Genomic DNA, 115,343 nt, shown 5'->3' with positions numbered 1-115,343 from the left:
CACCGGCCGTCCAGGGTCTTCAGCACCGACGCGACCTCGAGGGTCCGGCGGGCCTGGAAGGCCGCGGCCTCCAGGTTCTCGTCCGCCACCACGCCCGGGTTCGCGCCGACCACCGCCGACGCGCCGTACGGGTTGCCGTTGTTCGGCTTGAACAGCACCGGCTCGGTCGAACCCGTCGCGACGATCGGCGCGCCCCAGTGGGTCAGCGCGTTGTGCAGCGCCAGGATCGCCGACACCTGGCCGCCGTGCGCCGCCGAACCGGCCGCGAACGCCGAGACCGCCTTGTTCAGCAGCTTGCCCTCGATCGAGAGCTTCGACGTCCCGTTGATGAAGTGCATCAACTGCGGCGCGGCCAGCCCGAAGTGCACCGGCGTCCCGAACAGGATGCCGTCCGCCCACTCCAGGTCCGCCAGCTCGGCCACCGGCACGTCCGCGGTCTCCGCCGCGAACCCCTCGGCACCCTCCCGCCGGGAGGCGGCCGCGTCCGGCGCTATCTCCGCGATCCGGCGCAGCCGGACCTCCGCGCCCGCCTTCTCCGCCGCCTCGGCGGCCGCGGCCGCCAGCCGGAACGTCGAACCGGTGGACGAGTAGTAGATGACCGCGATGTTCGTCATGGCGTGCTGCGCTCCCTGGCTGGTCGTCTCCGGCCCACTCCCTGCTCCCGGGGGCCGAGAACGATCCTCCCGCCACGCCCCCGCCCGGCCCGAGCCCCGACCGGACAGTCCGTCAGGTCCACGGCGGCTCCGGCTCTGCCGTGCGCGGTGGCAGGTCTCAGCGCTTCAGGGCCTGCCGGATGCCCGGATCCGGTGCCCGAGGAGCGGGCGGGCGCCGCTCGCCCGGGGCGGCGAGTGCGTTTTCGAGTACCCGGACGGCGCCGCCGACCGCGGCGTCCAGCCGCTCCCGGGAGTCCGCGGGGAGGGTGCCGCTGCCCAGCGCGCAGGCGGCGAGGGCCCGTTCGCGGGCTTCGGCTCGCTCGGCGGCCAGGACGGCGCGGGCGGCGGGGTGGGCGAGGAGGTCGCGCAGGGCGTAGCCGTCGCCGGATTCATCCGTTCGGATGATGGCGGTCCGGGCGAGGTTCCGGGCGGCGGGTGTGTCGGGTTCGGTGGCGTCGAGGACGGTGAGCGCGAGGCGGGTGGTGAACACGGCGAGGCCGTCGCCCGGTTCGAGGACGGTCCACAGGCCGGCGGCGCGCGCGGCGGCGCGCCGGTCGCCGGGGCGGCACAGGGCGGTGAGGGCGGCGGTGACGGCGTCCTCCCACGGGTCGCCGGGTTCGGTGTCGTGGAGGAGGGCGAGGACGGCGGGGCGGTCGCCGGTGGTGGCGGCGGCGAGGACGGCGGTCTGGCGGCCGTCGAGCATGCGCCGGCCGATGCCGTGGTGCGTCTGGACGTGGGCGAGTGCCTCCGTCCAACGGCCGACGGTGGTCAAGGCGCGGGTGCCGTCCGCGAGCAGGACGGACCACAGCCAGGCGCGGACGGTGTGGCGGTCGGCCGTGTCTGCGACGAGGTCTGCGGGGACGGCGATGCCCTCGATGTCGGTGGGGGCGGCCCTGGCGACGGCGTCGAACAGCGTCAGGAGGTACTGGCGGCCTTGATCTGCCCGGCCGGCGCGGAGTTGGAGGCGAGCGAGGTTGACGAGGGGTTCGAGGGCGCGGATCGCAGCGTCGGCAGGCAGCGGGGTGGCGTGCAGGTAGGCGGCGGCGTGCTGGTGGCACATCGCGCCGGCGGCGGTGTCGTCGCCGATGTCGGAGGCGATCAGGGCAGCGCGGTTGAGGACGGTCGAGGCGATGCTCGGGTCGCCCTGCTCGGCCGCGACGTCCGCGAGTCGGGTCAGCGCCTGGATGCGTTGGTGCAGGGGGAGGCAAGCCGGTCGCGGCCGGGCGACGAGGGGGAAGCGCCGGGCGGCGGCGTCAGGGAGTCTCCACATGGCTGGCCGCACTCCTCTCGGACGTGGTGACGGGGTCCGGGCCGAAGACGACGGTCTTGGCGGCGAAGGTGAGCGCGGCCTGGACGGCGTACGGCAGGCCGATCCGGTTCCAGGCGAAGATCACGTGGTGCGCCAGGACGTCGCGCAGGCCGCGGTGGAGCTTCCCCGCGGCGTGGAGGTCGGCCGTCTCCTCCCCGGCGTCGGCGTAGGCGCGGGCCCACTCGGCGGCACCGGCGAGCGGGCCGTCCGGTCGCAGAGCGTGGTGCGGGTCCACCGAGAGCAGGCGGCGGACGGCGGCCTGCAGCTGCTCGTGGCCGCCTGCTGCGGTGCCGGCGGGCTGGGCGCGGTGGGCGGCGACTCGGGCCCACACGTCGCCCTGCTCGTACCAGTCCAGCCCGGCTGATCGCAGCATGAGGTTGCACAGGAGCAGGGAGGTCTCGCGGCGGTGGGTGCCGACCTGGCCCGCCAGGTAGTCGGTGAGGCCGCGACTGTCGCGGTGGAAGAGCCGGTGAGCGCTGTCCATGGCTTCGGGGCCGCCGAAGGCGTGGACCTCGGGCTCGTAGACGCTCTGCGTCCAGCCCGTGATGTACCGGGCGGCCGTCATCCGGTCGAGCCCTTGCGCGACGGGGTCACGCCCGTCGGAGACAGGCCGGTAGCGCAAGCGCCAGCAGGGTCTCTTGCGGATGACGAACCACGCGGCGACGGTGCCTTCGGCCTCGGCGGCACGAAGAAGCGGGACGAGGTGGGCCAAGGCGGTGGTCTCGGCTTGCTCCCAGTCGTGGAACATGATGTTGGCTTGGCGCCAGGGGAGTTGGTGCATCGTGGGCCTCCGGGGTTCATGCCAGAGCGAGGAAGGTGTCCCAGCGCGGTGCGGGCGTGAGCCCCGTGCCGAAGGTGTGCAGGGCGAGCGCCGCCCCGGCGGCTCCATCGAGCAGTTCCGGGTCGAGACGGTCGTGGCCGAGCGCGGTGACCAATCGGTCGGCCAGGTAGGGCAGTTCCGTCGCGATCGCGCGGTTTCCGGTGGTGGTGGCCATCCGCCATGCGGCATGCAGCAGGCCGGCCGTGCCGTGGCACAGGCCGGTATCGGGGAGCTCGGCCAGTTGCCGCGGGTCGCGCAGGGCCGCGAGGATCGCCTTCTCGGCATCGTTCACCCGCTTCGGATCGCCGAGTGCGAGTCCGGCCAACTGCTGGGCACGGGCGGTTCCGCTGACGCCGTAGCACCAGGACGGTCGGGGGTGCAGGGCCGGATCGAGGTGCCCGCCGACCGTCTGTCCGACGGTGAGCTGGCCCGGCCACCAAGGGCCCGTCTCGTCGTCCTGGCGCCAGCGGTCGGTCCAGGAGCAGATCCGCTCGACCGCGTCGGCCGTGCCGGGCACGGCCAGGCCGTGGAGCAGGGCCCTGGACAGGATGGACAGGACGGAGCCGATGCCGTGGGCGGTGCCGAAGTTGCCGTGGCCGCCGGGGTAGTCGGGGTGGGGTGCGCCGGTCGGTCCGACGTCCATCCACCAGGGCGGCAGCCCGCTCGGGTCGGGCATCGGCTCGGTCAGGCGGACGAGGTAGGCGAGCACCTCCCGGGTGATCTCGTGGTCGGGGTGGCGGCTCAGGTGGTAGGCGCCCAGTCCGGACAGGCCCTGGATCAGGTCGAACTCTTCCATGGGGGGCCGCTGGGCGCGGTCGATGCGGTGGCGGGCGGCGGCCAGGCGGCTGCGGGTGACCGTGGCGGTCGCGGTGTCCAGGCGTTCCAGGACGCGCTGGTAGCGGCTCGACGCGGCCGCCGCGAGGGACGTGACGAAAGCGAGCGCCGGCGCGCCGAAGTACAGGTTGGCGTTGGCTGCCGCGCTGATGTCCCCGTCCAGGGCGGCGAGGAGCCAGGTGTGCGCGGTGTCCCAGTCCCCGTAGCCGGTGCGGGCGCGCTCGACGTGCAGCAGGGCGATGCCCGCGGCTCCTCCTGCCAGCGACTGCGGCCAGGAACGGCCGCCGTCGGGGTGGCCGAGTGGCCATACGGTGTTCGGGTCGGCCAGTGCCCGGGCGAGCCGGTCGGCTGCGGTCAGCGCGGTGGTGGCAGCCGTGGCTGTGGTGGTCACGGTGTCCTCCGTGCTCGTGCCGTCCAGCTCAAGGCGGCTGCCCTGGCCAGGTGCAGGTGTCTCCGCTCCTCGTCCAGGTCGGGCCCGTGCATCCGGGCGTGGTGGAGGTGCAACAGGTCTGGCAGCAGGTCCTCGGGGCGTGTGTCCGTGGCCAGGAGCGCGCCCCGGTAGGCGATCAGTGCTTCGCGTCGCGCGGACCAGGTGGTGGCGACCCGCCCGCCCAGGACGGCCGGCGGGTTGTTCACCAGGTCGACCGCTTGGCGGTAGACGACACGGTCGGGGGCAGTGGCGCTGGTGCGGGTGTGTTCGATGAGCCATCGCATCGCCGCGGCGCTGTCGCCGAGCAGGCCGGTGGCGAGGTCGACCATGCTCGCGGAGGTCAGGGCACCCGCGTCAACCGTGCCGACGGCGGCGAGTTGGGCCACGACGGCAGCGGAGTCGGTGGCGAAGAACCTCTCGGCCGCCCCGATCGCGGTGGGGCCGCCGAACCGCGCGGTCTCCGGGAGGTAGGTCTCCACACTGGCGTGGGTGATCAGGCCACGGCGGCGCAGGTGCCGGGCCCACTCTCCGAGGGACTCGAAAGCGGCGCCGAGCGCCCCGGGCTTGCAGTTCAGCCGGAGGCGGAGGTGGTCGCCGGAATCGCGGTACCGGACGAACCACCAGCGGGAGGAGCCCAGTTCGCTCAACAGGGCCGACAGGTGCCGCGTCAGGATCGGGTCCTGCCGCTCGCGGTGCCCGTACAGGTGGAGTTGGACGCGGTTGTCGCATCCGGGCAGGTGCCCGTGCTCCCGGCCCACGGGCCGGCCTCGCGTTCGGACCGGCGCCCTGTTCTGGTCAGCGACCAGGGGGATGACGATCTCGTGTGCCCGCCCGCCGGTCCAACCCAGGTCCTCGGCTTCGGAAGCGGGGTGCAGCAGCACTGTGCCGTCGCGCGCCAGGTGTGCGCGCAACACAGCCCGGTGCGAGGACTCGGCGAGGTCCAAGGCGATGCGCTGGTCGGCTTCGGTCAGGTGGACCCGTTCGGGCAGGCGTACGTCACGGCGCCACCGGGTCAGGGCCTGGTCCCACTCGGGCCATGGTGCTTGGGCAGTAGGCAGGTCGTTGTGGGCGAGGCGCCAGCGGGCCGGGGACAGGATCGTCCGCCCGTAGCGCAGAGCCGGTAGGAACGGCAGATGGGAGGGGGCGATGCCCCACAGGAACCCGGTGCAGGGGACGGCCAGCGCGACGGGTGCCTCGGCCAGGAAGCGGGCCAGTGGATGGGAGTGGTGGCCCAGGTCCACGGCGTTGAGGAGCAGGGTGTGCAGGGGGCGGTCACGGGAGAGCGAGACCAAGTGCAGCTGTTCGGCATCGGCGGTGACCGCCAGGTCCGTCACGGGAACCAGGCCGGTGTCCTGGCTGTGGTGCTCTCCGAGCGAGATGACCAGATCGGCTGCCTGTGGGGCTCGGGCAACGTTCCCGGCGCGAGTGGACAGCGGTGGCGAACTGATCTGTGCGAGGAGTGCGCCCCGGTGCACTGCCGGCAGCTCGGCGTACGCCTTGGTCATGCGGTCGCGGTCGGTGTCCCCCAGCAGGTCCAGGAAACGGCCCGCAGTGGCACCGGCCGAACGCGCCACACCGACGACGTGCAGCGTGAACTCGCCTCCTTGGAGGGCGGGGAGGCTGGTTGCGTGGATGCGAACCGTCAGTTCGGTGCTCGGCTGCACCGGGTGGCCGGGGTGGGTGGCGGCCAGTTCCTCCAACGCGGCGTCGTCGAGCTCGACTTCCAGGCGGCGCTGCATGCCTGCGCTGTGGGCGAGCCTGATGAGCCGACCGTCGCGCTCGGGCAGCGGGGAGGTCGTCGGCGCGGTGGTGGCACCGAGGAAGCCGGACGGGTATCCGAGCGCGTCGACGGCTTCCAGAACGGGCACGGTCGCCTGCGGCCCGTACCGCTCCAGGAACCGGCCGTGCCATTCGGCCCAGCCGGTCAGGGCAGCTCGGGGAGCCAGCCGGGTAAGCGCCCGCGCCGCCGCGGCCGCCTCGGTGGCCACTACCTCGGGGACGGTCAACTTCCAGTCCACCCGCAGGTCGACCATGTTCCTGGGCGTCCGACGTATCTCGTCCGCATCGACGGGCGGGAGATGTGACAGGTGGCCGTGGAGGGCGGCGAGCGGGTCGGTGACCGTCATCGCGGGGCGCAGGCTGGTGACCAGGAGCCGCTGCTCGACCATGCCCGAGATGAGCTTGTCGATCACGATGACCGGTGCGCTCGGGAAGGCGTCGGCCAGTTGCGCAGCGAGGTAACCCCACCCGATCGGTGCTCGCGCGCCCTGGAGCGCCGCGCGGACGGGAGCGGTCAGGCGCACGTGCACGTGTTGCGGTCCCACCTCGGCGGTTCCGCTCGGGAGGTGCTCGATCACCACGTGTCCGTCACGCTCCACCGCGAGGGTGGAGGCGGTCAGCACCAGGTGGGTCCGCAGCGCCGGGTGCTGCTCGAACCGATCGATCAGCGCCGTGCTGGACGCCGCGTCGGTCCTGGAGGTGGCATGGTGCTCGTTGCCCACGCGCAGCGTGGCCGTGGCACCGATGCGCGCGGGGGCGACACCGGCGAACAGGCCGAACGGAGTGGCGCGGGTGCGGGCTCGCAGCAGGTAGCGCAGAACCGCGAGCACCGTACGCCGAACGTCAGCGCTCTGGATCGGTCGACCGGTGCGGATCTGTTCCACCCGGCTCGCGAGATCGGGGCTGGCGACCGTAACGGCACCTGCGAAGTCCTGTTTCTGCCAAGCCTGTTGCAGCCATGCTCGCCACGATTCCGGGTCTGCTCGCTCGCTGACGAGGTCCGGCCAGGACGTCTGGTGGTCGAGGTTCCAGGCAGCAGCCCGAACCAGTGCCGCGTCGATGTGGCGGTACATGAGCCCCCCTTCTCTGCCGAGCGGTGCCCGGCCGCGCCCATGGGCTGGGCGCGGCCGGGCACCGTGATGAACGCGCTCCGACCGGCTACGGGCAGCTCACGCACGCGGTGGCGCACGTGGAGTTGCAGCCGTCGTTCGTCAGGCGGATGAGCTGGTCCGCGGCGGGACCGCCCTCGACGATGGTGATGTCCAGCTCGAAGTCGGCCAGGTCGTACTGCTCGTCGGCCGGCCGCGCGGACGCGATGGGGCCCTCCAACTGCACGGTCATGCATGCCTCCTTGGGGCAGATCGGTTGATGGTGCACGGCCCGGACCCCAGGTCGGGGCCCGGGAGTCTCAGCGCCAGGTCGCCGTGACGATGCCGTGGCGTCGCCGGACGGCGTTCCGGGGCAGGGGAACGGGCACGGGGCCCGGCAGGTAGCGGAACGTCGCGGCACCCCGACGACGGTGGTCACGGGCCCAGCGGCGAAGCAGCGTGGCGTACTCGTCGGCGAGCGCCTGGGCACCGGGCCCGTGGGCGACCACGCCGCTCTCGAAGCCGCCGGTGTCCGCGTTCTCGCGGCGGGTGCGGTAGGCGAAGCTGTCCTCGCTCACCAGGACGGGCACCCCGAACAGCGCGGACGCCTCCACGAGGCCGCGCTCCACCACGTCGTTGGCGGCGTGCAGGCGGGCCGGGCTCGACAGGTTGAACGTCAGGTACAGCTCCAACTCGTCGGGCAGGTCGTACGCGGCCCCGGACCAGCACTCCAGCCTGGGCCCGTCGAGCGCGCGGTTCAGCGCCTGGGCGTCGAGCGGTACCCGCACGTCGTCGGTCTGTACGGCCACACCCTCGCGGAGCAGTACCCGGCGTTCTTCCGCCGCCCCTTCTCCCTGCATGGGCACGAACCGGGCCAGGCTGTAGGAACGGCTGACCAGACCCTCGTCGTCGCTCTCGGGGCCGCGGTCACGGTCGAAGGCGATCGAGCGGGTCGTGCCACAGACTGTCAGCGGCACGACGAGACGGCCGGACGGCGCCAGACCGCTGATCCACGACGGGGGGATGTCCCACGCGGCGGCCGTGACGGTGATCAGGTCGTACGGAGAGCCGTCGGGCACGCCGCTCTCACCGTCGGCCAGGACCGTCCGCACCTGGGGGTATCCCGCATCGTCCAGGCATCGTCGGGCCCGGTCGATGACATCGCAGTCGATGTCGACGGTGGTGACCTCGCCCGCCTTGCCGACGAGTTCCTGGAGATAGGCGGCGTTGACGCCGCCGGAACCGATCTCCAATACCTTCATGCCGGGCTCGACTCCGGCCTGCTCCAGCATCACGGCCTGCAGATGAGCGGCAGACATGACGCTGAGCTCCAGGCCGTTCTCGTCCTTCTTGACCGGCACCGTGCGGTGCGGATCGTAGACGAGCTCCAGAGGCGCCTCCGGTGCGAACCGGTGGCGGGGCACCGCCGCGAAGGCGGCGGCGACCGGCTCGGACCTGATCCCGTCCTGCTCGCGCAGCGCACGGACCATGTCCGAGCGCAGCACGCCGGGATCGCGGACCAACGAGTCGTCGATGGAAGTCATCCGATTACCTGTTTCTGTCGGGAAGTTGGCGCTTTCGGCGGCCCGACTCGGTCCGGCGCCCAGCAGGACGCCAGCCAGAGCTCCATGCCGTGCGGGTAGGTACGCGCCGCAGTGGGGGCGGGCTTCGGGGTTCGACTGCGGGTCCGTCGGGGTCACCCCGCGCCGAACGTGGTCGGTGGGCATGATGTCCTCGGTCACTCCTTCCGCTCCCACCTCGTCTGGCGCGTTGGACAGTTGGCGTTCACGCGGCCGGGCGCGCCCCGGACCCGGAGCGGCCTCGGGGCGGCCGGTGGGGCAGCAGACACCTGACCTACTTACCGACCGGCGTCAAGGCGACCTCCCAGCCCGGCGCAAGTGCCGAAGCGAGCAGCAGCCCCCCGACCGCCCTCGGCCTGCCGATCGCCAGCCGTGGTGCCACAACGTCGCGGCAGTTCACCCGGCTCCGGGTCATGGCCCCTCACCCTCACCCCGTCCGTACCCGTGGCAACCTCGACGACCAGCGGCACTCCGTCCCCGCACGCCCGCACCGCGTTCCCCACCAGCTCGCTCACCAGCAGCTCCGCATCCTGGGCCAGGTCGAGGCCGATGCCGGCCTTGCCCAACCTGAACACCGCCAGCCGCCGCATCCTCGCCAGGCTCCCCCGGTCGGCGACCAGGTGGACGATCACACCCGCCGCGCCGTCCTGGACGTAGAACCCGGGTTCGCTCTGCAACAGTTCGTCGGCTGCCGCGTCCACGGCCCCTCCCTATCTGCGGGCTAGCGTCCGCGCAGCATCGGAACAAGTAACGCTCAGCTGACGTCGATTGACGATCAGTTAGCGCCTGCCCTCAGAGCATGGACCCTTCTTGAGTTGGGCGCAAGGTTTCTACCCAAGTGGGTCGAGCGTTCGAACGAGAGGGCTCGCCTTGCTCGTATGGGCAGTGCGACACTCTGCGCATGTCCAACTCTCCGCTGGTTCCCACCGTCCGGCGCCGTCAGCTCGGCAAAGCCTTGAGGGGTCTGCGCAACACGGCCGGGCTGACGCTCGACGGTGCGGCCGAGACCATGGGCTGGAAGGGGCCGAAGCTCTCGAAGATCGAGAACGCCACCCAGTCCCTCCGCCCCGCCGAGCTCGCCGGCCTGCTGACGGTCTACGGCGTCAGCGACCCCGAGGTGTCCACCGCCCTGGACAGCCTCGCCAAGGACGCCGGCAAACGAGGCTGGTGGCAGACCTACGGCGGTGTGCTGTCACCGGCCTACGCGGACTACATCTCGCTGGAGACCGACGCGGAGAGCATCCGCATCTACTCACCAGGACTGATTCCCGGGCTTCTGCAGAGCGCGGCCTACGCGCGCGAGACCATCGCGGCGATCGCGATGACCCGCACCCCCGAGGAAGTCACCGCCCTGGCCGAGGTCCGACAGGCCCGGCAGGCTGTCCTCAGCCGCACCGGCCGCCCACCGCTGGAGCTGTGGGCGATCATCCCCGAAGCAGTCCTTCACCAGCGTTTCGCGGTGCGACCGGCCATCATGCGCGAGCAACTGCAGCGACTGCTCGACGCGGCCGAACTGCCCAACGTGACGATCCAGGTCATGCCGCTGGAGGCCACCCTGCACCCGGGCACCATCGGCGGATTCAACTTGATCGGGTTCCCCGGGCCGCTGCCCGACGTCGTGCAGTTGGAGAACCTGCTCGGATCGTCCTACGTTGAGGACGCCGACGGCGTGAAGCTCCACGCTGCGGCCTTCGAACGGATCCAGGCTGCTGCCCTGCCGCCGGAGGATTCGCTAGCACTGATCGCACGCATGGAAGAAGGAACCCGCAAGTGAACGCACCGAAGGCCGACCTCTACGCCTACGACCTCAGCGGCGCCGTCTGGCGCAAGTCCTCCGCCAGCGGAGGAGAGGGCGAGTGCCTTGAGGTCACCGACCTGCCCGGTGGGGGCCGAGCCATCCGCGACTCCAAGAACCCCGACCGCACGCCGCTGTGCTTCACCGCCCGCGAGTGGGAAGCCGCCAAGGCAGGCATCCTCGCCGGCGAACTCTGATCTGCCCGGACGCGGTCGAACGCGCGCCGGCCTCGGGGTGACACCGAGGCCGGCCCGGGGCCTCCCAGTTGTCAATCCCACGTGATACCCGAGAGCAGGCCGTCGAAGGCGAGTGCGCGCATGGCGGTGTCGAAGTCGTCCCACTCGTGCGCGCAGCGGCAGCGGGCGAAGACCTGGTGGAGAACGTTGAGCAAGAGCCGGCCGCGACGGGCCTGGCAGTGGGCGGAGGTGAGGGGATGCCGCGGGCGTCGAATTCGCCGGGGCACGAGGCGAGCTGACAGGGCGCCCTGCGCCGCCACGGCAACGAACTGCGCAAGTCCGGCCTGCACACCCGCGACCTCGCCACACACCCGTCGCCCGCGCCGAAGCCGTCATCCTGCTGGCTCGCGCCGCCGGAACCGGCTGCCGCACCAGCTCCAGCGGATCCTGCGCGCCGGCAGCACCCTCCCCGACGTTCGGGACGGCGCCGAAGCCTCTCTGCGGCACCTGCGGGCCGTCATAGCGGCCTGACCCCTGACCACGGCGACCACCTGACAGTCGGTACGGCCAGAGCAGGTACCGGACAGCGCCGGACACCACCGCCCGCACCCGCCGGGGCCCCCGGGCCCGGGTGGCGGGCGGGGGTCAGGGTGGGGTGCGGTGGGTGGCGAGGAGGGCCGCGCAGGTGGTGAGGAGGGTGGCGAGGAGGCAGCCGAGGCCGGTGGTGGTGGCGGTGGCTTTGGGGAGTTGGGCGCCGAGGGCGCCGCCGATGTTGAGGGTGAAGCCGTAGAGGGCCATCGCGGTCGGGGCGTTCGGGGTGCCGGTGGTGCGGGCGCCGAGGTGCTGGACCAGGGCCGGGCCGACGGTGGCGACGCCCAGCATGAAGACGGCGAGGGCGAGGGCGAGCCCGCCGGTGTGCCGGCCGGTCGCGGCGGTGCCGAGGGCGCCGAGGGCCGCGAGGGCGAAGCCGGCGGTGGCCCGGCGGGGGGCGGGGACGCGGCCGAGCAGCGGGGCGAGCAGGACGGCGGTGAGCAGGGCGGGCAGGGCGGTGGCGCGCAGGGCGAGCATCGCCTGGTCGTCCCGGACGAGTGCGGGCGGCCCGTACAGTTGCAGGCCGGTGTAGACGGCGGTCATGCCGGTGGAGCAGAGCAGCGCGGCCAGGTAGAGCGGCAGCAGCCGGACCGGCCGGATCGCGGGCCGGGCCGCGGGGACGGCCGCGGAGCGTCCGGGGCGGTCGGCGGGCAGCGTCCGGTGCAGGACGGCGGCGCCGAGCAGCAGCAGCGGCGCCCAGGCCAGGAACACCCCGCGCCAGCCCAGCAGCGAGGCGAGCAGCTGGGATTCGAGCTGGCCGGTGACGACGGTGCCGGCCATGCAGGCCGAGACGACGGTGAGCGCGAACGGCAGCCGGGCGGGCGCGACCCGGGCGTTCAGGCAGGCGTACGCCATCGGCACGTAGACGCCCGCGCCCGCGCCCTGCACGGCCCGCAGCGCGAGTCCGGCGGCGAGGCCGCCGCCGAACGGGACGCACGCGGTGGCCAGCGCCAGCACCACGACGCCGGTCACCGCCACCGCCCGCGTGCCGTACCGGCGGGCCAGTTGCCCGCTGAGCAGCGAGACGACCGCGTACGGGGCGGCGAAGGCGCTGGTCGCCCAGGTCGCGGTGGAGCCGGGGACCCCCCAGGCGGCACCGAGCCGCGGCAGCAGCGGGATCGTCGCGTAGAGCTGCCCCACCACCAGCGTGCCGACCAGCGCCAGCGCCGCCACCAGCCCCGCGACGGGCGGCCCGGCGGAGCGGGAACGCCCAGCGGCGGGACGGGCGGTGGCGGGGCGGGCTGCGGTGCGGGCGGTGGTCCGGCCGGCAACCGTGCCCGTGCCCGTCCCCGCACCCACGCCGGCGCCCGTGCGGCGAGTGGTCGGCATCAGGGTCAGGAGCCGTAGGGCTGCTGTGCCTTCTTGTCCCGCAGCGCGGTGCCCCACCACTCCAGGCCGTCGAGCAGCGACTTGGCGGCGGATTCGTGGTGGGTGGGGTCGATCAGGTTGCCCTCGTTGTCGAACAGGCCCCAGTGGCTGTGGAATCCGACGGCGTCGCGGACGCTGACCATGTGGCACTCGGCGAAGATCTGCCGGAGGTGCTCGATGGCGCGCTGGCCGCCGGCCAGGCCGCCGTAGCCGACGAAGCCGACCGGCTTGGCCTGCCACTGGGTGGTGTGCCAGTCGATCAGGGCCTTGAGCGAGGCCGGGAAGGAGTGGTTGTACTCGGGGGTGACGACGACGAAGGCTTCGGCCCGGTCGAGTCGGCCGCCGATGTCGGCGAGCTTGGCGGCGAGTTCCTGGTCGGGCTGGTCGGTGAGGCTGTTGGGGAGGTCGTAGTCGGCGAGGTCGACCAGGTCGACGGCCAGGCTCCCGCGCCGGCCGGCGACGCCGGTGAACCAGTTGGCGATGGTCGGGCCGGAGCGTCCCTTGCGGACGCTCGCGATGATGACGGCCACGCGCAGGGGTTCGGTGGACATGCGGTCCCCCACCTTTCTCGGGTTGTTCGGGCCGCGCCGGCGGGCGCGCCACGGGGTCCCCACTGTCGTCGGGCGGGCGGGGCGGCGGACAGCGCCCGGCGGCCAGTCCGTCACCTCGGGCGGCCGCCGCCCTCCCGCCGCCCTCCCGCCGCCCGGCCGCCGGGAGGGGACCTGACGTGGTGTGGGCGCCGTGCTGGGCGGCGTGGTCCGGGTGCGGAAGATTCGGGACCTACCGCCCTCCCTGAAGGATTGACCATGCACATCGTCATGCTGGAGGTTGCCCTCACCCGCGGCTTCGGCTTCGTGGACGACCTGGTGGACGCCGGGGCCGAGGTCAGCGTGATCGTCGAGGACCTCCGGGTCTACGCCGGGGTGCCCGGCTTCGAGAACCGGCACCGGGCCGCCCGGATCATCGAGGTGCCGTCCACCCGGGACGTCCTCGACCTGGCCGGGTCGGTGCGTGACCGGCTCGGCCCGAACCCGGTGGACGGGGTCGTCTGCGTCACCGAGCACTGCATGCCGACCGCCGCCGCGCTGGCCCGTGACCTGGGCGTGCCCGGGGAGTCGCTGGAGACCGTGCTGCTGATGCGCGACAAGGCCGCCGTCCGGGCCCGGCTGGACGCGGCCGGGCTGGGCACGCTGCGCTGGCGGACGGCCGGTTCGGCCGCCGAGGGGCTGGCCGCAGCGGCCGGTCTCGGCTACCCGCTGGTGGTGAAGCCGAACGCGGGCTGGGCCTCGCAGGGCGTCACCGTGGCGTGGCGTCCGGAGCAGGTGGAGCGGGCGCTGCGCGCGGCGTTCGCGCCCCCGGCGGCCGCGCCCGCCGCGTTCGCCCCGGGTCCCGATCAGGTGCTGCTGGAGGAGTTCCGGTTCGGCCGGCACATCAGCGCCGAACTGCTGGTGCAGGACGGCCGGATCCTCTTCTACGGCTTCTCCGAGCGGCTGCCGTCCCGCCCCGGGACGACCGCGGAGCTGGGCGGCCACTTCCCCGCCGAGTTCGAACAACGGGGCGCGGCACGGGAGTTCGTCCGGGAGGTGGTGGAGGCGCTGGGGGTGCGGAACAGTCCGATGCACATCGAGCTGCTGGTCACCCCGACCGGCCCGGAGCTGCTGGAGGTCAACGGCCGGATCGCCGGCCACGCGGTGACCCGGCAGCTGGAGCTCGCCCTCGGCCGCAGCGTCACCGCCGACCTGGCCGCGCTGGCGGCCGGCCGGCCGGTGCCGGAGGTGGACGAGCCGGTGGCCGCGGTCGCCCTGCGGCAGCTGTGGAGCCCGTACCCGGGGACGGTGCGCGCGGTCGCGCTGCCCGCCGCCGCCCCGGAGGTGGCCGAGCTGCGGGTCGGGGTGGCGCCGGGCGACCGGGTGCGCGCGCTGGACTGCAACTACGACCGGTACGGGCACGTGCTGGCGGTCGGCGGCACCGTCGCGGAGGCGTGCGCCGCCGCCGACCGGGCGGCCGCCGCCGTCCGGGTGGAGATCGAGCGGGACGCCACTGCCGACACCGCCGACCAGGCGTCCCCCGACCGGACCGACGGCGCCCCGCACCTGCTGCTGGTGCTCGACCCGGCCGCCGAGGGCTCCGCCGAGCTGGCCCCGGAGCGGGTGCTGGCCGCGCTCGGCGGCGCCACCGGCCGGCTCAGCGTGCTGTGGACCGGCCCGGCGGCCGACGCGGCGCCGCTCCGGGCGCGCTGGGAGCGGCGCTACGCGGGTGAGTGGCTGGACGCCCCGGACGAGGCCGCCGCGCACCGCGCCCTGGCCGCGCTGCGCGAGCGCCGCCCGGTCGACGCGGTGCTCGGCTGCTCGCCGGGCGCGGCCCGGCTCGCCGAGCTCCTGGAGGGCTGCCCGGCGCTCCCCGGCGCCCCGGAACCGCAGGCCGCGCCCGCCAGCGCGCCCGGCACCGCGCCCGGCCTGCGGGTGGTGTCGTACCTGGACGGCGGGACGGTCCGCCACCTGGGCGTGTACGAGGAGCTCCCGGCGGAGCCGGACGGCTCGCGCTCGCTGCTGTGGCGGGCCGGGCCAGCAGCGGCCGAACTGCCCGCCGGGCTGCTGGAGCGGGCCGAGGCGGCCGCCCGCCGCACCGGCCCGGCGCGCGGGCTGGTGCGCTACCCGGACGGCGCGGACCGCGTCCTGCCCGGTCTGGACCAGGACGCCCGGGCGCTGCTGGACGCGGTCTTCCCCCGGCCGGTGCTGGCACTGGCCGCGACGGCGGCGCTCGGGCTGGGCACGGTCTGGCCGGAGCCGCGGCCGGGGAGCGCGCTGGTGCGGGTGCTGGCCGCGCCGCCCGGGCGGTTCCGGGTGGTGGCGGCGCCCGAGCCGGGCCCGCTGCGCGACGAGCCGGCGGTGGCCTCGGTGGACGCGCCGCCGGCGGCCGGCCGGGTGCTGGACGGCGCCGCCGTCTGGCTGCGCTACGCGGTGACCGGGGCCGACGCCGCGGCGTGCCGGGCGGTCGCGGCCCGGGTGGAGTCGTTCACGGCGCTGCGGCACGAGTCGCTGGCGCGCACCCACGTGCTGCTGGTGGACCGCTCGGGCGGCCGGGCCTGGACCGACGAGGACGGTTCGGCGGTGCTGCCGGCCGACCGGTACCGGGTCAGTGTGATCGGCGCGCCGCCGGTGCTGGCCGCGCCGGTCGACCTGGCGCACCAGGCCGACCCGTTCGACCTGTCCGCGCTGGACTCGGCGGCCGACGCGATCCACGCCGTGCACCCGGTGGACCGGGTCTCGGCGGGCTCCGAGCGGCTGCTCGGCCCGGTCGCCGAGCTGCGCTCCCGCTACGGCGCGGCGGGCGACGACCGGGACTTCACCCGCAGCGTCCGCGACAAGGCGCTGATGAAGCGGGTGGCCCGGGCGGCGGGCATCCGGCACGCCCCGGGCGGGGTGCTGCACGAGCCGGCCCTGGCCCGGGAGCTGCTGGCCCGGTACGGCGCGGTGGTGCTGAAGCCGCGCGAGCTGTCCGGTTCGCAGGGCGTCGCGGTCTGCCGGGACGAGGCCGCCCTGGACCGCTGGCTGCGCGAACGGTTCACCCCGGGGCAGCAGTTGGCGGAGGCGTTCGTCGACGCCCCGATGTGCCACCTGGACGCGGTGGTGCACGACGGCAGCCTGCTCTGGGACGTCTCGGTGTACCGGCGCGACACCCTCGCGTTCACCCGGGGCCTGCCGCTGTCCAGCCTCGCCCCGGACGACCCGGTCCTGCGGGCCGCCGCCGGGCGGCTGGTCGAGCAGGTGGTCGAGGCGTGGCGGATCCGCTCCGGCGTGCTGCACGTCGAGGCGTTCGTCGAGCCGGACGGCCTGACCCTGTGCGAGGTCGCGGCGCGGCCGGGCGGCGGCGGCATCGTCCCGGCGTTCCGGGCCACCCGGGGCGTCGACCTGCGGCACGCCAAGGTGCTGATCGACGCGGGCGACTCGCCGTGGCGGCTGCGCCGCGACCCGGTCGGCGCCTACGCGGGCTGGACGGTCCACTACGCCTCGGACGGGCGGCTGGCCGAGTTCGACGACTCGGCGGTGGCCGCCGCGGCCGTGCACCGCGCGGTGGCGGGCCGGGTCGGCGAGCTGCTGCCCGCCTCGGACTTCTCCGGCACCGGCCTGAGCACCCACGTGTTCGCCGCCGACTCGGCGGCCCGGGTGGACGAGCTGGTCACGCTGGCCGAGTCGGCCGTCCGGATCCGGATCGAACCGGTCGGCGCGACGGCGGGCGCCACAGCGGACGGGGCGGCGGACGCAACGGCGGGCGGGGCGGCGACCGTCCCGGTGCCCGAGCCGGCGGGGGTGGCGCGGTGATCCTCGGGGTCCTCGGCAGCGCGGCGGAGGACTCCCGCAGCCGGCTGGCCCTGCACACCGTCGGCGAGCTGGTCCGCGCCCACCGGGAGCCCTACGACCTGCTCGACCTGTCCCTGGAGTTCCACCACCTCCAGGACCTGGCCGACTACGACCACCCGGACCCGTCCGGGCAGACCGCGGCGCTGCGCCGCCGGTTCGCCGGGGCCTCGGCGGTGGTGCTGGCCACGCCGGTCTACCACGGCACGTACAGCGGCCTGCTGAAGAACGCCCTGGACCAGCTGCTCAGTTCGGCGTTCGAGGGCCGCCCGGTCGGCCTGCTGGCCAACGGCGGCGGCCCGCGCGGCGCGGCCATCGCCTGCGACCAGCTGCGGACCGTGGTCCGGGCGCTGAACGGCTGGTCGGCCCCCACCCAGGTGTCGACCTCGGCGGCGGACTTCGTCGACGGCCGGCCCGTCCCGGCGATCCTCGACCGGCTCGGCGACATGGTCGGCGAGCTCGTCGGGTTCCTCGCCGACCGGCGGCAGCGGCAGCCACAGCTGTCCGCCGACGCCCTCCTCCATCCCACCGTTCTCCAGACACAGGGGAATTGACCATGTCGAACACCTCGTCCAGCTCCGCCGCCCCCGAACCGCACCTGCTGCTGATCGCCGGGGTCGGCGGCCTGTCCGCCGAGGAGGGGATCGCCGCCGCGCGCGGCGCCACCTCCCGGGTCAGCGTCGCCTTCGTCACCGCGTGGGGCCGCACCGACGCGGTGCGCGCCGCCTGGCGGGACGGGCGGCCCGGCGAGGACGGCAGCGAGTTCCTCGCCGTGCCCGACCTCGACTCCGTGGTGGCGGCCGCCACCGGCCTGCACGGGCGCAGCCCGATCGACGGCGTCGTCACCTACTCGGAGCTGCTGCTGCGCCCGCAGGCCGAACTGGCCGACCGGCTGGGCCTGCCCGGCAACAGCCCGGAGTCGGTGGCCCGCGCCCAGTCGAAGGCGCTCCAGCGCCGGGCGTTCGCCGCGGCCGGGGTGCCCTCGCCGCGGGCCGCCGAGGTCCGCCGGGCGGCGGACCTGCCCGGGGCGGTGGCCGCGGTCGGCCTGCCCGCCGTGTTCAAGCCCTCGCTGGGCGCGGGCAGCCAGGGCGTCCGGGTGGTGACGGACGAGGCCGAGCTGGCCGGGCTGCTCGCCGCCGCCGCGGACCTGAACTCGCCGTTCCTCCAGGAGGACGACGCGTACCTGCTGGAGGAGGCGATGCCGATCGCCGGCGACGGCTCCTCGGTGTACGCCGACTACGTGAGCGTGGAGTCGCTGCTGTTCGAGGGCGTCGCCGACCACCTGGCGGTGACCGACCGGCTGCGGCTGCGCAACGGCTGCGTCGAGGAGGGCGCGGTGCTGCCCAGCCGGCTGCCCGCCGAGGCGCGGCGGGCCGCGGTCGACTGCGCGGACCGGGCGATCCGGGCGCTCGGCCTGACCCACGGCGCCGTGCACACCGAGGTCGCGCTCTGCCCGGACGGCGCGAAGGTGATCGAGGTGAACGCGCGGGCCGGCGGCCCGCTGCCGAGCATGTTCCTGATCGCCGCGGACTACGACTTCGCCCGGGACATCGCCCGGGTCGCGCTCGGCCTGCGCCCGCTGGAGCGGCCGGTGCCGAAGGCGGTCGCCTGGGTCCGGTACGTGCCGATCCCGGCGGGCGAGTGGCGGGTGGTCGCGCAGCGCTCCGCCGAGGAGGCCCGGGCCGCCCACCCCGACCTGCTGAAGATCGGCCTGCGGTTCGCCCCCGGCGGGGAGACCCGGCGGGACGTCACCCAGCACCTGGTGGTGTTCACCGTCCGGGGCGCCGACCTGGAGCGGGCCCGGACCACCGCCGAGGCGGTCGAGCGGTTCCTCGACATCCGGCTCGAACCGCTCGACCCGGCCTCCACGCCCGCCACGCCCGACCCGCTCGACCCGCTCGACCCGGCCTCCACGCTCGAACCGCTCGACCCGCTGGTCCCGCTCGCCCCGGAGCTCGCCGTCGCGGCGGCCGCCCTGGCCGGTCCGGTGCCGGTCTCCGTCGCGGCCGCCGCCGGGGGTGCCCGGTGAACCGGCGGCGGGCGCTCGCGGTCGGCCTGGCGGACTCCACCGGCCTGGGCATGTACCTCGCGTTCTCCGCGGTGTACCTGCGGAGCGCCGTCCACCTGGACAACGGGCAGATCGGCCTGCTGCTGGGCCTGGCCGGGTTCGCCTCGCTGATCGGGGCGATCCCGGTGGCCCTGTTCGCCCAGCGGGTCGGGCTGCGGGCCGGGCTGCTGACCCTGTTCGCGGTCCGGGCCGGGTCGTTCGCGGTGCTCGGCTGCGCGTCCTCGTTCACGGTGGCCGCGGCGGGCGCCGCGGTCGGCGGCCTGCTCAGCCGCAGCATCGGCCCGCTGATCCAGTCCGCGCTGATCGCCGACGCCGACTCGGCGGAGGCCGTCCGGCAGTTGGCGGCGCTGCGCTCGCTGCGCAACGCGGGCATGGCGGCCGGGGCGCTGCCGGTGACCTTCGCGGTGGCGGTCGGCGAGGCGTGGGCGTACCGGGCGGTGATGTTCACCTCGGTGCTGCTGTTCGTCGGCTGCGCCCTGGTGTCGGCGACCTTCCGGTCCGCCGGGGAGGTCAAGCGGCCGGTCCGGCGGCGCGGCAGCGGCATCGGCCGGGACCGGGCGTTCCTCGCCGTCACCGCCGTGTACGGGGCGCTGACCCTGTCGGCGATCCTGCTGGGCATCGGCCTGCCGCTGTGGATCACCCAGTACTCGGACGCCCCGGGCTGGACCGTCGGCCTGGTCCAACTCCTCAACACCGTCCTGGTGGTGGCGCTGCAGGTGCGCACCAGCCGCGGCTCCGAGGACCCGGCCCGCGGCCGCCGGATGCTGGTCGCGGGCGGCCTGCTCTCCGCGCTGGCCGCGCTCACCACCCCGCTCTCCGGCTTCGGCGGGCACTGGGCGGCGACCGGCGCGGTGGTCCTCACCGTGGTGCTGTTCACCGCCGCCGAGCTGTACATCAGCGCGGGCGGCATGAGCCTCGCCCTCGCCCACACGCCGCCCGGCCGGCGCCCGCTCTACCTGGCCACCTTCAACCTCGGCTTCGCCGGGGCGACCGTCCTCGGCCCGAGCCTGGTCAGCTTCGGCCTGACCGCCGGCACCGCCGGCTGGCTGGCCTGGGCCGCCCTGTTCGCCGCCCTGGCCGCGGTCTCCGCCACCGTCCCGACCCGCCCGACCGCCACCGAGCCCGCACCCACCGCCGCCCCCACCCTCCGGAAGGAGGACCAGCCCGCCGCCTGAACACCCCGCCACTGCCCGGACCCGACCCCTACCATGCCGCCATGGGACTCATGGACGACATGGAGCGGGAGCGGCGGGCCGCCGGGGAGCGGGCCGCCGAGGGCGACCGGCGGGCGGCGGAGCGGCGGGCGGTCGCCGGGCGGGTCTGGGCGGACTTCCTGGCGTACTGCGCGGAGTTCGCCCGCGTCGCACCGGGCCTGGGGTTGGCCCCGTCGACCGGGCGGGAGCGGGTCGGCGACCGGGCCGTACGGGTGCACCCGGGCGGCTGGGTGGTCGGCGTGGCGGGCCAGGCCGACCGCTCGTTCTACGTCACCACCGAGGGGCGGCCGCTGCGCCAGGTCGCCCTGAAGCGGGGCCTGTTCTCCGGCGGCACCTCGCACGCCGGGTACGCCCCGCTGGAGGCCGACCCGGCGCGCGAGGTGCCGTTCCCGTTCCACCTGGAGACCCGGGTGCTGCTGGGAACGGCCGAACTGGCCCGGGCCGACATCGCCACCCTCGGCGGAAGCCTGGCCCTGCCCGACCCGCCCCGGTCGGACTCGCCGGACCCGCAGTTCGCCAAGGTCCTGATGCTGGCCATGCTGACCCCGGGCCGCTGAGCCCCGGACCGCTGAGCCCCGGGCCGGCGGGCCGTCCGGGTCAGCCCAGTCCGGTGTGCAGGGTGCCGGTCTCCCGGATCCGCTGCCAGGACTTGGGCTCGGCCGGGGCCGGGGTGTCGGCGCGGAGGGCGGTGGTGGTGGCGGGGGCGGTGCCGGCCGGGCCGGGGCCGGTGGGGGGCTTGCCGGGGGTGAACAGCCAGGTGGTGAAGAGGTCGCCGAGGCCGCGGCCGGCGATCCGCTCCGCGTACGCCTGGAAGTCCTGGACGGTGGCGTTGCCGTAGCGGTGCTCGGTGGGCCAGCCCTTGAGGATCCGCAGGAAGACCTGGTCGCCGACGGTGGTGCGGAGCGCCTGGAGGGCGAGGGCGCCGCGCTGGTAGACGGCGTCGGCGAACTGGCCGTCGGGGCCCGGGTCGCCGGGGGTGACGGTCCAGAACGGGTGGTCGGCGGGGTAGTAGGCGTAGATCCAGTCGGCGAGTTCCTGCGCGGTGCCCTCGCCCTCGTGCTCGGACCAGAGGAACTGCGCGTACTGGGCGAAGCCCTCGTTGAGCCAGATGTCGCTCCAGCGGGCGACCGAGACGCTGTCGCCGTACCACTGGTGGGCGAGTTCGTGGACGACGACCGAGGTGTTGGAGCCGCGGGCGAACAGGCCGGGGCCGTAGACGATCCGGGTCTGGGTCTCCAGGCCGCCGCTGCTGGGGATGTTCGGGACGAGGCCGCCGACCGAGCTGAACGGGTAGGGGCCGAAGTAGCCGCTGAGCCAGTCGACGAGTTCGCCGGTGCGTTCGACGCTGGCCCGGGCGGCGCCCGCGTTGTCGCCGAGGTCGGGGCTGTAGGCGTTGTAGACCGGGACGCCGCCGGGCGAGGTGTCCTGGGTGACGTCGAACTTCCCGATCGCCAGGGTCGCGAGGTAGGTGGCCTGCGGCTTGTTCTCGCGCCAGTCGTAGCGGGTCCAGCCGGCCCGGGTGCTGGTGCCGGTGAGCACGCCGTTGCTGATCACCCGGGTGCCGGCGGGGACCCGCACCGAGACGTCGAAGGTGGCCTTGTCGCTGGGGTGGTCGTTGCTGGGGAACCACCAGGCGGCGGCGACCGGTTCGCCGGCCACCAGGGCGCCGTCCGGGGTGCGGCGCCAGGCGGTGTAGCCGCCGTACCGCTCGACGGTGGACGGCACGTCCGCGTAGCGCACCACGACGGTGGTCTCGGCGCCCTTGGGCAGCGGCCGGGCCGGGGTGATCTCCAACTCTTGGTCGCCGGTGGCGGCGAAGGCGGCGGGCCGCCCGTCGACCCGGACCTCGGTGACCTTCAGCGCGAAGTCCAGGTTGAACCGGGAGAGGTTCTCGGTGGTGGTGGCCAGCAGGGTGGTGGTGCCCTCCAGTTCGTCGGTGGCGGGCTGGTAGGTGAGCCGGATGTCGTAGTGCGAGACCCGGTAGCCGCCGTTGCCGAACGTCGGGTAGTACGGGTCGCCCAGGCCGTCCGCGCCCGGGTGGAACCCGGAGGAGGCGGCGGCGGGGACGGCCAGCAGCAGGCTCATCGCGCCGGCGGCGGCGACGGTCAGTCTCTTGCGCACGTGGTCCTCCAGGAGTCGGGGGTGCGGCCGGGGCCGCGCCCCGATCCCTGCCCCGCCGGGCGCCCCGGCAACGCCCCGATCGCCCGCCGAAACGTCAACCTGCCTCCTTTCCACCCGAGTTGGCAAGTTCTGTGCGAGGGTCGCGCACGTGCGCCGGTGGCGTGCCGCGGTCCGGCCGCCGCGCGCCCTGCCCGCGCGCGCCCCGGGCGGCCAGGCTGCCCCCCGGGCACCCCGCGCCCCACCCACTCCGCCGTCCGGCTCCCCTCCAGTCGGCACGTCCGGACGAGAGGTGACGGCAGATGGCAGTGATCCCCGTGGCGGGGTCGCCGGGCTGGCTCCGGCGGTGGCGGCGGCGGTCGCGACGGCGGTCGCGCTCGGCGCGCTCGGCGTGGTCGCGCCCGGGTCGGCGGCGCACGCGCAGGAGCGGCCGGGGGGCGAGGCGGCGGCGCACCGGCTGGTCTACCTCGCCAACACGCGCGCGAACTCGGTGACGGCGTACGACCCGGTGACCGCGTCGCCGGTCGCGACCGTCCAGGTCGGCTCCTACCCGCAGGCCGTGGCGGTCTCCCCGGACGGCTCGCAGGCGTACGTCGTCAACAACGGCAGCGGCACGGTCTCGGTGCTCGACACCGCGACCGGCACGGTCGCCGCGACCATCGCGGTGGGCCGGCTGCCCGGCCCGGTGGCCTTCTCGCCGGACGGCGCCCGCGCCTACGTGGGGCACTACGTGAGCCCGCGGGCGGGCGGCGTCGACGTGATCGACACCGCCACCCGGACGGTCACCGCCACGGTGCCGGTGGGCAGCCAGCCGTTCGGCATCGCGGTGACCCCGGACGGCGGCCGGGTGTACGTGGCGAACCTGATCGGCGGCTCGGTCTCGGTGATCGACGCCGCCACCGACAGCCTGACCGGGACGATCGTCGACAGCCGGGCCCGGATGCCCGCCGCGCTGGCGGTCGCGCCGGACGGCGGCCGGGTGTACGTGGCGAACTACGGCAGCGGCAACCTCTCGGTGATCGACACCGCGAGCGGCGCGGTGTCCGGCGTGATCACGGTCGGGGCCGGTCCCGGCGGCGTGTCGCTCTCCCCGGACGGCGCGCGCGCCTACGTGCCCAGCCAGTCCGACGACACCGTCTCGGTGGTCGACACCGGGGCCGGCCGGGTCACCGCGACCGTCCCGGTCGGCGCGACGCCGATCGGCGTGCTGGCCGACCCGGCCGGCGGCGCCGTCTACGTGGCCAACAGCAAGGACGGCACGCTGTCGGTGCTCGACCCGGCCACCGACACGGTGAGCCGGACCGTCCCGACCGGCAGCAGCCCGTACCAGCTGGCCACCGCGACGGTCGCGCCGACCGTGACCGGGGTGCGGGCGGGCCACGGGCCGGACGCGGGCGGCCCGCCCCGCTTCGAGCCGGACGCCCGGGGCTACGCGTACGTCTGGAAGACCGACCGCGCCTACGCGGGCAGCTGCCGGGTGTTCGCGCTCGGGCTGACCGACGGCACCGTGCACACCGCGCTGTTCGACTTCGACTGAGCACCCCGCCGGGCGGGCACCGGCACCGGAGCCCGCCCGGGCCCGGTGCCCGTGCCGGTGCCGGTCAGGCGATGAGGTCGAACACCGTCTCGACCTTCGTGTCGGCGGTGCGGGCCCGCAGATAGGCGTTCAGGTTGGCGTCGAGCCGCAGATCGGAGGGGATCACCACCTCGACCGAGAACGCCCCGCCGGCGTCCGTCAGGGTGTCGCGCAGGTCGCGCAGCCGGTAGTCCTCGCCGACGTCGCCCTTGATGACGAAGGAGACCCGGACGGGCGTGTCGGGCGGGAAGCCCCGGCCGGTGAGGACCGACTTCGTCCCGCCCTGCCCGCCGTCCGGGGAGGCGCTGAGCACCCGGGCCGCGGTCGGCTTCGGCGTCGGAGTGGCCGCGACCCCGCTGGGCAGCGGGTTCACGGCCGGGGCGGCGCCGGTGCCGCCCGCCGGGGACGCCGTCACGGTGGGGCCCGCCACCGTGACGGTCGGGCCGGGCGCGGTGACCGTGACCGTGGTCTGCGGCCGGGAGTCGTCCGACACCCGGGCCTGGGTGAGGAACCCGCCCGCGAAACCGGCACCGAGGGTGACCACCGCGACGATCGCGGTCACCACGGCGCTCCACCCCTGGAGGTCGATCCCGCCCCGGCGGCCCGGAGCCTCCGCCGCCGGAGCCTCCGCCGCCGGCGGGTCGGTCGGCCGCGGCGGCGCCCCCGGCACGGACGGCGGCCCGGAAGGGCGGCTTGGCATGGTCGGCCCGGTCACTGCGTCCCCCTCGTCCCACGCCCCCCTCGGGCGGTGATCGGACTCTTGGTTACCACAGGACCGCACGACCTGTCGCGGACGAAGGGAACCGCGCCCCCGGCGGTCAGCGGGGGGTGTCGGGGCGGGGGGTGTCGCGGCGGCGGGGTGTCGGGGCGGCGGCGGCCGGTGGTGGACCAGGCCCCGGGGCACACCCGTTGCGATACCCTGCCGTAAATGACCTGTCGCCGCAGGTGGTTGACAAACTTTTGACTCGATCGCCCTGGCGGACCTCGAGCACGCCCCTGCCGGCTGGAGCGGCTGCGTTCCAACGACACAGCGGGCGCTCTTTGGGGCGTCGAGATACCTCGGAGTGAGTAAATGGCGGAGTCCCCGCGCGCGGCCAAGACCCGTGAGGCGATCATCCAGGCCGCGGCCGGCGTGTTCGAGCAGCACGGGTACAACGGCGCCCGGCTGTCGATGATCACCTCCAGGTCGGGGCTGACCATGGGCGCCATCTACTTCCACTTCACCTCCAAGGACGACCTCGCCCGGGCCGTGATGGCCGCCCAGGCGGACGACCTCGTGCTGCCCGACGGCGAGCGGGGCCTGCAGCGCCTGATCGACATCACCCTGTACCTGGCCTCCGAGTTGCAGCGGAACGTGCTGCTGCGGGCCGGGGTCCGGCTGGCGATAGAGCAGGGCTCGTTCGGCGTCCGCGACAGCACCCCCTACCTGCAGTGGGTCGACCGGTTCCGGGACGAGCTGGGCGCCGCCGAGGCCGTCGGCGACCTGCTCCCGGAGGTCGTCGTGGCGGACGTCGCCCAACTGCTGGTCAGCTCCTACAGCGGGACGCAGCTGCTGTCCGAGATCGCCACCGACCGGGCCGACCTGCCCGAGCGGATCGTCCGGATGTGGACCTACCTGCTCCCCGGCATCGCCACCCCGGAGGCCCGCACCCGGCTGCGCCTGGAGCCCTCGGTCGCCGACCGCGCCGACGACGCCGACCGCGGAAACGACCAGCCGGGCCGGTGACCGCCCGGCGGGTCACGGAGGAGGCCGAAGCCGTCCTGGAGGGCGGTTCAGGTCGTTCGGGCCGGACCGCGGCGTTCGACGACGCCTTCACCGGGTGCCGGGGCGGGTCAGCGTGAGGTGGTGGTTCAGCGTCACCGGGGCATAGGTCTCCGCGATCTCCTTGAAGTCCGCCGGGAGCTCAATCCCCAACAGCCCTTCCAGCCCGCCCCATTCGACCGACTCGGGACGGTCGGGGCGACCGGGTCCGACCATGTCGAGAACAGCAGCGAGATAGTCGCGCACGTCGCCCTCCCTCTCGCCCGGGGGCACCGGCCACGGACGTCGCCACCGCCTGGGCCGGAACCCTGACGGGCAGTCGGTCTTCTCCTCCCGCAGGTGCCGCGCGACCGGTCCGCGCCGACCGGGATTCCACCTCACCCGCCGGCTGCTGTCCAGCTGAAGTGACTGACTGCAACCGCGTCACGGAAGTTGGAAGTTGAGCCAGAACCGGGACTCGCGAACAGAGCCAGGCGGGCGCGGCGGCGCAGGCCGGGTTCGCTCCCCCAGGCGTCGGGGAGCAGCAGCCGCCAGGCCCCGGGCCCGGGCGCCGGCCCGTTCGCCGGCCCGTTCGCCGATCCGGTGGGCCGGGGAGCGCCGGTTCGATAACATAGCGAACGCTCTCTACTTTTTTCGGGGGCCGCGCCGCACTTCCCCCTGCCACCGTCCACGGCCAGAGCCGGATGGAGAGCCGATGGTGCAACGACAGAGAGCCGTGCCGACCGGGCCCCGGCTGGTGCTCGCCGCCTCGACCGCGTTCGACCGCGCCGGGTTCGAGGGGGCCTCGCCGGCCCGGATCGCGCAGTGGGCGGGCGTCTCCGGCGGAACGCTGACCGTGGCCCTGGTCCGATCGCTGGAGGAGAGCGCGGAGGTCGGGGCCGCGGGCTGCCGGCCGAGCCGGAGGCGATCGACGCGGGCGACCCCGTGCCGGACGCCGGCAACCACCTGAGTCGGGATGGTGTTTCCCAAGAGATGGATGACGTAGCCGAGCAGCTGACCGAGCTCCTGGCGGCGGATCTGGACGGCGGGTTCACCGAACTCGTCCGGGTCCACGCCAGGGCTGTGCACGCCTTCCTGCTGCGCGTTTCCGGTTCGCCCGCCGAGGCGGACGACCTCGGGCAGGACGCCTTCCTGCGCGCGTACGTCGCGCTCCAGGGCTACTCCCCGGAGCGCCGCCGGGAGTTGCGCCCGCGGGCCTGGCTGATGACGATCGCGGCCAACGTCTGGCGCAACCACGTCCGCGGCAGCGTCCGGCGCCCGGTGTCGCCGGTCCCCGTCGAGGAGGCCGCCGCCACCTGGTCGGACACCGCCCCCGGCCCCGCCGAGCGCGCCGAGCACGGCGAGGACCGCGACCGGCTGGTGGCAGCATTGTCGGAACTGCCGGACCACCACCGCGTCCCCGTGGTGCTGCGCCATGTGATCGGCCTGAGCTACGCCGAGGTGGCCCAGGTCCAGGGGTGTCCGGTCGGCACGGCGAAGGCCCAGGTCTCGCGCGGAATGGGGGACCTGCGTCGGCTGCTGGGAGCACAGGAGGACCTGAAGGAGGTGACCGGATGAACGACGACGGCTCCCCGCCGGACCCCGACCTGGGAGTGCCGGCGGCCCCGCCCGACTTCGCGCTGCGCATCCTGCGGCGCGCGGGCATCGCACGGGAGCACTACGACACCTACGTGCGGCTGGACACCGCCGCAGGCGGGCTCTACACCGCGTTCGGGACGGAGTTCGTCACGGGCTCGGTGCTCGCCACCGGCGGGATGACGGCCGGGCGCTTCGAGGAGCTGCACCGGCGGCGGACCGGCCGCTCGGCGATCGAGACGACCCGGCCGTTCCCCGGGCTCGCGACGGCGCTGCGCACCGGCCGGACCAGGCACCTCCCGCTCGACCCGGCCGCCCGCGGCGACCGGGAGGCCCGGGTGCTGGACGCGGTCCGGGGCATCTCGCCCGGCCAGCTGCGCCCGCTGTCCTGGGTGGCGCGGGAGGCGGGCCTGCCGGACGGGCCGGGCGTCGAACGGCTCGCCGGGGTACTCGCCGCCAACCCGTTCACCGTGCTGGTCCCCTGTCACCGGGTCACCTACGAGGACGGCGCGCCGTGCGACGCGGCGTACCGGCCGGCCGACGGTGACGCGCTGCGCCGGGCCGAGGGCCTGGACATGACCGAGGTCCGGGCGTTCGCGCGCAGCGGCGCGGTCCTGCTGGGCAGCGACACCACCCGGATCTTCTGCTACCCGACCTGCGCGCACGCCCGGCGGATCACCGCCCCGCACCGGGTGCCGTTCACCGGCCCGCGGGACGCCGACCTGGCCGGGTACCGGGCCTGCAAGAGCTGCCGCCCGGTGTCGGTCTGAACCCGGGAGCCACCGGAGGCCCGTGGGCTTCCGGTGGCTCCGGTGCGCCCGGCGGATCCCGGCGGATCCCGGTGGCTCCCGGCTGCGGCGGCCGCCCCCGCCCCCGGTCCCGGCGCGGAAGGACTGCGCGGAACCCGCTGCAACCCGTTCGCGGGGCGCGGGGTTCAAGGGGGTGAGAGCGCGGCACCGAGCGCACTCGACTGCCGGGCGAGCGCCCGCACGACAGAGAAGGACAATCATGGATCTGCACCTTTCCGGCCGCGTCGCCGTGGTCACCGGGGCCTCCAAGGGCATCGGCCTGGCCGTGACCCGGGGCCTGCTGGAAGAAGGCGCCAAGGTGGTCGCCGTCTCCCGCAAGAGCAGCCCGGAGCTGGACGCCCTGGCCGGCGCCGACCTGGTCCACTTCGCCGCCGACCTGATGGACCCGGCCGCCCCGGCCCTGGCGATCGCGGCCGCGGTCGAGAACTTCGGCGGGCTCGACATCCTGGTGAACAACGCGGGCGGCCCGCCGCCCGGGATCACCATGCCGCGCGGCGGCTTCTTCGCCGGTGGCGACCAGGACTGGCAGGCCATCTTCGAGTTCAACCTGTTCTCGGTGGTCCGCACCATCCGCGCCGCCATCCCCGAGCTGCTGGAGCGCGGCGGCGGCTCGATCGTCAACGTCTCCACCGGCATGGCGCACCAGCCGGCCGCCGCGAACGTCGAGTACGGCGCGGCCAAGGCGGGCCTGACCAACCTCTCCAAGGTCCTGTCCGAGGAGTTCGGCCCGCAGGGGATCCGCGTCAACACGGTCTCCCCGGGCGCCGTGCGCACCGCCTGGTGGACCGAGGAAGGCGGCGCGGCCGACGTCATCGCCGGCATGGCGAACGCCGACCGCGACAGCGTGATGGACCGCATCGCCCCGCAGATGATGGGCATGGTCACCGGCCGCCTGGTCGACCCGGTCGAGGTCGCGGACGCGATCCTGCTGCTCGCCTCGCCGCGTTCCGGCAGCACCACCGGCGCCGACTTCGCGGTCGACGGCGGCTTCCTCAAGGGCGTCTGACAGCCCGGCAGCGGCGGCCGCCGCTGCCGGTACCGCTGCCGGTACCGCTGCCGGTGGCGGTGGCGGTGGCGGTGCCGGTCCGGGCGCTCGGCGCCAGGCGGACTACCACGCGGGCCTGAACGCGATCGCGGTCGAGGCCGCCGTCGCCGCGAGCCCGGACGTCCCGCGCGGCAGTCGCCCGCCGCGCACATGGGCGAGTTCTCGGCTATGCCCGGCCCCGCGCACCCGCGTAGCATGCCGTGGGTGCAGGCCACCCGTTACCTCGGAACCACCAACCCGACGCTCAACGACCCAAGCCTGAAGGGCGAGTTGACGTCGTCCCACTACCGCGCCGCGATGCCCGCCGACCACGCGGCCGGCTTCCACCGGCACCTCACCCGCGCCGCCCCGGACGTCGATCTGCACGACCCGGCGTACGACACCTCCCGGCCCGCCCGGGTCGACGCTCCACCACAGCCGCTCCGTGGCGCTGCCCGACTCATGACCGAACCCACCACCCGGCCCGGCACCGCCCCCCGGCCCGCCGCCACCGCCACCGCCCGTCGCGCCGCCGCCCGCAGTGGGGGCGGCCGGCCCGGTGGGTGGCCGGCGGTGGCCGCCGTGGCGCTCGGCTCCTTCGCGCTGGTCCTCTCCGAGCTGTTCCCGGTCGGCGCGCTGGACCGGATCGCCGCCGGCACCGGCGTCTCCACCGGCACCGGCGGCCTGCTGATGACCGCCCCCGGGCTGGCCGCCGCCGTCACCGCGCCGCTGCTCACCCTCGCCGCCCGCCGGACCGACCGGCGGCTGGTGCTGTGGACCCTGTCCGCGCTGACCGTCGGCGCCAACCTGCTCTGCGCCACCGCGGAGAGCCTGCTCCCGATGCTGCTCGGCCGACTGCTGCTCGGCTTCGCGCTCGGCGGCTTCTGGGCGGTCGGCATCGGCGCGGTGCCCCGGCTGGTCCCGCCCGCGGCCGTGCACCGGGCGTCCGCGCTGGTCACCGCGGGCATCTCGGTGGGCACCGTGGTCAGCCCGCCGCTCGCCTCGCTGACCGGCCAGGCGGCCGGCGACGGCTGGCGGACCGGCTTCTGGATCACCGGGGCGCTCTCGCTGGCCGCGCTGGCCGCCCAACTGCTCCTGCTGCCCGCCCTCCCGGCCGGCGAGGGCGCGGGCCGCCGGGAACTGCTCGGCGCGGTCCGCGACCGGGCCGTCCGGGCCGGACTGCTGGCCACCACCCTGGTGTTCCTCGGGCACTTCGCCGCCTACACCTACATCACCCCGTACCTGGAGCGGCACGCCCGGCTCGGCACCGGCTGGGTCACCGGCCTGCTGCTCGGCTACGGCCTGGCCGCGATCGCCGGCAACTTCCTGGCCGGGCTGACCCTGGCCCGCTCGGTCCGGGGCACGGCCGGCTGCGCGGCCGCCGCGGTCGCCGTCGCGACCGGCCTGCTGCCGCTGTGCGACGGCTCGCCCGCGCTGGTGGCCGTCCTGGTCGTGCTGTGGGGCGTCGCGTTCGGCGCCGTCCCGCTCAGCCTGCAGTCCTGGCTGGCCGGCGCCGCCCCCGGGCCGCCGGAGGGCCGACTGGCCGCCTACGTGACGGTGGTCCAGCTCTCGCTGGCCGGCGGCGCGCTGCTCGGCGGCCTGATCGTCAACGGCCGCGGGCCGGTCGCCGCGTTCGCCGCGGCGACGGGGCTGGCCGCGCTGGCCGCGCTCTCGACGCTGCGCGGCAGGGCGGGCGGCGGCGGAACGGAGCAGGAAACGGTGGTGTGAGCCCGGCGGCGGTACGCCGGTCTGGTCCCGAAATCCCCTGCTTCTCAACGGAGTTCCGGCCGAGCGCGGGCGCGGCGGGCAAGGAGGAGACAGGACGGTCCGCCGGGGCACCGGTGGGCGGCGGGGGCCGGTGGGCGGCGGCGGGGCGTTCGACGCCGCCGTGCTCGCGCGGCCGTGCTCGTGCCGCCGGACGACGGCCCGGGCGTCGGTGCAGCCGGCCGCGGTGTCGGGGTCGAAGCCGTCGAACGCCGCGCGCAGGCCGGGGCCCGGCCGGCACGGTGCGCCGGCCGGGCCCCCCTGGAAGCCCTCCGGCACGATCCGCTGGTACACCGCCCGCTCGCCGTCCGGCGGCAGGCCCCACTCGGCGGGGTGGCCGGCGGCCCGGGGGCAGCGGGCCGGGGCGTCGGCGCCGGTCACGGCGGTCCCCGGGGTGTCGGTCACCGGGTGGCGGGGCCCGGCCCGGGGTCGGTGAGGCCGGTGACCCGGAGGGTGAGGTTGAGGCGGCCGGCGGCGAGGCCGGTCGCGGGGTCGCCGGTGCCGGGGTGGATCTTCGGGACGGCGTGGTAGGCGAGCCGGGAGGGGCCGCCGAAGACCAGCAGGTCGCCGGAGGCGAGGGTCAGGTCGGTCCAGGGGCGGTTGCGGTGCTCGGTGTTGCCGAGGCGGAACAGGCAGCTGTCGCCGATGCTGAGCGAGACCACCGGGTCGAGGGTCTTCTCGTCCTTGTCCTGGTGCATGCCGAGCCGGGCTTCCGCGTCGTAGAAGTTGACCAGCGCGGCGTCCGGTTCGTAGCCGGCGGCCCGTTCCTCGTCCTGGTAGGCGTCGGCGACGGCGCGGCGGCCGAGGTCGGCGAGCCAGCCGGGGAACGGGGTGACCGGCCGGCCGTTCACGTCGTCGGCGGTGCGGGTGTACGCGTACGGCTTCCAGTGCCAGCCCAGGCAGACCGTCTGGACGGACATCACGCCGCCGCGCGGCAGCCGGGTGTGCCGGATCGGGACGGGGCCGGTGGCCCAGCCGCGGCAGGCGGTGACCAGGGAGCGCTGCTGCTCGGGCGTCAGCCAGCCGGGCAGGTGGACGGCGCCCGGGGCGATCTCGCGGCGCCGGTAGCCGGCCGGCGGCGGGCCGAACAGCGGCGGTTCGGGGAGCGGGTTCACGCGGCGCCGCCCGCGGGGTGCGGCGGCCGGAAGTCCGTCCGGCCGTGCTCGATCCGCCAGGTGCCGCCGTCCGCGCTCGCGCCGCGCACCCCGTCCAGGACGCCGTCCCCGGCGAGCGCGACGGCCACCGGCTCGGCGGGCGGCGCGAAGCCGAGGGTGCGGTCCGGGCGCCAGGGGGTGCCGGGCGCGAGCCGGCGGGCCGGCTGGGCCCGGCCGGGCGGGGCGGCGGCGGTCACCAGCGCGTCGGGCTCCCGGTCGGCCGGCCGCTGGGCCGGGCGCAGCCAGGACGCGGCCCGCTCGGGCCGGTCGACGACGGCCGGGACCGTGCCGCCGGTACCCCGCCACGCCTCGGCGAACGCGGCGGCCGCCGCCCGGGAGGCGGCGTCGCGGCTGTGTCCGACCGTGACGCCGGGCGGCTCCGGGCGGCTCCGGGCGGCGCCGCCCGGTGAGCAGGCGCAGCAGGGCGGCGAGCTCGTCGGCGGTGTGCGGGGCGGGTTCGGGCAGCGGCCCGTGGGCGGTGGCCGCGGGCGCGGGGAGCAGGGGCGAACGGGGGTTCACGGTCGGGTCCTTCGGGTCTTCCGGGTCTTCCACGTCCGGTACTCCTCGGGCAGGCACACCGCGCACGGCCGGTAGCCGGCCGCGACCGCGGTCGGCTCGTCGGCGAAGAACACGCGGTGGCGGACGTAGTGGCCGGCGGCGACGGCCCGCAGCGCGCTGGGGCAGTCGAGCCGGCCGTAGCGGCGGCCGGGCCGGTGCCCGCCGAGGGTGCCGGGGGTGGTGCTGCGGTAGGGGCGGTTGTCGGGTCCGATCAGCGTGTAGCCGCGCGGCGCGGCCGGGGCGGACGCGGGGGCGTCGCCGGTGCCGCGGGTGCCGGCTGCTTCCATCGCGGGCTTCCTCCTCCGGCTCCGTCCGTGCTCCGGCTGTTCGCTGTTCGGTGTTCGCTGTTCTCATCTTTCGTTCCCGCACCGACCATGGTGCCGCATCCCGGACGGGCGGGACCGGCGGCATTCGGACCCCGCGCCCGGAGCCGCGCCGACGGGCGGCGGGTGGCAGGCCGGCCGGCCGGTCCGGCGGAAGGATCCTGCGGACCGGACCTCACGTTCCGGCGCCGCCGGACGTCTACCGGGTGAGGAAGCAGGAACGACAGGAGAGCGCACATGGACACCATCCGGCACACCGTCGCCGGCACCCGGCTCGGCGCGGTCACCCTGGTCGCCGACGGCGACGCCGTCACCGGCCTGTACTTCCGCCACCACGTGCGCCGCCCCGACCAGCGGTCCTTCGGCCCGGAGGTCGAGCCGTCCGGCGACCCGCTGCTGACCGAGGCCGCCGACCAGCTCCACGACTACCTCGACCGCCGCCGCACCGGTTTCGACCTGCCGCTGCGCACCGGCGGCGACGTTTTCCAGGAGAAGGTCTGGGCGCTGCTGAAGGACGTCCCGTACGGCACCACCACCACGTACGGGACGCTCGCCGGGCAGCTCGGCGACCGGGCTCTCGCGCAGCGGGTCGGCCAGGCCGTCGGGGCGAACCCGCTGTGCGTCTTCGTGCCGTGCCACCGGGTGGTGGGCGCCGACGGATCCCTCACCGGCTACGCGGGCGGCCTGCGCTACAAGCAGGAGCTGCTCGAACTGGAGGAGCCGGCCGAGGTGACCGCCTCCCGGCTGTTCTGAGCCCCGCTCCTCCCCCGCCGCCCCGTCCGTCCCCCCGCCCCGTCCGTCCCTCCCCCGCCGCCCCGTCCGTCCCCCAGCGCCCCAAGAGAACCCGATGAAGCAGCCGTTCGAGAAGATCGTCACCCAGCACGGCCCGACCGTGCTCCGGGTGTGCCGGGCCGTGCTCGGCCCGCAGGACGCGGAGGACGCCTGGTCGGAGACCTTCCTGTCCGCCCTGCGCGCCTACCCCGACCTCGCCGAGGACGCCAACGTGGAGGCGTGGCTGGTGACGATCGCGCACCGCCGGGCCCTCGACGTCCACCGGGCCGCGCGGCGCGCCCCGTTACCCGTCGGCGAGCTGCCCGAGCGCCCCGCCGCACCCGACCGGCCCGCCGAGGACGGCGGCCTGTGGGCCGCGGTCCGGCTGCTGTCGCCCAAGCAGCGCCAGGCCGTCGCCTACCACCACGTCGTCGGCCTGCCGTACGCCGAGGTCGCCCGGATCCTCGGCGGCACCGTCGAAGCGGCCCGCCGGGCCGCCGCCGACGGGATCAGGACCCTCAGGAAGAACTACCCGCAGAACGCCGGAGAAGGAGAAGCACCATGAGCGGAACCCCCGGCGGCGACGACGTCACCGCCCTGCTCTCGACCCCCGAGGACGCCGCCGTGCTGGCCCGGCTGCACCGCCGCCTCGAAGCCGAGGCCGACGGCGCCGGACTGGTCGACGTCGCCTACACCACCGTCGACTCCCCGGTCGGCAGCCTGCTGCTCGCCACCACCCCGGCGGGCCTGGTCCGGGTCGCCTACCCGGCCGAGGACCACGACCGCGTCCTGGAGCACCTCGGCCGGCAGCTCGGCCCCCGCGTCCTGCGCGCCCCGCGGCGCCTGGACGCCGCCGCCCGCGAACTCGACGAGTACTTCGCCCGCCGCCGCCGGACCTTCGACCTGCCGCTCGACCTGTCCCTCTCCCGCGGCTTCCGCCGCACCGTCCAGCAGCACCTCCCCGAGATCGGCTACGGCCAGACCCGCAGCTACCGCGAGGTCGCCGAACTCGTCGGCAACCCCAAGGCCGTCCGCGCCGTCGGCACCGCCTGCGCCACCAACCCGCTCCCCGTCGTCGTCCCCTGCCACCGCGTGCTGCGCACCGACGGCACCCTCGGCGGCTACATCGGCGGCCTCGACGCCAAGACCGCCCTGCTCGCCCTCGAAGCCGCCGCCGGCTGACCGCCGACCGTCCGCCGAGCGGAACCGAACGCGCCGCAGGGTCGTCCTCCCCCGTGCCGATCACACGGTAGACACGGGGGGATCCATGTTCGACGTCCACATCCGCACGGCGGGTCTGCGCAGCGCCGCCGACGCCATCGGCGGAACCTCCGGCCGGCTGGGCTCGCGCACCGGCCACTGGCTGGACGACAGCCTGACCGTCGCCGCCGCCCACCCGGGCTTCGCCTCCGGTCCCGCGCTGCGCGAGTGCGCCGAGGCGTGGCAGACCCACATGAGCGCCGTCGCCCAGCAGTTGGGCGTCTACGCCGACCAGTTGCGGCAGAGCTCGCACTCGTACGACACCGCCGAGCAGGAGTCGGTGCGCCGGCTGAACCTCGCGGTGGCCGACCTGGGCGGGGGTGCCTGAGCATGGTCGGCTTCACCGACCTCCGGCAGGCCGACCCGGCCGCCCTGCGCCGCGCCGCCGACGGCTGGGTCGAACTGTCGAAGGAGTCCTGGCACGCCGTCAACGACCTGCACGGCAACGGGATCGGCCCGCTCAAGGAGGACTGGCAGGACCGGGTCGGCCAGAGCGCCGGCAAGAAGCTGGCCGAGCAGGCCGACATCCTGGAGTCCGGCGCCGACATCACGCGCGGCGTGGCGATGGTCGTCGACGGGCTGGCGTCCTCGCTGGAGTACGCCCAGCGGGTACTGCAGCAGGCCCTGGACCTCGCCTCGGCGTACCGGCTGGAGGTCGACGGGAACGGGACCGTCACCACCACCGGCGAGGTCACCGGCGAGAGCCTCACCCACATGAACGAGGTGGCGGACCTCGTCAAGGAGGCCCTCCGGGAGGCCCGCCAAGCCGACGACCGGGCGGCCGCCGAGCTGCGGAAGCTGGGCGGCGCCACCTGCGAGACCAACCCCGAGAAGGCCCTCGACCAGCTCCAGGGCGAAGCCTCGCAGACCCAGCTCGACATGCTCGCCGCCGACATCCCGGACGGCAGCGACCCCGCCCTGGTGTCCCGCTGGTGGGCCGCGCTCACCCCCGAACAGCAGAAGCAGCTGGAGCTGGCGGAGCCGGTGAAGCTCGCCAACCTCCCCGGCATCCCGGACGCGGTCAAGGAGGACCTGCGCGGCGGTCCCGGGCGCAAGTGGGACCGCGTGCGGATGGTCGAGTGGGTACTGGCCCACTGGAACGACGACTCCGGCGACTTCGACGACGAGAACAACTGCACCAACTTCGCCTCGGAGGCGCTGTTCCAGTCCGGCGTCCGCATGAAGGGCGACTGGACCGTCGAGGGCGACGCCTGGAACCGCGGCGACGACCCGGGCTGGCTCGGCCTCGGCATCATCGGCCAACAGCACAGCCACGCCTGGGGCGGCGCGCAGAACCTGCACGACTTCATGGTGGGCAACGGCGGCCGCGAGGTCCCGCCCGACCAGGTCAAACCGGGCGACCTGGTCTTCCTGGAGGACGACAACGACCAGAACCCGGACCTCACCCCCGGCAACATCCACCACACCGCGATCGTCACCGCCGTCACCCCGGACGGCGACATCCGGTACAGCCAGCACAACGACTCGCGGAAGAACGTCAGCATGGACGGCCGCTCCGACCACGAGGCGCAGTCCGAGGGACGACAGAAGATCCGCTACGTCCGGGTCGAACCCGACTGGTACTGAGGACGACTGACATGACGACCGACACGACTGACACGACGGCGGACGGCACGCGGGCGGGCCGCCGGCTCGCGGTGGCGGCGGTGCTGGTGCTGCTCGGCTGGGCCGGCGCCAAGTACGGCCACGACGCCTACCTCGACGCGGTGCCCCGGCGGCTGGGCCACTGCCTGGACGCCGCCCCGGTGCCGGCCGCGGCCTGGGCCGCACTGGTCGCCGGACCGCTGCTGGCCGCCGCGGCGGGAGCGGGCGCCGTCCCGCTGCTCCGCCCGGCCGCCCGCCCCGGCCGGGCGGCCCTGGTCGCGGCGGCGCTGCTCGCCGTACTGGCCGGGCTGGTCCTGCTGGCCGCCGGCTGGGGCCTGGCCGACGCGCTGGGCGGCCCCGGCGGCGGTGCCCGGCACACCTGCGGCGGCCTGTAGCCCGCCGCCGGGCACCGGTTCCCGGGGTGCCCTTCTCCAACTCTCTACAGTGCTGTAGATTCAAGCGCAGGTAAAGCACTGCCCAAGTCGCTTGCGCGGGCAGGAAGAACGGGAAGGGCAATCGTGGGAGTCTCGCTCAGCAAGGGTGGCAACGTCTCGCTCACCAAGGAGGCACCCGGCCTGACCGCCGTGGTCGTCGGCCTCGGCTGGGACGTCCGCACCACCACCGGCACCGACTTCGACCTCGACGCCAGCGCGCTGCTCTGCACCGAACAGGGCAAGGTCCGCTCCGACGGGGACTTCGTCTTCTTCAACAACCTGAAGAGCGCCGACGGTTCGGTCGAGCACACCGGCGACAACCTCACCGGCGAAGGCGACGGCGACGACGAGCAGGTCAAGGTGAACCTGGCCGCCGTCCCCGCCGAGATCACCCGGATCGTCTTCCCCGTCGCGATCTACGACGCGGCGAACCGGCAGCAGAGCTTCGGCCAGGTCCGCAACGCCTACATCCGCGTGGTCAACCAGGCCGGCGGCACCGAGATCGCCCGCTACGACCTCTCCGAGGACGCCGCCACCGAGACCGCCATGGTCTTCGGCGAGCTCTACCGCAACGGCGCCGAATGGAAGTTCCGCGCCATCGGCCAGGGCTACGCCTCCGGCCTGGTCGGCATCGCCCAGGACTTCGGCGTCAACGTCTGAGGCCAGGCTCGCTCGTAGCGCACCCGCAGGCCGGCGCGCCAGAACCGGACAGTCAAGGGCGACGGAGAACAGCACCACCCACCGGACCCGACGCACCAGCGGATCGCCGCACCGACCACCAAGGCCACCAGAACGAAGCCCCGGCTGCCGACGTGAGGGCATCGTCAGGGCATGGGGAAGGAGGACATGGCGGCCGGCCTGAGCCAGGCCCCACCCTCGCGGCGCTCGGAGCGATTTCCCGTTCGCGCAACTGTGACCCCTTGACCCTCCCGTCGCGGCTTCGGGAGCATCGAACGCGACACGGCCGGGCGGGGAGGGGAACAACGGTGAAGCTGACAAGGCTCGCGGGTGAGTGCGAGAAGGGCACATGCCCCACGGTCTACGGTGTGGACGGCACGGGGGATCTGATCGTGCAGGGGTACGTCGTTGATAGTCCGGAAGCGTTGGAGGCAATCCAGGTTCCGCCCGGAGAGGCCGCCGTACGCATCCCTGCATCGCTGATTCGGAGGCTTGCCAATGCGCATCTCGGGTGAGGATTTCGAAAGGCTGTTCACCGGCTTCCAGCGGGAAGCCTTTCGACTGGAGACACTGGACGACTACACGGGGTCGTCGCATGCCGAGAGCATCCGGGCATTCCTGGCTGGCGAGCCCCAGCCGGAGGATTACAATCAGGAATGGGCCGACGAGGTCCGAAGCAATGTCGACTCGGGCAAACGCATGTACCGGGTTCACATTCTCTCGCGCCCACTGACGCCGTATCTCAGGTTCGAACTCGGGTGGGGATACACCAAGAATGCCCGTTCCGGCGAAGAGTTCTTCATCCTCGACACCACCGAACAGCCGAATCCACTGGAAGGCGTTCCCGACTTCTGGCTCTTCGATGAGACCACGACAGTAACCATGGAGTACGGTCCGGGTGGATCTTTCATCGGGGCGGACTCACGGCCGATCGTCGCCGATTATCTGGAATATCGAGACGTCGCCCTCTCTCACGCTGAGCCATTCGCAGCATGGTGGGAGCGGTACGGCAGTCAGTGAACGGTGTAGATCTGGGAAGAGCGCTGCGGGAACTGCGAGAGGCCAGCGGGAAAGAGGCCAAAGCAGTGGCCCGCAGCGCTCTCATGTCCCCGAGTAAACTGAGCAAGATTCTCAACGGCAAGATGGCTCCGAGCGTCGCAGACGTGGAACGGATTCTGGCCGCCCTCGACGTACCGCCGGAAGTCTCGGCACAGCTCGCAGCGGCTGCTCGCACCGTGGCCACGGAGGCGACCGCGTGGCGCATTTACCGCCGATCGGGACTGCACAAGCACCAGGAGGAGATCCGGGCCATAGAGTCCCAGGCAAAGTCTCTTCGAGTCTTCCAAGCCTCATGCATCCCTGGACTCCTCCAGTCTCCGGAGTATATCCGTTCGATTCTGCAGACCTCGGGCCTGTCCGATGAATCCCTGGAAAAAATGGTCGGTGCGCGAGTGTGTCGACAGGAAGTTCTGCACGAGTCCCGCCGCCGCTTCTCTTTTCTTGTCACGGAATCCGTCCTCAGATGGAGGCTGGTTCGGCCTGCGATGATGGCTGCGCAGCTCGACAAGCTGGTGAAAGTGTCGAGAATGGCGAACATCTCTGTCGGCGTGGTGCCTTTGATTGCCCTTATGCCCGAACCACCGACTTGTTCATTCGTTCTTTTCGACGCCAGGATGGCAGTCGTCGAAATCCCTCATGCCGAGGTGACAGCCAGAGATCCCCGGGACGTGGAACAGTACGTCCGAAAGTATGAGTCATTCGAACGGGTCGCTCTGCTCGGTGATGCGATGAGAGAGTTCGTCGAACGCATTCGGGACGAGTACGTGACGGAACAGGAAACCGCCTAGCCCCTACCCTCTTCCGGTCCTACCGTGAGACGTCAAAGGAGTGGCGATGAGCGTGGTCGAGTACTACCCCAATGGCGTGTTCGGGCTGCACTGGGAGGCGAGCGGAGTGGACGATCGGGACGAGGTTCGCGGTGTCGTGCTGGCGGAGGCGGACGACGGGTGGGTGGCTCTCGGGCACATCGAGGAACAGCGGTCCGTCCTGTTCCTGCGCCCGGCTGAACTCGCCCGGCTGCGCGACGCGTTGGCGGGCGGTGAGTTCGACCACCTGCTGTCCGGAGTCCGGTCGGGCCTGCGCCGGCCGGTCGTGGAACGGCGGTGGGAGTCGCCGTCGAAGCGTGCCTGGGGGCGCTGGCACCGCCGACTGTGGCGTGCCGCCACCGGCCGGGTCCGGCGGTCCGCCGTCGACGCCCGGTAGGCCCGGTAGGCCCGGAAGGTCCGCGGCCGGGGGTGGGGGCGCGGGCCTTCCGGGCGTGGCGGGGTGCGGGTCGGGTCAGGCGGTGAGGAGGGTGCGGATGCGTTCCGCGCCGAGGGCGAGGAGCAGGGTGGGCAGGCGGGGGCCGGTGTCGGTGCCGACCAGGAGCTGGTAGAGGCGGGCGAACAGGGCGCGTTGGGCGGCCTTGAGTTCGGGGGTGGCGGGGGTGTCGAGGGGGAGGCCGGCCTGGAGCTTGGGCACGCCGTAGAGGAGGGTGGTCAGGCCGTCGAGCGACCAGTGGTCGTCCAGGCCCTTCAGCAGCAGGTCGAGGGCGTCGCGCTCGCTGTCGGTCAGCTCGGCGATCAGGGCGCGGTCCGGGGTGGTGCGGACGTGGGTGCGGTCTGCTGCCGGGAGGTGTTCGGTGACCCATGCCTCGGCGCGGTCGAGCCGGGGGCGGACCCGGTCGAGGTCGGTGAGGTGTTCGTCGGGGGTCATGTCGCCCAGGATGCGCAGGATCTGCTGTTCGTCGCCGGTGGTGATGTCGACCACCGAGGCCAGCACCCGGAACGGGACGGGGAGCGGGGTGATGGGCAGGGTGGCGGTGGCGGTGCCGAGCGCGCGGGCGCGGCTCGCCTGTTCGAGCGGGTCGCCGCCGCCGTCGGCGAGGCGGCGGCCGGCGGCGTCCCACTCGTCGTAGATCCGGGCGACTTCCTGGTCGAACGCGATGGTGAACGACTGGTTGGGCCGCCGGCGCACGTACAGCCAGCGGACCAGCGGGGCTTCCAGGATCCGCAGCGCGTCTCCGGGGGTGGGGGCGCCGCCGGCCGAGCCGCTCATCTTGGCCATGCCGCGGACGCCCACGAAGGAGTAGCCGAGGTAGGCGGGCGGGCGGGCGTCGAAGACCTCGCGGACCAGCTGGGAGCCGACCGTGAAGCTGGAGCCGGGCGAGGAGTGGTCGACGCCGCCGGCCTCGAAGGTGACGCCCTCGTAGGCCCAGCGCATCGGCCAGTCGACCTTCCAGACCAGCTTGCCGCTGCCGGTGCGGCCGATCACGTCGGTGTCCCGGTGCCCGCACTGGCAGGTGTAGGAGAGTTCGGCGGTCTCGTCCGAGTAGGCGGTGACGGTGGTGAGGTCCCGGCCGCAGGCGGCGCAGTACGGCTTGTACGGGTAGTACCCGGCGGCCGTCGGCTCGTCGGTGTCGTCGGCCACCGAGTCCTCCGGCTCCTCGCCCTCCGGGGCGGCGGCCTTGGCCGTGCGGTAGCGGCCGAGGATCGCGTCGATCCGGTCGCGGTTGCGCATCGCGTGCAGGATCTGTTCGGTGTAGGCGCCGGAGCGGTACATCTCGGTCTGGCTGATCTCGGTGACCTCGACGCCGAGTTCGGCCAGCGCGGCGCGGAACGGGACCTTGTAGTGCTCGGCCCAGTTCTCGTGCTCGCCGCACGGGTCCGGTACCGAGGTGAGCGGGCGCCCGATGTACTGGGCGAAGGACTCCGGCGCCCCGGCCGGCACCTTCCGCAGCCGGTCGAAGTCGTCCCAGGAGAGGATGTGCCGGCAGTCCAGGCCGCGGCGGCGCAGCTCGTCCGCGACGAAGTGCGGCACCATCACCTCGCGCAGGTTCCCCAGGTGCACCGGGCCCGACGGGCTGATGCCGGAGGCGCAGACCAGCGGCGCGCCGGGTGCGCGGTGCTCGTTCTCGGCGAGGACCTGATCGGCCGCCGCCACCACCCAGTCACCCTGCTTCGTGCCGCCCGCCACTGTTCTCCTCCATGCCCGTCGATGAATGCCCTGACCAGCATAGAGGACTCGGGAGGCCGGATCCGGACGCCGCTCTTCAGGGGCAACTCGCTTTCACCGCAGGCGAGTTGCCGTCACACTTCGGCGGCCCGCGCCGGACCGCGCCGGACCGGTCGGCGGCGGGGCGCGATGCCTTCCGGCCTCCCGGGGTCCTGCCCGGGCGGGCGGTCTCCGTCAGCCGCCGGCCGTCAGCCGCCGACCGCCGAAGACGGGGCCGGGGACGGGCGGGGCTCGCCGTGGAAGACCTGGTCGGTGTGCCACTTCCGGTGCCGGTCGGCGACCGGGAGGGTGCCCGGCTGCGGGCCGATGACGGGGCGGCCGGCCAGGGCCAGCACCTGCTGCCGGCTGGCCTCGCCGCGGCCGACGAAGCGCCGGGAGACCAGGACGCGGTGCCCCTCCCCCAGGCCCAGCACGCCCTTGTCGAAGAGCTTGTGGTGCAGGGAGCACAGGCACAGGCCGTTGTCGACCGCGTCCGGCCCGTCGTAGGACCACCACCGCACGTGGGCCGCCTCCAGGCCGACCGTGCTGCTGCCGAGCATCCCGTCGTAGCCGCAGAACGCGCACTGGAACTCGTAGGCGGTCAGGACGAGTTCGCGCATCCGCCGGTCCCGCTGCCGCCGCGCCGCCCGCTCCCGCCCGCCGCCCGGCAGGCTCGCGGTGTCGGCCAGGTCCAGGTCGAGCCCGACGGCCTCGCACAGGTCGGTGTGCAGCGACGGCGGGAAGTAGCGGTCGAGCAGCACCCGTACCAGGCGCCCGAGCAGCGCCGGGTCCTTGCGCAGCGCGGCCCGCAGGTCGGGCGCGAGCCGGCCGGTCGCGCCGCTGGAGCGCAGGAGCCCGACGCGGCTGCCCGGGCTCCCGGGCCCCTGGTCGGTGCTGACCTCCCAGACGCCGTCGCTGACCAGGTGGTGGAAGGGGTAGGCGGGGGTGGTCGGATGCGACGGCCCGTACTCCTCCAGCAGCCGCTTCAGCTCCCCCTCGACGGCGCTGTAGCGCAACTCGCCGTCGGCGTCCCGCTGGTAGCCGCCCAGCGCGTACAGCAGCAGCAGCGGCTTGTGCGGTGCCCGGACGCCGCTGCTCGTCCACCGTCTCAGCTCGGCCACCCGCTCCAACCAGTCCATGACGGCACAGCGTAGGCCGAGGCCCCCGCCCCGGCGGGGCAGGGGCGGGGGCGCGGGGCGCGAGGCGGTCGGTCAGCGCAGGCTCTCGTTGGAGCGGGCGCTCCAGATCGCCAGGGCGGCCACCAGGGCGCAGGCGCCGCCGAGCCACAGGACGCCCTGCACGCTGAGCGCGTCGACGATCAGGCCGCCGACCAGGGCGCCGAGGCCGATCGACAGGTTGAACACCGCCACCCAGAGGGAGGAGGCGGCTTCCACGGCCTGCGGCGCGGCCTTGATCATCCAGGTCTGCAGGCCCACCGACACGCCGCCGTAGGCCAGGCCCCAGACGATGAGCAGGATGATGCCGGTGATCGTGGTCCGGCCCAGCAGCGCGAAGAGCGGCATCGCGACCGCGAGGGCCAGCGCGATGGCCAGCACGCTGCGGTGCACCCGCCGGGAGAGCGCCGAGCCGGCGACGAAGTTGCCGATCATGCCGGCCAGGCCGAAGCCGAACAGCAGCGGGCCGACGTAGCTCTCGTCGATGCCGGACAGCTTCTGCAGGGCCGGGCTGACGAAGGTGTAGGCCGAGAAGTGCCCGAACACGATGAAGACCGTCGCGATGATGCCGATCCGCACTCCGGGGTTGCGGAACTGCTCGGCCAGCAGGCGCGGCCGGATGGGCTGCGAGGCGACCAGCGGGGGCAGCACGACCAGCAGCGCGACCAGCGCGATCAGCGCCAGGGCGCTGACCGACGCGAAGGCGACCCGCCAGCCGGCGAAGTCGCCGACCAGGGTGCCGAGCGGGACGCCGAACACGTTCGCGGCGCCGACGCCGCCGAAGATGATCGCGGTGGCCTTCGGGACGCTCTCGGGCGCCACGAGCCGGACGGCCAGGCCGCTGGCGACGGCCCAGAAGCCGCCGATCGCCACGCCGACGACGACCCGGGAGGCCACCAGGACGCCGAAGTTGGGCGCCAGGGCCGAGGCCACGTTGGAGACGGTCATCAGCGCCATCAGACCGATCAGCAGGATCCGCCGGTCCAGGCCCCGGACGAGCATCGGGACCAGCGGCGCCGCGAACGCGGCGACCAGGCTGGGCACCGTGACCATCAGGCCGGCCGTTCCCTCCGAGACCGAGAGCGCGGACCCCACGGAGGTCAGCAGGCCGATCGGCAGCTGCTCGGCGCTCACCAGCAGGAATGTCCCCAGGGCCACCGCGCTGACCGCCAGCCAGTGGTTCGCCTGCGGGGTCTCCGAGCCCTTCACCCGGGATGAGCTCTGTTCTGCGGTCGTCACCGTACCGCCCCCTTCGTTCGATTGGGAGCGATCGCTCCCAATAGCTGAACCCTAGTATGGGAGCGATCGCTTCACAAGCTGGGTAAGGTGAGGACATGGCACGCCCACGACAGTTCGACGAGCAGAACGCGGTCACCTCGGCGACCGAGCTGTTCTGGAGACGCGGTTACCACGCCACTTCGGTGCGCGACCTGGGTGAGGAGCTGCGGCTCACGCCCAGCAGCCTGTACCGGACCTTCACCGACAAGCACACGCTGTTCCTGCGCGCGCTGGACCACTACCGGGCCACCGAGTCCGCCGAGGCCGGGGAGCGCCTGCACGCGGGCGACCGCCCGGTCCGGGAGGTGCTGCGGGAGTGGATGCTGTGGCTGGTCACCTGCCCGCCGGGCGGCCGGGGCGGCCTGGGCTGCTTCGTGGTCAACACGGCCACCGAACTCGGCACCACCGACGAGCAGGTCCGCCGGCGGACCGACGCCGCGTTCGAGACCACCCGGCGGGCGCTGCGCTCGCTGCTGGCCGAGGGCCGCGAGCACGGCGAACTCCCCGCCGGCCTCGACCTCGACGCCACCGCGGAACTGCTCTTCACCGTGGTGCTCGGGCTGCGGGTGCGCGAGCGCGCCGGCCACGACCTCGGGCCGCTGACCACCGCGGTCGACGCCGCGATCCGGAGCCTGGGACCCGCGCCCGGGGCGCCCGCCTGACCGCGCCGGCCCGGGGCGCCCGCCTGACCGCGCCCGACCGGGCCGGCGGCCGACCGCGCTCGGGGAGAGCGGGCCGGCCGCCGGCCCGGGCGGGTCCGCTACGCCGGCTCGCCGAACCACTCCGCGGCCACCTCGACCAGTCCCGACGTCCGCGCCCGCCGTCCCGGCGCGCTCCACAGGACGTAGCCGTCCGGCCGGATCAGCAGCGCCTGGGCCTGCATAGCGGCGGCGGACTCCGGCACCACCTCGACGACGGACAGCCGGTCGGACCACGGCGCGAGCAGTTCGGCCGGCCCGGCCGCCTGGGCCGTGTGGATCAGCAGCGGCCGTCCGTCGGCCAGCAGGGCGGCGAGGCTGGTGGAGCCCCGGGCGGTCTTCAGCCGCAGGTCCGGGGCGAAGGTCCCGGCGAGGGCGTCGTCGGGGAGGCCCACGTCGTAGCCGATGTCGGCGCCGCTGATCATCCCGGTGAGGAAGCGGTTCACCTGCGGCAGGTGCATCGTCTCGCGGAACAGCTCCCGCAGCGAGTCCGTGAGCACCCCCGGGTGCATGAGCGCCACCTGGGCCCGCACGTTGTACAGGACGCGCGCGGCCACCGGGCGCCGTTCGGTGTCGTAGCTGTCCAGCAGGCCGGGCGGCGCCCAGCCCTTGACCTCGGCCGCGAGCTTCCAGCCCAGGTTGACGGCGTCCTGGAGGCCGGTGTTCAACCCCTGGCCGCCCATCGGGAAGTGGGCGTGGGCGGCGTCCCCGGCCAGCAGGACGCGGCCCCGGCGGTAGCTCTCGGCCTGGAGCGCCGCGTCGCTGAACCTGGTGAGGTCGCGGGCGTCCGCCATCGGCACGGGGCGGCCGGCGATCCGCTCGGTCTCCGCCCGCAACTCCTCGAAGGTCACCGGCGCGTGGCGGTCCGCGGCGGGGCCGCGGAAGTCGTAGGTGCACACCCGGCTGTGCCCGACCGGGTTCAGCCACACCAGGGTCCAGCCCCGCGGCGTGCGCTGCCAGCCCGCCGGCGCGCTCCACGGGTCCAGCAGGCGCACCTCCCCCATCAGCGCGGACACGGTGGCGGGCGTGCCGGTGAAGGGGATCCCCGCGGCGCCGCGGACGGCGCTGCGCACCCCGTCGCAGCCGACCACCCAGCGCGCGGTGACCTGCCGCCGGGTCCCGTCCGCGCCCTGGAGCTCCACCCGGACGCGGTCCCCCTCGTCCTGGAGGCCCGTGCACTCCTGGCCGCGCAGGATCCTCGCCCCCAGCGCCTCGGCCCGCTCGGCGAAGACGTGCTCGGCGTACGCCTGGGGGCTGCCGACGATGACGGGGCCCTCCTGGCTCACCTCGGCGAGGTCGATGTCGAACATCCCGGCGAAGTGGAAGGGGGCGCTGGTCTGCCGGCCGCGCACCGGGCGCGGCTGCACGGCCTCGCGCAGCCCGCGCCGGTGCAGGGTCTCCACGGTGCGGGCGTGCAGCGTCCCGGCCTTCGACACCCCGGAGGGCACCGGGAGCTTCTCCAGCACCAGGGGCCGGACGCCCTGGAGCGCCAACTCGTGGGCGAGCAGCATCCCCACCGGGCCGCCGCCCACGATCACCACCTCGGAGGTGACCGGCTCGTCCGCGGACTGGGGCAGGCGTTGGTTCACTCTGTCTCCTCACCTTCGTGCCGAGCGGGTCGCCCGGGCCGGGCCCCACGGGACCGGGCCCCACGGCACCGGGTCCGGACCGCGCGGGGGCGGCGGCGACGGCGAAGCGCGGCCGCTCCCCGCCGGGGTCGGGCGCGCCGACGGGTCGATCACCGTCCGCGTCGCCGACCAACGTTACGTATATACTCGTACCATCAAAGCAAGGGGGCCGCAAGGCGGACCGTGACCCAGCGTCGCCGCGTCGGCACGGTCCGCGCATGTTCATAGGATGGCGTCATGGGACTCCGTCACCCGAAGACCGACCAGATCCGACTGGAAGACGTGTTCGCCGCGTTGAGCAACCCGATGCGGCTCCAGGTGGTGCGCGTCCTCGCCGCGTCCGGCCCCGTGCCGTGCGGGAGCCTGCTCGACGGCGTCCCCCGCTCGACGCTCACCCACCACTGGCGGGTGCTGCGCGAGGGGGGGCTGATCCGGCAGGAGGCGGTCGGGCGGGAGTACACCCTGACCCTGCGCCGCGACGACCTCGAACAGCGCTTCCCCGGACTGCTGGACGTCGTGCTGCGCGCGGCGGCGGTGCCGGAGCCGGGCTGAGCCCGACGGGCGGACGCCCCGGGTTCCGCCGAACCCGGGGCGTCCGCGGCGGGGCCTGCTCGGCGGAAGGGCCCCGCCGAGCAGGCCCCGCCGGGGAGGCCGGGTCAGGGGAGGCGGACCGACTGGCCGTGCCGGAAGAAGTTCGTCGGGTCCCACTGGGCCTTGACCTGCTGGAGGTGCGGGTAGTTGCCGCGCCAGTAGAGGTCGTGCCAGGGCACCGGGGAGCTGTTGTACTGCGGGCTGTTGAGGTCGATGTCGCAGTAGTTCACGAAGCACCCGGAGGTCTGGGTGTTGGACACCGGCACGCCGCCCGTCCCCGCGTACACGGCCTGGTAGACGCCGCGCAGCCAGGCCAGGTTGACCTGGTCGTGCGCCGCCTCGGTCCAGTTGGTCTGGTACAGCACCTTGAACACCGAGTCGCGGTGCGCGTGCGCCGTGGCCGTGGAGCCCAGCGCGTTGACCTGGCCGCCGTAGGAGCTCATGACGACCTGCGCCATCGGGTTGTCCAGGGTGTCGGAGCGCAGGTGCTGCCAGAGGGCGGCGATCTGCGCGTCGGTGTAGCCGCGGTGGTGGAAGGCGGACTTCTCGTCGCCGCGCAGCACGGAGTTGGTCATCACCTGGTTGCTGGTGCCGAGGTAGTGCGTGGCCTTCAGCCAGCTCCAGCGCCGGGGCACCAGGAAGTTGCCGAGCGGGCCGTCCGCGCTCCCGTTCTGCGCCGGCGTCTCGGGCGGGGTGGAGACGCCCTGGGTGATCTGGTCCAGGAAGTCCTGGAGCACGGCCTCCGGGTTCGGGGTGTCCACCGCCAGTTGGGTGAGCAGCGCGACCTCGCCGTTCGATATGTGGTTCAGGGTGAGGAAGGAGAACAGCCCCCCGTGGTCCCCCGGGGCGCCGTGGGCCTCGTGCCAGGCGCCGAAGTTGCGCACCAGCGTGGTGAAGTCGGCCTGCGTCAGCTTCGCCCACGACCAGGACAGCAGGCTGACCAGGACCTCCGCCGGCGGCTTCGGCAGGAGGGCCGACGGGTTGGTCCCGGTGGCCGTCCGGGAGCGGAACCAGTAGCGGGTGACGATCCCGAAGCTTCCGCCGCCGCCGCCCGTGTGCGCCCACCACAGCTCCCGCAGCGGGCCGGTGTCGTCGCGGGTGGCGACCACCGCCTTCGCGGTCCCCGCGGCGTCGACCGTCACCACCTCGACCGCGTACAGGTGGTCCACGATCAGGCCGTCGCGGCGGGCCAGCAGCCCCCAGCCGCCGCCGGCCACGTGCCCGCCGGCGCCCACCGAGTAGCACATGCCGCCGGGGACGGTCACGCCCCAGCCGCGGTACAGCCGGTCGTAGACCTTGCCGAGCGCGGCTCCCGGCTCGACCGCGAACGCGTTCCGCTCCGCGTCGAAGTACACCCGGTTCATCTCGGACAGGTCGACGACCACCTCGACCGCCGCGTTGTAGGCGAAGTCCTCGTAGCAGTGCCCGCCGCTGCGGACCGACACCCGCCGGCCCGCCGCCGCGGCCTCCGCGACGACCGCGACGACCTGCTGGGTGGTGGACACCAGGTGCACCCGGTTCGGCGACGCGGTCCAGCGCTGGTTCAGGCCGACCGTGAGGTCCGGGTAGCGCGCGTCCCCGGGGAGGACCGCGGGGACGGCGAAGGGGGCCACGCCCTGCGGCCCCGGCTTCGGGCCGCCCGGGCCCCCGCCCGGCCCGCCGCCCGGCCCCGCCGGGGCGGCCGAGGCGGGGGCCGCCCCGGCGGCGCCGAGCGCGGAGGCGCCGGCCACCGCGCCGGTGGCGGCGAGGACCGAGCGGCGTGAGAGCTGCTTACCGTTGTGCGACATGGAAACTCCCGGATCGGCGATCTGATCTGTCGTGCGTGTGCGTGTGCGTGTGGCTGTGCCTGCGCGCGTGCGCGTACCTGTGCGCGTGCGTGCCGTCGCGGTGTCGGTGACGGGGCTACTCCAGGTACTCGTCACCGAATTCGGGGCCCACCTGGTAGCCGTAGGCCACGTCCCTGAGCCGCTGCTCCTCCGAGGGCGGCGGGGTGTCGCCGTCCGCGGGGACGCCGACGTTCAGGAAGAACCGCTCCTTGCCGCCGGGAACCGTGATGAACAGCATCTTGGCCGGTTCCTCGGAGGTGTTCTTGAACGCGTGCTCGGTGCCCCGGGGCACGAAGACGAAGCTCCCCGCCGGGGCCTGGTGCCGGCCGTTGCGGTCCCGGAACTCGACGCTGCCCTCCAGGACGTAGAAGGCTTCCTCCTCCCAGTGGTGGACGTGCAGCGGCGGGCCGCCGCCCTCCGGGACGAGCGCCTCGACGAGGAACAGCGACTTCCCGGTGTTGTGCTCACCGGACTTGACGGTGTACCGGTCGCCGAACGCCCACCGGCTCGGCCCCTCCCCGGGAGGGACGATGACGACCTCGTTCCTGTTCTGACCCGCGAAGAAGCCCAGGCTCACGCGGCGCCGCCGTGGAGCGCGTCCAGTTCCTTCACGTCGACCTCGGTCAGCCGCAGGGCCGCCGCCGCGACGTTCTCCTCCAGGTGGTCGGCGCTGGAGGTGCCGGGGATGCAGCAGATGTTCGCGGAGTGCTGCAACAGCCAGGCGAGGGCCACCTGGTAGGGGGTGGCGCCCCGGCGCCGGGCCACGGCGTGGATCGCCTGGGCCTCCAGCGGCACCTGCTGCGGCACCTTGGTGTCCGTCGCGACGTCCTTCTCGTGCTGGAGGGTGAACGTCCCCAGCGGGAAGAAGGGCATGAACGCGATCCCCGCCTCGGCGCAGGTCCGCACGATGTCCTCGTCGCGGCGCCGCAGCACGTTGTACTCGTTCTGCACGCAGACCACCGGGGCGATCCCGCGGGCCTCGGCCAGCTGCCCGGCGGTGACGTTGCTGACCCCGAGGTGCCGGATCAGGCCCTGCTCGCGCAGTTCGGCGAGCGCGCCGAAGGGTTCGGCGATCGAGTCCTCCGGGCCGAGGCCGCCGCCCTCCTCGACGATCCGCAGGTTCACCACGTCGAGGTGGTCGCGGCCCAGGCCGCGGAGGTTGTCGTAGACGGCCCGGCGCAGCTGCTCCGGCTTGAGCGCCGCCGGCCAGGCCTTCTCCGGGGTGCGGAGGGCGCCGACCTTCGTCACCAGGATCAGGTCGTCGTCGTAGGGGTGGAGGGCCTCGCGGATGATCTCGTTCGCGACGTACGGGCCGTAGTAGTCGCTGGTGTCGATGTGGTTGACGCCCAGCTCCACCGCGCGCCGGACCACCCCGACCGCCCGGGCGCGGTCCTTCGGCGGGCCCCAGACGCCGGGGCCGGGGAGCTGCATGGCCCCGAACCCCATCCGGTGGATGACGAGTTCGCCGCCCAGGGCGAACTCCCCCGCCGCCGCCGCGGGCGCGGTACCGACGACTGCGTCATCAGAGGACACGATCTGCTCCTTGGGATCGGAATGGTCGGCTGCGGGCGCACGGCCCCGCTCAGCCACGGATGACGGTCTTGCTGCGCATCAGGAACTCGCCGAGGTAGCCGTCGTGCGGCACGCCGCGGTCCATCCAGTGGGTGGGGCGGTCGCCGACGTAGACGTTGGCGACGGTCCGGTCGGCGACCAGGTCCTCGATCAGGTCGGCGTCGGCGTCCGGCACCTCCCCGTCGGCGAGCACGCCGACGACGAGCGAGTCGCTCAGCGCGGCGGCCCCGTCGGCCCGGGTCCAGGGCGCCACCCACACGCAGGGGAAGGGCAGTTCGGCGGTGTGCCAGCCGCCCCGGAGGTGCGGCACCTCGAAGACGGCCGGGCGCAGCACGGCCTGGCCGTCGGAGAGCTCGTCCACGATGCCCGCGCCGCCGAGGTGCGCGGTGGTGCCCTGGGCCCGCTCCAGCAGGTGCCGTTCGAGGGCCCGCGCCCGCTCCAGCGGCTGCACGGGCAGTCCGGCCTTCTCGTCGTCGGCCGGCAGGCTGGGCAGCGCGGCGAGGCGCTCGGCCAGCGCCCGGGCCACCGGTGCCGGATCGCCCTCGACCAGGACGGCGGTCGCGTTGACGCACTTCACGCCGCCGTGGTGCGCGATCGAGTCCACGATGGTGTCCAGGTGGGCCCGCCAGTCCGTCCCGGCGGTCAGCAGGATCTTCGCCCGGCCCGGCCCCTGCACCAGGACGCCGGGGTCGCCGGCGTACCGGCGGACGACCTCGTCGCCGCCGTACACCAGCGACAGGTCGGCGCCGGTGATCAGCTCGCCGGCCACCGCGTGGTCGGTGGGCAGCAGCACCACGTGGTCCTCGCCGAACCCGGCCGCGCGCAGCGCGGCGACCAGCCGGTGCGGGGTGAACGGCTCCCGGCGCGAGGGCCGGATCGCGACCCGGAAGCCCAGCGCGAGGGCCTCCAGCCAGAGGGCGTGCGGCGCCGGGTGGTTGCCCGCCGCGTTCACGGCGAGCACCTCGCCGCGCCGGGTCCACACCGCGCTGCCGGTGCGGGTGCGCGCGTCCCGCCAGTCCAGCACGGCGCCGCCGGGCAGCGCGCCGTAGGCCCCGGCCAGGGCGCGGCGGGCCGAGTCGGCGATCTCGTCGGCGGCGGAGCGCACGGCGGGCAGCGGGATCCCGGAGACCCGGGCGACGGTGCGCTCGTACCGCTCGTAGCCGAGCCCGTGCACCTCGCCGTCGCGGAACAGGGCGGCCGCGCGGGCCAGCGCGGCGAGCCGCCGCTCGGCCGGCAGCGGGGTCGCCCGGTGCAGGGCGGTGAGCGCCCGGGTGACGAACAGCCTCGGCACCAGGCTGAGTTCGGCGACGGTCCGGCCGGCGGTGTCGGTGACGGTCTCGCGGTTGCGGGCGCGGTACGGGCCCCGGGGGCCCAGCGCGTCCAGCGGGTAGGGCTCGGTCTCCGGCATCAGTACACCCCCTCGATGACCTTCTCGTCGTCGAACTCCCGGACCGGCGCGATGTCCGCGACCGCGTCGCCGGCCTGGCCCGGCAGCGGGCGGATCCGGGTGGCCTCGTCCCGCTCCACGTTGTTGGGCAGGAACAGGCTCTTGCCGACGTAGTGCATGACGACGCGGCCCCGCTCGCCGTACTCGACCGGCCGCCGCTCCGCCAGGTCGACGACGTTGTAGGTGATGTACGGCGAGAACGGGTCGTAGACGCAGGGGTCTTCGTCGCCCAGTCCGGGCCGCTCGGTGACGTGGCCGAGCGTCATGGTGTTGCCGAAGCCGCTGCACAGCACGGCGTCGGGGAACAGCTCGGTGCGGTAGAGGTTCCGGGTGTCGGGGTCGAGCTGGGTGCCCACCCACATGATGGCCTTGACCTTCTCCCGGACCAGCTCGACGAGTTCGTCGCGGCGGCAGAGCCGCTCCAGCACCGGCGGGGTGAGCATCAGCACGCCGATGTCCTGCGAGCGCAGCGGGTGCTGGATCTGGTCGATGAGGTGCTCGGTGTAGGCGTCGGCCTCGGCCTGGTCGCCCCGCGCGATGATCTTCTTCACCCAGCGCGGGTCGATGTCGACGGCGAAGGACAGGCCGCCGCGCCCGGCGACCAGCTGCTGGAAGGAGGCGCCGACCATGTGCGGCCCGGACGGGATGGAGAGCAGCCAGTTCACGTCGCGCGGCACGCCGTGCGCGTCCAACTGGGCGTTGCTGTGAGCCAGTAGCAGGTCCAGCCACTCCTGGAGCATGACGACGCGCTTGGGCGCGCCCGTGGTGCCGCCGCTGTCGAAGACGCCGACGATCCCCGGGCGGGCCCCGTAGCCGCGCGGGACCAGGTCCTCGGCGCGCACGTCCCGCAGCTCGTTGGCGAAGTTCGGGAAGAGCCGCAGGTCGTCGAAGGTCCGGACGGCCTCGATCGGGTCGAAGTCCAGCCGGTCGGCGCGGTCGAGCCAGAACGGCGACCCGGTCTCCTTGGAGAAGTGCCAGCGGATCGCGGCGCGGAGGAACTCGTCGGGGTCGGGCACGGTGCCGTAGGGCAGGTCGAGCAGGGGGTGGGCAGCGGGCATCGGAGAGCTTCCTTTCGGCCGGGTCCGGTAGGGGCCGTGCGGCGCCACCGGGTTCAGTCGACCCGCGGCGCCCCGGCGGGGCGGTCGAGCGGGTCGTCGGCCCGGTCGCGCGGGTGGGAGCGGCAGTGCGGGAATCCGCCGTCGTGCGGGTCGCCCGTCCGCACGGGGTCGTCACCGGACGGTGCCGGTGCGGTCCGGGCCGGTGCGGGCCGGTGCGGTGCGGTGTGAGCCGGTCCGGGCCGCGGTCGCGGTCGCCGGTCGAGCGGTTCCGGGGGAGGGCCCGGTGGTCGGTCACCGGGCGGGGGGACGGGTGCATTCTGGGCACAAGCACCGGCGCCCCGCAGAGCGGACGGCGGACTCTGTCACGCCGGGCGGACTTCGTCACAACGGCCGCCGGCCCCCGCCGCACGCGGCCCGCCGGGCGGCCGACTTCATGAATTCCGGCCCGATGTGACGGACTGCGAACGGTCGCGACTGACTATCCGTCACCGCGTTGCGGCCGCGGACGCCCCCTCCCAACAGTGGAGCCAGCCGTCCGGATCCGGAGGCGGGCCCGCCGGACGACGCACGTCTCCGCCGGGCCGCGCCCCGCCGACCCGCACGAAGCCCGTACCGCCCCAGCCGCGGCCGGGCCCGCCATCAGCCGGAGCGACTCCGACACCCGCCGAGGGAATCCGATGACCGACATTGAGTCCCACGTCCGCTCCCTGCCCGCCCTCCAACAGCCCGACTGGGCCCACCATCCGCGCCTCGACCAGGCCCGCGCCCACCTGCGACGGATGCCCGCCCTGGTGGACATCGAGGCCGTGCACCGCCTCGGGTCGCTGCTGCGCGAGGCCGCGGCCGGCCACCTGCAGATCGTGCAGGCCGGCGACTGCGCCGAGGACCCGGCCGAAGCGGTGCCCGAGGACGTGGCGCGCAAGACGGCCCTGCTCGACGTGCTCGCGGGGATGATGAAGCTCGCGTCCGGCCGGCCGGTGCTGCGGGTGGGCCGGCTCGCCGGACAGTTCGGCAAGCCCCGTTCGAACCCGACCGAGACCGTGCACGGCGTCGACATGCCCGTCTACCGGGGCCACATGGTCAACCGGCCCGAGCCCGACGCCGAACTGCGCCGCCCCGACCCCGACCACCTGCTCACCGGCTACCGGGCCGCCAGCGACACCATGCACTACCTGGGCTGGCGCGGCACCGCCGGCCGCCGCCCGGAGTACGGCGTGCCGGTGTGGACCAGCCACGAGGCCCTGCTGCTCGACTACGAACTGCCCATGCTGCGCCGCGAACCCGACGGCTCGCTGCTGCTCGCCTCCACCCACTGGCCGTGGGTGGGCGAGCGCACCCGGCAGCTGGACGGCGCCCACGTCGCGCTGCTCGCCGCGGTGGCCAACCCGGTCGCCGTCAAGGTCGGTCCCGGCATGACGCCCGGGGAACTGCTCGCCCTGTGCGAGCGGCTGGACCCCGGGCGCAGCCCCGGCCGGCTCACCCTGATCGCCCGGATGGGCGCCGAGAACGCCCCGCGCCGGCTGCCCGCCCTGGTGGAGGCCGTCGCCCGGGCCGGCCACCCGGTGCTGTGGCTGTCGGACCCGATGCACGGCAACACCGTCTCCGGGCCCGAGGGGCTGAAGACCCGGCTGGTGGAGACCGTGGTGCGGGAGGTCCGCGCCTTCCAGGAGGCGGTGCGCGCGGGCGGCGGCGTCGCGGCGGGCCTGCACCTGGAGACGACTCCCGACGCGGTCACCGAGTGCGTCTCGGCCACGGTCGACCTGCACCGGATCGGCGACAAGTACCTGAGCTTCTGCGACCCGCGGCTGAACCCGCAGCAGGCCATCGAGGTGACCTCGGCCTGGCGGGGCTGACCCCCGCCACCGGGGCCGGACCGGCCCCGGTGCGCGTCCCGGCCCGTCTGTACCCGACCCACTCAGGAGGTTGGCACCGTGGAAGGAACCATCGCCCTGGTCACCGGAGCGGCCGGCGGCATCGGGCAGGCCGTCGTCCGGCTGCTCGCCGAGCGCGGGGCGGCGGTCGCCGCCGTGGACCTCGACGCGGAGCGGATCGCCGCCACGGCCGCCGCGCTGCGCGCGGAGGGCCTGCGGGTGACCGGCTTCGCCGCCGACGTCACGTCGAGTTCCGCCGTGGACGACCTGGTCGAGGAGGTCGAGACCCGCCTGGGCCCGGTGTCGCAGCTGGTGAACGCGGCCGGCGTGCTGCGCCTCGGCCAGGCCCGCGCCCTGTCCGACCAGGACTGGAACGCCACGTTCGCGGTGAACGCCACCGGCGTGTTCCACGTGTCGCGCGCGGTGGTCAACCGGATGGTCCGGCGCGGGGCCGGCGCCATCGTCACCGTCGCGTCCAACGCCGCGGGCACCGCGCGCGCCGAGATGGCCGCCTACGCGGCGTCCAAGGCGGCGGCGACCGCGTTCACCAAGTGCCTGGGCCTCGAAGTGGCGCACCGGGGCATCCGCTGCAACGTGGTGGCCCCCGGCTCCACCGACACCATGATGCTGCGCGGCATGCACACCGCCGAGACCGCCGCCAAGGCGTCGATCGCGGGCAACCCCGGGCAGTACCGGGTCGGCATCCCGCTGGGCAAGGTGGCCAGCCCCGAGGACGTCGCGCGGACCGTCGCCTTCCTGCTGTCGGACGAGGCCGGGCACATCACGATGCACGAACTGACCGTGGACGGCGGAGCCACCCTCGGCGTCTGAGAACGAAAGGAACCCCGGCCCATGCCCGGCATCCCCCCCATCCAGCCGTACTCCATGCCCACCGAGGAGCAGCTGCCCGAGAACGCGGTCGACTGGCAGCCGGACCCCCGGCGCGCGGTGCTGCTGCTGCACGACATGCAGGAGTACTTCCTCAAGCCGTTCCCGCGCGGCACCGAACCCGGCCGGGCCCTGGTGGAGAACACCGCGCGGCTGCGCGCGCGGGCCAGGGAGCTCGGCGTCCCGGTCGCCTACACCGCGCAGCCCGGCGGCATGACGCCCGAACAGCGCGGGCTGCTCAAGGACTTCTGGGGCCCGGGCATGCGGGCCACGCCCGAGCACCGCCGGGTGGTGCCGCCGCTGGAGCCCGAGGACGGCGACTGGACGTTCACCAAGTGGCGCTACAGCGCCTTCTTCCGGACCGACCTGCTGGCCCGGATGCGCGAGCAGCAGCGCGACCAGCTGATCCTCTGCGGGGTGTACGCGCACGTGGGGGTCCTGATGACCGCCGTGGAGGCGTACACCAACGACATCCAGCCGTTCCTGGTGGCCGACGCGGTCGCCGACTTCTCCGCCGAGTACCACCGGCTGGCGCTCAGCTACGCCGCCGAGCGCGCCGCCCGGGTCCTGACGGCCCAGGCGGTCCTGACCGGGCTGAACGCGGCCACCCTGGCGACGCGTTGAGCGCGCCCGAAGGCGAGAGGAACACCATGACCACGCGGGACGGCGCGCTGCTGGCGCGCATCCTGGACGGCTCCACGGAGGTCTTCGCCCTGCTGCACCGCCCCGAGGCGGCGGGGGAGGACGTCCTGGACGTGCTGACCGGCGAGGTGACCGAGGTCGCCACGATCGCCGGACTCGAACTCGACGGGGCGCCGCGGGCCGGCGCCCACCAGGAACTGCTGGTGCTGATCCCCTACCGGCAGCTCGCCGAACGCGGCTTCGCCGCCCCGGACGACGGCCGGCCGCTGCTGGCGATGCGGGTGGACGAGCAGGCCGCGCTCTCGCTGCGCGACACCCTGGGGCTGCTGCCGAACCACCCGGTGAAGGTGACCGGGGAGCACTTCGACATCGACGACGACGCGTACGCCGAGACGGTGCGCCGGGTCGTCGCGGACGAGATCGGCACCGGCGAGGGCGCCAACTTCGTGATGCGGCGCTCCTTCGTCGCCCAACTGCCGGACTTCGGCCTGCCGGACGCGCTGTCGTTCTTCCGCCGCCTGGTCGAACGGGAGGCCGGCGCGTACTGGACGTTCCTGATCCGCACCGGCGGGCGGACGTTCGTCGGCGCCACCCCCGAGCGGCACATCAGCGTCCGCGACGGCCGCGCGGTGATGAACCCCGTCAGCGGCACCTACCGCTACCCCGTGTCCGGCCCGGACCTCGACGGGGTGCTGGCCTTCCTCGCCGACACCAAGGAGGCCGACGAGCTGTACATGGTGGTCGACGAGGAACTGAAGATGATGGGCCGGATCTGCCCCGGGGGCGGCCGGGTGCGGGGGCCGTACCTCAAGGAGATGGCGCGCCTGGCGCACACCGAGTACATCATCGAGGGCCGCACCGACCGCGACGTGCGCGACATCCTGCGCGAGACCCTGTTCGCGCCGACGGTCACCGGCTCGCCGCTGGAGAGCGCCGCCCGGGTCATCAGCCGCTACGAGCCGGCCGGGCGCGGCTACTACAGCGGGGTGGCCGCCCTGATCGGGCGGGACGCCGCGGGCGGGCGCACCCTGGACTCCTCGATCCTGATCCGGACCGCCGACATCGACCCGGCCGGCGTGATGCGGATCGGGGTCGGCGCGACCCTGGTGCGGCACTCCGACCCGCACTCCGAGGTGCAGGAGACCCGGGCCAAGGCCGCGGGGCTGCTGGCCGCGCTCGGCGGGGCCGAGCCCACCCGGTTCGGGGCGCACCCCGCGGTGCGCGAGGCGCTCGACGCGCGCAACGAGGGCATCGCGCGCTTCTGGCTCCAGGACGCCGCCGGTCCCGCCCCGGCCGCCGCCCCGCCGGTCGGCCCGCTGGCCGGGCGCCGGGTGCTGGTGGTCGACGCCGAGGACACCTTCACCGAGATGATCGCGCACCAGATCCGGTCGCTGGGCTGCGAGGTGGACGTGCGCCGCTTCGACGAGCCGTACGACTTCGACGGCCACGACCTGGTCGTCATGGGCCCCGGCCCGGGCGACCCGCGGGAGGCCGCGCACCCGAAGATCGCGCACCTGCGGTCGGCGGCGGCCCGGCTCCTCGACGAGCGGCGCCCCTTCCTCGCGGTGTGCCTGAGCCACCAGGTGCTCAGCACCCTGCTCGGCCTGGACCTGGTCCGCCGCGAGGTGCCCAACCAGGGCGCCCAGCACGAGATCGACCTGTTCGGCGAGCCGGCCCGGGTGGGCTTCTACAACACCTACGCCGCCCGGTGCGCCACCGACTCCTTCGAGCACCCGGTGCACGGCCGGGTCGAGGTCAGCCGGAACGCGGCCACCGGCGAGGTGCACGCGCTGCGGGCCGCCGGGTTCGCCTCGATGCAGTTCCACGCCGAGTCCGTGCTGACCGTGGCCGGGCCGGACATCATCGGCTCGCTGCTCCGGGAGGTGGCCGGCCCGTGCACGCGGTGATCGTCTGGTGGGACCTGGCGCGCTCGGAGCAGACCGTCGAGTCGCTGCGCGGCTTCCTCCGCGAGGAGGCGGTGGACCGCTTCGCGCGGGTGCCCGGCCTGCGGTTGAAGTTCTGGATCTCCGACGCCGCCGCCGGCCGGTGGGGCGCGGTGCTGCTCTGGGAGTCCCGGCAGGCCGCGGAGGCCCCGCTGCCCAACCTGGCCGGCCCGCTGATCGGCTACCCGCCGACCGAGCGGTACGCCTTCGCCGTGGAGGCCACCGTGGAGGGCGCCTTCGCCGCGGCGGCCCTCGCCGGACGCGGGCTCGCGCTCGAACCGGGCGGCTCCTGACCGCCGCGGGACCCGCGCCCGCCCTCTCACCCCGGCCTCCGCGGCCGGCCTCCACCCGGCAGTGACACCCCATCAGGCACCGGAAGGAACGTGACGAACCATGGCCCACGTCATCATCGCCGGGGGCGGCATCGGCGGACTCGCGACGGCGCTGTCACTGGCCCGCTCCGGCCACCGCGCCACCGTGCTCGAACGCAGCGCCACCTTCGCGGAGATCGGGGCCGGCATCCAGCTCGGCCCGAACGCCTTCCACGCCCTCGACCGGCTCGGCGTCGGCCGGAACGTGCGCGAACGCGCGGTGTTCATCGACGAGTTGCGCTTCATGGACGGCACCACCGGCGAGAAGGTCGCCGCGATGGAGCTGACCGGTGCCTACCGCGAGCGGTTCGGCAACCCGTACGCGGTGGTGCACCGCGGCGACCTGTACCAGCCGCTGCTCGCCGCCTGCCGCGAGCTGGACGGCGTCGAGCTGCTCGCCGACGCCGCGGTGCGGGACCACGCGCAGGACGGCACGGGCGTCACCGTGCGCACCACCGACGGGCGGACCTTCCGCGGCGCGGCGCTGGTCGGCGCGGACGGCATCCGCTCCACCGTGCGGGCGGCGGTGCTGGGCGACGGCGAGCCGCGCGTCTCGGGCCACACCATCTACCGCTCGGTGATCCCGATCGAGCAGGTGCCGGAGGAGCTGCGCTGGAACGCGGTCACGCTGTGGGCCGGGCCCAAGTGGCACTTCGTGCACTACATCATCGGCGGCGGCGAGTACCTGAACCTCGCGGTCACCCGCGACGACGGGGCGACCGTGCCGGTGGCCGGGCGGGAGGCCGAGCGCGCGCACGTGCTCGGCCGGTTCCCCGGGATCGGCGCCACCGCCCGCCGGCTGCTCGAACTCGGCGAGGGCTGGCGCGAGTGGGTGCTGTGCGACCGCGACCCGGTGCGGACCTGGACCGACCGGCGGGTCGTCCTGGTCGGCGACGCCGCCCACCCGATGCTGCAGTACGCGGCGCAGGGCGCCTGCCAGGCGCTGGAGGACGCCGTGGTCCTCGGCGACCTGCTCGACGGGGCGGGCGAGGACGACGTCGAGCAGCACCTGGAGAAGTTCAACGCCGTCCGGCGCGAACGCGCGGGCCGCGCCCAGCTGGTCGCCCGGCGGATGGGCAGCGACCTCTACCACCCGGCGGGCGCGGCGGCCGAGGAGCGCAACGCGATGCTCTCCGCGCTGACCCAGGAGCAGCTGCGGGACAGCGTCTCCTGGCTGCACGGCGACCGCGACTTCACCGACAGCGGCCTCGGGGGGCGGCGTTGAGCAGGCTGCGCTGGCTGACCGCGGGCGAGTCGCACGGCCCGGCGCTGGTCGCGACGCTGGAGGGGCTGCCGGCCGGTGTGCCGGTCACCACCGCGATGGTGGCGGACCACCTGGCGCGGCGGCGGCTCGGGTACGGGCGCGGGGCCCGGATGTCGTTCGAACGGGACGAGGTCGCCTTCCTGGGCGGGGTGCGGCACGGTCTGACCCTCGGCTCCCCGGTCGCCGTCACGGTGGGCAACGCCGAGTGGCCGAAGTGGGAGCGGGTGATGGCCGCGGACCCGGTCGACCCCGGGGTGCTGGCCGGGCTGGCCCGCAACGCCCCGCTGACCCGGCCGCGCCCCGGCCACGCCGACCTGGCCGGCATGCAGAAGTACGGCTTCGACGAGGCCCGCCCGGTGCTGGAGCGCGCCTCCGCGCGGGAGACCGCGGCCCGGGTGGCGCTCGGCGCGGTCGCCCGCTCCTACCTGGCCGAGACGGCCGGCATCGAGGTCGTCAGCCACGTGGTGGAGCTGGCCGGCGCGCAGGCGCCGCCCGGCCTGCGCCCGGTCCCGGCCGACGCGGCGGAGCTGGACGCGGACCCGGTGCGCTGCCTGGACCCGGACGCCTCGAAGGCGATGGTCGCCGAGATCGACCGGGCCCACCGGGACGGCGACACCCTGGGCGGGGTGGTCGAGGTGCTGGCGTACGGCGTGCCGGTGGGCCTGGGCTCGCACGTGCACTGGGACCGGCGGCTGGACGCCCGGCTGGCCGCCGCGCTGATGGGCATCCAGGCGATCAAGGGCGTCGAGGTCGGCGACGGCTTCGAGCTGGCCCGGGTGCCCGGCTCCCGGGCGCACGACGGCATCCTCGCCACCCCGGAGGGGATCAGGCGGGCCTCCGACCGCTCCGGCGGCACCGAGGGCGGCCTGTCCACCGGCGAGCCGCTGCGGGTGCGGGCCGCGATGAAGCCGATCGCGACCGTCCCGCACGCGCTGCCCACCGTCGACGTGGCCACCGGCTCGGCCGCCCCGGCGCACCACCAGCGCTCCGACACCTGCGCCGTGCCGGCCGCCGGGATCGTCGCGGAGGCGATGGTCGCGCTGGTGCTCGCGGACGCGGTGGCCGAGAAGTTCGGCGGCGACTCGGTCGCCGAGACGCGCCGCAACGTGCGCTCCTACCTCGCGCACCTGCGGATCCGCTGAGCGGGCGGCGCCGGGGTGGTGTCGTACCCCACCCCGGCGCCGGTCGGTTGTTGTCCCGGCACACCCCGTACCGACGCCGTATTGCGCCGTACCGGCCCCGGTAACCAGTACGGCAATCCCAAGTTCATATATTCCGACCGCAGGTGACCGCCGATGCGGCGGGGCACGCATTCAGGTCCCCGGCACACCTCGTGAGATCGGGGTCGTTCCAGCGATGGTGGAGGTGAGGCCGCCACTGCCCACCCCATACCGCTGGAGCATCGTGAACACACTGACCCTCGGTACAAGCGACTCAGCCGGCACCCTGACGCTGCCCCACCAGCGCGCCGCCTCCCACGACACCGGGGCCTTCGACGACATCGTCGACGAACTGAGCGCCGTCCTCTTCTCCCTGCTGGGCCGGCGGGACCGCCGAGTGCGCGCCGAACAGTACCTGCGCGGCCTGCTGACCACGCCCGGCCGCAAGTCCATCCGCAACATCGCCGCCCGGCTGGGCGGGGCCGGCGTGGACCAGAGCCTGCACCACTTCATCTCCAGCTCCGCCTGGGACTGGCGCCCCCTGCGCATCGCCCTGGCCGACCACATCGAGCAGACGGCGGCCCCCCGGGCGTGGGTGGTCCGGCCGATCCACATCCCCAAGGCCGGCCGGCACTCGGTCGGCGTCGACGAGCAGTTCGCACCCCACCTGGGCCAGGTCTTCCGCGGCCAGCAGGCCCTCGGCGTGTGGCTCGCCTCCCCCGAGCTGAGCGCGCCCGTCAACTGGCGGATGGTGCTCCCCGGCCCCTGGACCAACGACCCCGAGCGGCGCGAGCAGGCCGAACTGCCCGAGGGGACGGGGGCGGAGAGCGCGGGCGAGTGCGCCGTGTCCGCCGCCGTGGAGATGGCCCGGCTGTGGGGCATCCCGCACCGCCCCGTCCTGCTGGACCTGCGGCGGCGGGGCGACATCTCCACCGCCACCGAGCAGCTGACCGCGGGCGGCGTGCCCTTCCTGATCCGGATCAGCCCGTCCAGCCGGATGGCCGTGGCGGACCCGGCGCTCCCCGGCCACCGGGCCGGTTCGCTGCCCGCCCAGCGCGTCCTCGAACTGGTCAAGGGCATGCGGATCCCGGTCTCCTGGCCCGACGCGGCGCACGGGAACACCGCGCGCACCAGCCTGGCCGCGACCGTCCCCGTCGCCATGCCGGGCCCCCTCCGGTCCAAACCCCGGCGCCTGCTCCTGCTCGGCGAGTGGTCCGACCCGGCGCAGCCCCCCTCCCAGATGTGGATCACCGACATGACGCACGCCTCGGTCGGCTCGCTGCTGCGCCTGGCCAAGCTGAACGGCCGGGTGGAGCAGGACCTCGCCCGGATCGGCGACCGGGTCGGACTGCGCGACTTCGTGGGACGCTCCTTCCGCGGCTGGCACCGCCACATGACGCTGGCCTCGGTGGCGCACACGGCGATCGCCCTGAGCACCTGCGGCTAGGGCCGTGCCGACCACGACCACGGCCGGGGCGGCGGCCGGGGCCACCACCGGAGCCCGGCCCGGGGCCACGACCGGGGCGGCCGGCCGCCGCGGCGGTCCGGCGGGCGGTCCGGCGGGCCCCGGGCCGGGCCGGGGCAGGCGTCAGGAGCCGCCCGCGCCCGGGGAGCCGAGGCGCAGCACGGCCCTCATCCGGTGCATCCGCAGGGCGAGTTGGACGTCCAGGAGGCGGCTCGGCTGCTGCCACTTCTCGCCCATCAGCGCGGAGATCCGCTCCAGCCGCCGCGACACGGTGTTGGAGTGGACGTGCAGCGTCTCGGCGGCCTTGCTCGGGCTGGCGCCGGTGGCGAAGTACGCCTCCAGCGTCTCGGTGAGCTCGGTGGCGTTCGTGCGGTCGTAGTCGAGCACCGGCCCGATCACGGAGTCGACGAAGCCGCTCGCGTCGTGCGTCTCGGAGAGCAGCAGGCCCAGGAAGCCGAGGTCCTCCAGGGACGAGGCGCTCCCGGTGGCGTCGAGCGTGGTCAGCGCCTCCAGGCAGCGCACCGCCTCCGTGTGGAGGCGGGTGACGTCGCCCAGGCCCCGCCCCGGCCCGGCCGCGCCCACGGTCACCGGCCGCTCCAGCATCGACGTCAGCTCGCCGCCCACCGAGCGCGCGACGGCCGACGCGTCCGTCCCGGGCAGCAGCAGCATGATGGAGCCGTCCTGGACGGTCTTGAGGCCGCCCTGGCCGTGGGCGTAGGAGGAGGCCCACACGACGGCGCGCCCGTACCCGCCGCTCTCCGGGCGCACCGCCAGCAGGACGAACGGCTCCGCCAGGTTCATCCCGATCTCGCCGAGGCTCTGTTCGAGCCGGCGGGCGTGCTGCGGGCCGCGCGACGACAGGGTGAGCAGCTCGTCGAAGAGGGAGTCGTGGACCGGTGCCTGCGTCACCGTCGCGCCGCGCTGCAGGAGCAGGTGCAGGGCGAAGGACTGGGCGGCGAGGCAGACCAGCTGCTGGTCCACCCCGACCAGCTCGGCGTTGGGCCGCATCACGACGAAGCCCAGGTTCTCGGCACCGGCCAGCACCGGCACCACCCAGGTCCCCTCCTGGTGCACCACCGGGGTGCGGTCCGCGTGCGCCTTCCAGGACGTCTCGGCGACCGCCGCGTCGTCCAGGTCCGGCAGTTCGGCGGTGGCCACCATGACGCGGCCCGCGGGGTCGCGCAGTTGCATGGTGCCGTCCAGCGCGTCGGCGGCGGCCCGGGCCACGGTGTCGAGGTCGGCCCGGGACAGCAGCAGGCCCAGCATCCGGCCGTGGGCGTCCCCGAGCTGTTCGAGCCTGGCCATCGTCATCCGGGCGTGGAAGCCGTCCAGTTCGAGCGCGGTCACCTCGCTCCTGGCGTCCCGCAGCCGCTCCGCGCGTTCGATCGCCACCGCGCCGAACGCGGCCAGCGAGCCCACCAGGCCGATCTCGTCCGGGGTGAGGTGCCGCACCGTGCGGGAGGCGCAGACCAGCACGCCCAGGGCCCGGTCGCCGTGTGTCAGCGGCACGGCGAGCAGTGACTTGACGCCCTCGGCGCGGATGAACTCGTCGCCCTCCCCCCGGCAGTCCGCCAGGGCGGGATCGCGCAGGTAGTCGGCGGTCCACACCGGGACCCCGGTGGCGATGGCCCGCTCCCCCAGGCCGCGCAGCAGGGGCGTGCCCGGCACGATGACCGTGGTCGCCCCCTCGGCGGCGCGCAGCAGCAGCCCGTCGTCCTCGTCGCGCAGGCAGATGCACGCGAAGTCGGTGTTGATGATCCGCCGGAGGCAGCGGGTGATGACCTTGAGGAGTTCGCCCAGATCGTGCTGCTGGGTCATCTCCCGGGCGGTGTCGACCAGTTCGGCGAGCGCGTCCTCGCGCTGCCGGCGCCGGCCCTGGAGCGCGTTGATGACGTACGCCAGCCGGACCCCCTGCTCCAGCCGGAGCCGCTCGGCCGTGGAGCCCTCCCGGTCCGCGCGCCGCAGGAGCTCCTCGTAGCTCTCCAACGGCGCCTCTTCGACGAGGAGTTGGAGCACGGTGAGCAAGTCGGGGCAACGCGTACCGACTTCGTCTCCCATGCCCCCGCCTCTTCCGGCCGTCCGACTTCGATGAACCTAGACAGTGCGCAACCGGATCGTCAAGACTCCGCTTCCGCGCCGACGTGCGACTACGCCCGCTCCCCGCCGTTTCGGACGGTCCGTCAGATCGACCGTCCGCCAAGCGAGTTGGGCGCGAGCCCGGCGGGCGGCCGGCGGCCGGCAGCCAGGCCGGGGGCGCGGTCACCGCCGTGGGTCGAACGCGCCCCCTGCCGCCCCCCTACCACGACGCGGTGCGCCGTGAAGGACAGGGCGTTGCGGCGGCGCTGCAGGTGCCGCCTGATCACCTCGGGGTCGTGGCCCTTGCTGTCCAGGTCGGCCTTCAACTGGACGTACGGCGACGCCGGCGGCGGGAACCGGCTCAGGACCTGCGCCAGGTCGGCGCACAGCTCCCGCCAGCGCCCCAGCCGGAAGTCCACGTCGATCCACCGGTCCACCGCCCGCTGCCAGGAGTCGGTGAGCTCGGCCGCGTGGGAACGCAGGTGCGGCCCCTGGGTGACCCCGGCGAACGGGGCGGCGGTCCAGAGGTCCAGTGCCTCGCGCAGCCGCCGGCTCGCCAGGCTCAAGTCCCCCGCCTCCGTGGCGCGGTAGCCCGCCCCGGCCGTCCGCTCGAACGCCCGGGCGTCACTGGAACCGCCACCGGTGCCCAGCCGGTACCCGCCGGGCACCCAGGCCAGCACCTCCTCGGCCGTCCGCCCGCTGCCCTCCGCCCGCAGGGCCGCCCCGATGCTGGCGCGCAACTGCCGCACGTGCGTCTCCATGATCTGCCCCGCGTCCTCGGGCACCTCCTCCGGCCACAGCTCCTCGGCCATCGCACACGTCGGCACCACGCGATCCGCGGAGGCCACCAGCAGCGCGAGGACCTGCCGGGTCGCCGCCGACGGCGGAGTGATCGACACTCCCCCCTCGTGCACCGCAAGTCCGCCAAGCACCTTCAGGTCCATGCCGCTCCCCTCCCGCTCGGGCCGTCGCCCGATCCGCAGTGCCCCGCAACCGCTACACCCCCGCCGACCCGTCGCCGCCGCGAACGCCGAAACGCCCACCCCCGCGACACCAGGCCACAACCCCGAAGCCCCGCCGGACATTCCACCCCGGCCGGCCGGCCGTCCGCGAGGCGGGGCGGGACGGGGCGCAGGGTCCCGCGCGGTGGGGCCGTTCCGAGGGCATGCCGGATTCCGGACGGAGAGGTGCTCGTGCCCCGGGCATCAGCGGCAGGCGTTCTCCACGCCCCCGGGCTCATGATCGGGCGAGCATCCGGTGCCCGCCTTCGGCCCCGGTGCGCCGGGTCTCGGCCCGCCGGCCGGACCTGGCCACCTGCCCCCGCACGCGACCCGGCAACGACACACCCTCGGCGCGCGGGAACGCGTGTCCGGGACCACGGGAAGGCTTCGGTCAGGAGCCGAGCGCCTGACCACGGGCCGCCACGAGGGCGCGGAGGGAGTCACGGCCCCCGTCGCGTTCGGCGGTGCAGTCGTCGGCCGTGGGCATCAACGCCATTGCGGCGTCGAGGACTTCCTCCAGGGTGGCGGTGCGGGCGAGCGGGGCGCTCGGCCGGGTCGGCTCGGGCGTCCTCTTCGTGTCCGCCGCGTCCGCGCTCGGCACCACGATCGTCTTTCGCGCGGCGACGGAGCGCGGCATCGGGTTTCCGCCGAGGCCCTCGTCCGCCGGGACCCGGCCGGCGCGGTGCCCTGGGCGGGGCGGTCGACGGGCACCGCCGTTCCGCTTCACCCGGCGGTCTCCACCAGCACGATCTGGACGAGGTAGGGCAGGACCGCGACCGCCTGCGGGTCGTGGTCGAGCAGCACCGCGACCGGTGCCCGGCCGTGGGCCCGCAGTGCCGCGACCGGGCGCGCCCGGCGGGGCGGGTCGAGGGGGGCGGGCGGGGCGGCCGGTCGCCGCTGCTGCCCGTGGCCGATCGCCGGGACGGTGGAGGGTGCCGGACCGGACACCGCCGCGGCCCGGGACTGCTGTGCCAGCAGCGCCTCGCAGTGCTGCGCCAGCCCGGTCTCCACGGCGGAGATCCAGGTGAGCCCGGCGGCCGCACCCACCGGGGGACGGAACGGGGGTCGGGGAGGCGGCGGCGTGCCGAAGGCGTCCGCGCGCGGTATCCGGCGCAGCGAGCCGGTGGCCAGGTCCAGCGCCCAGACCGAGGGCTGCTCCTCGGACGGGCGGGCGGGCCGGTGGGCCGCCAGCGCGCCGTAGGCGGCGAGGGCGGTGAGGACGGCGGCGGTGCGGTCCTCGCCGGGGTGCTGCCCGCTGTCCGCGGCGACCGAGCCGAGCACCGCGCCCAGCAGGCCGGGGTGGTCCCGGGCGACGCCGTCGGCCCGGGCGAGGAACTGCCCGGCGTCCACGGCCTCCCCGCCGATGCGCCGCAGGAAGGCCGCCCGCGCCTGCGCCTGGGTGGTTCCCTGCCGACTGCCGCCGTACGGGTCCGCGGCGGAGGCGTCCGATCGCAGCTCCATGGCCCTCCCTCCTACGGGCTCCCGCTGTCGGTGAGCCTCTTGGTCCATGGAACACGGGCCGGATATCCGCCGGATCATCCCGCGATATAAGCCGTTTCCCGGGAGCCGACCCGGTTGACGGGGGTGCGGCACTTCGCGCTGCCACCGCCCTTCGGCCGGGGCGGGGTGAGGTGGCGTCCTCGGCATCTGGGGTCAGCCGGCTCGGGGCCGGCCGCGGGGGAGGCCGAAAATGGGTGTCGGGGCGGAATCACACGCATTTGCCGGGACGTCGGCGAATCCGTCCGGGCCGGGAAGCGGGATCCGCGTACGCGGAATCCCCGGGCAGATCCGGATGCCGGCCGGGAGATCCGGCATCCGCCTTTTCCGCCCGGTTGTGATGTTCCCGTGGAGGTTGCCGGTGCACTACATTGTCAGCGCCGGGGGGTGTCCAACGGACCGCGCTGCGGCTCAAGTGGCTTGCCACACAAGCGATTCGGGCCGCAGAGGACCCTCCTCTGACGGCCCCTTCGAACGGCTGCGACCCGCGTCCCGACACCGCCGTTCCCGCAGGCGTCCAGGTCACGTGGTCCACGTCGGTGGGGAGGGAACATGGTGGAGGACATCAGATTCTCCGTGCTCGGGCCGGTGCGCATGCGTCGGGGCGAGACCGTTCTCCCGTCCCGGTCGCCGCAGTTGCAGGCTCTTCTGGTGGCCCTGCTGCTCCGTCCCGGACGATCGGCCCCGGCGCACGAACTCATCACGGCGATCTGGGGCGAATCCCCGCCGGATTCCGCGCTGTCGAGCCTGCGCACGTACGCGTGGCGCCTGCGCCAGACCCTGGAGGTCGACCGCGCCGACCCCAAGTCCCTGATTTCCCTGCACGACGGATACCAGTTGGTGGTCGCTCCGGACTCGGTGGACGCGAACTACGCGGAGAAGTTGGCCGCTGACGCCGCACGGGCCCGTTCGCAGGGCCGGGACGACGACTGCAGCCGGCTGCTGGACGAGGCCCTGGGGCTGTGGCAGGGCGAGCCCCTGTCGGGTGTTCCGGGACCGTACGCGGACCAGCAGCGTTCACGGCTCAACGAACTCCGGCGGGGTCTGCTGGAGGAGCGTTTCGACCACAATCTCCGATTGGGGCGGAGCTCGGCCGTGATACCCGAGCTCACCGCGTTCATGGCCGAGAACCCGCTACAGGAAAGGCCCTACGGGTTCCTGATGCGGGCGCTGTACGCCTCCGGCCGGCAGGCCGACGCGCTGGCGGTGTTCGCCCGGGCCCGGCACGTGCTGGCCGAGGAGCTGGGCGTCGATCCCGGGCCGGAACTGACCACCCTGCACGCCCGCATCCTGGCCGGCGACCCCCTGCTCAGCGCCGCCGCGCCCGGGCCGGGGCAGCAGCGGGCCCAGCGGGAGCCGGAGCCGGCCCCCGCGCCGCGGGCGGCCCGGTCGGACGAGGGGTCGGCACCGGCCGGAGCGGGCGCGGAGGACGCGCCCGGGAGCGGCGGCAGCCCCCAGCTGGTCTCCCGGCCCGCCCAACTCCCGGCGGACACCGCTGATTTCACCGGGCGCGCGGCCGAGGTGGTCGAGCTGTGCCGGGTACTCACCAACAGCACCAGGACGTCGCTGCCCGTGGTGTCCGTCGCGGGCATGGGCGGCATCGGGAAGACCACGCTGGCGCTGCGGGTCGCCCATCTGGCCAAGCCCCGGTTCACCGACGGGCAGCTGTACGCCGACCTGGGCGGCAACGGGCTGGAGCCCGCCGAGCCGAGGACGGTCCTGGGCAGCCTGCTGACGACGCTGGGGGTTCCGGGGCACGCCCTCCCCACCGCGACCGAGGACCGCGCGCGCCTCTTCCGCTCCGTGCTCGACGGGCGGCGCATCCTGCTCCTGCTCGACAACGCCCGGGATCCGGCGCAGGTCAGGCCGCTGTTACCGGGCTCGGCCGACTGCGCGGTGATCGTCACCAGCCGGGCCCGGCTCACCGGACTGCCCACCTCCGCCCAGGCCGATCTGAACGTCTTCACGACCGACGAGGCGATCGGCCTGCTGCGCTCGATCGTCGGCGGGGAGCGCGTCACCGACGAGCAGGCCGCCACCGAACTGGTGACGGCCTGCGGGCACCTTCCGCTGGCCGTCCGGATCGTGGCCGCGCGACTGGCCGCCCGCCCGCAGTGGCAGGTCGAGACGATGACCCGCCGGCTGGCCGACCAGCGCCGCCGCATCGGTGAACTGCGAGCCGGGGACCTGGCGGTGGCCGCGGCCTTCGAGCTCGGCTACCGCCAGCTGACGGCCGATCAGGCCAGGGCGTTCCGGCTGCTCGCGCCCGCGCCGCGGACCGGCATCGGACTGGCGGTCGCCGCCGCGGCCCTCGACCTCGCCGAGGAGGACGCCGAGGACCTGCTGGAAGCCCTGGTGGACGCCGCCATGCTGGAGGCGCCGCTGCCCGGCCGGTACCGGTTCCACGACCTGGTCCGCGCCTTCGCGCTGCAACTCCCGGCTCCCCCGCCCTCCGAGGACGACGACGAGCGCGGTGCGGCGCTGAGCCGGATGCTCGACCACCTGCTCGCCGGCGGATCCACCGCCTTCCGGCACATGGTTCCGGGCGACCCGGTCGGCGTCTTCCTGGTCCGCAGCCCCGCCGCGGGTCCGCGGCTCGACTCGCTGGCGGAGGCCAGGGCCTGGGTGGCCACCGAGTTCGACTGCATCACCACCGCGGTGACCCTGGCCGCCCAGAGCCCGTCCGGGCCCGGGGGCCGGCTGCTGCGCACGGCGACCGACCTGCTGGTCGCCCTGAGTCCGTACGGCAGGGGCATTCCCTACGGCCAACTGGCCGAGGCCGCCCGGACGGTGGCGGAGACGGCGGCCCTGCGGGGCGACGACCGCGCGGAGGGCCGGGCCCGCTTCGTCTGCGGCAACGCCGCTCTGCAGAACGTCCAGCTGGCGGAGGCCGACCTGCAGATCCGGCTGGCGACCGCGGCCTGCCTGCGCGCGGACGACCGGGTCATCCTCCAGCAGACCCTCAACGACCAGGGCCTGATCGCCCAGTTCCAGCAGAACTACGCCGACGCCGTCCGCTTCTACGACCAGGGGACGCTGCTCGCAAGGGAGTTGGGGCACCACTCCGGCGAACTGGCGACCATCCTCAACGCCGCGCAGGCCCGGCTTCGCAGCGGAAGGGCCGCGGAGGCGCTGCTGGCCTGCGACGAAGCCCTGGTCGCCCTGCGCGCGGTGGCGGACCGGAACGGGATCGCCTACGCGCACTACGTCCGCGGTCTGGCCCTGCACGAGTTGGGGCGCCACGACGACGCCGCGGCGAGTTACCTGAGCTGTCTGGCGCTCTGCGAGGCCGAGGGCATCCGGGGCCGGGAGGCGCAGGCGCGGCTCCGCCTCGCGGACACCTTGCGGATGACGGGCGAGTCCGCCGAGGCGCTGTCCCAGGCCGAGCAGGCGCTGGCCCTCTGCGAGGAGCTGGGGACGGAACGCGACCGCGGGCACGCGCTGGTCGTGCTCAGCCACGTCCTCGCCGACCGGGGCGAGTTCCGGCCGGCACTGGCCCGGGCCGTGCAGGCGCACGCCGTGTTCACCGGGCTGGGGCTCCCGGACGCCGTCCAGGCGGGAGCCCTCGTCGCCGACCTCGAACTGGCCCGGGGGCCGGCGAACGACTGAACCACCGGGTACCGCCGCGGTACCCGGGCCGGCCTCAGCCCGTGCTGTTCCACTCGCCGGCCGGCGCCGCGGTCGGCGTGGGGACCGGCGCCGGGGTCGGCGTGGAGACCGGCGCGGGGGCCGGCCCGTCGGCCCGCACGGTCACCGACCGGTCCGACACCGGGGCGCCGAGGTGCGCCGGGGCCGCCGAGACCGCGAGGGCCAGGACGGACGCGCACCCGGCGGCGGCCAGGGTCGCACCGACACGCAGCGCCAGGGACTGCATCGATCGCTTCATCAGAGTGTCCGTTCACTCGGGGGCTGGGTTCGAGTGACAGTCTTCTCGCGCTCGATCTCACGCTGATACACGCCCGATCGCCGACTCCCCTCCCGCTCCGATCGGCCCGCCCAGGGCTCCGCGATCCGGCGTATATCGGCGCTGTGGAGCATCGTCCTCACGACGGACCGAGCCGGCGGCCCCACCCGAGCAGCTGCCGCCTCCCGGGCCGTCCCCACCGCACCCGTCCGCCCCTGGGAGAGGAACGAAACGCCATGACCGACGTGACCGAGGACCCGCAGAGCTACCTGGTGGTCGTCAACCACGAGGAGCAGTACTCCGTGTGGCGCTCCGACCGCGCGCTGCCCGACGGCTGGAACGCCGTCGGCTCGCCGGCCGGCCGGGCCGAGTGCCTGGCCCGCATCGAGGAGCTGTGGACGGACATGCGTCCGCTCAGCGTCCGCTGACCCGATCACCGCTCAGCACGGTCCGCGCACAGCACGATCGCCGCTCAGCACGATCCGCGCACAGCACCCGGGCCGGGCCGCCCAGACCGGCGGCCCCGCCCCGGGTGATCGGAGAAAGCCCCGGCCCTGTCGACGTTCGGAAGGTGACATGCCTGCATCAAACTTGGAGTCGGGCAGCTCCATGGACGCGTCCCCCCGCACCGCCCGCACTCCGTACGAGCTCGACCTCCCGGTCCTCGCGCGGGGAACCGCCGTCCCCGGTCCGCCGACCACCCTCGTGGCCCTGTTCGAGGAGCAGGCCGCCCGCACCCCGCACGCCCCGGCCGCGGTCCACGGCACGACCACCCGCTCGTACGCGGAGCTCAACGCCCGGGCGAACCGGCTCGCCCGGCTGCTGGCCGCCCGCGGCATCGGCCCCGAGGACCGGGTCGCGGTGCTGCTGCCCCGCGACCACGACCTGCTCACCGCGCTGCTGGCCGTCCTCAAGTGCGGCGCGGCCTACGTGCCGCTCGACCCCGGGCACCTGGGCCGGCGGATCGGCCTGATCCTCGACGACACCCGGCCGGCCTGCCTGATCACCGACACCGGGACGTCCCCGGACGTCTCCTGGGACCTGCCGGTCCTCCGGCTGGACACCCCCGAGCACCGCGCGGCGTGCGCCGACCGGTCGCCCGCCGACCTCACCGACACCGACCGGGTCGCACCGCTGTCCCCGCGGCACCCGGCCTACCTCATCTACACCTCCGGCTCGACCGGAACGCCCAAGGGCGTGGTCGTCGAGCACCACGCCGCGGCCGCCTACCTCCGGTGGACCGTCCACCTCAACCCGGACCTCGCCGGGAGCGTGCCGTTCCACGGCTCGGTCTCCTTCGACGGCACCGCGACCGCCCTCTTCGGCCCCCTGGTCTCCGGCGGGCTGATCGTCCTCGCCGACCTGGCCGACGACCCGCGGACCCGGGCCACCCTGCTGGACCACCCGGCGTCCTTCCTCAAGGGCACCCCCAGCCTGCTCCCCCGACTGCTGGACCTCGGAAGCGAGTTCGCGCCGAGCGGGGTGCTCATGCTCGGTGGCGAGCAGCTGACCGGCCAGGCCCTGGCCGGCTGGCGGTCCCGGTACCCCGGCACGGCCGTGGTCAACAGCTACGGCCCCAGCGAGGTGGTGGTCGCCTGCACGCAGTACCGGGTGGAGCCCGGCAGCCCGCTGCCGGCCGGCCCGCTGCCGATCGGGCGCCCGGCCTGGAACACCAGCGTCCACCTGCTGGACGGCGACCTGCGACCCGTCGAGCCGGGCGCGGTGGGCGAGCTCTACGTCGGCGGCCCCGGCCTGGCCCGCGGGTACTGGAACCGTCCCGGCGCCACGGCCGCCGCCTTCCTCCCGGACCCGGACGGCGCCGCCGGGGCGCGGATGTACCGCACCGGTGACCTCGCCCGCTGGAACGCCGACGGCCAGCTGGAGTTCCTGGCCCGCGCGGACGGGCAGCTCAACCTGCGCGGGTACCGCATCGAACCGGGCGAGGTGGAGGCGGCCCTGCGCCGCGAGCCGGCGGTCGCCCAGGCCGTCGTGACGGTCCGCGAGGACCGCGAGGGCGACCGGCGCCTGGTCGGCTACGTGGTCGCGGAGCCCGGCGCGCACCTCGACCCGGCGGCGCTGTGCGCACTCGTCGGCACCCTGCTTCCGCCGTACATGGTCCCCAGCGCCGTCGTGGTGCTCGACCGGCTGCCCCTGAACAGCAGCGGCAAGATCGACCGCGGCGCGCTGCCGGCCCCCGCGTACCGGACCACCGGCAGCGGCGGTGACGTCCGCACCCCGGTCCAGGAAGTCCTGTGCCACCTCTACGCCGATGTGCTCGGTGTCACCGAGGTCGGCCTCGACGACGACTTCTTCGACCTCGGCGGCCACTCGCTGCTCGCGTTCCGACTGATCGGCCTGGTGCGCTCCACCCTCCACGCGGAACTCGACCTGCGGACCCTCACCGAGGCCCCCACGGTGCGGACGCTGGCGCCGCGGCTGCTGCGGGGCACCCGGCCCCGGCCGGCGCTCGCCGCCGGGCCGCGCCCGGCCGTCCTCCCGCTGTCCCCCGCCCAGCAACGGCTCTGGTTCCTCGACCAGTTGGAGGGGCCCAGCGCGGTGTACAACCTGCCGTTCCGGCTGTCCCTGCCGGGCCCCGCGGACCCCGCCGTGCTGCGGCGGGCGCTCCAGGACGTGACCCGCCGGCACGAGAGCCTGCGCACGGTGTTCCGGCCCGGGCCCGACGGGGGCCGGCCCCGCCAGTGCGTGCTGCCCGGGTCGACCGTCCCCGCGCTCTCGGTGGTGACGGACGGCGGCCTGGCCGCCGCGCTGGACGAGGCGTCGGCCCACGTGTTCGACCTGGCCGCCGAGCCGCCGCTGCACGCCTGGATGTTCCCGTCCGACGAACCGGACACCACGGCCGTCCTGCTGCTCGCGCACCACATCGCGGTCGACGGCTGGTCGAAGGCCCCCCTGGCGCGCGACCTCACCACCGCCTACCGGGCCCGTAGCCAGGGGCTCGTCCCGCGGTTCGACGCCCTTCCGGTGCAGTACGCGGACTACACGCTGTGGCAGCGGGAGCTCCTGGGCGACCCCGCGGACCCGGCCGGCCTGCGCGCCGAGCAGGCCGACTACTGGCGCGCCGCCCTGGACGGGATGCCCGGCGCCGTCGACCTGCCCACCGACCGCGCCCGGCCACCCGTGCCGGGCCACTCCGGCGGCCGCGCCGCCCTGACGATCGACCCGCACCTGCACGCCCGGACGGCGGAGTTCGCCCGCACCCACCGGGCCACGACGTTCATGGTGCTGCACGCGGTCGTCGCCGCACTGCTGACCAGGCTCGGGGCCGGCACCGACATCCCGATCGGCTCGCCCGTCGCCGGCCGCACCGAGGAGGGCCTCGCCGACCTGGTCGGCTGCTTCGTCAACACCCTCGTGCTCCGCACCGACACCCAGGGCGACCCGAGTTTCACCGAGCTCCTGCACCGGGTGCGGGAGACCGACCTGGCCGCCTACGCGCACCAGGACCTCCCGTTCGACGAGGTCGTCGAGGCCGTCAACCCGGACCGCTCACCGGCGCACCACCCGCTGTTCCAGATCATGCTGGCCTTCGACAACACCGACACCACGGCCACCCCGGCCACCGCGGCCGCCCCGGACCGGGACCGCGACCCGGTGCCGCTGGACCTGCGCGGCGCGATGTTCGACCTCACCTTCTCGCTGGGCGAGCGCTTCTCGGCGACCGGCGCACCGGACGGCCTGTCCGGCGTCCTGCAGTACTCCACCGACCTCTTCGACCGGGAGACGGTCGAGCTGATCGCCGCCCGACTGCCCCGGCTGCTGGGCTCGGCGCTGGACCGCCCCGACTCGCCGCTCAGCGAGCTCGACCTCTTCGTCCCCGGCGAGCTCGCGGTGCTGCACGACCTCCCCGGGAAGGCCGGCTTCGACGGCGCCGGCGACGGGCCGCGGTCGGTGCTGGAGGCGTTCGCGGCGCAGGTGGCGCGCGATCCGGACGCGGAGGCCGTGGTCTGCGGAGAACAGCGGCTCAGCTACCGGGACCTGGCCGACCGCTCCGACGCGCTGGCCGAGGCGCTGCTCGCCGCCGGGGTCGGCCCGGAGTCCCGGGTCGGCGTCTGCCTGGAGCGCGGCCCGTGGCTGCCCGTCGCCCTGCTCGGCATCTGGAAGGCCGGCGGCGCGTACGTCCCGCTCGACCCCGAGTACCCGCACGCCCGCCTCACCCAGATGGCCCAGGACGCGGCTCTCGGCTGCGTCGTGACCCAGCACGGGCTGGCCGACCTGGCCGCCTCGCTGCACACCGCGCCGGTCCTGGTCGAAGACCTCCCCCGCACGGCGTCCCGCCGGACCGACCCGCACCTGCCGGCCGGGAACGCGCTCGCCTACGTGATCTACACCTCCGGCTCGACCGGCCGGCCCAAGGGCGTCGGCGTCGACCACGGCAGCCTGATCCGGTTCTTCGCGGGCATGGAGCGGTCCGCCCCGTTGGGTCGGAACGACACCGTCGCCGCGCTCACCAGCATCTGCTTCGACATCTCGACCGTCGAACTGCTGCTGCCGCTCGTCCTCGGCAGCCGCGTCGTCGTGATGACGAAGGAGCAGTCCCTGGACGCCCGGGAGCTCGCCGACCGCGTGCGGGAGCACGGTGTCACCGTCCTGCAGGCCACGCCCACGTCCTGGCGCATGCTGCTCGAAGCGGGCGGCGACTGGGGGAAGCTGACCCACGCGATGTCCGGCGGTGAGCCCCTCACCGCCGAGCTGGCCGCGGGGCTGCTCGCACGCGGCCTGCGGGTCTGGAACCTGTACGGGCCGACCGAGGCGACCGTCTGGTCCTCGCTCGCGGAGATCACGGCAGCGGCCGACGCCGCGACGGTGGGCCGCACGATCGGCGGGGCGCGCCACTACGTCCTCGACCCGCACGGCCGGCCGGTGCCGGTCGGTGTGACGGGCGAGCTGCACATCGGCGGCGGCATCGTCGCCCGCGGCTACCTGGGCCGCCCGGCCCAGAGCGCGGACCGCTTCGTCCCCGACCCGCTGGGGTCCCCGGGATCCCGGATGTACCGCACCGGTGACCGGGTCCGCTGGCTCGCCGACGGCAACCTGCAGTGCCTCGGCCGCCTCGACGACCAGGTCAAGATCCGGGGCTTCCGGATCGAACCGGGGGAGATCGAATCGGTGCTCGGCAGCTGCCCCGGCGTCGACTTCGCCGCGGTGGTGGCGCGGCCGGACCCGGCCGGCGGGCAGCGCCTGATCGGATACGTCCTGCCCCGATCACCCGGCTCGGTGACCCCGGCGGAGCTGCGCGCCTGGTGCGGACGCCAGCTGCCGGCCCACATGGTGCCCGCCCGCCTGCTGCTGATCGACTCCGTCCCGCGGACACCCGGCGGAAAGCTGGACCGCCAGGGGTTCCCCGACCCGGACCGCGCTCCCGAAGGCCCGGCCGCCGGGCACGAACCTCCGACCAACGAGGTCGAACGGACCCTCGCCGACCTCTGGGCCGGTCTGCTCGGGCTGCGGGACCCCGGCATCCGGGACGACTTCTTCGCGAGCGGCGGGCACTCGCTCCTCGCCACCCGGCTGATCTCCCGGATCCGGGAGGAGTTCCAGGTCGACTTCCCGCTGCGGGAGTTCTTCCGGGCTCCCACGATCGCCGGTCTGGCCGCCGCGGTCGAAGACCTCGTCACCGCCCAGATGTCCGACCTGACCGAGGAAGAACTCCGAGACATGCTCGCCGAAATGGATGCGTCGTGAACGAGAACGAGAACACGCCCGCCACGGCGGACGCCCTGCGCCGGGAACTCGTCGCCAAGCGGCTGGCCGGCCGGAGGACCGCGGCCGCCGGGGGTGCGGTCGGTGGCCGGATGCGGCGGGTGGAGCGGGACGGCGCGCTGCCGGCCTCCTTCGCCCAGGAGCGGCTGTGGCTGCTGGACCGCCTCTCGGCGAGTGGCGACGAGTACCTGCTCAAGTACGTGTGGCGGGTGCGCGGCCGGCTGGACCGGTCGGCCTGGCAGCAGGCCCTGGACGACGTCGTCGCCCGACACGAGGTACTGCGCACCGCCCTGGTCGAGGTCGACGGACGCCCCGTCCCCCGCATCGCCGACCACGCCACCGTCCCCACCCAGTGGCACGACCTCACCACCACCCTCCCCGCCGAACAGCGCCTCGACCACGCCCGCGAGCTGGCCACCGCCTTCTCCACCCAGCCCTTCGACCTCGCCACCGCCCCCCTCCTGCGCTGCGCCGCCTGGACCCTGGACACCGACGACCACCTCGTCACCGTCACCTTCCACCACATCGCCTCCGACGGCTGGTCCGCCAAGATCTTCACCGACGAACTCACCACCCACTACGAAGCCCGCGCCACCGGCACCACCCCGACCCCACCCGCGCTGCCCGTCCAGTACGCCGACTACGCCGCCTGGCAACGCGACCACCTCACCGGCCACGTCCTCGACAACCAACTCGCCTACTGGCGCACCGCCCTGGCCGACCTCCCCGTCCTCGACCTCCCCACCGACCACCCCCGACCCGCCACCCGCACCGGACGCGGCGGCACGATCACCCACACCCTCCCCACCACCCTCATCACCCAGCTCGACACCCTCGCCCGCACCCACCGGGCCACCACCTTCATGGTCCTGCTCGCCGCCTTCCAGACCGTCCTCGCCCGCTGGTCCGGACAGACCGACATCGCCATCGGCACCCCCATCGCCGGCCGCAACCGCGCCGAAACCGAAGGACTCATCGGCTTCTTCGTCAACACCCTCGTCACCCGCGCCGACCTCACCGACAACCCCACCTTCACCACCCACCTCACCCGCGTCCGCGACAACGTCCTCGGCGCCTTCGACCACCAAGACCTCCCCTTCGAACGACTCGTCGAAGACCTCAAACCCACCCGCGACCCCAGCCGCAACCCCCTCTTCCAGGCCTGGTTCGTCACCCAGAACTTCGAGCAGGCCGAGCCGTACCACGGCTCCATCCAGCTGTCACCGATGAGCCTGGACAGCGGCGATCCCTCCTCGCCCTTCGACATCTCGCTGATCACGCGACCCGTCGACGGCGGGATGAGGTTCCACTTCACCTACGCCAGGGACCTGTTCGACGCTGACTCCGTCGAGCGGCTGGCGAGCCACCTGCGCCGATTCCTGGAGGCCGTGGCGCTCACCCCCGACGTCCCGGTCGGAAGCGTGGACCTGCTGACGGACGAGGAGCGGCGGGCGCTGGCCGTCCTCAGCGCGCCGGTCGAGGCCGCCGCTGAACCGCCGTCGGTACTGGAGGCGTTCGCGGCCCAGGTCGCCCGCGACCCGGACGCGGTGGCCGTGGTCTGCGAGGAACAGCACCTCACCTACCGGGAACTCGCCGACCGCTCCGACGCACTCGCCGACGCCCTGCACACCACCGGAGTCGGCCCCGAATCCCGAGTCGGCGTCTGCCTGAAGCGCGGCCCGTGGCTGCCCGTCGCCCTGCTCGGCATCTGGAAAGCCGGCGGCGCCTACGTCCCCCTCGACCCCGCCTACCCCCACGCCCGCCTCACCCACATGGCCCAGGACGCGAACCTCACCAGCCTCGTCACCCAACACGACCTGGCCGACCTCGCCACCTCACTGCACACCACACCCGTCCTCGTCGAAGACCTCCCCACCACCGGCACCCACACCACCGGCACCCGCACCACCCACCCCACCGGCTCCCTCGCCTACCTCATCTACACCTCCGGCTCCACCGGCCGCCCCAAAGGCGTCGCCGTCGACCACCCCGCCCTCGCCCGCCACACCCACACCATCCGCCAGCACTACCACCTCACCCCCCACGACCGCGTCCTGCAGTTCGCCTCCGCCTCCTTCGACCCCTTCCTGGAGCAGCTGCTCCCGGCCCTGCTCGGCGGCGCCCGGGTGGTCATCCGGCCGAACGACCCGTGGCTGCCGGCCCACCTCCCGTCCGTGATCGAGCGGTTCGGCGTCACCGTGGCCAACTTCCCGCCGGCGTACTGGGCGGAGCTGGTGTCGGGCCTGTCGGCGGCCCAGGTGCCCGCGATGGCCACCCTGCGGCTGCTGGTCCTCGGCGGCGAGGTGCTGCCCCCCGCCGCGCTCGCCCTCTGGCGGCAGCACCTCCCCGGCGTCACCGTGATCAACGCCTACGGACCCACCGAGACCACCGTGACCGCCACCGCCCACACCGTCCGGGGAGACGCTCCGGGCAAGGTGCCGATCGGTACCGCGCTGGGCGGCCGGCGCACCTACGTCCTCGACCCGCACGGCAACCCCACCCCGCTCGGCGTCCCCGGCGAACTGTGCATCGGCGGACCCGAACTCGCCCGCGGCTACCACCACCAACCCGCCCTCACCGCCGACCGCTTCACCCCCGACCCCCACGGACCCGCCGGCAGCCGCATCTACCACACCGGCGACCGCGTCCGCCGCCTGCCCGACGGCACCCTCCACTACCTCGGCCGCCTCGACAACCAGATCAAACTCCGCGGCTACCGCATCGAACTCGACGAAATCCAGACCACCCTCACCCACCACCCCCACATCACCGCCGCCGTCACCACCATCCGCGAAGACCACCCCGGACACCCCCACCTCACCGCCCACTACACCACCACCGACACCACCCCCCTCACCACCACCACCCTCCGCACCTGGTGCACCACCACCCTCCCCGACCACATGATCCCCACCCACTTCATCCACCTCCCCACCCTCCCCACCACCCCCACCGGCAAAATCGACCACCGAGCCCTCCCCGCACCCACCGACGATCGCACCACCGCCGACCCCGACTACACCGCCCCGCGCAACCCCGTCGAACAGACCATCGCCGACATCTGGTCCGAAGTCCTCGGCACCACCGTCATCGGCATCGACGACAACTTCTTCGAGCTCGGCGGCCACTCCCTCCTCGCCACCATGGCCGTCTCGCGGATCGCCGAACAGCTCAACCGCTCGGTCGAACTGCGCACCATCTTCGAGAAGCCCTGCCTCCGCGACTTCGCCGAGCAGGTCGCCACCGCCGGGGGTGCGGTCGGTGGCCGGATGCGGCGGGTGGAGCGCGGCGGCGCGCTGCCGGTCTCCTTCGCCCAGGAACGGCTGTGGCTGCTGGACCGCCTCTCCGCCACCCGGGACGAGTACACCCTCAGCCACGTGTGGCGGGTGCGCGGCCGGCTGGACCGGTCGGCCTGGCAGCAGGCCCTGGACGACGTGGTCGCCCGACACGAGGTACTGCGCACCGCCCTGGTCGAGGTCGACGGACGCCCCGTCCCCCGCATCGCCGACCACGCCACCGTCCCCACCCAGTGGCACGACCTCACCACCACCCTCCCCGCCGAACAGCGCCTCGACCACGCCCGCGAGCTGGCCACCGCCTTCTCCACCCAGCCCTTCGACCTCGCCACCGCCCCCCTCCTGCGCTGCGCCGCCTGGACCCTGGACACCGACGACCACCTCGTCACCGTCACCTTCCACCACATCGCCTCCGACGGCTGGTCCGCCAAGATCTTCACCGACGAACTCACCACCCACTACGAAGCCCGCGCCACCGGCACCACCCCGACCCCACCCGCGCTGCCCGTCCAGTACGCCGACTACGCCGCCTGGCAACGCGACCACCTCACCGGCCACGTCCTCGACAACCAACTCGCCTACTGGCGCACCGCCCTGGCCGACCTCCCCGTCCTCGACCTCCCCACCGACCACCCCCGACCCGCCACCCGCACCGGACGCGGCGGCACGATCACCCACACCCTCCCCACCACCCTCATCACCCAGCTCGACACCCTCGCCCGCACCCACCGGGCCACCACCTTCATGGTCCTGCTCGCCGCCTTCCAGACCGTCCTCGCCCGCTGGTCCGGACAGACCGACATCGCCATCGGCACCCCCATCGCCGGCCGCAACCGCGCCGAAACCGAAGGACTCATCGGCTTCTTCGTCAACACCCTCGTCACCCGCGCCGACCTCACCGACAACCCCACCTTCACCACCCACCTCACCCGCGTCCGCGACAACGTCCTCGGCGCCTTCGACCACCAAGACCTCCCCTTCGAACGACTCGTCGAAGACCTCAAACCCACCCGCGACCCCAGCCGCAACCCCCTCTTCCAGGTGCTGTTCGACGTCAACGACCGGCCCGCCACCCGGGTCACCGCCGCCGGGGCCGAGTTCACGCCCGTCGATCTCCCGCGGGACACGGCGAAGTTCGACCTCTCCCTCTCCTTCGGCACCGGCCGGGAGGGCCGCTTCTCCCTCCACGTCGAGTACGCCACCGACCTCTTCGACCGGGCGACCATCCTCCGACTGGCCTCCCACGTCGAAAGCGTCCTGACCGAGATCGCGCACGCGCCCCGCACCAGGGTCGGCGACCTGCGGATGCTCTCCGAGCAGGAGCGGCGGGCGCTGGCCGTCCTCAGCGCGCCGGTCGAGGCCGCCGCTGAACCGCCGTCGGTACTGGAGGCGTTCGCGGCCCAGGTCGCCCGCGACCCGGACGCGGTGGCCGTGGTCTGCGAGGAACAGCACCTCACCTACCGGGAACTCGCCGACCGCTCCGACGCACTCGCCGACGCCCTGCACACCACCGGAGTCGGCCCCGAATCCCGAGTCGGCGTCTGCCTGGAACGCGGCCCGTGGCTGCCCGTCGCCCTGCTCGGCATCTGGAAAGCCGGCGGCGCCTACGTCCCCCTCGACCCCGCCTACCCCCACGCCCGCCTCACCCACATGGCCCAGGACGCGAACCTCACCAGCCTCGTCACCCAACACGACCTGGCCGACCTCGCCACCTCACTGCACACCACACCCGTCCTCGTCGAAGACCTCCCCACCACCGGCACCCACACCACCGGCACCCGCACCACCCACCCCACCGGCTCCCTCGCCTACCTCATCTACACCTCCGGCTCCACCGGCCGCCCCAAAGGCGTCGCCGTCGACCACCCCGCCCTCGCCCGCCACACCCACACCATCCGCCAGCACTACCACCTCACCCCCCACGACCGCGTCCTGCAGTTCGCCTCCGCCTCCTTCGACGCCGCGCTCGAACAGACCCTACCCGGCCTCACCGCCGGAGCCCGGGTGGTGATCCGCCCCGACCAGGTGTGGACCGTCGAGGAACTCCGCGAGCAGATCCACGCCCACGGCATCACCGTCATGGAGCTGGTGCCCACCTACTGGGCCGAGTTCGCCGCCGGCCTCACCCCCGCCTCCCGGGACCTCCTCGCGACCCTGCGCCTGGCGATCACCGGCGGCGAGGTGCTGCCGCCCGCTCCCACCGACGCCTGGTTCACCCACCTGCCGCACGTCCCCGTCGTCAACACCTACGGCCCCACCGAGACCGCCATCGCCGCCACCGCCCACACCGTCCGGCGGCGCACCGCCGACCGCATCCCGATCGGTACCGCGCTGGGCGGCCGGCGCACCTACGTCCTCGACCCGCACGGCAACCCCACCCCGCTCGGCGTCCCCGGCGAACTGTGCGTCGGCGGCCCCGAACTCGCCCGCGGCTACCACCACCAACCCGCCCTCACCGCCGACCGCTTCACCCCCGACCCCCACGGACCCGCCGGCAGCCGCATCTACCACACCGGCGACCGCGTCCGCCGCCTGCCCGACGGCACCCTCCACTACCTCGGCCGCCTCGACAACCAGATCAAACTCCGCGGCTACCGCATCGAACTCGACGAAATCCAGACCACCCTCACCCACCACCCCCACATCACCGCCGCCGTCACCACCATCCGCGAAGACCACCCCGGACACCCCCACCTCACCGCCCACTACACCACCACCGACACCACCCCCCTCACCACCACCACCCTCCGCACCTGGTGCACCACCACCCTCCCCGACCACATGATCCCCACCCACTTCATCCACCTCCCCACCCTCCCCACCACCCCCACCGGCAAGATCGACCACCGAGCCCTCCCCGCACCCACCGACGATCGCACCACCGCCGAGAGCAGCTCGTTCGTCGAACCCCGCACGCCCACCGAGGACGTGATCGCCAGCATCTGGTCCGTCGCCCTGGGCATCGACCGGGTGGGCGTCGAGGACAACTTCTTCGAGCTCGGCGGCCACTCGCTGCGGGCCACCGTCGTCGCCTCCCGGATCCGCCAGGCGTTCGACTGCGCCGTCCAGGTCCGGCACGTCTTCGAGAACCCGACCGTCTCCGCGTTGGCGGTCACCGTGGAACAGCTCCTGATCGACGAGATCGCCGCCATGAGCGGCGACGAGATCGACCTGTCCCTCCACCTCCACCTCCAGTGACCGGCCGAACGAGGATCTGACATGTCAATCACCACGGAAACCGCCGAGCCCCGTCTCCGCCAGTCCCTCACGCCCGCGGCGCGCGCCCTGCTGAACCAGCGCCTGCGCGGTGTGCGGGCCGCCGCCGGCCAGGCCGCCCCGGAGATCCCGCGCCTCGCCCCGGGCGCCACCGCGGTGCCGCTGTCCAGCGCGCAGCAGCGCCTCAACTTCCTGGACCAGTTGCGGCCCGGCGGCACCGAGTACCTGATGCCCGCCGTCTGGCGGCTGTCCGGGGAGCTCGACCGCTCCGCGCTGGAGCTCGCCCTCGGCGACCTGGTCCGGCGGCACCCGCAGCTGCGGACCCGCTTCCCCAGCCGCGGCGGGGTGGCCTTCCAGGAGGAGCTGCCGGCCGGCGGGTTCGCGCCGGAGTGGGTGGACCTGTCCGGGGTCGCGCCGGCCGCCCGGGAGCGGGCCGTGACCGCGGCCACCGAAGCCGCCGCGAACCGGCCCTTCGACCTGGCGGCGGAGGCCCCGTTCCGGGCGACGCTGGTGCGGGTCGGGGCGGCGGACCACGTCCTGGTGCTGGCGATGCACCACATCGTGTCCGACGCCTGGTCCCTGGGCGTCATCTGCCGCGACCTGACGGCCCTGTACGGCGCCCGCACCGGAGGCCGGCCCGCCGCGCTGCCGGAGCTGCCGATCACCTACCGCGACTACGCGGCGTGGGAGTCCGGCGCGGGCGGCCGGGCCCGGGCGGAGAGCCACCTGGACTACTGGCGGACCCGGTTGGCCGGCCTCGCTCCGCTGGAGCTGCCCACCGACCGGCCGCGCCCGGTCGAACGCTCCCACGAGGGGGCGGTCCTCAAGCTGGCCCTCCCCGCCGGGCTGCGGCAGTCGCTGCGGCAGCTCAACGAGCGCGGCAGCTCGACGATGTTCATGACGCTGCTGGCCGCCTACCAGATCGCCCTCGGCTTCCACACCGGGCAGGAGGACATCGCGGTGGGCACGATCGCGGCCAACCGCGACCGTCCGCAGACCGAGTCGCTGGTCGGGTTCTTCGTCAACACCCTGGTGATGCGGGGGGACCTGTCCGGGAACCCGACGCTCGCCGAGTACCTGGGCCGGGTGCGGGACGCGGCGCTGGGCGCGATGGACCACCAGGACGTCCCCTTCGAACGCCTGGTCGAGGTGCTCAGCCCGGACCGCGACCTCAGCCGCAACCCGCTGTTCCAGGTGCTGTTCGCCTACGAGTACGCCGACGGGGGCGGCTTCACGCTGGGCGGCGCACGCGGCGAGAGCGTGTCCGTCGGCGCGGACGTCGCGAAGTTCGACCTGTCCCTGCACGCCACCGAGCAGCCGGACGGGCTGACGCTCTCGTTCGTCTACCGGCGCGACCTCTTCGACCCCGGGACGGTCGCGACCCTGGCCGACCACGTGCACCGGGTGCTCGACGCGATCGTCACCCGCCCGGCGACGGCGATCGCCGACCTGGAGCCGCTGGCCGAGGAGGAGCGCGCGTCGCTGCTGGCGCAGGCGGGCCACCCCGACCCGGTGCCGGCCCCGACGGTGCCGCTACTGCTGGACGCCTTCCACCACCAGGTCCGCCTCCGCCCCGACCGGGTCGCGGTGGTGTGCGCGGACCGGCGCCTCACGTACGCGCAACTCGACGACCGAGCCGAGCGGTTGGCGCGGGTCCTGCGCCGCCGCGGGGTGCGCCCCGAGTCCCGGGTCGGCGTCTGCGTGGGCCGCGACGAGTGGCTCGCGGTCGCGGTGCTGGGGATCTGGAAGGCCGGCGGGGCCTACCTGCCGATGGACGGCTCCCACCCGGGCGAGCGCCTCGGGTTCATGGTCGACGACGCCGGCGCCACCCTGCTGCTCACCGACAGCGCCACCCGCGACAAGGTCGCGGGCCTGGGCGCCGAGCTGCTGGTGCTGGACGCGCCCGGCGCGCTCGACGGCCCCGCCTGCCCCTCCCCCGGCCGGGACACCGCCCCGGGCCCCGCGCTGCGGCCCGGCAACGCCGCCTACGTCATCTACACCTCCGGCTCCACCGGCCGGCCCAAGGGCGTCGTGGTCACCCACCACAACGCCGCCCGGCTGTTCGCGTCCTGCGAGGCGTCGTTCGACTTCGGCCCGGACGACGTCTGGTCGCTGCTGCACTCCTTCGCCTTCGACTTCTCGGTCTGGGAGCTGTGGGGGGCGCTGTCCAAGGGCGGGCGGGTGGTGATCGCCGCCACGGACGTGGTCCGGGACCCGGACGCCGTCTTCGACCTGCTGGCCGCCGAGCGCGTCACCGTCCTGAGCCAGACCCCCGCCGCCTTCCAGGGCCTGCGGGCGCAGGCCGCGCAGTCCGGGCGCTCGTTCGCGGAACTCGCCCTGCGGACCGTCGTCTTCGGCGGCGACGCGCTGAGCGCGCGGGACTTCGGCGACTGGTTCGCCGACCCCTCGCCGCACCTGCCGCGGCTGGTGAACATGTACGGGATCACCGAGACCACCGTGCACGTCACCCACCGGGTCCTGACCCGCGAGGACGCCGAGGGCGACACCCTGTCGCCGATCGGGGTGCCGCTGGCGGACCTGCGCGGCTACGTGCTCGACCAGCACCAGCGGCTGGTGCCGACCGGTGTCCCGGGCGAGCTGTACGTCGCCGGGGCGGGTCTGGCCCGGGGCTATCTCGGACGCCCGTCGCTGACCGCCGAGCGTTTCGTGCCCGACCCCTACGGACCGGCCGGCGGCCGGCTGTACCGGACCGGCGACCGGGTCCGGCGGCTGCCCGACGGGCAGTTGGAGTTCCTGGGCCGGGTGGACGCCCAGGTCAAGATCCGCGGCTTCCGGATCGAACTGGGCGAGATCGAGGCCGCGCTGCGCGGCTTCCCCGGCGTGGTCGACGCCGCCGTCGTGGTCCGCGAGGAGCCGGGCGGCGTGCGACGGCTGGTCGGCCACATCGCCACCGGCGCCGCCACTGCTCCTGCCGGCGGCTGCCCGGTCGGCGGCTCCCCGGTCGACACCCGCGCGCTGCGCGCCCACCTCGGCCGCGGCCTGCCCGACTACATGGTCCCGGCCCTGATCACCGAGCACCGGACCCTGCCGCTGACCGTGAACGGCAAGGTCGACCGCAAGGCCCTGGCCCTGCTCCAGGCCCGCGAGGCCGACCTCAGCGCGCGGTACACCGCGCCGCGCACCCCCGCCGAGGAGTCGCTGGCCGGGATCTGGGGCGAGGTCCTCGGGCTCGACCGGGTCGGCGTGGACGACAACTTCTTCCGGCTGGGCGGCGACTCCATCCTGGCCCTGCGGGTGATCGGGCTGGCCCGCGAGGCCGGGCTGGCGCTGAGCATCCCGGACATCTTCCGGGCCCAGGTCCTGGCGGACCTGGCGGACCTGGCGGACCACTCGACGGCGTCCGTCGGGACGGCGCCGGTGGCCGCCCTGTCCATGATCGACAGTGCCGAGGCGGCCGCCCTGCCGCCGGACGTCGAGGACGCCTATCCGCTGACGATGCTCCAGGCGGGCATGCTGCACGAGTTGATGAGCGATCCGGAGCGCGGCGCCTACCACAACGTGACCAGCTTCAAGCTGCGCGACAGCGCCGGCTTCGACCTCGCCGCGTTCCAGGAGGCCGTGGACGTCCTGGTCGAGCGCCACGACATCCTGCGCACCTCCTTCGACCTGCTGCGCGACACCGAGCCGCTGCAACTGGTGCACCGGCGGGCCGCCCTGCCGGTGGGCTTCGCCGACCTGCGCGGCCTGTCGGCGGCCGAGCAGCGCGAGGCGGCCGCCGCCCACGTGCGCGAACAGGCCGCGCTGCCCTTCGACCTGTCCGCCGCCCCGCTGGTACGGCTGTTCGTGCACCGGCTCGGCGAGGAGCAGTTCCGGCTGACCATCACCGACTGCCACGTGGTGCTCGACGGCTGGAGCCTGACCTCGTTCATCGCGGACCTGCTGGAGCTGCACCACCGCCGGGCGGCCGGCCTGGAGCCCGCCGCCGCGGCCGGACCCGCGGTGCGCTTCGCGGACTACGTGGCGCTGGAGCGCGAGGCACTGGCCTCCACCGCGTCCCGCGACTTCTGGCACGAGGCGCTGGTCGGCCTGGAACCGGTCCACTTCGCCCCGGCCCCCGGGCCGGCCCCGGTCGGCGACCGGCCGCCGCACGAGGCCGAGCGGTCCTACCGGGAACTGGCCGGGCCGCTGGCCGAGGTCGCCGCCCTGGCCGGGGTCCCGGTGCGGACGGTCTTCCTCGCGGCCTTCTACCGGCTGATGGGCCTCTTCGCCGGCGACGACCCCTACAGCATCGGCATGGTCACCAACGGCCGCCCCGAGCACGCCCACGCGGACCTGATGCGCGGCCTGTTCCTCAACACGGTGCCGATCGGGTTCCACTCCACCGCCCGCAGCTGGGTCGAGTACCTGCGCGAGACCTTCGCCGCCGAGCGCGCCCTGATGCCGCACCGGAGGTTCCCGCTCGCCGAGATGCAGCGCTCCCTGGGCGGCGTGGCGGTCGAGGCCGTCTTCAACTTCGTGAACTTCCACCGGCTGGAGAAGGACGTGTGGGAGGACACCCTGGAGGTCGCCCGCACCAACTTCCCGCTCAGCCTGAACGCCAACCCGGGCGGCATGACCCTGGACGCCGACCCCCGCTACCTGGACGCCACCGCCTGCGAACAGCTCGCGGACACCTACCGGGGCCTGCTGCGGGCGATGGCCGCCGAGCCGCACGGCCCGGTCACCCGGCCCGCCCTCACCGGCGCCGCGCGCGACCTGGTGCTGTACCGCTGGAACGCCGCCACCACGCGCGGCCGGCACCAGGAGGCGCACCAGGACCCGTACCAGGAGGAGGACGACCGGCGGCTGTTCCACGAACTGGTCCAGCAGCACGCCGAGCGGCACCCGCAGGCCCCCGCCCTGGTCCACGGCCCGGACGTCACCGGCTACGGCGAGCTCGACCGGGCCGGCGACCGGATCGCCCGGCGGCTGCGCGCGCTGGGCGTCGACACCGAGACCGTGGTCGGCATCTGCCTGGAACGGGGCCCGGACCTCGCCCGGGCGGTCCTGGGGGTGCTCAAGTCCGGTGCCGCCTACCTGTGCCTGGACCCCGAGTACCCCGGGGAGCGGCTCGCCTTCATGGTCGGGGACTCGGCCATGACGGTGCTGCTGACCCAGCCCGAGCTGGCCCACGCCGCCCCTCGGGTCCGGCACACCCTGATGGTCGGCGCACTCACCGCGGACCCGGACCCGAACCTGGACCCGGAGTCCGGGCAGCTCCCGGCCGGCTGCCCCGAGTCCGGGGCGGGACCGGACAGCACCGCCTACGTGATCTACACCTCCGGCTCCACCGGCACGCCCAAGGGAGTGGCGGTCACCCACCGCGGGATGCTGAACCTGGTCCGGGCGCAGCAGGACGTGCTGTCCCCGTCCCCGGACGACCGGGTGCTGCAGTTCGCGTCCAGCAGCTTCGACGCCTCGGTGTTCGAGATGACCTGGGCGCTGGCCAACGGCGCGCAACTGTGCAGCGCCGCACGCCAGGACCTGGCGCCCGGCGCCGACCTCACCCGCACCCTGCGCACCCAGCGGATCACCGCGGCGGTGCTGCCCCCGACCGCGCTGAGCGTCATGGACCCGCGGGGGCTGCCGGACCTGCGCACCCTGATGGTGGCCGGCGAGGCCTGCCCCGCCGAGACCGTCGACGCCTGGGCGCCCGGGCGGCGCTTCCTCAACGGCTACGGCCTGACCGAGACCTCCGTGTGGGTGACCGCGGCCGAGTGCCTGCCGGGCGGCGGCCGGCCCTCCATCGGCACCCCGATCCGCGAGACCGAGGTCTACGTCCTGAACGAGGACCTGGAACCGGTACCGGTCGGCGCCCCCGGCGAGCTCTGCATCGGCGGCCTCAGCCTGGCCCGCGGCTACCTGGGCCGCCCCGGGACCACCGCGCAGCGCTTCGTCCCCGACCCCTTCAGCGGCCGCGGCGGGGCCCGGCTGTTCCGCACCGGGGACATCGTCCGCCACGCGGCCGACGGCTCGCTCGACTACGTCGGACGCCAGGACGGCCAGGTCAAGCTCCGCGGCTTCCGGATCGAGCTCGGCGAGGTCGAGGACGCCCTGCTGGCCCACCCCGGCGTCCGGTCGGCCGTGGCGATGGTGCGCGCCGACGGGGGCGGCGACCCCCGGCTGGTCGCCTACGTGGTACCGCAGGAGGCGGGCGGCGCCCCGCGGGCCGAGGAGCTGCGCCAGGCGCTGCGCCGCCGGCTGCCGGCCCACATGGTGCCGAGCGCCTACGCGGTCCTCGACGCGCTACCGCTCACCGCCAACCGCAAGGTCAACCGCCGGGCGCTGCCGCCGGTGCGGAGCGACCGCGCCGAAGCGGCGGCCGCCTACGCCGCCCCGCGCACCCCCGCCGAACGGGCGATGGCGCAGGTGTGGGCCGAGGTCCTGGGCGTGGAGCGGGTCGGCGTCCGGGACGACTTCTTCGCGCTGGGCGGCAGTTCCCTCTCGACGGTCCGGGTGGTGGCCAAGGCGCGCGCCCGGGGGCTCGCCCTGACCGTCCGCGACCTGGTCGAATCGCCGACCATCGCCGGCCTCGGCCGGCTCCGGGCCGGCGCGGACCCGGTGGCGGGCCCCCGCTCCCGGGTGGTGCTGCGGCCGGGGGCGGGGCGGCCGCTGAACTGCGTCCACCCGACCGGGGGCAGCGTCACCTGGTACCTCCCGCTCGCCCGGGCCCTGGGCGGCACCCGTCCGGTGCACGGCTACCAGGCGCTGGGGCTGGCCGGCGGCACCGACCCGCTCACGGTCCGCGAGATCGCCGGCAACTACGTCCGCGAACTGACGGCCGACCGGGACGGCGGACCGCACGCGGTCCTCGGCTGGTCGATGGGCGCCAACATCGCCCTGGAGATGGCCGGCCAGCTCCTCGACGCCGGGGCCGAGGTGGCGCCGCTGGTGCTGGTCGAGCCCTACCTGCCCACCCCGGACACCCACCGCCGGCTCGCCGGCTTCGCCGAGCGGCAGCGGCACGCGCTGGTGCTGCGCGACGAACTGCGCGCCGCACCCGCCGGCTCCGCGGCCCGCGCCGCGGCGGACGCCCGGCTGCGGACCGTCCTGCGCGACGCGGGCCTGGTCGACGAGGAGGTCGACCTGGCCCAGGACGCCCCGATCGAGGTGTGGCACTCGCTGCTGGAGGCCCTGGCCGGCTACCGGGCGCGCCCCTACCCCGGCCGGATCCACCTGGTCATCGGCCGGGACACCGCCGACCGGCCGCAGGACACCCCGATGCCCGACATCGGCGTCCCCTACCGCGACTACCTGTCGGCCTGGCAGGACCTGGCGGTGGGCGGACTCCAGGTCCACCACCTGCCCGGCGGGCACCGCACCATGCTCACCGATCCCGGCGTCGGCGCCGTCGCCGCGCTGCTCGACACTCTCACCCCCGGAGGACGTCCGTGCTGACCGCCGCCCGCTTCACCGAGCGCTACCTGCTGGACCCGCAGGTCAACGCCGACCCGTACCCCTACTTCAACGCGCTGCGCGAGCACCGGCCCGTCCACTGGAGCGGCATCCACCGCGCCTGGCTGGTCACCGGCTACGCGCAGATGGCCGAGGCGCTGGGCCACCCGGCGCTGTCCGCCGACCGGGTCCGGCCGCTGATGGAGGCCATCCCGGACAGCGTCCTGGACGACGGGGCCCGGCGGGCGGTCGGCCTGCTGTCGCACTGGATGGTCTTCAACGACCCGCCGCAGCACCGCCGGCTGCGCGGGGTGTTCCAGGACCAGTTCTCCGCCCGCGCCATCAACCGCTACGCGGGGCTGATCGCGAAGGCCACCAGCTCGCTGCTGGCCCGCCGCGCCGCGCCCGGCAGCAGCGGGGACGCCGTCGCCGACGTGGCCAAGACCCTGCCCAGCCTGGTCTTCGCCCGCTGGCTCGGCGTTCCGCCCGCGCACGCCCCTTCGTTCTGGTACTGGAACGCCCGGGTGGGCGACCTGGTGCTGGGCGCCGCCCAGGAGGAACGGGAGTACCGCACCTCGCTGCAGTCACTGGCCAAGCTCTACGACTACCTGGCCGGCCTGGTGCGGCTGCGCCGTGAGCAGCCCCAGGACGACCTGATCAGCGCGGTGCTGGCCGGGGGCGCCATCGGCGACACGGTCAGCGAGGAGGAGTTCGTCGGCATGCTGAGCCATCTGGCCTTCGCCGGCGGGGAGACCACCAGCAACCTGATCGCCAACGGGCTGCGCGCCCTGCTGACGCACCCGCAGCAGCTGGCAGCGGTACGGGAGAACCCCAAGCTGCTGTCCGGAGCCGTCGAGGAGGCCCTGCGCTTCGACGGCCCCTCCAAGATGTCGGTGCGCATCGCCGCCGAGGACCTGCGGCTCGACGGCCAGGACATCCGCGCCGGTGACCGGATCTTCCTGGTGACCGCCGCCGCCAACCGCGACCCGCGGCAGTTCGACGCCCCGGACACCTTCGACGTCCACCGCGGCCGCACCTCGCACCTCGGCTTCGGGTACGGCATCCACTTCTGCATCGGCGCGCCGCTGGCCCGGCTGGTGGCGGGAAGCGCGCTCGGGGTCCTGGTACGGGACCACCCGGACCTGCGGCTCCTCCCGTCCCGCCACGAGTGGCAGCTCTCGCTGCTCAACCGCAGCCTCAAGGACCTCCCCGTCAGCTACTGACGTCCTCCGCGCTCCTCCTCCAGCACTCCGCCCCCCGACGAAGACGAAGACGAAGGCGACGAAGCAGCGCATGACTCAGACCGCCACCCCGCCCGTGCCCCCGGCCGAACGGCCCTCCCTGCGCGCGCCCCTGCGCACGCCCTCCTTCCGCAACCTGTGGACCGCCCAGTCCTTCTCGCTCCTGGGAGACGGGTTCAGCACCGTCGCCTTCGCCTGGATCACCCTCACGCTCACCCACTCCAGCCTGGCCCTCGGCGTGGTCCTCGCCTGCCAGGCCGTGCCGCGCGCCCTGCTCACCCTGCTCGGCGGGGCGCTCAGCGACCGGGTGTCGGCCCGCCACCTGATGGTGTTCTCCAGCCTGCTGCGCTGCGCGCTGATGGCGGGGGTGGCGGCCACCGGATTCACCCACCTGCTCGACCTGTGGATGCTGTTCGCGGCAGCGGCGTGCTTCGGCGCGGTCGACGCGTTCTTCCAGCCCGCGCGCAGCTCCGTCCTGCCCTCGGTCGTCGAGCCCGAGCAGTTGGAGCCGGCGAACGCCCTTCTCAGCGTGGGCAGTCGGATCGCCTCGGTGCTCGGCCCCGCCGTCGGCGGCATCGTGGTGGCCGCCACCGACCCCAGTACCGCCTTCGCCGTCGACAGCTGCTGCTTCGCCCTGGTCGCCCTGTTCGCCGGCCGGGCCACCCGCCGCATCACCGCCCCGGCCGCCAGGACCGGCGCCGACACGGCCGGGGAATCCCTCGGCAGCCGGATCCGGGCCGGCCTGGTCTACGTCTTCTCCGACCCGCGGATCCGCGCCATGGTCGCCATCGACACCGCCGTGACCTTCTGCTACGCGGGCCCGTTCACCGTGGGCTTCGCCAGCCTGGCCAAGTTCCGGTTCCACGGCGGAGCGACCTCCCTCGGCCTGCTCGACGGCGCACTGGCCGCCGGAGCCATCGTCGGCGCCCTCCTGGGCGGCGCGACCCGCCGCCACCTGCGCGTGGGCCTGCTCATCTCCGCCCTCACCGGCTGGCTGGGCGCCGGGATGCTCGCCCTGGGCATCCTCGGCAACCTGGCCGGAGCCGTCGGCGTGGTGCTGCTGATGGGCCTGGGCATCGGCTTCCAGGGCGTGTTCGGAGTGAGCTGGATCCAGCGCAACATCCGCGGTGAGATCCTCGGTCGCGTCATATCCGTCGACATGGTCGCGGGCTACGTCGCCGCCCCCGTCTCCCTGGTGCTGTGCGGCGCACTGGCCAAGTCCCACCCGGGCGCCATGTTCGCCGCCACCGCCGCCGTCCTGATCGTCACCGGAGCCGCCACCCTCTGCTCCAAGCCCGTCGTCACGATGGCCTGAGCCCCCGTCCGCGCCCGCCTCCCCTCCCCGTGGGTGCCGGTCGTCACCACGTCGGTGGTGTCGGGGGGCGGGACGGGACGGCGCCGCGGGAGTGCGGGTGACCCGCACGAGGTGGGCGGGGCCACCGGCTGCTCCCGCGGCGGAGGCTGCGTCGCGGGCCGCGCGCTTCGGGTTCCGGCCGCACGGGAACGCTCGCGCCGCACCTGCGCGTCGGTCAGACCCCCGTCTCGACGCGCCCGGTGCACACCGTGGCGCCCGCCTGGGAGAAGAGGACGCGCCATCGGGCGGACGCCGGTGACCGCGGGCACGGAACGGCGCGCACCCGCACGGGGGCGTCCAGGGTGCACAGCCGGGGGAACGACAGGTGCAGCGTTCGCACTCCGTTGCCGTCCGGCGCGCACGCACCGAGCACGAGCTGCCGGGTCGCCTCCGCGAACAGCCGCCCGGTCACGTGGTCGGCGGACGCGGGCAGCAGGTAGGGGTGCGGACCGGACAGGCGCAGCACGGCATGGGCGCCCCCGTCCTCCCGCCCGATCCGAGCCAGGACCTGGTTCTCCGGCCGGGACCTGACCCGCCCCGCGCGGGCACGGGGTTCGCCCGGGGCGGTCGGCAGCTGTCCGGCCCGGACGACTCCGGCTCCCCGCCAGTTCCGGTAGAGGGTGCCCTCCAGGACCCCCGCGGTCGTCTCGCCGTCCGCCACCACCCGTCCGTCCGGCGCCCGGAGGACGCAGGAGGCGATGACGCGCCGGGTGCGTCCCGTCCGGCTCGTCCGGAGCTGTTCGACGAGGCAGGTCGCCAGCAGTCCCCCGGGGAGGGGGCGCAGGGGCCGGCCGGTCAGGAGGCGGCTGGTCGACGAGGTGTTCAGCGGGACCTCCCGGTGCCGCAGCAGCCCGGTGTGCTGCAGGGTCGCGTACGCGCACTGTTCCACCACCGATCGGAGCAGGAGGGCGTCTTCCGGGAGTCCGTCGCCGCCCCGGTCGCCGAACAGGTCGTGCGCCTCGGGGAGCCGTACGCGGAAGGAGAGCCCGTTCGGCAGCACGGCGTCGTGGACGAGGAGGACGTCACCGGGGCGCCTCACACCGGCCAGCGCGGCGGTCACCTCGGTGCCCGGCTCCGGCATCGCGGGTACCTCCGTGTTCGGCGGGAGGAGTGCTCAGAAGGGCTGGGTGAGCGTGAGGACCAGCTCTCCCTGGCTGGACGTGACCCCCTGGGGGGTCGCACAGGCGAGCGGGTCCGATCCGGGGTACGTGCCGACGAGATGGACGAGGTAGCCGTTGAACTGGCCCGCCGTCACCGTGCCGACGGAGGTCCCCACGGTCTGGCCCGCGGGCCTGGTGACCACGAAGGTGGAGGTGATCTCGGAGTCGGGCCCCTCGTTCCAGTCCAGGATGCTGATCCCGGTCGTCACCGGGGACGAGGTCGGAAGGCAGCCGGCGTCCACGGTGTAGTCGAAGCCGAGCCGGGCCGTGTCCACCGAACCGGCGCCCGTGCAGGCGTAGGTGGCGCTCGCCGTGATGCGTGTCGGGCGGGAGACGAGCGTGAGCCCGGGACTGTAGTGCTGCGTGGCGGTGGTCGTGCAGACGACGGCCGGCGGGTCGGCGGCCCGGGCCGAACCGCCGGAGGTCACGAGCGCCCCGAGCGACACGAGGCTCAGCGCGAGCGGCGGGACGAGGCGGCGGAAACGGGTCATGGCTGTCTCCTGAAGGGGGGCTGGGAGCACGCCGGGCGTGTGACGGGAGAACAGGCCGGATCCGGGAATCCGCGCGGCGGTGCCCTCCGGGCGGCCGCGCAAGCACCCGGCGGCACGGCGGAGACCCGGACGGCGCGGGTGAGCAGGTGCGCTCTCATGGTCCCTCCGATCCCATCGGGTCACGGGGCGGGGCTGTCGGGCCCGGCCGCGCCACTGGCTCCGCGGTGCGTCCTGCCCTTCCCAGCATGTTCCGGAATCTCGCTCCGTATCCCCCCTCGGAGCGGCTGGTTCGTCAATTATCGTGCCGCGTAAAGAAATCCGGGAGGCCGTTCCGGGCGCCGTCCGTCTCCTGCGGCCGAGGTGAACGCCGTGTCGTGCCGCCGCCTGCCACCGCGCGGCTTTCCGCAGCGGCCTCGTCTCCCCTCGGCGTTGCAAACAGTGGACGGGAGGGGACAATTTCAACACCTTGCGCATCCCCTGCCACCGATCCGCCCCCGGCCGGGCGACGAATCCCTCCGTGGCGGTCCGGGAGACGGGGCCGCGGGCAGTCGAAGCAGTCAGGAGAGGGCGTGGAGCCGTCCCGGGTCACGGTCGTCCTCCCGGTGCACCGGGGCCGGGCGGCCGCACCCCCGTCCCACCGGAGCCCCGGCCTGCTCCGGTACCGCCCGGACGAAGCTCCGACGCACAGTCGCGTGGCGAAGGGAACCATGATGAACCGCTGCTTCCATCCGCCGGGATCCCATCTGGCGGTCCTGGTCGTGGTCCGCGACCTGTTCCCCGCCATCGCCGAGCTGGTCGAGGAGATCGCCGCTGACGCCTGGGAGGGACCCACTCCCTGCAGCCAATGGACCGTCCGTGACCTCGTCGCGCACATCGCCGGCGAACTGCTCTGGGTCCCGGCCGCGGTCGCGGGCGAGGAAGTGGCCCGCTCGACCCGGAGGTTCTCCACGGACGTGCTGGGCGCCAACCCCAAAGGGGTGGTCGCCCACGCCGCGGAGGCCGCGGTCAGGTCACTGGCCCGGCCCGGGGCCCTCGACAGGCAGCTGCGGCTGCCCTACGGCCTGCGCGACGGCCTCGGCTACGCGCGGGAACTCGCCGCCGATCTGACCGTGCACTGGTGGGACCTCTCGCAGGCGTGCCCTTCCGGCGCCGAGCTCCCCGAGCGTGTCGTCGCCTCCGCCCTCGCCCAGTTCAGCGAGTACCGGGACATCGTGGCCAGCGGCCACTTCTCCCCGCCCCTGCCCTGCCCCGCCGGCGACCTCGGGACCATCCGCGAACTGGCCGCACGAACAGGCCGCCACCCCGGCAACCGCCCCTGAGCGGCCGGGCGTGCGTCCCGCCGCCGGGAAGGGCGGCACGGGGCGCGCGCCCTCCTCCGCGCGCCCCTCGGAAGGGCCGGACAACGGCTCACGCGTTCCGCCCGGTCACAGGAGCGGCCTTCCGTTCCCGACCGCTTGATGACGCACGGCGGTCGGCGGAGGATGCGGGTGTTCGGAGGGGCCCGTCGTTGTCCCTTCTTGTCACGACCCCGGGTCGACCCGTTACCGGGTCGCTGTGGCCAGGTCGTCCGACAGGCTCCGGAACCGTCCTCCAGGAACGACAGCCGCCCTGGCCGGGGATCCGTCACGCGCAGCACCCCCACGAGCCGGCCTCTCGGCTCCTTCACCTGGCCCCGCCGCGAGTACCGGTTCCCGGCCGCCCGTTGGAACACCGCTGGTGCCTGTGCCCCCCAGCACCCGGTGGTCCTGGCGCCCCGAACACGCCGGCCGCGGTCGCGGGCTCACCACGAGCCCCCGCCGCCCTCCACCCAGGAGCACCGTAGTGAAAGCTTTCTCCTCCTCCGCCCTGGAAGACCTCATGCAGCTCTGCCTGCCCCCCGACCGCCGACTCGCCGCCGACGGCGAGGAACTGCTCGACCTGTCCTTCCGCGCCCTGGGCTTCGACTCGCTGGCGATGGTCGAACTCGCCGACCGCCTCCAGGAGGCGCTGCGGGTGCCCGTCCCGACCGAGGCGATGGACCGGATCGCCACGCCCCGGGCCGCGCTCGCCTACGTCGAGCGCCTCCTCGCCGCGGGGGAACGCGGATGAGCACCACGGTGCACGCGCTGACCGCCCTGCTGCGGGGGCCGCACCCGCAGCACCACGAGGAGTTCGCCCGCCTCGTCGCCGGACCCGCGTTCGACCCCGGCCCCGCGGGAGAGGGCGCGGCCGAGACCGCCGCGCGCGCCTACGGACGACTGGCCCTGATCAGCCGGCACGTCCACCCCGCCCGGAACCTGCTGGGCGACGTCCACCGGCTGACCGCGCTGCACGAGTGGGCCGCGCTGGTCGACGGGACGCTGTTCACGGTGATGACCACCCACCTGAACCTGGCGCTGGGCAGCATCGTCCAGCAGGCCGCCGACCGGCCGGAACTCGCCGACACCGTAGAGGAGTTGGAGGAGCTGCGGGCGGTCGGGGTCTTCGTGGCCACCGAACTCGGCTACGGCAACAACCTGGTGACCCTGGAGACGCGGGCCCGCTTCGACCCGGCGGCCGGCGGCTTCGTCCTGACCACCCCGTCCGCGCGGGCCCGCAAGTACATGCCCAACACCTGCCTCAACGGCATCCCCAAGGTGGGCGTCGTGCTGGCCCGCGCCCTGGTCGACGGCCGGGACTGCGGCGTCTTCCCCTTCCTGCTGCGGCTGTCCGACGGCGAACGCCCCACCGAGGGGGTGCACCTCGCCGCGCTGCCGGACAAACCCGGCCTGGCGCTGGACAACGCCGTCACCAGCTTCCACGACGTGCGACTGCCACTGGCGGCCATGCTCGCCGAGGAGCGCCTGACGCTGGCCCGCACCGGCACCCTCGACGCGCCCCTGCACCGCAAGGTCACCCGCTTCCTCGGCGCGATCGAGTCCATCCAGGGCGGCAAACTCTGCCTGGCCGCGGGCAGCGCCGCGATGGCCCGGGCCGCCACCGCCCTCGCGGTGCGCTACGCCCACCAGCGGCTCACCTTCGCCCCCGGCCGCGGCCAGGTGCCGCTGGCGGCCTACCGCACCCACCAGCGGGCCCTGGTCCGCTGCGTCGCCGCGTCGTACGCGACCACCTTCCTGGTCGGCGAGGCCAAGGACGCGCTGGCCCGGGAACGGAGCGCCGGCGACCGCCTCTCCGACGCCCTCGTGCGGCAGATCGCGGTCACCAAGGCGCTGACCACCTGGACCGCCCGCGAGGTCCTGCAGACCTGCCGGGAGCGGTGCGGCGCCCAGGGGCTGTTCTCGCTCAACCGGATCGCCGACTACCTCGCCGTCAACGAGGGCGCGATCACCGCGGAGGGCGACAACGAGGTCATCATGATCAAGGCCGGCCGCCAACTGCTCGCCGCCGCAACCGACTCCGCTGCACCGGACGCGCCCGGGACGGGCCTCCTGCCGCTGCTCGCGGCGCGCGAGGCGGTGCTGCGCGAGCGCACCACCGCCGCCCTGGAGGCGGACGAGCGCTCCGGCGGCTCGGTCTTCGACGCCTGGAACGCCGGCGTCGGCGCGGTCCGCGACCTGGCCACCGCCCACGGACGGGCCCGCGCCCTGGCCGCCACCACCCGCGCCGCGGCCGCCTGCGCCGACCCGCTCGGCCTCGAACTGCTCGGCCTGCTGGCCGAGTCGTGGGCCCTGGACGACCTCGCCGAGCACACCGGCTGGTACCTCGGCGCGAAACTGCTCGACGCCGAACAGGCCGCCGGCCTGGACGCCCGCCAGGGCGCCGTGACCGCCCGGCTGGCCCCGCACCTGCCCCTGCTGGCCGAGGCGTTCGCCCTCCCCGACCAGGTACTGCGCAGCCCGCTGGCGAGCCCCGACTACCTCCGGGCCGTCGAGGACTGGGTGCGCACCACCCCCGGCGCCCGGGAGGCGCGATGACCGCCGACGACACCCTGGTCACCGCCCTGGAACAGCAGGCCGCCGAGCACGGGGACAAGTTCCTGGCCTTCCCGGACACCGGCGAACGGATCACCACCGCCGAACTGGCCCGCGCCTCGGCCCTGTCCGCGGCCGGCCTGCGCGACCGGGGCGTCCCGGAAGACCGGGTGGTGGGCCTGCTCACCCCGACCGGCCCGGCGTTCTTCACCGCCTTCTTCGGCGTCCTGCGCACCGGCTGCGCCGCCGCCGTCCTGCCGCTGCCGTGGGGCGACGCGCGGACCCGGGCCGAGCGGCTGGTCCCCCTGCTGGACGCGGGCGGCATCCGCCACCTGCTGGTGGCGCCCTCCTACCGGGACTGCGCGGACCGGCTGCGCGCCCTGCGGCCGGGGCTGGCAGTGATCCCGCTGGACGAGCGGGGCGCCCGGCCGCACCACGGCTCCGGCAGGGCCGACGCCCTGGCCGTGCTGCAGCTGACCTCCGGCAGCACCAGCGCCCCCAAGGGGGTGCGCCTCACCCACCGGGCCTACCTGCACGGCGTCCGGTCCACCGCCCGGTCCTGGGGAATCACCACCCGGGACACCTGGGTGGGCTGGATGCCGCACTTCCACGACTTCGGCCTGGTCACCGCCCTGGCGCAGCTGCTGCACGGCGGCGACCAGCACCAGTTCGCCCCGATGACCGCGATGCGCTCCCCGCTGCGCTTCCTGCGCCACCTCGCCGAACAACGGGGCACCGCCACCGCCGGGCCGAACTTCTTCTACGACCGCCTGGCCGAAGCCGCCGCCGCGGACCCGCGCGCCGTCGCGGAACTCGACCTGACCGCCCTGCGGCTGGGCGTCAACGGCGCGGAACCCGTCCGCCCCGCCACCCTGGACTCCTTCGACCGGGCCCTCGCCCCCGCCGGCGCCCGCCCGCACCTGGTCCGCCCCGCCTACGGCCTGGCCGAGGCCACCCTGGTGGCGACCATGGCCCGGCCGGGCCCCCGCCCGCGGGTGGAGCACCTCGACCGGGCCCTGCTGGCCGACCACGGCCGGGCCCGGCTCCTCCCGCCGGACGCGCCCGGCGGCAAGGCCCTGGCCTCGGTCGGCACCCCGGTCGAGGACCTGCGCCTGCGGATCGCCGACCCCCGCGGCCGGCCGTGCCCGGACGGCACCCTCGGCGAGGTCCAGCTCCAAGGACCGATGCTCACCACCGGCTACCACCGGCACCCCGAGGCCACCCGGGAGCTGTTCGACGGCCCCTGGCTGCGCACCGGCGACCTGGGATTCCTGCTGGACGGCGAGCTGTTCGTCGCCGGCCGCGCCAAGGACATGATCATCGTGCGCGGGGTCAACCACTTCCCCGAGGACGTCGAAGCCGCCGCCCGCTCCGTGCCCGGCGTGCACCGGGGCCGCTGCGTGGCCTTCGCGGTGGAGCCCACCGAACCCGGCGAGCACCTGGTCCTGGTCGCCGAAACCCTGCCCGCCGAACGGACCCCGGAGCTGCGGCAGCTGCTGACCGCGGCGGTGCGCGAGCAGACCGGCCTCGCCGAGGTGGAGGTCCGGCTCGCCCCGCCCGGCTGGATCCCCCGCACCAGCAGCGGCAAGTGGCAGCGCGCCACGGCCCGCGCCCGGCTCGCCGACACCCGCCTCACCTGAAACCGACCCGCCCGGCACCGACCCCACCACCAGGAGCCCCGGATGGCCGCCACCACCGTCGAACGCGTCCGCAGCAACCCCACCCTGTACGGCGAGACCGGCTTTCACCCGCGGGCGCTGCTGGCCCTGGCCATCGCCGGATGGGCCGCCTGGTGCGAGGAGCACCTGGTGCCGATCGCGGAGCTGATGCACACCCACGGGATCGGCTTCCCGCTGTCCACCGCCGAACTGCGCTACCCCGTCCCCTCCCGCTACACCGGGGCGGCCGCCTTCGAGACCGCCACCACCGTGGTCTTCCGCCGCCCCCGCGACACCGCCCTGAGCTGCGACACCACCGTCTCCCTGGCCGGACGGCAGATCGCCGAGGTCCGCCTCACCGCGGGGGTCTCCCACCTCGACCCGGCCGTCCTGTGCGGCGCGGGCCTCGGCCCGATGCCCGCCGCCCTGCTCGACCGGCTCCCCGCCGACCACCGCGGCGCACCCCGCCGCCACTCGCCCGTCCCCGCCGCCCTCGACCGCCTGGCCGCCGAGGGCGGGCCGGTCGTCGAACACACCCACCCCTTCACCCTCCACCGGCACCTGTGCGAGGTCGGCGACCAGTGGACCTTCGTCCCCGTCCCCGACCTGTTCGCCGCCGCCCGGGACGAGCTCCTCCTCGCCCACGCCGACACCCGTCCCCTGCTGCGGTCCACCTGGGCCCGCCCGCTGCGCAGCCTGGACTTCGACATCCACCGACCCCTCGGGTTCCTGGAGAGCGCCACCGTCCGCACCACCGCGCACCTGCGACCCGAAGGGCCGGCCTTCAGCCACCGCATCGTCTCCGCGCGCGGCGAGACCCACGCGACCGCCGTCGAGACCTTCCACCCCGTGCCCACCCCACAGGAGCACCGATGATCATCGTCTGCGCCGGCTCCCTGCTGCGCTTCGCCGACTACCGCCGGGAGATCCCCGTCGACGCCCCCACCGTCCGCGCGGCCCTGGCCCACCTCGCCCGCGAACACCCCGCCCTGGGCGCCGTCCTGCTGGACGACCGCGGCGCCCTGCGGCGCCACCACCGCCTCCTGCGCGGCGGCGACCTGCTCACCGACGACGGCCTCGACCTCCCGGTCGCCGACCGGGACCGGGTGGAGATCCTCACCTCCATCTCCGGCGGCTGACGACGGCCGCACCACCGGCGCGGAGACGGGACGCCGACGACCACCGGCGGTGCGCGGAAGACCGCGCCGGGCTCCGGCGGGAGGCGAACAGGTCCGCGAAGCCACCGTCCCGACACAGCGGCCCCGACTCGTCCCGGACCCCCGGGCCGCGGCGTTCGGGGTGCCGACGCACTGGCCCACCGTGCGCCCCCGGCGCGGCCCGGAGGATCCGGCCCGAGGGCCGCCCGGCGGTCCGGACCGGGGAGGCCGTGCCCTCGGGCGGCGGTGCGATCCGGCCGACTTCACGCGGTCCCGCAGGGGCTCCGCCGACGCACAGGACTGCGGTGACCCGGTCGGAAAGAGGACCGGAAGGAGCATCGGCACCCACCCGAACCGGAACGAAACGGCCTCCGCACGACCACGAACGGTCCGTGCCGCCAGAACCCGCTGACCGGAAACACCCGCTCCGCTCCGGCCGACCCGACCGATCCGGTCCCCACGACGAAAAGTCACGGGGTTCCGCGAGGACATCGACTCGGCGAAGGAGACGGACAACCGTGGTTGCGCGATCGAAGACGACCTGCGAACTCCCGACAGGGCTCGTCCTGAACGACGGGGTGGTGACGCTGTCCGGCTTCTGGCACCCGGACCGGGGCCGGGTCGACTGCCCGGCCGCCCCCTTGCTCCAGGCGCACCTGGAGCGTGCGGGCGTTCCGTCCGAACTGGGGACGGCGGACCGCAGGGACATCGGCGGGACGCCGCCGGAGGAGTCGGCGACGCTGGTCGCCACCACCTTCACGATGCCGGGCGGCGAAGCCCTGGGCCTCGCCGCCGCCGCTCCGCCGCGCTGGATCGGGCAGGTCCGGCAGGCGGTCGCCGACTGGAGCGCCGTCGTGCGCACGCGCCGGCTGTTCGTCCCGGCCGTCGTCGCCGACTGCCGGGAGGGGCGGGGCGCGGTGCCGGGCCCGGTTCCGCGCCCCGCCCGCGGCGGGCAGCACGCGTGCCCGCTGCCGCACCGGATCGAATCCGCGGCGCGGGCCTTCGCCGCGGACGGCGACACCGTGCTGCTCGTCGGCGACCCCGATCCGTCCGCCCCGGGCGGCCTCCGGCAGTCCGGGGCCGCCGTCCGGTGGGTGCGGGTGCCGGACGTGGAGACGGCGCGGCGGACGGCGCTCCCCCCGAGCGGTGCGGCGGCCTTCGTGCTGGCGCCCTGCACGTCGGTGCGCACCGCCTCCGAGATCCTCGCCGTGCTGCGCGCGCGCCTGCCCCGCCTCCGCGGCGTGCATCCGGACCAGTGGTGCTACCGCGCCGACGACAACCGCGCCGCCACGGCGGGAGCCGTGGCGGCGAGCGACCTCGTCCTGGACCTGGGAGCCGGAACCGCCCCGCCGGTACGGGCCGCCCGCCCGGTGGTCGCCCTGCGGAGCTGGCAGGACCTGGCCCCGGAGCGGCTCCGCGACGCTTCGACCGTCACGGTGGTCAACACCGCACCGTTCGTTCCCGGCAGGCTCCAGCCGGCCGAGGTCGAGGAGGTCCTGGCGGGGTTGGGACCGCTCGCCGTGGTCCACCACCGGGTGGTCACCGAGACGCGCCTCCACCTCACGGCCGGGGCCTCGAAGCGCAGCACGGTGTGACCGTCCCCGGCGCCCCGCCGCCGTCCTTCCGCCAGCGGGGCGCCGCGGGCGCCGCGTCGGTGCCCGGCGCGGCCCCGCGGCGGAGTTCGGGCCGATCCGGGCCGGTTGGCGCCGCGGGAGCCAGGCGGCCCGGTGGACCTCCTCCCCCCGGACCTCGTCGAGGTCGGCGAGGCGGTAGACGCTGCCCCGCGCCGGTGGACGCGGGAAGCCCGCGTCCACGGGCGTGAGGGGGCGGCCCAGACGCCGCGAGAGCGCCTCGGCGACGAGGGCCGGAACGGGCTCCCGGGGCACCGTCCCGTTCGCCCACTGACTCACCGGCGCTCGGAACGGTGCCCTCGCCGAGAACCTCATCCGCCATGGGGGGAGGCGCTGCGCTGGGGGTGTCCGGGTGCCGGCCTCGTCGGTCGGGTCGGGTGCCCTGACAGGACAGACGAGCTCCGCGGCGTGACGAACGCGTTCGCGATGCTGCGACTGCTGCCGATGAGTGCTGCTACTGCGCCTGGCCAGGGAAAATCCAGGCTGGGGCTACCGGCGCCCAGACGGAGGGCTGCTCGTAAACGAGCACAGGCCGGATCAGGGACTCACCAACGCCCGCCCCTCCACCCGCTGCCCGCCCCGTTCGACGCCCCGGGCCGGATCGCCCACCTGGACATACGCCGACGAACGCGACTCGGTGGCACCCTCCACGAGTACCAGCATGGATGAGGTGTTCGGCAAGCGCACCGCTGGCTGGTGTTCGAGCCGCTGGGCATGACCGGTTCGAGCTTCGACCCGCGCTGGCCCGACACCGAGGGGCGGCCGTTCGCGCACGGTCACGACGCCGACGGACGGCAGGTCTCGGACGGCTACTACGCCAACCCCGAGCCGGCCGCCGAGCGGCGCGGGTTCCGGGCGGTCCGGGACAGCGAAACGCAGATGACGGTGGTGGCGGCCCAGACCAGGGGGACGGTCCACGGGCTCCACCACATGAGCGCCAGGGAGACGGCGGTGGCCGCCAGGAGCGCGACGGTGACCGGCAGCACGACGTCGCGCCGGTGGTGCTCCAGCTGCTCGACGAGGACCTCTTCGACGATCTCGGCGACCCGGTCGTCGATGGTGTCCCCGTAGTGCACGAGGAACTGCTCGATGTCGTCTGTCCTGCCGGCCGGGCCGGGGCGGTCGGCGGCGTTCGAGTGTCGATCGGTCATGTCCCCACGATGTCGCACCGGGCGGCGTCGGGTCGGCAGCGTGGACCCACCGGTCGGACGGGGGGTAAACCCTACCCCCGCTCGTGGGTTCTCCTCGCTGCTGACGGGCGGTCGGGGTGGGTAGCGTCGCCTTGACGGATCGAGGCGCGGACGGTGACCTGGTCACCGTCCGCACTGCCCACGAGAGCGGGTCTGACGCAGTTGACCGAGAACATCGCCGGCCGTGCCACCGGCAGAGCCCGGACGGACGCCCGGCCACCCCGCGAGGTGGTGCCGGGCAATCCGCTGCGCGCGCTGGTCTCCCCCGTGCTGTGGCGGGCGTCGGTCCACCTGGTCCTCGACGCTCTGGTGGCGTCGGCGGGACTGGCCGTGCTGGTGGTGCTGGTCCTCGCCGTCTGCCTGGTGCCGGCCGGCCTGGTGGGCCTGCCGCTCGTGGTGGCGGCGGGGTGGGCGCTGTTCCGGCTGGCCGCCCTCGAGCGCGCCCGGTTCGCCGTGACCTGCGGGCTGGAGCTCGACGAGCTGCCGGCGCCGGTCTGTTCGTGGCGGTTGGTCGCGTCGCTGCGGTCGCTGGTCCACAACCTCTGCACCTGGCGGCTGATCGGCTACTTCGTCCTGCTGATGCCGGTGGCGGTGGTGACCGTGGTCGGGGTGGCGCTGACCTGGGCCGTGCCGCTGACCCTGGTGCTGCTTCCGGCCTACTACCGGGGCCTGCCCGGCGGGCAGGCCCGGCTCGGGCCGTTCCTGGTGGACTCGCTGCCCCGGGCGCTGCTGGTCGCGGCGGTGGCGCTGCTGGTCGGCGCGGTCCTCTCCCCGCTGGTCGTCAGACTGCTGCTGGCGCTGGACACCGCGCTGGCCGTCGCCCTGCTCTCCCGGCCCCGGGGCATGGCGCTGCAGCAGCGGGTCGACGACCTGACGGAAAGTCGGGCCCGGGTGGTGGACGCCGCCGAGGCGGAGCGCAGACGGATCGAGCGGGACCTGCACGACGGCGCCCAGCAGCGGCTGGTGGCGATGTCGATCACCCTGGGCCGGGCCAGCTCGCGGTTGAAGAAGGCCGGTGACCACGAGACCGGCAAGCTGGTCGAGGACGCCCGGCGGGAAACCCTCAGCGCCATCACCGAGTTGCGCAACCTGGCCCGCGGCCTGCACCCACCGGTGCTGACCGACCGCGGCCTGGCGGCGGCGCTCTCCGCGGTGGCCGCCCTGGCTCCGGTGCCGGTGCGCCTCGACGTCCGGGTGGAGCCGCGCCCCTCCTCCACCGTCGAGGCGGTCGCCTACTTCACGGTGACCGAGGCGCTCACCAACGTCGCCAAGCACGCCCGGGCGACCCGGGCTTGGGTGGAGATCCACCGGGAGGGCGACCGTGTGGACGTTACAGTGGGCGACGACGGACGCGGCGGAGCCGACCTCGCGGCCGGCACGGGTCTGTCCGGTCTGGCGGACCGGGTGTCCGGGGTGGACGGGCGGTTCCGGCTGAGCAGTCCGGTGGGTGGACCGACCGTGATCGAGGTGGAATTGCCGTGCGGGTAGTACTGGCCGAGGACTCCGCGCTGCTGCGCCAGGGCATCGAACTGCTGCTCAGCGAGCAGGGGATCGACGTGGTCGCCTCGGTCGGCGACGGCGAGCAACTCCTGCGCGCGGTGGCCGAACACCGGCCGGACGCCTGCGTGACGGACGTCCGGATGCCGCCCACCTTCCTGGACGAGGGCCTGCGCGCCGCACTGGCGGTACGCGCCCGCTGGCCGGAGACCGCCGTCCTGGTGCTCTCGCACTACGTCGAGGAGCGCTACGCCGTCGACCTGGTCAACACCAACGACAACGGGGTCGGCTACCTGCTCAAGGACCGGGTGTCGGACGCCGAGGAGTTCGTGGACGCGCTGCGCCGGGTCGCCGCGGGCGAGACGGTCATCGACCCGGAGGTGGTCAAGCAACTGCTGGCCAGCAGCCGGCAGCGGGACCCGCTGGCCACCCTGACGCCGCGCGAACGGGAAGTCCTCACGGCCATGGCGGAGGGCCGTTCCAACGCCGGGATCGCGGCCGATCTGACGATCGGCACGGCGGCGGTGGAGAAGTACATCCGCAGCATCTTCATGAAATTCGATCTGCAGCAGGAGGCGGGAGACCACCGCCGCGTGCTCGCCGTCTTACGCTACCTGGGAGCTTGAGATCACTACCGAACCGAAGAAGCGCCGCGGGTTCCTCCTCGTCGGGCTGGCCGTCCTCGTCGTGGTCGTGGCCCTGGCCGGCTGGGGCGTGGTCGCCCTGCTCCCCGCGCACCACCCGTACAGCGGCAACTGGCAGCAGGACGCGGCCGGCGCCGGCCAGGTGACGGTCCAGGCCGACGGCCTCGGCGTGACGCTGAGCCAGGACGACTCCGCGCAGGTCACGGTGGCCATGAGCGGCAGCTACACGGGCGGCGTCCCGCAGGTCTCCGTCACCCGCTCCGGGTCCGACATCACGGTCACCGCCGACTGCCCCGACGACTGCTCGGAGCACCTGCGGATCACCGTGCCGGCCGGCCTGGCCGCGCGGGTGAGCACCGGCGACGCCGGGATCCAGGCGCAGGGCCTGACCGGCCGGCTGGACCTGACCACCGGTCAGGGCGGAGTCGAGGTGGCCCGGTCGTCCGGCCCGCTGACCGTGCACAGCACCGGCGGCGGGGTGAGCCTCGCCGACAGCAGCGCCCCGAACGCCGAGGTGACCACCTCGGACGGCGCGGTGAGCGCCTCCTTCACGGCGGCCCCCGCCGCCCTGAAGGTGACCACCGGCGACGGCGGGGTGGACGTCAAGCTGCCGCACGACGCCACCTACCACGTCGACGCGCAGAGCTCGCAGTCGTCGCCGAGCGTCTCGCTGCCGAACACCGCCACGAACGCGCCGCACAGCGTGGTGGTGCGGACCAAGGGCGGCGGCATCACGGTCCACTGAGCCCGAGCGGGCCGCGGCCGGCTCGGCCGTCCGCCCGGAAGCCGTGTGCGGGGGAACGGTCTGCTCACGCAAGGCGTCGTCCAATCAGGTCGAAGGCGATGCACTCCTCGTAGCGCCGCACCAGTTCGGTGACGACGGACTCCTCCGCCTCCCGGGCGCCGGCCACCGGCGGGCAGCCCAGCCGGGCGGTGAGCCGGCCGAGCGCGGCGACCAGCCACTCGGGCCCGCGCAGGAACGCGCTCGGGTTGTCGGGGTTGGCCTGCCAGACCCCCAGGCAGGCGGCGGCGGCCAGCAGCAGGGCGTAGCGGTGGGCGAGTTCGAAGCTCACCGGGCCGGCCAGCGGGGTCCGGTCGCGTGGCGGCAGCGCGTCGACCAGGCCCTTCAGCGCGGTCACCTCGTCCAGCAGCCGGCGGCACAGCGGGCCGAGCTCCGGCTCGTCCCGGAACCGCTCCGCGGCCGCCGGCAGGACGGCCAGCAGCGGGTCGGTCCGCCCGGCCGTGGTGGCCAGCCGGTCGAAGTCCAGCTCGGGCAGCGGGCCGGCCAGGTGGAAGAGCTCGGCCGGGGCCGGCTCGTCGCGCAGCCAGCCGTTGCGGGCCAGCCGCGGCAGCTGCGGGATGACGGTCGCCTGGCAGACGGTGCCGCCGGCGTGCACCAGGGAGGCGACCGGGAGGTCCCGGGCATGCTTCTGGAAGATCGCGTGCCGCCCCTCGCGCAGGAAGGACCGGGCGCCCAGCACCACGCCCAGCGAGTCGACCGCCTCCCGGAACAGCTCCGGCACCAGGTACTTGACGGCCGCGGCGTAGCAGCTGGTCTGACCGGGCAGCAGGTGCAGCGCGCGGCAGACGGTGGTGGCGAACGCGTCGCCGATCAGCAGGTCGAGGAACGCGTCGGCCGGCACCTTGCGGGCGTGCGGCAGGTCGGCCACCGAACGGCGGTAGAGCCGCCTCCCGACGGCGAAGTCGGTGACCGTGCGCAGCTGCTGGTCCACCAGGCCGACGGCCGCCGAGGGCAGCACCGCCCGGGTGACCTGGAAGGCCCGCAGGATGGTCTCCAGGGCCCCGCCGAGCTCGCCGGTCAGCGCGTGGATGCCGCTCGCGCCGGCCGCCGCGTCCGCGGCCGGCACCGCCGCGCACCCGCACGCCGCCACCGCGCCGGCCGGCACCGCGCCGGCCGCCACCGTCCGCACCGTCATCCCGCCGGACAACAACGGCTGGGACTGACAGGGGGGTTATCCCTACCCCGGTTCGGTGGGCTGACCACGGTGTCGGCCCGGCCGAACTGCGGTTGGCTGGAAGGCAGATGGCCGGTCGGGGGCGGCGCGGACGCGCCGCCCCCGACCGCCGCCGAGAAACACCGGTGCGGGCCACCGGCCTTCCCGAGAACGAGGAGTGAAACCATCAATACCCCACGCCGCACCGCCCGGCGGTGCCTCATGACCGGACTGGCCGTGCTGGCCGCAGGTACCGTGCTGGCCGGGTGCAACCCCGCGAACGAGTTCAACCGCACGCCGTTCTCGCAGAACGGCCAGGCCGACGCCACCGGTGCCACCCTGCTCCGGATCGACAGCCACGACGCCTCCGTCACGCTCAGCGCGGGCGACGGTCCGACCGTGCAGGTCTCGGCGAGCGGCACCTACGCGGGGCAGGCCCCGCAGGTCACCACCACCAGGTCCGGCGACACCGCGACGGTGAGCGCCTCCTGCCCCGACGACTGCCAGCTGCAGGTCACCCTGCCGGCCTCGCTGCGGGTCAAGGTCGAGGGCGGCAACGGCGCCATCGCGGCGGACGGTCTGGCCGGCGCGCTGGACCTGCACACCTCCGACGGCTCGATCACCCTGCGCAACCCCACCGGCCCGGTGACCCTGAAGAGCAACAACGGCCAGGTCAGCCTGACCGGCGCCGCCTCCAAGCACACCGACATCACCACCGCGGACGGCGCGGTCACCGCCGCCTTCGGCACGGCTCCGAACGACGTGCGGGTGACCACCAAGGACGGCGCGGTCGACCTGTCGGTGCCCCCGGGCACCGGCTACCGCATCGACACCCGCAGCAGCAGTTCCTCGCCGCAGATCGACCTGCCGAGCAACAGCGGCGCGGCGGCCTCCCTCACCGTGGCCACTTCCAACGGCGGCATCCACATCCACTGAGCCGGCACCACCGCGGCCGCCGACCGAACGGTCGGGCCGCCGTGCCCGCCACCGCCCATGCCGACCACCACCGTTGGAGAAGAACCCATGCGCCACCCCTCCTCGCCCCTGAGCGTCCCGTTCGGCAAGGCCGGCATCTGGGCCCTGGCGGGCGCCTCGGTCGCGGCTGCGGCCACCGCCTGGTGGGTGACCGACTCCGCGCCGTACCCCTACGCGCAGCACCGACTGCTCGACCTGCCACTGCCGTTCCTGTCCTGGCAGCGGCTGGCCGACCAGCTGCAGCCGCTGCCGGGCGAGCGGATCCTGGAGATCGGCCCCGGCACCGGGCTGCAGTCGCTCCAGGTGGCGCCCAGGCTCGGCGCCGACGGCCGGCTGGACATCGTCGACATCCAGCAGGAGATGCTCGACCACGTGATGCGCCGAGCCGCCGCGGCCGGCCTCGACACCATCGCCCCCACCCTGGCCGACGCACGCGAACTCCCCTTCGACGACGCCACGTTCGACGCCGCCTACCTGGTCACCGCGCTGGGCGAGATCCCGGACGTGCCCGCCGCCCTGCACGAACTGCGCCGGGTCCTCAAGCCGACCGGTCGCCTGGTCGTCGGCGAGTTCTTCGACCGCCACCAGATCCGCCCAGCGGCCCTGGCCCGGCACGCCAACGCCGTCGGCCTGCACGTCATCCGGCAGTCCGGACCGGCCCTGGCCTACTTCTCGCTGCTGCGGCCGTGCACCTCGGCCGCCGACAGCCGGCCGCACGCCGCCGCCGCCGCCGACAGCCGAGCGCACGCCGCCGCCGCGGACCGGCCGGCGGCCGTCGACTCCTGACCAGGACCGGAGGACCGTCGTGGACATTCCCGGTATCCGGCGCGCGGCCGAGAACGAGTGGGGTCCGCTGTACCGCCGGGCGCAGGCCCGGCTGCGGGCCAGGGGCGCGGCCGCACTGACCCTCACCGCGGTCGCCGGCGGCCTGGTGCTGCTGTTCGCGACGGTCGACGAATCCCCGGGCGGAGCGGCCCTGGTCTCCCGGATGGGCGTGGTCCGGGCCGCCGAGCCGTGGGACGTGGCGCTGCTGCGCTTCCCGCTCTCGATCTTCGTGCCCGCCATCCACCTGCCCTGCTGGACCGCCCTGTTCCTGGTCGTCCTCGCGTTCGGCACCGCCGAACTGGCCCTCGGTCCGTGGCGCAGCCTCGCCGTCGGCTACACCTGCTCGCTGGCCGGCACCTGCTACGCACGCATCGGGGTGTCCCGGCCGCCCGGCCACCTGCTCCACCTGCCCGCCGAGTTCGCCCAGGTGCGGGACACCGGACCGTCGGCGGCCGTGGTCGGCCTGGGCCTGCTGGTCGCCTGGCGCTTCGGGGCCCGCTGGACGGCACTGGGCGTGGCGTTGCTGACGACCGCCCTCACCGTGGCCGACCCCGAGCTCGCCGGCTACGAGCACCTCGCCGCCCTGGCGACCGCCGCCGCCCTGCTCCTCGCCGACGGACTCGCCCGCCGCCTGACCACCCGCGGCCCGCAGGGCTCCGAAGCGGCCCTGCGGCCCCGCTGACCCCACGGCGACCAGCCAGTTCCCCCCAGCCGATCACCGTGCCGACCACCACGCAGGACCGAGCCGCGACCGGCCGAACACGGCGCAGGACACCGCACGGCCGACGGCCGCGGCCCGCGCGCCCCTCCGGCGCCCCGACGAGCCACATCCACTCACCCCGGCCAGGCCGGCGCCGTCAAGCACCGCCACCGCACCACAGGCCCCCTCCCGAGTGCTCACCCGGCTGCTGCCGCCCGACCGGTCGTCCGCGGACCCGGACCGGATGCGCAAGCTCCTGCGGGAGCGGATCACTCCCGCGCCGCGCCACGTCCCGATCGAGTGGACCGAGCACGGCGGCCCCGGGCAGGGCATCGCGCTCACCGACACACCACCACAGGCCACTTCGACCTGCCGAGAGCGGCACACCACTGGACCGCGGACGTCCCCGCTCCGACACTTCGCGTCCGGACGCCGGCCACTCTCCCCGGGCAGCGGCAAGGGAGTTGGAGGCCCTACCGGAACCCCGGCGCCTGCTGCACCGCACACTGGTTCGGATCACTCAGGCGTTCGGATACACCGACGCGGCGGAGGACCGGTTCCAGCGAGCAGCCGGCGTCACGCCGCACAGCGACGGCATCCGCGGCACCGGCATGCCGTCACGCAGAGCCACCTTTTCCGACCCCGGCATCACCTGGCGATCGACAGCCCCCACCTTCGGGGCCCTGGTCCCACAATGGTCCCGAACAGCACGCGAACCGCTTTTCGCGGCCCCTGACACTCCGTCATACAAAAGGCCGCTGACCTGGGATTTCTCCCGGCCAACGGCCTTTCCGACTCACGTCGGGACGACAGGATTTGAACCTGCGACCCCTTGACCCCCAGTCAAGTGCGCTACCAAGCTGCGCCACGTCCCGTGGTCGTCCGCCCGGTGGCCCTCGCGGGCTCCTTGGCTTCCTGACCTTGCCCCCGATCTCTCGGCGACGTGGAAAACAATACAGCACGTCGGGGGGTGCTCGCTGCCAGGTTTCGGGTGGGTGCGGGGTGCGTGCCGGATGGGGCGGGTCAGGGGGTGGGGTGGCGGGCGTCGTAGCGGAGGAAGGCGGGGCGGCGGGCGGCGAGGTAGAGGACGGCGGCGACGCAGGCGAGGCCGCCGGTGAGGATGGAGACGGTGGGGGTGGTGAGGGCGGCGACGGTGCCGGATTCGAAGTCGCCGAGGCGGGGGCCGCCGGCGACGACGACGATGAAGACGCCTTGGAGGCGGCCGCGCATCTCGTCGGGGGCGGCGACCTGCATCATCGTGTTGCGGAAGATCATCGAGACGGTGTCGGCGCAACCGGCCGCGGCGAGCAGGAGCAGGCCGAGCGGCAGGTTGTGGACGAGGCCGAAGGCGGCGATGGCGAGGCCCCAGGCGGCGACGGAGCCGAGGACGGCGACGCCGTGGCGGTGGATGCGGCCGATCCAGCCGGAGAAGAGGCCGCCGGCGAGGGCGCCGACGGCGGGGGCGGCGGCGAGCAGGCCGACGGTGCCGGCGTCGCCGCCGTAGAAGGGCAGGACGATCGCGGGGAAGAGGGCGCGCGGCAGGCCGAAGATCATCGCGGCGAGGTCGGCGGCGAAGGAGGTGCGGAGGTTGGGCTGGCCGCGCAGGAAGCGCAGGCCGTCGAGGACGGTGGCGCGCTTGCCGCTGGTGGTCTGCGGGCGCATCGCGGGCAGGCGCCACATCGCGTAGAGGGTCGCGGCGAAGGCGACGGTGTCGGCGAGGTAGGCGCTCTGCGCGCCGTACGCGGCGACGGCGACGCCGCCGAGCAGCGGGCCGACGGTCTGGCCGAGGTTCATGCCGATGGTGTTGAGCGCGTTGGCGGCGGGCAGCTGCTCGCGCGGGACGAGGCGCGGGATCATCGAGGACCTGGCGGGCGAGCTGACCGCGAAGAAACCGCCCTGGAGCGCGACGGCGGTGTACAGCAGGACGATGGAGCGCAGGTCGAGCAGGGCCTGGACGGCGAGCAGCGCGGAGACGGCGGCGAGGCCGGCGGAGCCGACCAGGCCGAGCAGGCGACGGTCGACCCGGTCGGCGATGGCGCCGCCGTACAGGCCGAAGACGACCAGCGGGACCAGGGAGCAGAGGCCGACCAGTCCGGTGAGGAACGGGGAGCGGGTGAGGTCGTAGACCTGGATGCCGACCGCGAGGGTGGTCATCTGCTGGCCGATCGAGGAGACCGTCTGGCCGAACCAGAGCCGCCGGTAGTCGGGGCTGTCGCGCAGCGGGGTGAGGTCGGCGAGGGCGCCGCGGGTGAGGCGGCGCAGCCCGGACGGGGTGGGTCCGGGCCGCGGGGACGGGTGGGGGGGCGTTTCGGTGGGCACCCCGACATGCTCGTCCAGGCGTTCGACGGCCCCGCGCGCGGGGTGGCCCCGGACATCCGGCGCAACAAAAGCGGCGCGGCGGCGGGGCGCCCCTGGTCAGCGCAGCAGCGTGCGGGTGAGCAGTGCGGCGAGCGGCTCGTCGAGGGGGTCGCCGGTGGCGAGCAGGCGGTACCAGAGCAGGCCGAAGGCGAGGTCGACGGCGGCGGCGGGGGTGAGGTGCGGGGCGAGGGCGCCGGCGGCGTGGGCCCGGTCGAGCAGGGTGCCGAGGGCTTCGCGGCGGGGGCGGAGCAGGGTGTCGCGGAAGCGGGTGCCGAAGGCGGGGTCGATCTGGGCCTCGGCCATCAGGGCGCGCAGGGCGTCGGTGGTGGGCGGGGTGGCGGCGGCGAACGTGGCGGCGAGGAAGGCGTGCAGGTCGGCGGCGTGGTCGCCGGTGTCGGGCAGCGGGATGTGCTGCCGGGCGTGGGCGGTGACGGCTTCGAGCAGGACGTCCGCCTTTCCGGGCCACCAGCGGTAGACGGTCTGCTTGCCGGTGCCGGCCCGGGCGGCGACGCCCTCGACGGTGAGGCGCGCGTAGCCGGCCTCGGCCAGCAGTTCGTACGCGGCGGCGAGGATCGCGCGGCGGCTCTCCTCGCTGCGTCGGCGCCCCGGGCGCACGGGAGTTGACGCCGCGTCGGCTCGGTCGACCGGTTCTGGATTCGCTTGCTCGATCACGGCGGCCACGCTACCTTAATTCGAGACGAGACGTCACGGTTCGAAATAGCGAACCGCCGGCTCGCCGACCGGTGGAGTACGGACAGAACACAGGGGAGAGAACCCACATGACCGAGCGCATCGCACTGGTGGTCGGCGGCACTTCGGGCATCGGACTGGAGACCGCCCGCCAACTGCGCGCCCGCGGAGCCGTGGTGCACGTGGCGGGCCGCGGCGAGGAACGGCTGGCGGCACTGGCGGCGAGCGACCCGGAACTGATCGGGCACCGGGTGGACGGCGGCGACCGCACCCGGATCGCCGAACTCCTCGCCACCATCGGCACCTTGGACTGGCTGGTGGTCTCGCTGAGCGGCGGCGAGGGCGCCGGGCCGTTCGCCGAACTCGACCTCGACGCCCTCCGCAGCGCCTTCGAGGCCAAGTTCTGGGGGCAGTTGACGACGGTGCAGACCGCACTGCCGCACCTGGCCGAGGACGGGTCGATCACCCTGGTCACCGCCGTCTCCGCACGCGCCGGCCTGCCGGGCACCGCCGGCCTGGCCGCCGTGAACGGGGCCCTGGAGGCGATGATCCGGCCGCTCGCCGCCGAGCTGGCCCCGCGCCGGATCAACGCGGTCTCCCCCGGCCTGGTCGACACCCCGTGGTGGGACGGCCTCCCGAAGGAAGCCCGCGACGCCTACTTCACCCACGCCGCCGAACGACTGCCCACCCGCCGGATCGCCTCCCCGGCGGACGTCGCCGAGGCCGTCGTCCTGGCCGCGACCAACCGCAACCTCACCGGCACCGTCCTGGAGACCGACGGCGGCCTGCGCCTCACCACCCTCGACTAGCCTCGCTCCCGGGGCGGTTCACCGGGCGGCGACCGCCGTGGTCTGCGCGTAGCCGATCACGTGCCCGCCCATCGCGAACGCGGTGACGGCCGGGGGCGTCGCGGCGGGAAGCCCCAGGCTCGGGGTGTCCAGCGCGTAGACGGTGATCCGGTAGCGGTGGGCACGGTCGCCGACCGGCGGACACGGGCCCAAGTAGCCCTGCGCACCAGCGGCGTTGGCGCCGTCCACCGCACCGGACGGCAGCGTCGTCCCCAGCGCGGTGGCGCCGGCGGGCACGTCCCAGACCAGCCAGTGCCAGAAACCGGAACCGGTCGGCGCGTCCGGGTCGAACATGGTGACGGCGAAACTCTTCGTCCCGGCCGGAGCGCCGCGCCACTCCAGCCGCAGCGGCCGGTTGCCGCCCTCGCAGCCGAAGGAGTTCGCCCAATGCTCCTGCGCGAAACGGCCGTTGGACAGGTCGAGGCTGCCCACCGCGAACCGCTGCACGCCGACCGGGATCCCGGAGCGAACCGAGATCCGTCCGAAGTCCGTTGCCCCGGAGCCCACTTGGGCAGACGACTCGGCCGCCCCCAGCAGGGTCAGCGCGGTCGCGGCGGACAGCAGGACGGCGGCGGCCCGGACCCGGCGCG

94 protein-coding genes and 1 tRNA gene (3 of these 95 only partly in view) are annotated in these 115,343 nt (G+C 74.5%); 55 read left to right on the top strand and 40 right to left on the bottom strand.

All coding sequences use genetic code 11. The features are described from left to right. Positions 1–3, bottom strand: partial view of an arylamine N-acetyltransferase family protein gene (locus KSE_RS29135; RefSeq protein WP_014138954.1) — the 5' end (the start) only. It extends 834 nt beyond the left edge of the window; the window shows 3 of its 837 coding nt (coding positions 1–3); its start codon is at positions 1–3; its stop codon lies beyond the left edge, outside the window. Beyond that, on the bottom strand, positions 1–614 hold the 5' portion of the coding sequence (locus KSE_RS29130) for a flavodoxin family protein (protein WP_014138953.1). Its footprint begins 1 nt before the window's first position; 614 of the gene's 615 nt are visible here — the first part of the coding sequence; it begins with the start codon at positions 612–614; only part of the stop codon is in view: it crosses the left edge, with 2 bases visible at positions 1–2. Before KSE_RS29130 ends, KSE_RS29135 begins: the two co-directional genes overlap by 4 nt. 157 nt (positions 615–771) lie before the next feature. Continuing rightward, complete coding sequence (locus tag KSE_RS29125; protein ID WP_014138952.1) at positions 772–1,923, bottom strand: hypothetical protein; 1,152 nt, start codon at positions 1,921–1,923, stop codon at positions 772–774. Further along, positions 1,907–2,743: a thiopeptide-type bacteriocin biosynthesis protein gene (locus KSE_RS29120; protein ID WP_014138951.1), complete on the bottom strand. Its 837-nt coding sequence runs from the start codon at positions 2,741–2,743 to the stop codon at positions 1,907–1,909. The genes KSE_RS29125 and KSE_RS29120 overlap by 17 nt, the downstream gene beginning before the upstream one ends. 16 nt (positions 2,744–2,759) lie before the next feature. Beyond that, positions 2,760–4,007, bottom strand: coding sequence for a lanthionine synthetase C family protein (locus KSE_RS29115; RefSeq protein WP_014138950.1), 1,248 nt, complete (start codon positions 4,005–4,007; stop codon positions 2,760–2,762). Further along, a complete protein-coding gene (locus KSE_RS29110; RefSeq protein ID WP_033258225.1) occupies positions 4,004–6,898 on the bottom strand; it encodes a lantibiotic dehydratase in 2,895 nt (964 codons plus the stop codon). Before KSE_RS29110 ends, KSE_RS29115 begins: the two co-directional genes overlap by 4 nt. A gap of 85 nt (positions 6,899–6,983) precedes the next feature. Next, positions 6,984–7,166, bottom strand: coding sequence for an FxLD family lanthipeptide (locus KSE_RS29105; protein ID WP_033258224.1), 183 nt, complete (start codon positions 7,164–7,166; stop codon positions 6,984–6,986). A 67-nt stretch (positions 7,167–7,233) separates the two neighbouring features. After that, on the bottom strand, positions 7,234–8,457 hold the full coding sequence (fxlM, locus tag KSE_RS29100; protein WP_014138947.1) for a methyltransferase, FxLD system: 1,224 nt from the start codon (positions 8,455–8,457) through the stop codon (positions 7,234–7,236). Between the two features lie 314 nt (positions 8,458–8,771). Continuing rightward, positions 8,772–9,194 carry an ATP-binding protein gene (locus KSE_RS29095; RefSeq protein WP_014138946.1) on the bottom strand — a complete coding sequence of 141 codons (423 nt, stop codon included), beginning with the start codon at positions 9,192–9,194 and terminating at the stop codon, positions 8,772–8,774. A gap of 200 nt (positions 9,195–9,394) precedes the next feature. Here KSE_RS29095 and KSE_RS29090 point away from each other — a divergent pair, with 200 nt between their 5' ends. Next, positions 9,395–10,267: a helix-turn-helix domain-containing protein gene (locus KSE_RS29090; RefSeq protein ID WP_014138945.1), complete on the top strand. Its 873-nt coding sequence runs from the start codon at positions 9,395–9,397 to the stop codon at positions 10,265–10,267. Beyond that, positions 10,264–10,485 carry a DUF397 domain-containing protein gene (locus KSE_RS29085; protein ID WP_014138944.1) on the top strand — a complete coding sequence of 74 codons (222 nt, stop codon included), beginning with the start codon at positions 10,264–10,266 and terminating at the stop codon, positions 10,483–10,485. The genes KSE_RS29090 and KSE_RS29085 overlap by 4 nt, the downstream gene beginning before the upstream one ends. Before the next feature lie 71 nt (positions 10,486–10,556). On the opposite strand, the gene KSE_RS45950 is transcribed toward KSE_RS29085, so the two are convergent. The 3 genes from KSE_RS45950 to KSE_RS29070 form a co-directional block, all read right to left on the bottom strand. Continuing rightward, positions 10,557–10,679, bottom strand: a complete 123-nt coding sequence (locus KSE_RS45950) for a hypothetical protein (RefSeq protein ID WP_255519007.1) — start codon at positions 10,677–10,679, stop codon at positions 10,557–10,559. A gap of 430 nt (positions 10,680–11,109) precedes the next feature. After that, on the bottom strand, positions 11,110–12,384 hold the full coding sequence (locus tag KSE_RS29075; protein WP_051055415.1) for an MFS transporter: 1,275 nt from the start codon (positions 12,382–12,384) through the stop codon (positions 11,110–11,112). 5 nt (positions 12,385–12,389) lie between these two features. Beyond that, positions 12,390–12,974 (bottom strand): NADPH-dependent FMN reductase, encoded by a 585-nt coding sequence (locus tag KSE_RS29070; RefSeq protein ID WP_014138941.1) that lies wholly within the window; start codon positions 12,972–12,974, stop codon positions 12,390–12,392. A 255-nt stretch (positions 12,975–13,229) separates the two neighbouring features. Here KSE_RS29070 and KSE_RS29065 point away from each other — a divergent pair, with 255 nt between their 5' ends. The 5 genes from KSE_RS29065 to KSE_RS29045 are packed head-to-tail and all read left to right on the top strand — an operon-like array spanning position 13,230 to position 20,620. After that, positions 13,230–16,745, top strand: coding sequence for an ATP-grasp domain-containing protein (locus KSE_RS29065; protein ID WP_014138940.1), 3,516 nt, complete (start codon positions 13,230–13,232; stop codon positions 16,743–16,745). Next, positions 16,742–17,335 carry an NADPH-dependent FMN reductase gene (locus tag KSE_RS43035; protein WP_014138939.1) on the top strand — a complete coding sequence of 198 codons (594 nt, stop codon included), beginning with the start codon at positions 16,742–16,744 and terminating at the stop codon, positions 17,333–17,335. Before KSE_RS29065 ends, KSE_RS43035 begins: the two co-directional genes overlap by 4 nt. Before the next feature lie 2 nt (positions 17,336–17,337). Continuing rightward, entirely contained in the window at positions 17,338–18,810 is a 1,473-nt protein-coding gene (locus KSE_RS38845) for an ATP-grasp domain-containing protein (RefSeq protein WP_014138938.1), read from the top strand. After that, positions 18,807–20,024 carry an MFS transporter gene (locus tag KSE_RS29050; RefSeq protein ID WP_014138937.1) on the top strand — a complete coding sequence of 406 codons (1,218 nt, stop codon included), beginning with the start codon at positions 18,807–18,809 and terminating at the stop codon, positions 20,022–20,024. The genes KSE_RS38845 and KSE_RS29050 overlap by 4 nt, the downstream gene beginning before the upstream one ends. Positions 20,025–20,065: 41 nt before the next feature. After that, positions 20,066–20,620 carry a hypothetical protein gene (locus tag KSE_RS29045; RefSeq protein ID WP_014138936.1) on the top strand — a complete coding sequence of 185 codons (555 nt, stop codon included), beginning with the start codon at positions 20,066–20,068 and terminating at the stop codon, positions 20,618–20,620. 40 nt (positions 20,621–20,660) lie between these two features. Here the strand turns inward: KSE_RS29045 and KSE_RS29040 are convergent, their stop codons facing one another. Further along, positions 20,661–22,148: a M1 family metallopeptidase gene (locus KSE_RS29040; protein ID WP_014138935.1), complete on the bottom strand. Its 1,488-nt coding sequence runs from the start codon at positions 22,146–22,148 to the stop codon at positions 20,661–20,663. 379 nt (positions 22,149–22,527) lie between these two features. Between KSE_RS29040 and KSE_RS29035 the strand changes: the two genes are divergently transcribed. Beyond that, a complete protein-coding gene (locus KSE_RS29035) occupies positions 22,528–23,718 on the top strand; it encodes a YVTN family beta-propeller repeat protein (RefSeq protein WP_051055413.1) in 1,191 nt (396 codons plus the stop codon). A gap of 64 nt (positions 23,719–23,782) precedes the next feature. Here the strand turns inward: KSE_RS29035 and KSE_RS29030 are convergent, their stop codons facing one another. Further along, positions 23,783–24,319, bottom strand: coding sequence for a hypothetical protein (locus KSE_RS29030; protein ID WP_033258220.1), 537 nt, complete (start codon positions 24,317–24,319; stop codon positions 23,783–23,785). A 510-nt stretch (positions 24,320–24,829) separates the two neighbouring features. On the opposite strand from KSE_RS29030, the gene KSE_RS29020 reads away from it, so the two are divergent. Beyond that, positions 24,830–25,483 (top strand): ScbR family autoregulator-binding transcription factor, encoded by a 654-nt coding sequence (locus tag KSE_RS29020; RefSeq protein ID WP_014138932.1) that lies wholly within the window; start codon positions 24,830–24,832, stop codon positions 25,481–25,483. 87 nt (positions 25,484–25,570) lie between these two features. On the opposite strand, the gene KSE_RS29015 is transcribed toward KSE_RS29020, so the two are convergent. After that, the gene (locus tag KSE_RS29015) at positions 25,571–25,765 is read right to left on the bottom strand and encodes a hypothetical protein (RefSeq protein ID WP_033258218.1); all 195 of its coding nucleotides are present in this window, start codon (positions 25,763–25,765) and stop codon (positions 25,571–25,573) included. A 448-nt stretch (positions 25,766–26,213) separates the two neighbouring features. Here KSE_RS29015 and KSE_RS29010 point away from each other — a divergent pair, with 448 nt between their 5' ends. From KSE_RS29010 to KSE_RS28990, 5 genes are all read left to right on the top strand, one after another. After that, positions 26,214–26,468 carry a hypothetical protein gene (locus tag KSE_RS29010; RefSeq protein ID WP_014138930.1) on the top strand — a complete coding sequence of 85 codons (255 nt, stop codon included), beginning with the start codon at positions 26,214–26,216 and terminating at the stop codon, positions 26,466–26,468. Between the two features lie 23 nt (positions 26,469–26,491). Further along, positions 26,492–27,076: an RNA polymerase sigma factor gene (locus KSE_RS29005; RefSeq protein WP_014138929.1), complete on the top strand. Its 585-nt coding sequence runs from the start codon at positions 26,492–26,494 to the stop codon at positions 27,074–27,076. Beyond that, entirely contained in the window at positions 27,073–27,864 is a 792-nt protein-coding gene (locus KSE_RS29000) for an MGMT family protein (RefSeq protein ID WP_014138928.1), read from the top strand. Before KSE_RS29005 ends, KSE_RS29000 begins: the two co-directional genes overlap by 4 nt. Before the next feature lie 238 nt (positions 27,865–28,102). Beyond that, entirely contained in the window at positions 28,103–28,909 is an 807-nt protein-coding gene (locus tag KSE_RS28995) for an SDR family NAD(P)-dependent oxidoreductase (RefSeq protein ID WP_014138927.1), read from the top strand. Between the two features lie 243 nt (positions 28,910–29,152). Further along, positions 29,153–30,655, top strand: a complete 1,503-nt coding sequence (locus tag KSE_RS28990) for an MFS transporter (protein ID WP_231873238.1) — start codon at positions 29,153–29,155, stop codon at positions 30,653–30,655. A 437-nt stretch (positions 30,656–31,092) separates the two neighbouring features. On the opposite strand, the gene KSE_RS28980 is transcribed toward KSE_RS28990, so the two are convergent. From KSE_RS28980 to KSE_RS28970, 3 genes are all read right to left on the bottom strand, one after another. Next, positions 31,093–31,806, bottom strand: coding sequence for an alpha-ketoglutarate-dependent dioxygenase AlkB family protein (locus tag KSE_RS28980; RefSeq protein ID WP_014138925.1), 714 nt, complete (start codon positions 31,804–31,806; stop codon positions 31,093–31,095). Next, positions 31,803–32,042 carry a hypothetical protein gene (locus tag KSE_RS43880; protein WP_014138924.1) on the bottom strand — a complete coding sequence of 80 codons (240 nt, stop codon included), beginning with the start codon at positions 32,040–32,042 and terminating at the stop codon, positions 31,803–31,805. The genes KSE_RS28980 and KSE_RS43880 overlap by 4 nt, the downstream gene beginning before the upstream one ends. A gap of 318 nt (positions 32,043–32,360) precedes the next feature. Next, a complete protein-coding gene (locus KSE_RS28970) occupies positions 32,361–32,690 on the bottom strand; it encodes a hypothetical protein (protein WP_014138923.1) in 330 nt (109 codons plus the stop codon). A gap of 273 nt (positions 32,691–32,963) precedes the next feature. On the opposite strand from KSE_RS28970, the gene KSE_RS28965 reads away from it, so the two are divergent. The 10 genes from KSE_RS28965 (at position 32,964) to KSE_RS28920 (ending at position 39,736) form a co-directional block, all read left to right on the top strand. Beyond that, positions 32,964–33,479, top strand: a complete 516-nt coding sequence (locus tag KSE_RS28965) for a methylated-DNA--[protein]-cysteine S-methyltransferase (RefSeq protein ID WP_014138922.1) — start codon at positions 32,964–32,966, stop codon at positions 33,477–33,479. A 94-nt stretch (positions 33,480–33,573) separates the two neighbouring features. Then, positions 33,574–34,062 (top strand): RNA polymerase sigma factor, encoded by a 489-nt coding sequence (locus tag KSE_RS28960; RefSeq protein ID WP_014138921.1) that lies wholly within the window; start codon positions 33,574–33,576, stop codon positions 34,060–34,062. After that, entirely contained in the window at positions 34,059–34,679 is a 621-nt protein-coding gene (locus KSE_RS28955; RefSeq protein WP_014138920.1) for a methylated-DNA--[protein]-cysteine S-methyltransferase, read from the top strand. Before KSE_RS28960 ends, KSE_RS28955 begins: the two co-directional genes overlap by 4 nt. Before the next feature lie 85 nt (positions 34,680–34,764). After that, complete coding sequence (locus tag KSE_RS28950) at positions 34,765–35,085, top strand: type VII secretion target (protein WP_014138919.1); 321 nt, start codon at positions 34,765–34,767, stop codon at positions 35,083–35,085. Positions 35,086–35,087: 2 nt separating this feature from the next. Continuing rightward, on the top strand, positions 35,088–36,344 hold the full coding sequence (locus KSE_RS28945; RefSeq protein WP_014138918.1) for an amidase domain-containing protein: 1,257 nt from the start codon (positions 35,088–35,090) through the stop codon (positions 36,342–36,344). An 11-nt stretch (positions 36,345–36,355) separates the two neighbouring features. Beyond that, entirely contained in the window at positions 36,356–36,757 is a 402-nt protein-coding gene (locus tag KSE_RS28940) for a hypothetical protein (RefSeq protein ID WP_014138917.1), read from the top strand. Positions 36,758–36,880: 123 nt separating this feature from the next. Beyond that, positions 36,881–37,456, top strand: coding sequence for a TerD family protein (locus KSE_RS28935; protein ID WP_014138916.1), 576 nt, complete (start codon positions 36,881–36,883; stop codon positions 37,454–37,456). A 516-nt stretch (positions 37,457–37,972) separates the two neighbouring features. Beyond that, the gene (locus tag KSE_RS28930; RefSeq protein ID WP_014138914.1) at positions 37,973–38,494 is read left to right on the top strand and encodes a DUF6879 family protein; all 522 of its coding nucleotides are present in this window, start codon (positions 37,973–37,975) and stop codon (positions 38,492–38,494) included. After that, a complete protein-coding gene (locus tag KSE_RS28925; RefSeq protein ID WP_014138913.1) occupies positions 38,467–39,321 on the top strand; it encodes a helix-turn-helix domain-containing protein in 855 nt (284 codons plus the stop codon). Before KSE_RS28930 ends, KSE_RS28925 begins: the two co-directional genes overlap by 28 nt. Before the next feature lie 46 nt (positions 39,322–39,367). After that, positions 39,368–39,736: a hypothetical protein gene (locus tag KSE_RS28920; protein ID WP_014138912.1), complete on the top strand. Its 369-nt coding sequence runs from the start codon at positions 39,368–39,370 to the stop codon at positions 39,734–39,736. Between the two features lie 75 nt (positions 39,737–39,811). On the opposite strand, the gene lysS is transcribed toward KSE_RS28920, so the two are convergent. The 3 genes from lysS to KSE_RS28905 form a co-directional block, all read right to left on the bottom strand. Beyond that, positions 39,812–41,488, bottom strand: coding sequence for a lysine--tRNA ligase (gene lysS, locus KSE_RS28915; protein ID WP_014138911.1), 1,677 nt, complete (start codon positions 41,486–41,488; stop codon positions 39,812–39,814). Positions 41,489–41,715: 227 nt separating this feature from the next. Then, entirely contained in the window at positions 41,716–42,645 is a 930-nt protein-coding gene (locus KSE_RS28910; protein ID WP_014138910.1) for a phosphorothioated DNA-binding restriction endonuclease, read from the bottom strand. 72 nt (positions 42,646–42,717) lie between these two features. Further along, a complete protein-coding gene (locus KSE_RS28905) occupies positions 42,718–43,920 on the bottom strand; it encodes an MFS transporter (RefSeq protein WP_014138909.1) in 1,203 nt (400 codons plus the stop codon). Positions 43,921–44,015: 95 nt separating this feature from the next. On the opposite strand from KSE_RS28905, the gene KSE_RS28900 reads away from it, so the two are divergent. Beyond that, positions 44,016–44,621, top strand: a complete 606-nt coding sequence (locus tag KSE_RS28900) for a TetR/AcrR family transcriptional regulator (protein WP_014138908.1) — start codon at positions 44,016–44,018, stop codon at positions 44,619–44,621. 98 nt (positions 44,622–44,719) lie between these two features. Here the strand turns inward: KSE_RS28900 and KSE_RS28895 are convergent, their stop codons facing one another. Beyond that, complete coding sequence (locus KSE_RS28895) at positions 44,720–46,246, bottom strand: FAD-dependent monooxygenase (protein WP_014138907.1); 1,527 nt, start codon at positions 46,244–46,246, stop codon at positions 44,720–44,722. 276 nt (positions 46,247–46,522) lie between these two features. Here KSE_RS28895 and KSE_RS28890 point away from each other — a divergent pair, with 276 nt between their 5' ends. Then, positions 46,523–46,837: an ArsR/SmtB family transcription factor gene (locus KSE_RS28890; protein WP_014138906.1), complete on the top strand. Its 315-nt coding sequence runs from the start codon at positions 46,523–46,525 to the stop codon at positions 46,835–46,837. A 104-nt stretch (positions 46,838–46,941) separates the two neighbouring features. Here KSE_RS28890 and KSE_RS28885 read toward each other — a convergent pair whose 3' ends face one another. The 5 genes from KSE_RS28885 to KSE_RS28865 all read right to left on the bottom strand — a co-directional run bounded on the left by KSE_RS28885 (position 46,942) and on the right by KSE_RS28865 (position 52,779). Beyond that, positions 46,942–48,663: an FAD-binding oxidoreductase gene (locus KSE_RS28885; protein WP_014138905.1), complete on the bottom strand. Its 1,722-nt coding sequence runs from the start codon at positions 48,661–48,663 to the stop codon at positions 46,942–46,944. Positions 48,664–48,778: 115 nt separating this feature from the next. Next, positions 48,779–49,279: a cupin domain-containing protein gene (locus KSE_RS28880; RefSeq protein ID WP_014138904.1), complete on the bottom strand. Its 501-nt coding sequence runs from the start codon at positions 49,277–49,279 to the stop codon at positions 48,779–48,781. After that, positions 49,276–50,235, bottom strand: a complete 960-nt coding sequence (locus KSE_RS28875; RefSeq protein WP_014138903.1) for an oxidoreductase — start codon at positions 50,233–50,235, stop codon at positions 49,276–49,278. Before KSE_RS28875 ends, KSE_RS28880 begins: the two co-directional genes overlap by 4 nt. 49 nt (positions 50,236–50,284) lie before the next feature. Further along, complete coding sequence (locus KSE_RS28870; RefSeq protein WP_014138902.1) at positions 50,285–51,682, bottom strand: aldehyde dehydrogenase family protein; 1,398 nt, start codon at positions 51,680–51,682, stop codon at positions 50,285–50,287. Beyond that, entirely contained in the window at positions 51,682–52,779 is a 1,098-nt protein-coding gene (locus tag KSE_RS28865; RefSeq protein WP_014138901.1) for an acyl-CoA synthetase family protein, read from the bottom strand. Before KSE_RS28865 ends, KSE_RS28870 begins: the two co-directional genes overlap by 1 nt. 677 nt (positions 52,780–53,456) lie before the next feature. Here KSE_RS28865 and KSE_RS28860 point away from each other — a divergent pair. The 8 genes from KSE_RS28860 to KSE_RS28825 all read left to right on the top strand — a co-directional run bounded on the left by KSE_RS28860 (position 53,457) and on the right by KSE_RS28825 (position 62,365). Beyond that, the gene (locus KSE_RS28860; RefSeq protein WP_014138900.1) at positions 53,457–54,632 is read left to right on the top strand and encodes a 3-deoxy-7-phosphoheptulonate synthase; all 1,176 of its coding nucleotides are present in this window, start codon (positions 53,457–53,459) and stop codon (positions 54,630–54,632) included. Positions 54,633–54,710: 78 nt separating this feature from the next. Continuing rightward, the gene (locus KSE_RS28855; protein ID WP_014138899.1) at positions 54,711–55,481 is read left to right on the top strand and encodes a 2,3-dihydro-2,3-dihydroxybenzoate dehydrogenase; all 771 of its coding nucleotides are present in this window, start codon (positions 54,711–54,713) and stop codon (positions 55,479–55,481) included. 21 nt (positions 55,482–55,502) lie between these two features. Next, positions 55,503–56,162, top strand: a complete 660-nt coding sequence (locus tag KSE_RS28850) for an isochorismatase family protein (protein WP_014138898.1) — start codon at positions 55,503–55,505, stop codon at positions 56,160–56,162. A 26-nt stretch (positions 56,163–56,188) separates the two neighbouring features. Continuing rightward, positions 56,189–58,087, top strand: coding sequence for a phenazine-specific anthranilate synthase component I (locus KSE_RS28845; RefSeq protein WP_014138897.1), 1,899 nt, complete (start codon positions 56,189–56,191; stop codon positions 58,085–58,087). Continuing rightward, on the top strand, positions 58,075–58,416 hold the full coding sequence (locus tag KSE_RS28840; RefSeq protein ID WP_014138896.1) for a hypothetical protein: 342 nt from the start codon (positions 58,075–58,077) through the stop codon (positions 58,414–58,416). The genes KSE_RS28845 and KSE_RS28840 overlap by 13 nt, the downstream gene beginning before the upstream one ends. A 100-nt stretch (positions 58,417–58,516) precedes the next feature. Then, positions 58,517–59,719, top strand: coding sequence for a 3-hydroxybenzoate 6-monooxygenase (locus KSE_RS28835; protein ID WP_014138895.1), 1,203 nt, complete (start codon positions 58,517–58,519; stop codon positions 59,717–59,719). Beyond that, positions 59,716–60,900 (top strand): chorismate synthase, encoded by a 1,185-nt coding sequence (gene aroC / locus KSE_RS28830; RefSeq protein WP_014138894.1) that lies wholly within the window; start codon positions 59,716–59,718, stop codon positions 60,898–60,900. The genes KSE_RS28835 and aroC overlap by 4 nt, the downstream gene beginning before the upstream one ends. A gap of 262 nt (positions 60,901–61,162) precedes the next feature. Further along, entirely contained in the window at positions 61,163–62,365 is a 1,203-nt protein-coding gene (locus KSE_RS28825) for an IS701 family transposase (protein WP_014138893.1), read from the top strand. Between the two features lie 141 nt (positions 62,366–62,506). Here the strand turns inward: KSE_RS28825 and KSE_RS28820 are convergent, their stop codons facing one another. The 4 genes from KSE_RS28820 to KSE_RS28805 form a co-directional block, all read right to left on the bottom strand. Beyond that, positions 62,507–64,441: a helix-turn-helix domain-containing protein gene (locus KSE_RS28820; RefSeq protein WP_014138892.1), complete on the bottom strand. Its 1,935-nt coding sequence runs from the start codon at positions 64,439–64,441 to the stop codon at positions 62,507–62,509. 122 nt (positions 64,442–64,563) lie between these two features. Next, positions 64,564–65,358 carry an AfsR/SARP family transcriptional regulator gene (locus KSE_RS28815; protein WP_158413062.1) on the bottom strand — a complete coding sequence of 265 codons (795 nt, stop codon included), beginning with the start codon at positions 65,356–65,358 and terminating at the stop codon, positions 64,564–64,566. Between the two features lie 493 nt (positions 65,359–65,851). Next, the gene (locus KSE_RS28810; RefSeq protein ID WP_033258214.1) at positions 65,852–66,097 is read right to left on the bottom strand and encodes a hypothetical protein; all 246 of its coding nucleotides are present in this window, start codon (positions 66,095–66,097) and stop codon (positions 65,852–65,854) included. A gap of 86 nt (positions 66,098–66,183) precedes the next feature. Further along, the gene (locus tag KSE_RS28805) at positions 66,184–66,921 is read right to left on the bottom strand and encodes a hypothetical protein (protein WP_014138889.1); all 738 of its coding nucleotides are present in this window, start codon (positions 66,919–66,921) and stop codon (positions 66,184–66,186) included. 588 nt (positions 66,922–67,509) lie between these two features. Between KSE_RS28805 and KSE_RS28800 the strand changes: the two genes are divergently transcribed. Next, positions 67,510–70,566 carry an AfsR/SARP family transcriptional regulator gene (locus KSE_RS28800; RefSeq protein ID WP_014138888.1) on the top strand — a complete coding sequence of 1,019 codons (3,057 nt, stop codon included), beginning with the start codon at positions 67,510–67,512 and terminating at the stop codon, positions 70,564–70,566. Between the two features lie 34 nt (positions 70,567–70,600). On the opposite strand, the gene KSE_RS28795 is transcribed toward KSE_RS28800, so the two are convergent. Further along, positions 70,601–70,843, bottom strand: coding sequence for a hypothetical protein (locus KSE_RS28795; protein ID WP_033258213.1), 243 nt, complete (start codon positions 70,841–70,843; stop codon positions 70,601–70,603). A gap of 254 nt (positions 70,844–71,097) precedes the next feature. Between KSE_RS28795 and KSE_RS28790 the strand changes: the two genes are divergently transcribed. The 6 genes from KSE_RS28790 (at position 71,098) to KSE_RS28765 (ending at position 93,045) form a co-directional block, all read left to right on the top strand. Next, positions 71,098–71,289 carry an MbtH family protein gene (locus KSE_RS28790; protein WP_014138886.1) on the top strand — a complete coding sequence of 64 codons (192 nt, stop codon included), beginning with the start codon at positions 71,098–71,100 and terminating at the stop codon, positions 71,287–71,289. Between the two features lie 181 nt (positions 71,290–71,470). Continuing rightward, on the top strand, positions 71,471–76,564 hold the full coding sequence (locus KSE_RS28785; protein ID WP_014138885.1) for a non-ribosomal peptide synthetase: 5,094 nt from the start codon (positions 71,471–71,473) through the stop codon (positions 76,562–76,564). Next, on the top strand, positions 76,561–83,076 hold the full coding sequence (locus KSE_RS28780; RefSeq protein ID WP_014138884.1) for a non-ribosomal peptide synthetase: 6,516 nt from the start codon (positions 76,561–76,563) through the stop codon (positions 83,074–83,076). The genes KSE_RS28785 and KSE_RS28780 overlap by 4 nt, the downstream gene beginning before the upstream one ends. A gap of 21 nt (positions 83,077–83,097) precedes the next feature. Beyond that, positions 83,098–90,492: a non-ribosomal peptide synthetase gene (locus KSE_RS28775; protein WP_014138883.1), complete on the top strand. Its 7,395-nt coding sequence runs from the start codon at positions 83,098–83,100 to the stop codon at positions 90,490–90,492. Then, positions 90,486–91,712 (top strand): cytochrome P450, encoded by a 1,227-nt coding sequence (locus KSE_RS28770; RefSeq protein WP_014138882.1) that lies wholly within the window; start codon positions 90,486–90,488, stop codon positions 91,710–91,712. Before KSE_RS28775 ends, KSE_RS28770 begins: the two co-directional genes overlap by 7 nt. 70 nt (positions 91,713–91,782) lie before the next feature. After that, positions 91,783–93,045 carry an MFS transporter gene (locus KSE_RS28765; RefSeq protein WP_014138881.1) on the top strand — a complete coding sequence of 421 codons (1,263 nt, stop codon included), beginning with the start codon at positions 91,783–91,785 and terminating at the stop codon, positions 93,043–93,045. A 214-nt stretch (positions 93,046–93,259) separates the two neighbouring features. Here the strand turns inward: KSE_RS28765 and KSE_RS28760 are convergent, their stop codons facing one another. Next, a complete protein-coding gene (locus KSE_RS28760; protein WP_014138880.1) occupies positions 93,260–94,165 on the bottom strand; it encodes an AfsA-related hotdog domain-containing protein in 906 nt (301 codons plus the stop codon). A gap of 33 nt (positions 94,166–94,198) precedes the next feature. Beyond that, complete coding sequence (locus KSE_RS28755) at positions 94,199–94,735, bottom strand: hypothetical protein (protein ID WP_014138879.1); 537 nt, start codon at positions 94,733–94,735, stop codon at positions 94,199–94,201. A gap of 692 nt (positions 94,736–95,427) precedes the next feature. Between KSE_RS28755 and KSE_RS42375 the strand changes: the two genes are divergently transcribed. From KSE_RS42375 to KSE_RS28720, 7 genes are all read left to right on the top strand, one after another. Then, the gene (locus KSE_RS42375) at positions 95,428–96,054 is read left to right on the top strand and encodes a TIGR03086 family metal-binding protein (RefSeq protein WP_148283171.1); all 627 of its coding nucleotides are present in this window, start codon (positions 95,428–95,430) and stop codon (positions 96,052–96,054) included. 502 nt (positions 96,055–96,556) lie between these two features. Further along, positions 96,557–96,823 (top strand): acyl carrier protein, encoded by a 267-nt coding sequence (locus KSE_RS28745; RefSeq protein ID WP_014138877.1) that lies wholly within the window; start codon positions 96,557–96,559, stop codon positions 96,821–96,823. Further along, on the top strand, positions 96,820–98,628 hold the full coding sequence (locus KSE_RS28740) for an acyl-CoA dehydrogenase family protein (protein WP_014138876.1): 1,809 nt from the start codon (positions 96,820–96,822) through the stop codon (positions 98,626–98,628). Before KSE_RS28745 ends, KSE_RS28740 begins: the two co-directional genes overlap by 4 nt. Further along, positions 98,625–100,265 (top strand): AMP-binding protein, encoded by a 1,641-nt coding sequence (locus KSE_RS28735; RefSeq protein ID WP_014138875.1) that lies wholly within the window; start codon positions 98,625–98,627, stop codon positions 100,263–100,265. The genes KSE_RS28740 and KSE_RS28735 overlap by 4 nt, the downstream gene beginning before the upstream one ends. 42 nt (positions 100,266–100,307) lie before the next feature. Further along, entirely contained in the window at positions 100,308–101,159 is an 852-nt protein-coding gene (locus tag KSE_RS28730; RefSeq protein ID WP_014138874.1) for a hypothetical protein, read from the top strand. Then, positions 101,156–101,422 carry a MoaD/ThiS family protein gene (locus KSE_RS41505; RefSeq protein ID WP_014138873.1) on the top strand — a complete coding sequence of 89 codons (267 nt, stop codon included), beginning with the start codon at positions 101,156–101,158 and terminating at the stop codon, positions 101,420–101,422. The genes KSE_RS28730 and KSE_RS41505 overlap by 4 nt, the downstream gene beginning before the upstream one ends. A 536-nt stretch (positions 101,423–101,958) precedes the next feature. After that, positions 101,959–103,035: a hypothetical protein gene (locus KSE_RS28720; protein ID WP_148283170.1), complete on the top strand. Its 1,077-nt coding sequence runs from the start codon at positions 101,959–101,961 to the stop codon at positions 103,033–103,035. Positions 103,036–103,883: 848 nt separating this feature from the next. On the opposite strand, the gene KSE_RS28715 is transcribed toward KSE_RS28720, so the two are convergent. Further along, positions 103,884–104,222 (bottom strand): hypothetical protein, encoded by a 339-nt coding sequence (locus KSE_RS28715; protein ID WP_014138871.1) that lies wholly within the window; start codon positions 104,220–104,222, stop codon positions 103,884–103,886. Positions 104,223–104,423: 201 nt separating this feature from the next. Between KSE_RS28715 and KSE_RS28710 the strand changes: the two genes are divergently transcribed. The 3 genes from KSE_RS28710 (at position 104,424) to KSE_RS28700 (ending at position 107,147) form a co-directional block, all read left to right on the top strand. Beyond that, complete coding sequence (locus tag KSE_RS28710; RefSeq protein WP_014138870.1) at positions 104,424–105,749, top strand: sensor histidine kinase; 1,326 nt, start codon at positions 104,424–104,426, stop codon at positions 105,747–105,749. After that, positions 105,740–106,384, top strand: coding sequence for a response regulator transcription factor (locus KSE_RS28705; RefSeq protein ID WP_014138869.1), 645 nt, complete (start codon positions 105,740–105,742; stop codon positions 106,382–106,384). Before KSE_RS28710 ends, KSE_RS28705 begins: the two co-directional genes overlap by 10 nt. 61 nt (positions 106,385–106,445) lie before the next feature. Then, on the top strand, positions 106,446–107,147 hold the full coding sequence (locus KSE_RS28700; protein WP_014138868.1) for a DUF4097 family beta strand repeat-containing protein: 702 nt from the start codon (positions 106,446–106,448) through the stop codon (positions 107,145–107,147). A gap of 64 nt (positions 107,148–107,211) precedes the next feature. Here KSE_RS28700 and KSE_RS28695 read toward each other — a convergent pair whose 3' ends face one another. Further along, positions 107,212–108,339 carry an acyl-CoA dehydrogenase family protein gene (locus KSE_RS28695; RefSeq protein ID WP_014138867.1) on the bottom strand — a complete coding sequence of 376 codons (1,128 nt, stop codon included), beginning with the start codon at positions 108,337–108,339 and terminating at the stop codon, positions 107,212–107,214. A gap of 240 nt (positions 108,340–108,579) precedes the next feature. Here KSE_RS28695 and KSE_RS28690 point away from each other — a divergent pair, with 240 nt between their 5' ends. The 3 genes from KSE_RS28690 (at position 108,580) to KSE_RS43030 (ending at position 110,839) form a co-directional block, all read left to right on the top strand. After that, positions 108,580–109,293, top strand: a complete 714-nt coding sequence (locus tag KSE_RS28690) for a DUF4097 family beta strand repeat-containing protein (RefSeq protein ID WP_014138866.1) — start codon at positions 108,580–108,582, stop codon at positions 109,291–109,293. An 87-nt stretch (positions 109,294–109,380) separates the two neighbouring features. Then, on the top strand, positions 109,381–110,118 hold the full coding sequence (locus KSE_RS28685) for a class I SAM-dependent methyltransferase (protein ID WP_014138865.1): 738 nt from the start codon (positions 109,381–109,383) through the stop codon (positions 110,116–110,118). Between the two features lie 19 nt (positions 110,119–110,137). Then, the gene (locus KSE_RS43030; RefSeq protein WP_014138864.1) at positions 110,138–110,839 is read left to right on the top strand and encodes a hypothetical protein; all 702 of its coding nucleotides are present in this window, start codon (positions 110,138–110,140) and stop codon (positions 110,837–110,839) included. A gap of 819 nt (positions 110,840–111,658) precedes the next feature. Here the strand turns inward: KSE_RS43030 and KSE_RS28675 are convergent. The 3 genes from KSE_RS28675 to KSE_RS28665 all read right to left on the bottom strand — a co-directional run bounded on the left by KSE_RS28675 (position 111,659) and on the right by KSE_RS28665 (position 113,887). Next, positions 111,659–111,732: transfer RNA gene (locus tag KSE_RS28675), tRNA-Pro, on the bottom strand. A 148-nt stretch (positions 111,733–111,880) separates the two neighbouring features. Then, entirely contained in the window at positions 111,881–113,176 is a 1,296-nt protein-coding gene (locus tag KSE_RS28670) for an MFS transporter (RefSeq protein ID WP_014138863.1), read from the bottom strand. Positions 113,177–113,272: 96 nt separating this feature from the next. Then, positions 113,273–113,887 (bottom strand): TetR/AcrR family transcriptional regulator, encoded by a 615-nt coding sequence (locus tag KSE_RS28665; RefSeq protein ID WP_014138862.1) that lies wholly within the window; start codon positions 113,885–113,887, stop codon positions 113,273–113,275. A gap of 107 nt (positions 113,888–113,994) precedes the next feature. Here KSE_RS28665 and KSE_RS28660 point away from each other — a divergent pair, with 107 nt between their 5' ends. After that, positions 113,995–114,714, top strand: coding sequence for an SDR family oxidoreductase (locus KSE_RS28660; RefSeq protein ID WP_014138861.1), 720 nt, complete (start codon positions 113,995–113,997; stop codon positions 114,712–114,714). Positions 114,715–114,732: 18 nt separating this feature from the next. Here KSE_RS28660 and KSE_RS28655 read toward each other — a convergent pair whose 3' ends face one another. Further along, on the bottom strand, positions 114,733–115,343 hold the 3' portion of the coding sequence (locus tag KSE_RS28655; protein ID WP_106437743.1) for a YbhB/YbcL family Raf kinase inhibitor-like protein. Its footprint extends 76 nt past the window's final position; the window shows 611 of its 687 coding nt (coding positions 77–687); its start codon lies off the right edge, out of view; its stop codon occupies positions 114,733–114,735.

This window comes from Kitasatospora setae KM-6054, from assembly GCF_000269985.1.
In the GTDB taxonomy this organism is placed as follows: domain Bacteria; phylum Actinomycetota; class Actinomycetes; order Streptomycetales; family Streptomycetaceae; genus Kitasatospora; species Kitasatospora setae.
Note: the sequence above shows the minus strand (reverse complement) of the source record. Positions and strands in the feature narration are given on the sequence as shown.

Bases quoted from the DNA above. Each gene is read 5' to 3' on its own strand.
- KSE_RS29125 (WP_014138952.1), bottom strand. From the start codon at position 1,923: ATGTGGAGACTCCCTGACGCCGCCGCCCGGCGCTTCCCCCTCGTCGCC.
- KSE_RS29120 (WP_014138951.1), bottom strand. From the start codon at position 2,743: ATGCACCAACTCCCCTGGCGCCAAGCCAACATCATGTTCCACGACTGG.
- KSE_RS29110 (WP_033258225.1), bottom strand. From the start codon at position 6,898: ATGTACCGCCACATCGACGCGGCACTGGTTCGGGCTGCTGCCTGGAAC.
- KSE_RS29105 (WP_033258224.1), bottom strand. From the start codon at position 7,166: ATGACCGTGCAGTTGGAGGGCCCCATCGCGTCCGCGCGGCCGGCCGAC.
- fxlM (WP_014138947.1), bottom strand. From the start codon at position 8,457: ATGACTTCCATCGACGACTCGTTGGTCCGCGATCCCGGCGTGCTGCGC.
- KSE_RS29090 (WP_014138945.1), top strand. From the start codon at position 9,395: ATGTCCAACTCTCCGCTGGTTCCCACCGTCCGGCGCCGTCAGCTCGGC.
- KSE_RS29075 (WP_051055415.1), bottom strand. From the start codon at position 12,384: ATGCCGACCACTCGCCGCACGGGCGCCGGCGTGGGTGCGGGGACGGGC.
- KSE_RS29070 (WP_014138941.1), bottom strand. From the start codon at position 12,974: ATGTCCACCGAACCCCTGCGCGTGGCCGTCATCATCGCGAGCGTCCGC.
- KSE_RS29065 (WP_014138940.1), top strand. From the start codon at position 13,230: ATGCACATCGTCATGCTGGAGGTTGCCCTCACCCGCGGCTTCGGCTTC.
- KSE_RS38845 (WP_014138938.1), top strand. From the start codon at position 17,338: ATGTCGAACACCTCGTCCAGCTCCGCCGCCCCCGAACCGCACCTGCTG.
- KSE_RS29045 (WP_014138936.1), top strand. From the start codon at position 20,066: ATGGGACTCATGGACGACATGGAGCGGGAGCGGCGGGCCGCCGGGGAG.
- KSE_RS29040 (WP_014138935.1), bottom strand. From the start codon at position 22,148: ATGAGCCTGCTGCTGGCCGTCCCCGCCGCCGCCTCCTCCGGGTTCCAC.
- KSE_RS29020 (WP_014138932.1), top strand. From the start codon at position 24,830: ATGGCGGAGTCCCCGCGCGCGGCCAAGACCCGTGAGGCGATCATCCAG.
- KSE_RS29010 (WP_014138930.1), top strand. From the start codon at position 26,214: ATGGTGCAACGACAGAGAGCCGTGCCGACCGGGCCCCGGCTGGTGCTC.
- KSE_RS29005 (WP_014138929.1), top strand. From the start codon at position 26,492: ATGGATGACGTAGCCGAGCAGCTGACCGAGCTCCTGGCGGCGGATCTG.
- KSE_RS29000 (WP_014138928.1), top strand. From the start codon at position 27,073: ATGAACGACGACGGCTCCCCGCCGGACCCCGACCTGGGAGTGCCGGCG.
- KSE_RS28995 (WP_014138927.1), top strand. From the start codon at position 28,103: ATGGATCTGCACCTTTCCGGCCGCGTCGCCGTGGTCACCGGGGCCTCC.
- KSE_RS28970 (WP_014138923.1), bottom strand. From the start codon at position 32,690: ATGGAAGCAGCCGGCACCCGCGGCACCGGCGACGCCCCCGCGTCCGCC.
- KSE_RS28965 (WP_014138922.1), top strand. From the start codon at position 32,964: ATGGACACCATCCGGCACACCGTCGCCGGCACCCGGCTCGGCGCGGTC.
- KSE_RS28960 (WP_014138921.1), top strand. From the start codon at position 33,574: ATGAAGCAGCCGTTCGAGAAGATCGTCACCCAGCACGGCCCGACCGTG.
- KSE_RS28955 (WP_014138920.1), top strand. From the start codon at position 34,059: ATGAGCGGAACCCCCGGCGGCGACGACGTCACCGCCCTGCTCTCGACC.
- KSE_RS28950 (WP_014138919.1), top strand. From the start codon at position 34,765: ATGTTCGACGTCCACATCCGCACGGCGGGTCTGCGCAGCGCCGCCGAC.
- KSE_RS28945 (WP_014138918.1), top strand. From the start codon at position 35,088: ATGGTCGGCTTCACCGACCTCCGGCAGGCCGACCCGGCCGCCCTGCGC.
- KSE_RS28940 (WP_014138917.1), top strand. From the start codon at position 36,356: ATGACGACCGACACGACTGACACGACGGCGGACGGCACGCGGGCGGGC.
- KSE_RS28930 (WP_014138914.1), top strand. From the start codon at position 37,973: ATGCGCATCTCGGGTGAGGATTTCGAAAGGCTGTTCACCGGCTTCCAG.
- KSE_RS28925 (WP_014138913.1), top strand. From the start codon at position 38,467: ATGGTGGGAGCGGTACGGCAGTCAGTGAACGGTGTAGATCTGGGAAGA.
- KSE_RS28920 (WP_014138912.1), top strand. From the start codon at position 39,368: ATGAGCGTGGTCGAGTACTACCCCAATGGCGTGTTCGGGCTGCACTGG.
- KSE_RS28910 (WP_014138910.1), bottom strand. From the start codon at position 42,645: ATGGACTGGTTGGAGCGGGTGGCCGAGCTGAGACGGTGGACGAGCAGC.
- KSE_RS28900 (WP_014138908.1), top strand. From the start codon at position 44,016: ATGGCACGCCCACGACAGTTCGACGAGCAGAACGCGGTCACCTCGGCG.
- KSE_RS28890 (WP_014138906.1), top strand. From the start codon at position 46,523: ATGGGACTCCGTCACCCGAAGACCGACCAGATCCGACTGGAAGACGTG.
- KSE_RS28885 (WP_014138905.1), bottom strand. From the start codon at position 48,663: ATGTCGCACAACGGTAAGCAGCTCTCACGCCGCTCGGTCCTCGCCGCC.
- KSE_RS28870 (WP_014138902.1), bottom strand. From the start codon at position 51,682: ATGCCGGAGACCGAGCCCTACCCGCTGGACGCGCTGGGCCCCCGGGGC.
- KSE_RS28865 (WP_014138901.1), bottom strand. From the start codon at position 52,779: ATGCCCGCTGCCCACCCCCTGCTCGACCTGCCCTACGGCACCGTGCCC.
- KSE_RS28860 (WP_014138900.1), top strand. From the start codon at position 53,457: ATGACCGACATTGAGTCCCACGTCCGCTCCCTGCCCGCCCTCCAACAG.
- KSE_RS28850 (WP_014138898.1), top strand. From the start codon at position 55,503: ATGCCCGGCATCCCCCCCATCCAGCCGTACTCCATGCCCACCGAGGAG.
- KSE_RS28845 (WP_014138897.1), top strand. From the start codon at position 56,189: ATGACCACGCGGGACGGCGCGCTGCTGGCGCGCATCCTGGACGGCTCC.
- KSE_RS28835 (WP_014138895.1), top strand. From the start codon at position 58,517: ATGGCCCACGTCATCATCGCCGGGGGCGGCATCGGCGGACTCGCGACG.
- KSE_RS28820 (WP_014138892.1), bottom strand. From the start codon at position 64,441: ATGGGAGACGAAGTCGGTACGCGTTGCCCCGACTTGCTCACCGTGCTC.
- KSE_RS28810 (WP_033258214.1), bottom strand. From the start codon at position 66,097: ATGCCGCGCTCCGTCGCCGCGCGAAAGACGATCGTGGTGCCGAGCGCG.
- KSE_RS28805 (WP_014138889.1), bottom strand. From the start codon at position 66,921: ATGGAGCTGCGATCGGACGCCTCCGCCGCGGACCCGTACGGCGGCAGT.
- KSE_RS28800 (WP_014138888.1), top strand. From the start codon at position 67,510: ATGGTGGAGGACATCAGATTCTCCGTGCTCGGGCCGGTGCGCATGCGT.
- KSE_RS28795 (WP_033258213.1), bottom strand. From the start codon at position 70,843: ATGAAGCGATCGATGCAGTCCCTGGCGCTGCGTGTCGGTGCGACCCTG.
- KSE_RS28790 (WP_014138886.1), top strand. From the start codon at position 71,098: ATGACCGACGTGACCGAGGACCCGCAGAGCTACCTGGTGGTCGTCAAC.
- KSE_RS28785 (WP_014138885.1), top strand. From the start codon at position 71,471: ATGGACGCGTCCCCCCGCACCGCCCGCACTCCGTACGAGCTCGACCTC.
- KSE_RS28775 (WP_014138883.1), top strand. From the start codon at position 83,098: ATGTCAATCACCACGGAAACCGCCGAGCCCCGTCTCCGCCAGTCCCTC.
- KSE_RS28765 (WP_014138881.1), top strand. From the start codon at position 91,783: ATGACTCAGACCGCCACCCCGCCCGTGCCCCCGGCCGAACGGCCCTCC.
- KSE_RS28760 (WP_014138880.1), bottom strand. From the start codon at position 94,165: ATGCCGGAGCCGGGCACCGAGGTGACCGCCGCGCTGGCCGGTGTGAGG.
- KSE_RS28755 (WP_014138879.1), bottom strand. From the start codon at position 94,735: ATGACCCGTTTCCGCCGCCTCGTCCCGCCGCTCGCGCTGAGCCTCGTG.
- KSE_RS28740 (WP_014138876.1), top strand. From the start codon at position 96,820: ATGAGCACCACGGTGCACGCGCTGACCGCCCTGCTGCGGGGGCCGCAC.
- KSE_RS28735 (WP_014138875.1), top strand. From the start codon at position 98,625: ATGACCGCCGACGACACCCTGGTCACCGCCCTGGAACAGCAGGCCGCC.
- KSE_RS28730 (WP_014138874.1), top strand. From the start codon at position 100,308: ATGGCCGCCACCACCGTCGAACGCGTCCGCAGCAACCCCACCCTGTAC.
- KSE_RS41505 (WP_014138873.1), top strand. From the start codon at position 101,156: ATGATCATCGTCTGCGCCGGCTCCCTGCTGCGCTTCGCCGACTACCGC.
- KSE_RS28715 (WP_014138871.1), bottom strand. From the start codon at position 104,222: ATGACCGATCGACACTCGAACGCCGCCGACCGCCCCGGCCCGGCCGGC.
- KSE_RS28695 (WP_014138867.1), bottom strand. From the start codon at position 108,339: ATGACGGTGCGGACGGTGGCGGCCGGCGCGGTGCCGGCCGGCGCGGTG.
- KSE_RS28690 (WP_014138866.1), top strand. From the start codon at position 108,580: ATGACCGGACTGGCCGTGCTGGCCGCAGGTACCGTGCTGGCCGGGTGC.
- KSE_RS28685 (WP_014138865.1), top strand. From the start codon at position 109,381: ATGCGCCACCCCTCCTCGCCCCTGAGCGTCCCGTTCGGCAAGGCCGGC.
- KSE_RS28660 (WP_014138861.1), top strand. From the start codon at position 113,995: ATGACCGAGCGCATCGCACTGGTGGTCGGCGGCACTTCGGGCATCGGA.